116 protein-coding genes, 1 tRNA gene and 1 riboswitch (1 of these 118 only partly in view) are annotated in these 111307 nt (G+C 65.4%); of the genes, 57 read left to right on the forward strand and 60 right to left on the reverse strand.

Annotated features, from left to right (window positions below):
• Positions 1-444 carry the final stretch of a valine--tRNA ligase gene (locus GGR33_RS10625; protein ID WP_183504745.1) on the forward strand. It extends 2277 nt beyond the left edge of the window, so 444 of the gene's 2721 nt are visible here — the last part of the coding sequence; its start codon lies off the left edge, out of view; its stop codon occupies positions 442-444.
• Between the two features lie 88 nt (positions 445-532).
• Positions 533-1252 (forward strand): DUF2459 domain-containing protein, encoded by a 720-nt coding sequence (locus GGR33_RS10630; RefSeq protein WP_183504747.1) that lies wholly within the window; start codon positions 533-535, stop codon positions 1250-1252.
• A gap of 3 nt (positions 1253-1255) precedes the next feature.
• Here the strand turns inward: GGR33_RS10630 and sugE are convergent, their stop codons facing one another.
• Together sugE and GGR33_RS10640 are read right to left on the reverse strand one after the other, a co-directional pair.
• A complete protein-coding gene (gene sugE / locus GGR33_RS10635) occupies positions 1256-1570 on the reverse strand; it encodes a quaternary ammonium compound efflux SMR transporter SugE (RefSeq protein ID WP_183504749.1) in 315 nt (104 codons plus the stop codon).
• Positions 1571-1677: 107 nt separating this feature from the next.
• Positions 1678-2244, reverse strand: a complete 567-nt coding sequence (locus GGR33_RS10640; protein WP_183504751.1) for an HNH endonuclease — start codon at positions 2242-2244, stop codon at positions 1678-1680.
• A gap of 599 nt (positions 2245-2843) precedes the next feature.
• Between GGR33_RS10640 and GGR33_RS10645 the strand changes: the two genes are divergently transcribed.
• From GGR33_RS10645 to GGR33_RS10685, 9 genes are all read left to right on the forward strand, one after another.
• Positions 2844-5534, forward strand: coding sequence for a DUF3772 domain-containing protein (locus GGR33_RS10645; protein ID WP_183504753.1), 2691 nt, complete (start codon positions 2844-2846; stop codon positions 5532-5534).
• A gap of 139 nt (positions 5535-5673) precedes the next feature.
• Positions 5674-6672 (forward strand): tripartite tricarboxylate transporter substrate-binding protein, encoded by a 999-nt coding sequence (locus GGR33_RS10650; RefSeq protein ID WP_183504755.1) that lies wholly within the window; start codon positions 5674-5676, stop codon positions 6670-6672.
• Between the two features lie 117 nt (positions 6673-6789).
• Entirely contained in the window at positions 6790-7851 is a 1062-nt protein-coding gene (locus tag GGR33_RS10655; RefSeq protein WP_183504757.1) for an enoyl-CoA hydratase/isomerase family protein, read from the forward strand.
• Between the two features lie 13 nt (positions 7852-7864).
• Positions 7865-8335 (forward strand): DUF6163 family protein, encoded by a 471-nt coding sequence (locus GGR33_RS10660; protein WP_183504759.1) that lies wholly within the window; start codon positions 7865-7867, stop codon positions 8333-8335.
• Between the two features lie 214 nt (positions 8336-8549).
• Positions 8550-9224: a PspA/IM30 family protein gene (locus GGR33_RS10665; protein WP_183504761.1), complete on the forward strand. Its 675-nt coding sequence runs from the start codon at positions 8550-8552 to the stop codon at positions 9222-9224.
• Between the two features lie 39 nt (positions 9225-9263).
• Complete coding sequence (locus GGR33_RS10670) at positions 9264-9539, forward strand: YiaA/YiaB family inner membrane protein (protein ID WP_183504763.1); 276 nt, start codon at positions 9264-9266, stop codon at positions 9537-9539.
• Between the two features lie 74 nt (positions 9540-9613).
• Positions 9614-10306 (forward strand): hypothetical protein, encoded by a 693-nt coding sequence (locus GGR33_RS10675; protein WP_183504765.1) that lies wholly within the window; start codon positions 9614-9616, stop codon positions 10304-10306.
• A 169-nt stretch (positions 10307-10475) separates the two neighbouring features.
• Positions 10476-11402 (forward strand): alpha/beta hydrolase, encoded by a 927-nt coding sequence (locus GGR33_RS10680; protein ID WP_246412948.1) that lies wholly within the window; start codon positions 10476-10478, stop codon positions 11400-11402.
• 132 nt (positions 11403-11534) lie between these two features.
• Positions 11535-12668 (forward strand): FAD-dependent monooxygenase, encoded by a 1134-nt coding sequence (locus tag GGR33_RS10685; RefSeq protein ID WP_183504767.1) that lies wholly within the window; start codon positions 11535-11537, stop codon positions 12666-12668.
• Between the two features lie 31 nt (positions 12669-12699).
• Here GGR33_RS10685 and GGR33_RS10690 read toward each other — a convergent pair whose 3' ends face one another.
• The gene (locus GGR33_RS10690) at positions 12700-14421 is read right to left on the reverse strand and encodes a GGDEF domain-containing protein (RefSeq protein ID WP_183504769.1); all 1722 of its coding nucleotides are present in this window, start codon (positions 14419-14421) and stop codon (positions 12700-12702) included.
• Positions 14422-14787: 366 nt separating this feature from the next.
• Between GGR33_RS10690 and GGR33_RS10695 the strand changes: the two genes are divergently transcribed.
• From GGR33_RS10695 to GGR33_RS10715, 5 genes are all read left to right on the forward strand, one after another.
• A complete protein-coding gene (locus GGR33_RS10695; protein WP_183504771.1) occupies positions 14788-15513 on the forward strand; it encodes a response regulator in 726 nt (241 codons plus the stop codon).
• 3 nt (positions 15514-15516) lie between these two features.
• Positions 15517-16896, forward strand: a complete 1380-nt coding sequence (locus tag GGR33_RS10700) for a sensor histidine kinase (RefSeq protein ID WP_183504773.1) — start codon at positions 15517-15519, stop codon at positions 16894-16896.
• Between the two features lie 128 nt (positions 16897-17024).
• Complete coding sequence (locus tag GGR33_RS10705) at positions 17025-17303, forward strand: GCG_CRPN prefix-to-repeats domain-containing protein (RefSeq protein ID WP_183504775.1); 279 nt, start codon at positions 17025-17027, stop codon at positions 17301-17303.
• A gap of 153 nt (positions 17304-17456) precedes the next feature.
• Positions 17457-17789, forward strand: coding sequence for a GCG_CRPN prefix-to-repeats domain-containing protein (locus tag GGR33_RS10710; RefSeq protein WP_183504777.1), 333 nt, complete (start codon positions 17457-17459; stop codon positions 17787-17789).
• A gap of 196 nt (positions 17790-17985) precedes the next feature.
• The gene (locus tag GGR33_RS10715; RefSeq protein ID WP_183504779.1) at positions 17986-18180 is read left to right on the forward strand and encodes a PIN domain-containing protein; all 195 of its coding nucleotides are present in this window, start codon (positions 17986-17988) and stop codon (positions 18178-18180) included.
• A gap of 20 nt (positions 18181-18200) precedes the next feature.
• On the opposite strand, the gene parE is transcribed toward GGR33_RS10715, so the two are convergent.
• Positions 18201-20243: a DNA topoisomerase IV subunit B gene (gene parE, locus GGR33_RS10720; protein WP_183504780.1), complete on the reverse strand. Its 2043-nt coding sequence runs from the start codon at positions 20241-20243 to the stop codon at positions 18201-18203.
• Between the two features lie 318 nt (positions 20244-20561).
• On the opposite strand from parE, the gene GGR33_RS10725 reads away from it, so the two are divergent.
• Positions 20562-20756: a hypothetical protein gene (locus GGR33_RS10725; RefSeq protein ID WP_183504782.1), complete on the forward strand. Its 195-nt coding sequence runs from the start codon at positions 20562-20564 to the stop codon at positions 20754-20756.
• A gap of 42 nt (positions 20757-20798) precedes the next feature.
• Here the strand turns inward: GGR33_RS10725 and GGR33_RS10730 are convergent, their stop codons facing one another.
• The 6 genes from GGR33_RS10730 to GGR33_RS10755 form a co-directional block, all read right to left on the reverse strand.
• Positions 20799-21836, reverse strand: a complete 1038-nt coding sequence (locus tag GGR33_RS10730; protein WP_425488767.1) for a threonine aldolase family protein — start codon at positions 21834-21836, stop codon at positions 20799-20801.
• Between the two features lie 34 nt (positions 21837-21870).
• Positions 21871-21973, reverse strand: a riboswitch (SAM-I-IV-variant riboswitch).
• A gap of 91 nt (positions 21974-22064) precedes the next feature.
• Complete coding sequence (gene topA, locus GGR33_RS10735; protein WP_183504794.1) at positions 22065-24731, reverse strand: type I DNA topoisomerase; 2667 nt, start codon at positions 24729-24731, stop codon at positions 22065-22067.
• Between the two features lie 147 nt (positions 24732-24878).
• On the reverse strand, positions 24879-25265 hold the full coding sequence (locus GGR33_RS10740; RefSeq protein WP_183504796.1) for a tautomerase family protein: 387 nt from the start codon (positions 25263-25265) through the stop codon (positions 24879-24881).
• A gap of 19 nt (positions 25266-25284) precedes the next feature.
• Positions 25285-26118 (reverse strand): molybdopterin-binding protein, encoded by an 834-nt coding sequence (locus GGR33_RS10745; protein WP_183504798.1) that lies wholly within the window; start codon positions 26116-26118, stop codon positions 25285-25287.
• The gene (locus tag GGR33_RS10750; RefSeq protein WP_183505107.1) at positions 26115-26972 is read right to left on the reverse strand and encodes a cytochrome b/b6 domain-containing protein; all 858 of its coding nucleotides are present in this window, start codon (positions 26970-26972) and stop codon (positions 26115-26117) included. Before GGR33_RS10750 ends, GGR33_RS10745 begins: the two co-directional genes overlap by 4 nt.
• A 107-nt stretch (positions 26973-27079) precedes the next feature.
• A complete protein-coding gene (locus tag GGR33_RS10755) occupies positions 27080-27373 on the reverse strand; it encodes a hypothetical protein (RefSeq protein WP_183504799.1) in 294 nt (97 codons plus the stop codon).
• A 233-nt stretch (positions 27374-27606) separates the two neighbouring features.
• Between GGR33_RS10755 and GGR33_RS10760 the strand changes: the two genes are divergently transcribed.
• The 4 genes from GGR33_RS10760 to dprA are packed head-to-tail and all read left to right on the forward strand — an operon-like array spanning position 27607 to position 31694.
• On the forward strand, positions 27607-28557 hold the full coding sequence (locus GGR33_RS10760) for an aspartate carbamoyltransferase catalytic subunit (RefSeq protein ID WP_183504801.1): 951 nt from the start codon (positions 27607-27609) through the stop codon (positions 28555-28557).
• Positions 28558-28562: 5 nt separating this feature from the next.
• Positions 28563-29873, forward strand: a complete 1311-nt coding sequence (locus GGR33_RS10765) for a dihydroorotase (RefSeq protein WP_183504803.1) — start codon at positions 28563-28565, stop codon at positions 29871-29873.
• Positions 29873-30472, forward strand: coding sequence for a glycerol-3-phosphate 1-O-acyltransferase PlsY (gene plsY, locus GGR33_RS10770; protein ID WP_183504805.1), 600 nt, complete (start codon positions 29873-29875; stop codon positions 30470-30472). Before GGR33_RS10765 ends, plsY begins: the two co-directional genes overlap by 1 nt.
• A 31-nt stretch (positions 30473-30503) precedes the next feature.
• Positions 30504-31694 (forward strand): DNA-processing protein DprA, encoded by a 1191-nt coding sequence (gene dprA, locus GGR33_RS10775; RefSeq protein ID WP_183504812.1) that lies wholly within the window; start codon positions 30504-30506, stop codon positions 31692-31694.
• 7 nt (positions 31695-31701) lie between these two features.
• Here dprA and GGR33_RS10780 read toward each other — a convergent pair whose 3' ends face one another.
• Positions 31702-32379, reverse strand: coding sequence for a gamma-glutamylcyclotransferase (locus tag GGR33_RS10780; protein WP_183504815.1), 678 nt, complete (start codon positions 32377-32379; stop codon positions 31702-31704).
• A 161-nt stretch (positions 32380-32540) separates the two neighbouring features.
• Here GGR33_RS10780 and GGR33_RS10785 point away from each other — a divergent pair, with 161 nt between their 5' ends.
• Positions 32541-33212, forward strand: coding sequence for a DJ-1/PfpI family protein (locus GGR33_RS10785; protein WP_183504817.1), 672 nt, complete (start codon positions 32541-32543; stop codon positions 33210-33212).
• Here GGR33_RS10785 and ruvX read toward each other — a convergent pair.
• Together ruvX and GGR33_RS10795 are read right to left on the reverse strand one after the other, a co-directional pair.
• The gene (ruvX, locus tag GGR33_RS10790; protein ID WP_183504819.1) at positions 33202-33699 is read right to left on the reverse strand and encodes a Holliday junction resolvase RuvX; all 498 of its coding nucleotides are present in this window, start codon (positions 33697-33699) and stop codon (positions 33202-33204) included. The two genes, GGR33_RS10785 and ruvX, sit on opposite strands and share 11 nt — an antisense overlap.
• On the reverse strand, positions 33696-34298 hold the full coding sequence (locus GGR33_RS10795; RefSeq protein WP_183504821.1) for an SMI1/KNR4 family protein: 603 nt from the start codon (positions 34296-34298) through the stop codon (positions 33696-33698). Before GGR33_RS10795 ends, ruvX begins: the two co-directional genes overlap by 4 nt.
• Before the next feature lie 164 nt (positions 34299-34462).
• Between GGR33_RS10795 and GGR33_RS10800 the strand changes: the two genes are divergently transcribed.
• The 4 genes from GGR33_RS10800 to GGR33_RS10815 all read left to right on the forward strand — a co-directional run bounded on the left by GGR33_RS10800 (position 34463) and on the right by GGR33_RS10815 (position 37028).
• Positions 34463-34657 carry a hypothetical protein gene (locus tag GGR33_RS10800; protein ID WP_183504823.1) on the forward strand — a complete coding sequence of 65 codons (195 nt, stop codon included), beginning with the start codon at positions 34463-34465 and terminating at the stop codon, positions 34655-34657.
• 117 nt (positions 34658-34774) lie between these two features.
• Positions 34775-35062 carry an Asp-tRNA(Asn)/Glu-tRNA(Gln) amidotransferase subunit GatC gene (gene gatC / locus GGR33_RS10805; protein ID WP_183504825.1) on the forward strand — a complete coding sequence of 96 codons (288 nt, stop codon included), beginning with the start codon at positions 34775-34777 and terminating at the stop codon, positions 35060-35062.
• A 170-nt stretch (positions 35063-35232) separates the two neighbouring features.
• Complete coding sequence (gene gatA, locus GGR33_RS10810; RefSeq protein ID WP_183504827.1) at positions 35233-36714, forward strand: Asp-tRNA(Asn)/Glu-tRNA(Gln) amidotransferase subunit GatA; 1482 nt, start codon at positions 35233-35235, stop codon at positions 36712-36714.
• Between the two features lie 50 nt (positions 36715-36764).
• Positions 36765-37028: a hypothetical protein gene (locus GGR33_RS10815; protein WP_183505109.1), complete on the forward strand. Its 264-nt coding sequence runs from the start codon at positions 36765-36767 to the stop codon at positions 37026-37028.
• Positions 37029-37071: 43 nt separating this feature from the next.
• On the opposite strand, the gene GGR33_RS10820 is transcribed toward GGR33_RS10815, so the two are convergent.
• From GGR33_RS10820 to GGR33_RS10830, 3 genes are read right to left on the reverse strand one after another with little or no spacing between them, the layout of a single operon-like run.
• On the reverse strand, positions 37072-37680 hold the full coding sequence (locus GGR33_RS10820) for a nucleotidyltransferase family protein (RefSeq protein ID WP_183504829.1): 609 nt from the start codon (positions 37678-37680) through the stop codon (positions 37072-37074).
• Entirely contained in the window at positions 37673-38413 is a 741-nt protein-coding gene (locus GGR33_RS10825; protein ID WP_183504831.1) for an XdhC family protein, read from the reverse strand. Before GGR33_RS10825 ends, GGR33_RS10820 begins: the two co-directional genes overlap by 8 nt.
• A gap of 11 nt (positions 38414-38424) precedes the next feature.
• Positions 38425-38748, reverse strand: a complete 324-nt coding sequence (locus GGR33_RS10830; protein WP_183505111.1) for an XdhC family protein — start codon at positions 38746-38748, stop codon at positions 38425-38427.
• 174 nt (positions 38749-38922) lie between these two features.
• Between GGR33_RS10830 and GGR33_RS10835 the strand changes: the two genes are divergently transcribed.
• The 3 genes from GGR33_RS10835 (at position 38923) to GGR33_RS10845 (ending at position 42507) form a co-directional block, all read left to right on the forward strand.
• Positions 38923-40062 carry a branched-chain amino acid ABC transporter substrate-binding protein gene (locus GGR33_RS10835; protein ID WP_425488772.1) on the forward strand — a complete coding sequence of 380 codons (1140 nt, stop codon included), beginning with the start codon at positions 38923-38925 and terminating at the stop codon, positions 40060-40062.
• Between the two features lie 213 nt (positions 40063-40275).
• Positions 40276-40551, forward strand: a complete 276-nt coding sequence (infA, locus tag GGR33_RS10840) for a translation initiation factor IF-1 (protein WP_147081632.1) — start codon at positions 40276-40278, stop codon at positions 40549-40551.
• Between the two features lie 147 nt (positions 40552-40698).
• Positions 40699-42507: a pyrroloquinoline quinone-dependent dehydrogenase gene (locus GGR33_RS10845; RefSeq protein WP_183504835.1), complete on the forward strand. Its 1809-nt coding sequence runs from the start codon at positions 40699-40701 to the stop codon at positions 42505-42507.
• Between the two features lie 110 nt (positions 42508-42617).
• Here the strand turns inward: GGR33_RS10845 and GGR33_RS10850 are convergent, their stop codons facing one another.
• The 7 genes from GGR33_RS10850 to GGR33_RS10880 form a co-directional block, all read right to left on the reverse strand.
• A complete protein-coding gene (locus GGR33_RS10850; protein WP_183504837.1) occupies positions 42618-42791 on the reverse strand; it encodes a hypothetical protein in 174 nt (57 codons plus the stop codon).
• Positions 42792-42899: 108 nt separating this feature from the next.
• Entirely contained in the window at positions 42900-45158 is a 2259-nt protein-coding gene (gene parC, locus GGR33_RS10855) for a DNA topoisomerase IV subunit A (RefSeq protein ID WP_183504839.1), read from the reverse strand.
• 43 nt (positions 45159-45201) lie between these two features.
• Positions 45202-45927: a DNA repair protein RecO gene (gene recO, locus GGR33_RS10860; RefSeq protein WP_183504841.1), complete on the reverse strand. Its 726-nt coding sequence runs from the start codon at positions 45925-45927 to the stop codon at positions 45202-45204.
• 49 nt (positions 45928-45976) lie between these two features.
• Entirely contained in the window at positions 45977-46123 is a 147-nt protein-coding gene (locus tag GGR33_RS10865) for a hypothetical protein (RefSeq protein WP_183504843.1), read from the reverse strand.
• A gap of 291 nt (positions 46124-46414) precedes the next feature.
• The gene (locus GGR33_RS10870) at positions 46415-49573 is read right to left on the reverse strand and encodes a multidrug efflux RND transporter permease subunit (RefSeq protein ID WP_183504845.1); all 3159 of its coding nucleotides are present in this window, start codon (positions 49571-49573) and stop codon (positions 46415-46417) included.
• Between the two features lie 15 nt (positions 49574-49588).
• The gene (locus tag GGR33_RS10875) at positions 49589-50779 is read right to left on the reverse strand and encodes an efflux RND transporter periplasmic adaptor subunit (protein WP_183505113.1); all 1191 of its coding nucleotides are present in this window, start codon (positions 50777-50779) and stop codon (positions 49589-49591) included.
• Positions 50780-51164: 385 nt separating this feature from the next.
• A complete protein-coding gene (locus GGR33_RS10880) occupies positions 51165-51521 on the reverse strand; it encodes a hypothetical protein (protein WP_183504846.1) in 357 nt (118 codons plus the stop codon).
• A 259-nt stretch (positions 51522-51780) separates the two neighbouring features.
• Between GGR33_RS10880 and GGR33_RS10885 the strand changes: the two genes are divergently transcribed.
• From GGR33_RS10885 to GGR33_RS10895, 3 genes are all read left to right on the forward strand, one after another.
• Positions 51781-52335 carry a L,D-transpeptidase gene (locus tag GGR33_RS10885; RefSeq protein WP_183505115.1) on the forward strand — a complete coding sequence of 185 codons (555 nt, stop codon included), beginning with the start codon at positions 51781-51783 and terminating at the stop codon, positions 52333-52335.
• A gap of 340 nt (positions 52336-52675) precedes the next feature.
• Positions 52676-54868 carry a putative bifunctional diguanylate cyclase/phosphodiesterase gene (locus tag GGR33_RS10890; protein WP_246412949.1) on the forward strand — a complete coding sequence of 731 codons (2193 nt, stop codon included), beginning with the start codon at positions 52676-52678 and terminating at the stop codon, positions 54866-54868.
• A gap of 110 nt (positions 54869-54978) precedes the next feature.
• Positions 54979-55779 (forward strand): TSUP family transporter, encoded by an 801-nt coding sequence (locus GGR33_RS10895; RefSeq protein ID WP_183504848.1) that lies wholly within the window; start codon positions 54979-54981, stop codon positions 55777-55779.
• Between the two features lie 59 nt (positions 55780-55838).
• On the opposite strand, the gene GGR33_RS10900 is transcribed toward GGR33_RS10895, so the two are convergent.
• Positions 55839-56885, reverse strand: a complete 1047-nt coding sequence (locus GGR33_RS10900; RefSeq protein WP_183504850.1) for a MaoC family dehydratase — start codon at positions 56883-56885, stop codon at positions 55839-55841.
• A gap of 117 nt (positions 56886-57002) precedes the next feature.
• Positions 57003-57293, reverse strand: a complete 291-nt coding sequence (locus GGR33_RS10905; RefSeq protein ID WP_183504852.1) for a YggT family protein — start codon at positions 57291-57293, stop codon at positions 57003-57005.
• Between the two features lie 119 nt (positions 57294-57412).
• Here GGR33_RS10905 and GGR33_RS10910 point away from each other — a divergent pair.
• Positions 57413-57488, forward strand: a tRNA-Ala gene (locus GGR33_RS10910).
• An 810-nt stretch (positions 57489-58298) separates the two neighbouring features.
• The gene (locus GGR33_RS10915) at positions 58299-58547 is read left to right on the forward strand and encodes a hypothetical protein (RefSeq protein ID WP_183504854.1); all 249 of its coding nucleotides are present in this window, start codon (positions 58299-58301) and stop codon (positions 58545-58547) included.
• 27 nt (positions 58548-58574) lie between these two features.
• On the opposite strand, the gene GGR33_RS10920 is transcribed toward GGR33_RS10915, so the two are convergent.
• From GGR33_RS10920 to GGR33_RS10945, 6 genes are all read right to left on the reverse strand, one after another.
• Positions 58575-59000: a GFA family protein gene (locus GGR33_RS10920; RefSeq protein ID WP_183504857.1), complete on the reverse strand. Its 426-nt coding sequence runs from the start codon at positions 58998-59000 to the stop codon at positions 58575-58577.
• A gap of 125 nt (positions 59001-59125) precedes the next feature.
• Complete coding sequence (locus GGR33_RS10925) at positions 59126-60361, reverse strand: MFS transporter (protein WP_183504859.1); 1236 nt, start codon at positions 60359-60361, stop codon at positions 59126-59128.
• Positions 60362-60502: 141 nt separating this feature from the next.
• Entirely contained in the window at positions 60503-62284 is a 1782-nt protein-coding gene (locus GGR33_RS10930) for a M23 family metallopeptidase (protein WP_246412950.1), read from the reverse strand.
• Between the two features lie 301 nt (positions 62285-62585).
• Positions 62586-63590: an inorganic phosphate transporter gene (locus GGR33_RS10935; protein ID WP_183504863.1), complete on the reverse strand. Its 1005-nt coding sequence runs from the start codon at positions 63588-63590 to the stop codon at positions 62586-62588.
• Positions 63591-63599: 9 nt separating this feature from the next.
• Complete coding sequence (locus GGR33_RS10940; protein ID WP_183504865.1) at positions 63600-64244, reverse strand: DUF47 domain-containing protein; 645 nt, start codon at positions 64242-64244, stop codon at positions 63600-63602.
• Between the two features lie 22 nt (positions 64245-64266).
• Entirely contained in the window at positions 64267-64953 is a 687-nt protein-coding gene (locus tag GGR33_RS10945; protein ID WP_183504867.1) for an MgtC/SapB family protein, read from the reverse strand.
• Positions 64954-65071: 118 nt separating this feature from the next.
• Here GGR33_RS10945 and GGR33_RS10950 point away from each other — a divergent pair, with 118 nt between their 5' ends.
• Entirely contained in the window at positions 65072-65338 is a 267-nt protein-coding gene (locus GGR33_RS10950; protein ID WP_183504869.1) for a PepSY domain-containing protein, read from the forward strand.
• A gap of 67 nt (positions 65339-65405) precedes the next feature.
• Positions 65406-65627, forward strand: coding sequence for a hypothetical protein (locus GGR33_RS10955; RefSeq protein WP_210301935.1), 222 nt, complete (start codon positions 65406-65408; stop codon positions 65625-65627).
• A gap of 266 nt (positions 65628-65893) precedes the next feature.
• On the opposite strand, the gene GGR33_RS10960 is transcribed toward GGR33_RS10955, so the two are convergent.
• The 6 genes from GGR33_RS10960 to GGR33_RS10985 all read right to left on the reverse strand — a co-directional run bounded on the left by GGR33_RS10960 (position 65894) and on the right by GGR33_RS10985 (position 71855).
• Positions 65894-66571 (reverse strand): hypothetical protein, encoded by a 678-nt coding sequence (locus GGR33_RS10960; protein WP_183504871.1) that lies wholly within the window; start codon positions 66569-66571, stop codon positions 65894-65896.
• Between the two features lie 197 nt (positions 66572-66768).
• Positions 66769-68439 (reverse strand): DUF6119 family protein, encoded by a 1671-nt coding sequence (locus GGR33_RS10965; protein ID WP_183504873.1) that lies wholly within the window; start codon positions 68437-68439, stop codon positions 66769-66771.
• Between the two features lie 317 nt (positions 68440-68756).
• Entirely contained in the window at positions 68757-70388 is a 1632-nt protein-coding gene (locus tag GGR33_RS10970; protein WP_183504875.1) for a recombinase family protein, read from the reverse strand.
• The gene (locus tag GGR33_RS10975; protein ID WP_183504877.1) at positions 70385-70921 is read right to left on the reverse strand and encodes a DUF2924 domain-containing protein; all 537 of its coding nucleotides are present in this window, start codon (positions 70919-70921) and stop codon (positions 70385-70387) included. Before GGR33_RS10975 ends, GGR33_RS10970 begins: the two co-directional genes overlap by 4 nt.
• 11 nt (positions 70922-70932) lie before the next feature.
• Positions 70933-71370, reverse strand: coding sequence for a DUF3489 domain-containing protein (locus tag GGR33_RS10980; RefSeq protein ID WP_210301936.1), 438 nt, complete (start codon positions 71368-71370; stop codon positions 70933-70935).
• A 236-nt stretch (positions 71371-71606) separates the two neighbouring features.
• Complete coding sequence (locus tag GGR33_RS10985) at positions 71607-71855, reverse strand: hypothetical protein (RefSeq protein WP_183504880.1); 249 nt, start codon at positions 71853-71855, stop codon at positions 71607-71609.
• A 219-nt stretch (positions 71856-72074) separates the two neighbouring features.
• On the opposite strand from GGR33_RS10985, the gene GGR33_RS10990 reads away from it, so the two are divergent.
• Positions 72075-73025, forward strand: a complete 951-nt coding sequence (locus GGR33_RS10990; RefSeq protein ID WP_183504882.1) for a restriction endonuclease — start codon at positions 72075-72077, stop codon at positions 73023-73025.
• Positions 73026-73123: 98 nt separating this feature from the next.
• On the opposite strand, the gene terL is transcribed toward GGR33_RS10990, so the two are convergent.
• The gene (terL, locus tag GGR33_RS25910; protein ID WP_246412951.1) at positions 73124-74029 is read right to left on the reverse strand and encodes a phage terminase large subunit; all 906 of its coding nucleotides are present in this window, start codon (positions 74027-74029) and stop codon (positions 73124-73126) included.
• A 28-nt stretch (positions 74030-74057) separates the two neighbouring features.
• Here terL and GGR33_RS25915 point away from each other — a divergent pair, with 28 nt between their 5' ends.
• Both GGR33_RS25915 and GGR33_RS26245 read left to right on the forward strand, forming a co-directional pair.
• A complete protein-coding gene (locus tag GGR33_RS25915; protein WP_246412952.1) occupies positions 74058-74261 on the forward strand; it encodes a hypothetical protein in 204 nt (67 codons plus the stop codon).
• A 143-nt stretch (positions 74262-74404) separates the two neighbouring features.
• Positions 74405-74536 carry a hypothetical protein gene (locus GGR33_RS26245; protein ID WP_281381143.1) on the forward strand — a complete coding sequence of 44 codons (132 nt, stop codon included), beginning with the start codon at positions 74405-74407 and terminating at the stop codon, positions 74534-74536.
• On the opposite strand, the gene GGR33_RS11000 is transcribed toward GGR33_RS26245, so the two are convergent.
• Both GGR33_RS11000 and GGR33_RS11005 read right to left on the reverse strand, forming a co-directional pair.
• A complete protein-coding gene (locus GGR33_RS11000) occupies positions 74530-75012 on the reverse strand; it encodes a DUF5681 domain-containing protein (protein ID WP_183504886.1) in 483 nt (160 codons plus the stop codon). The two genes, GGR33_RS26245 and GGR33_RS11000, sit on opposite strands and share 7 nt — an antisense overlap.
• Complete coding sequence (locus GGR33_RS11005; protein ID WP_183504888.1) at positions 75002-75580, reverse strand: DNA-methyltransferase; 579 nt, start codon at positions 75578-75580, stop codon at positions 75002-75004. The genes GGR33_RS11000 and GGR33_RS11005 overlap by 11 nt, the downstream gene beginning before the upstream one ends.
• 215 nt (positions 75581-75795) lie before the next feature.
• Between GGR33_RS11005 and GGR33_RS11010 the strand changes: the two genes are divergently transcribed.
• The 5 genes from GGR33_RS11010 to GGR33_RS11030 all read left to right on the forward strand — a co-directional run bounded on the left by GGR33_RS11010 (position 75796) and on the right by GGR33_RS11030 (position 80444).
• On the forward strand, positions 75796-76677 hold the full coding sequence (locus GGR33_RS11010; RefSeq protein ID WP_183504890.1) for a pirin family protein: 882 nt from the start codon (positions 75796-75798) through the stop codon (positions 76675-76677).
• An 83-nt stretch (positions 76678-76760) separates the two neighbouring features.
• Complete coding sequence (locus GGR33_RS11015) at positions 76761-77303, forward strand: NAD(P)H-dependent oxidoreductase (RefSeq protein WP_183504892.1); 543 nt, start codon at positions 76761-76763, stop codon at positions 77301-77303.
• Between the two features lie 33 nt (positions 77304-77336).
• Complete coding sequence (locus GGR33_RS11020) at positions 77337-78281, forward strand: alpha/beta hydrolase (protein ID WP_183504894.1); 945 nt, start codon at positions 77337-77339, stop codon at positions 78279-78281.
• Positions 78282-78312: 31 nt separating this feature from the next.
• The gene (locus GGR33_RS11025; protein ID WP_183504896.1) at positions 78313-79842 is read left to right on the forward strand and encodes a GMC family oxidoreductase; all 1530 of its coding nucleotides are present in this window, start codon (positions 78313-78315) and stop codon (positions 79840-79842) included.
• A gap of 299 nt (positions 79843-80141) precedes the next feature.
• Positions 80142-80444, forward strand: a complete 303-nt coding sequence (locus tag GGR33_RS11030; RefSeq protein ID WP_183504898.1) for a hypothetical protein — start codon at positions 80142-80144, stop codon at positions 80442-80444.
• A 6-nt stretch (positions 80445-80450) separates the two neighbouring features.
• Here the strand turns inward: GGR33_RS11030 and GGR33_RS11035 are convergent, their stop codons facing one another.
• Entirely contained in the window at positions 80451-80951 is a 501-nt protein-coding gene (locus GGR33_RS11035) for a YciE/YciF ferroxidase family protein (RefSeq protein WP_183504900.1), read from the reverse strand.
• Between the two features lie 274 nt (positions 80952-81225).
• Here GGR33_RS11035 and GGR33_RS11040 point away from each other — a divergent pair, with 274 nt between their 5' ends.
• Both GGR33_RS11040 and GGR33_RS11045 read left to right on the forward strand, forming a co-directional pair.
• Positions 81226-81531, forward strand: a complete 306-nt coding sequence (locus GGR33_RS11040) for a hypothetical protein (protein WP_183504902.1) — start codon at positions 81226-81228, stop codon at positions 81529-81531.
• 98 nt (positions 81532-81629) lie between these two features.
• A complete protein-coding gene (locus tag GGR33_RS11045) occupies positions 81630-82550 on the forward strand; it encodes a PhnA-like protein (protein WP_183504904.1) in 921 nt (306 codons plus the stop codon).
• A 467-nt stretch (positions 82551-83017) separates the two neighbouring features.
• On the opposite strand, the gene GGR33_RS11050 is transcribed toward GGR33_RS11045, so the two are convergent.
• Complete coding sequence (locus GGR33_RS11050; protein ID WP_183504906.1) at positions 83018-83551, reverse strand: SOS response-associated peptidase; 534 nt, start codon at positions 83549-83551, stop codon at positions 83018-83020.
• A gap of 133 nt (positions 83552-83684) precedes the next feature.
• Here GGR33_RS11050 and GGR33_RS11055 point away from each other — a divergent pair, with 133 nt between their 5' ends.
• Positions 83685-83876, forward strand: a complete 192-nt coding sequence (locus GGR33_RS11055; RefSeq protein ID WP_183504908.1) for a ribbon-helix-helix domain-containing protein — start codon at positions 83685-83687, stop codon at positions 83874-83876.
• Positions 83873-84262 carry a hypothetical protein gene (locus GGR33_RS11060; protein ID WP_183504910.1) on the forward strand — a complete coding sequence of 130 codons (390 nt, stop codon included), beginning with the start codon at positions 83873-83875 and terminating at the stop codon, positions 84260-84262. The genes GGR33_RS11055 and GGR33_RS11060 overlap by 4 nt, the downstream gene beginning before the upstream one ends.
• Before the next feature lie 109 nt (positions 84263-84371).
• Here GGR33_RS11060 and GGR33_RS26530 read toward each other — a convergent pair whose 3' ends face one another.
• Complete coding sequence (locus GGR33_RS26530) at positions 84372-84566, reverse strand: DUF6894 family protein (RefSeq protein ID WP_425488773.1); 195 nt, start codon at positions 84564-84566, stop codon at positions 84372-84374.
• 1072 nt (positions 84567-85638) lie between these two features.
• On the opposite strand from GGR33_RS26530, the gene GGR33_RS11065 reads away from it, so the two are divergent.
• From GGR33_RS11065 to GGR33_RS11095, 7 genes are all read left to right on the forward strand, one after another.
• Positions 85639-86616: an STAS domain-containing protein gene (locus GGR33_RS11065; protein ID WP_246412953.1), complete on the forward strand. Its 978-nt coding sequence runs from the start codon at positions 85639-85641 to the stop codon at positions 86614-86616.
• 4 nt (positions 86617-86620) lie between these two features.
• Positions 86621-87019 carry an STAS domain-containing protein gene (locus GGR33_RS11070; RefSeq protein ID WP_183504912.1) on the forward strand — a complete coding sequence of 133 codons (399 nt, stop codon included), beginning with the start codon at positions 86621-86623 and terminating at the stop codon, positions 87017-87019.
• Entirely contained in the window at positions 87000-87404 is a 405-nt protein-coding gene (locus tag GGR33_RS11075) for an anti-sigma regulatory factor (protein WP_183504914.1), read from the forward strand. The genes GGR33_RS11070 and GGR33_RS11075 overlap by 20 nt, the downstream gene beginning before the upstream one ends.
• A gap of 2 nt (positions 87405-87406) precedes the next feature.
• A complete protein-coding gene (locus tag GGR33_RS11080; protein WP_183504916.1) occupies positions 87407-88411 on the forward strand; it encodes an ATP-binding protein in 1005 nt (334 codons plus the stop codon).
• Positions 88408-90306: an ATP-binding protein gene (locus tag GGR33_RS11085; protein WP_183504918.1), complete on the forward strand. Its 1899-nt coding sequence runs from the start codon at positions 88408-88410 to the stop codon at positions 90304-90306. The genes GGR33_RS11080 and GGR33_RS11085 overlap by 4 nt, the downstream gene beginning before the upstream one ends.
• Before the next feature lie 1110 nt (positions 90307-91416).
• Positions 91417-91545 carry a hypothetical protein gene (locus GGR33_RS26250; RefSeq protein ID WP_281381144.1) on the forward strand — a complete coding sequence of 43 codons (129 nt, stop codon included), beginning with the start codon at positions 91417-91419 and terminating at the stop codon, positions 91543-91545.
• A gap of 79 nt (positions 91546-91624) precedes the next feature.
• Positions 91625-92710, forward strand: coding sequence for a molybdopterin-dependent oxidoreductase (locus tag GGR33_RS11095; RefSeq protein WP_183504920.1), 1086 nt, complete (start codon positions 91625-91627; stop codon positions 92708-92710).
• On the opposite strand, the gene GGR33_RS26535 is transcribed toward GGR33_RS11095, so the two are convergent.
• From GGR33_RS26535 to GGR33_RS11135, 9 genes are all read right to left on the reverse strand, one after another.
• Positions 92665-93246 carry a DUF6894 family protein gene (locus GGR33_RS26535; protein WP_425488768.1) on the reverse strand — a complete coding sequence of 194 codons (582 nt, stop codon included), beginning with the start codon at positions 93244-93246 and terminating at the stop codon, positions 92665-92667. The genes GGR33_RS11095 and GGR33_RS26535 overlap by 46 nt on opposite strands.
• Positions 93247-93536: 290 nt before the next feature.
• Positions 93537-93911 (reverse strand): response regulator, encoded by a 375-nt coding sequence (locus tag GGR33_RS11100; protein ID WP_183505124.1) that lies wholly within the window; start codon positions 93909-93911, stop codon positions 93537-93539.
• A gap of 7 nt (positions 93912-93918) precedes the next feature.
• Positions 93919-96381 carry a GAF domain-containing protein gene (locus GGR33_RS11105; protein WP_343068469.1) on the reverse strand — a complete coding sequence of 821 codons (2463 nt, stop codon included), beginning with the start codon at positions 96379-96381 and terminating at the stop codon, positions 93919-93921.
• Between the two features lie 872 nt (positions 96382-97253).
• Positions 97254-97736: a hypothetical protein gene (locus tag GGR33_RS11110; protein ID WP_246412955.1), complete on the reverse strand. Its 483-nt coding sequence runs from the start codon at positions 97734-97736 to the stop codon at positions 97254-97256.
• Positions 97737-97837: 101 nt separating this feature from the next.
• Positions 97838-98557: a cytochrome c biogenesis CcdA family protein gene (locus GGR33_RS11115; RefSeq protein ID WP_183504924.1), complete on the reverse strand. Its 720-nt coding sequence runs from the start codon at positions 98555-98557 to the stop codon at positions 97838-97840.
• Between the two features lie 9 nt (positions 98558-98566).
• Positions 98567-98956, reverse strand: coding sequence for a thioredoxin family protein (locus tag GGR33_RS11120; protein ID WP_246413024.1), 390 nt, complete (start codon positions 98954-98956; stop codon positions 98567-98569).
• Positions 98957-98988: 32 nt separating this feature from the next.
• Positions 98989-99567: a rhodanese-like domain-containing protein gene (locus GGR33_RS11125; protein WP_183504928.1), complete on the reverse strand. Its 579-nt coding sequence runs from the start codon at positions 99565-99567 to the stop codon at positions 98989-98991.
• A gap of 7 nt (positions 99568-99574) precedes the next feature.
• Entirely contained in the window at positions 99575-100396 is an 822-nt protein-coding gene (locus tag GGR33_RS11130; RefSeq protein ID WP_183504930.1) for a quinoprotein dehydrogenase-associated SoxYZ-like carrier, read from the reverse strand.
• 144 nt (positions 100397-100540) lie between these two features.
• Positions 100541-100834, reverse strand: coding sequence for a pentapeptide repeat-containing protein (locus GGR33_RS11135; protein WP_183504932.1), 294 nt, complete (start codon positions 100832-100834; stop codon positions 100541-100543).
• A 372-nt stretch (positions 100835-101206) separates the two neighbouring features.
• Between GGR33_RS11135 and GGR33_RS11140 the strand changes: the two genes are divergently transcribed.
• Together GGR33_RS11140 and GGR33_RS11145 are read left to right on the forward strand one after the other, a co-directional pair.
• Positions 101207-101881: a Crp/Fnr family transcriptional regulator gene (locus tag GGR33_RS11140; protein ID WP_183504934.1), complete on the forward strand. Its 675-nt coding sequence runs from the start codon at positions 101207-101209 to the stop codon at positions 101879-101881.
• Between the two features lie 388 nt (positions 101882-102269).
• Complete coding sequence (locus GGR33_RS11145; protein ID WP_183504935.1) at positions 102270-102587, forward strand: hypothetical protein; 318 nt, start codon at positions 102270-102272, stop codon at positions 102585-102587.
• Between the two features lie 233 nt (positions 102588-102820).
• On the opposite strand, the gene GGR33_RS11150 is transcribed toward GGR33_RS11145, so the two are convergent.
• From GGR33_RS11150 to GGR33_RS11185, 8 genes are all read right to left on the reverse strand, one after another.
• Entirely contained in the window at positions 102821-103516 is a 696-nt protein-coding gene (locus GGR33_RS11150) for a response regulator (protein WP_306483932.1), read from the reverse strand.
• 609 nt (positions 103517-104125) lie between these two features.
• Entirely contained in the window at positions 104126-104437 is a 312-nt protein-coding gene (locus GGR33_RS11155) for a DUF6894 family protein (RefSeq protein ID WP_183504937.1), read from the reverse strand.
• A 550-nt stretch (positions 104438-104987) separates the two neighbouring features.
• Positions 104988-105314, reverse strand: a complete 327-nt coding sequence (locus GGR33_RS11160; RefSeq protein ID WP_183504938.1) for a hypothetical protein — start codon at positions 105312-105314, stop codon at positions 104988-104990.
• A 247-nt stretch (positions 105315-105561) separates the two neighbouring features.
• The gene (locus tag GGR33_RS11165) at positions 105562-107865 is read right to left on the reverse strand and encodes an FdhF/YdeP family oxidoreductase (RefSeq protein WP_183504939.1); all 2304 of its coding nucleotides are present in this window, start codon (positions 107863-107865) and stop codon (positions 105562-105564) included.
• Positions 107866-108393: 528 nt separating this feature from the next.
• Entirely contained in the window at positions 108394-109068 is a 675-nt protein-coding gene (locus GGR33_RS11170; RefSeq protein WP_183504942.1) for an HAD family hydrolase, read from the reverse strand.
• A gap of 9 nt (positions 109069-109077) precedes the next feature.
• On the reverse strand, positions 109078-109407 hold the full coding sequence (locus GGR33_RS11175; protein ID WP_183505128.1) for a CsbD family protein: 330 nt from the start codon (positions 109405-109407) through the stop codon (positions 109078-109080).
• 87 nt (positions 109408-109494) lie between these two features.
• Positions 109495-109725 carry a DUF2934 domain-containing protein gene (locus tag GGR33_RS11180; RefSeq protein WP_183504944.1) on the reverse strand — a complete coding sequence of 77 codons (231 nt, stop codon included), beginning with the start codon at positions 109723-109725 and terminating at the stop codon, positions 109495-109497.
• Between the two features lie 57 nt (positions 109726-109782).
• Positions 109783-110697: a manganese catalase family protein gene (locus GGR33_RS11185; RefSeq protein WP_183504946.1), complete on the reverse strand. Its 915-nt coding sequence runs from the start codon at positions 110695-110697 to the stop codon at positions 109783-109785.
• Positions 110698-111307 lie beyond the last annotated feature (610 nt).

Genomic DNA, 111307 nt, shown 5'->3' on the forward strand with positions numbered 1-111307 from the left:
ATCTCCGAAATCCGTTCGGCCCGCTCCGAGACGAACGTGCCGGCTGGCACGCAGATTCCGCTTGTGCTTGTCGGCACCGACGGGGCCGTGTGCGAGCGCGTCGAGCGCTGGCAGGACACCCTGCTCAGGCTCGGCCGCCTCTCCGAGATCCGATTCGAGACGGATGCACCCAAGAACTCGGTGCAGCTCCTGGTGCGCGGTTCCGTGGCAGCGCTGCCCTTGGAGGGCATCGTCGACCTCGCCGCCGAGGTCGAGCGCCTGCGCAAGGAAGCGGGCAAGACCGAAGTCGAGATCAAGAAGCTCGACGCCAAGCTCGGCAACGCCGACTTCGTCGCCCGCGCCCCCGAAGAGGTGGTCGAAGAGCAGCGCGAGCGCCGCGACAGCGAGGCCGCACGGCTGGAGAAGATCCGCGAGGCGCTGACGCGGTTGTCGGATCAGGGGTGAGGCGCCGAGCTCTCTCCGTCACTGCGAGCGCAGCAAGACGGCCGTGCATGCGCCACGCGACGGGTCGAACTCATCGACCGGAAACGGGATGAAACCGCTGACATGGCCGCGTCGCCTTGGGCTTGCAGCGGCGGCCATCTGCGCGGCGTTCCTGCTCGCCGTCGTCCTGACGGCAAAACCCGGAGACCTGGCCCTTTACCCGCCCGTTGAAGGCGACTCGCAAAAAATCCACCTCGTCAGCCACGGCTGGCATTCCGGCATCGTGCTGCCGCGTGCAGCGCTGACGGGGCAGGGGGCCGGCGCGGCGTTGCGCAACGTCGCCACCCGCTTCCGCAACTACGAAAACATCGAATTCGGTTGGGGGGAGGCCCGCTTCTATCGGTCGACGCCGACGGTCGCCGATGTCGACTGGGTGCTGGCGGCGAAGGCACTCTTCACACCGGGCGGCGCTACCGGCGTGGTGCAGGTCGTCGGCCTGCCGGATGACCTGCGCGCCACTTTCCCGAACGCCGAAATCGTGCCGATCCGCGTGTCACCAGCCGGCCTTTCACGGCTGATCGCGCGCCTCGACGCAGCGTTCCGCCTGAACAACGGCCAGCCCGTGGACGAGGGGCCCGGCCTCTACGGACCGAGCCTGTTCTATGCCGGCACCGGCCGCTTCTCCTTCGTCAATGTGTGCAATCACTGGACGGCCGGTCTGCTCAACGCTGCCGGCCTGCCGGTCGCGCCAGTGCTCGATACCTACCCGCGAGGCCTGATCCTCGATCTCGCCTGGCGCTCGAACGCAACGGCTCTGCCGCCTCGCTGAAACCTACTCGGCGAGTTTCAGCCCCAGGATACCCGTCACGACCAGGGCGATGCAGCCGACCCGCATCGCGGTGACGGGCTCGGCGAAGAGAGCAATGCCGAGAATTACGGTGCCCACCGTGCCGATGCCGGTCCAGACCGCGTAACCGGTCCCGAGTGGCAGAGTCTTCACGGCATAGGAAAGCAGCACGACGCTCACCACCATGCTGAACAGCGTCCAGACCGACGGCCAAAGCCGCGTGAAGCCGTCGGCGTATTTCAGCCCGATGGCCCAGCCGACCTCGAACAGGCCCGCGACGAACAGGATGGCCCAGGCCATGACGGTCTCCTTGCCCAGCGCCAAATCGCCGGGCCTCTGGAGCCGAACATGGGCGGCATCGGGTGCTCGTCCCGTGCCGGATCGCACATCGGAGCGCGATCCGGGCCTCAGGTTTCGAGCGGGCTGTCCCAGTACAGGAAGTCGAGCCAGGTGTTGTGCAGCTCGTTCTTCGCCTTGGGCAATCGCCGGGCGATAGCGTCGAGCTGGTAGGGCGACGGCTCGAAGGGCTTGCGGCGCAGGTTCATGCCGCTCTGGTCCAACGAGCGGTTACCCTTGCGCAGATTGTCGGCGCTGCAACTCGCGACGATGTTCGTCCAGGCCGACTCGCCGCCCTTCGAGCGCGGATTCACATGATCGAAGGTCAGTTCCTGCGGCGGCAGGCGCTCGCCGCAATACTGGCAGGTGAACTCGTCGCGCAGGAAAAGGTGGTAGCGGGTGAAAGCCACCTTCTTACGCCGATGGTAGCTCTTGAGAGCCACCACCGAGGGAACCTGGAAGGACTGGCTGGCCGAATGCACCTCAACGTCATCGTAGGTCTTCACCTGGATGACGCGTTCCTGAAGCACGGCGACCAGGGCGTCCTGCCAATTCCAAACCGAGAGCGGTGCCCAGCTCACCGGCTGCATATCGGCGTTGAGCACCAGCGTGCGAAGGTTGCCGACGTGCGCGTTCATGTCGGCCTCCGTTGACTGCACGTTTCGCCGAGCAATCGTTCGAGGCGCGCCGCCGTTGGGAGCGTGATCGCGAAGAATAGGGCACTCGTCATCGACGCAACTTTCTCATCGCGTTCACGAGCTCTGACCCCGTGGTTTGGTCCAATACTCCGATACGGCACGACATGGCACCCCCGGCCGTTCTCCCGCGCTGCGGAAGCTTGGCCGTTACAGTGCCTTCGATGCGGTTAGGAGCGGGAGAGAAATGAAAACGCCGGCGGCGACTGCCGGGGAGGGGCAGCCGGTGAGACGCGGGCAGCGTGGCGTCGGACGGTGTCACGACGGTCGTCGCTGCCCGGCAGCGGAACGACAGGGCCATGTCCATTGCTGCTCAGTCTAATATCGACGTGACAGGGTTGTGAAGGTCGCTCGGATTGGCGAGACGTCGCGCGCACAGATTCGATCTCAAGGCGGCGGGTTCAGGTGCGCCCTGCACCGTTTCGCCCCATTGATCCGCGACGGAGGACGCCGCGACGGGTGCGATTTTCGCGAACTGCCCCATCTCAGTCGCGGACATCGCTTCGGCCGCGGACACGGGGCCCGGCCCTCGAACAAGGACGATGATGGTTCGATCGACCCTTCGCGCCGCGCGCATCGCGGCCCTCTCGGCAATCCTGGCGGGTGCAGCGATTGCCGTGCCGACCGGTGTGTTCGGCCAGGGGGCAGCGCCGGCTCAAACGCAGGAGCAGAAGGCGGCGCCCCCGCCGCAAACCGGCAGCGACAAGCCGCAACCGCCGCAGGGCACGGCTGCGCCCGCGCCGCAGGCGGCCGCACCGGCTCCTGCCGCCAAGCCCGCACCGAAGCCGCAGGTCTCGGAGGGGATCAAGACGGTCCGCGAGCGGCTCGACCAGATCAAGAGCGACCTCGACACTCGCGAGAAGCGGGTCACCGGCCGCGACGTCAGCGCCGGCGCGCTCACGACCGCCCGCGATGGGCTGGAAGCCGTTTCCGATCGGATCCGGGCGATCATCGCAGCTCTCGATCCGCGCCTGGAGGCCGCCCGTGAGCGGCTGACGCAGCTCGGCCCGAAGCCGAAGGATTCGGAAGAGGGCGACGACGTCGCCAAGGAGCGCGTCGAGCGCGGGCATGCCGTCACCGAGATCGACGAGACACAGCGTCTGGCCAAGTCGCTGCTGGTCCAGAGCGACCAGATCGTCGATCAGATCACCAACAAGCGCCGGGCCGCCTTCACGCGCGGGCTGTTCGAGCGCTCGTCCGCACTGTTCAGTCCAGACCTCTGGATGAAGATCGGCGCCGACCTGCCGCGCGACCTGAAATCGCTTCAATCCGCGCTCGAGGACATCCTCTATCTGTTCTCGCGCAACGGCAGCCTGTGGAACCTGCTGGTTCTCGGCGCGGCCTTCGGGATCTCGTTCGCGCTGTATTTCGGCCGGCGCAACATCGCGCCGAAATTTGGCCGACGCGACGTCAAAGTCACCGAGCCCTCCCGTCGCGCCAAGCTTCTCGCCGCCTGGCGCGTGCTGCTGCTCGGCACCGTTCCGGCAGTGGTCGGAAGCTACGCCGTCTACTACGCCCTGGATGCCACGGACCTGCTGCCGACCCGGCTGATGCCGGTGGCGAGCGCCATCCTGATCGGATTGGCCTTCATCGCCTTCGTCCAGGCGCTCTGTGACGCATTGCTTGCGGTCGGCAAGCCGGCTTGGCGGCCGACGCCGGTCAGCGACGCCGCCGCCTGGCGCGTCCAGCTCCTCGCTGTCAGCATCGCGGTGGTCATCACGATCTCGAAATCCACCGAGGCCCTCAATTCCGGCATCTACGCCGCGCTCTCGATCTCCATCGCCACGCGCGGCATCGGCGCCGTCACGGCGGCCCTGCTGCTGGCGATTGGCCTGCATCGCTTCGCCGATACGGCGGAGAAGGAGGAGGCCTGCTTCGGTCCCTATGTCGGCACCGAGACCTCGAGCAGCATCGGCGGCCCGTTGCGCCTGCTCGGCTGGGCGGCGACGGTGCTCGTCGGCATCGGCGCGATCATCGGCTACGTCGCCCTCGCATCCTTCCTCGTCGACCAGCTGATCTGGACGGCGAGCCTGTTCGTGCTGTTCTGGCTGCTCATCGCCAGCGCAGACGAGTTCATCGGCGGCTCACTCAGCAACGACACCAAGATCGCCACGGCGCTCCAGGCCAATACCGGCCTGCGCAAGCGCTCGCTGGATCAGATCGCCGTGCTCGCCACGGGATTTTCCCGCGTCGTGCTCATCGCGGTGGCGCTGCTGCTGGCGCTGGCGCCGTGGGGGCTCGATTCGAACGACGTGTTCTCGTCGCTCCGCTCGGCCTTCTTCGGCTTCAAGGTCGGTGACGTCACGATCTCGCTTTCGGGAATCGTGTTCGGCCTCGGCATCCTCGCCCTCGGCGTCTTCGTCACGCGGTCGGTGCAGCGCTGGCTGGAAAACACCTATCTCCCCGCGACCGAGCTCGATGCGGGCCTGCGCAACTCGATCTCGACCATGGCCGGTTATTGCGGCTTCCTGCTCGCGCTGGCCCTCGCGTTCTCCTATCTCGGCCTGAGCCTGGAAAAGCTGACCATCGTCGCCGGCGCGCTGTCGGTCGGTATCGGTTTCGGCCTCCAATCCATCGTCAACAACTTCGTCTCGGGCCTGCTGCTGCTCTGGGAGCGCCCGATCCGCGTCGGCGACCAGGTGCTGATCGGCGACTCGGAGGGCATCGTGAAGCGCATCTCGGTGCGCTCCACCGAGATCCAAACCTTCGACCGCTCGGCCGTGATCGTGCCGAACTCCAACCTGATCTCGGGGGTCGTGAAGAATCGGGTGCGCGGCGACCGCAGCGGGCGGGTGATCATCTCGGTCAGCGTCCTGCGCAACCAAGATCCCGTGCGTGCTGCCGAAATGATGGTCGATTGCGCCAAGTCTCATCCGGACGTGCTCAAGCAGCCGCCGCCGCGCGTGGTCTTCAAGAAGATCGGCGACCCATTCCTGGACTTCGACCTGATCGCCATGATCAGCGACGTGAACCTCGGGCAGGGCGTGCAGAGCGATCTGAATTTTTCCGTCTTCAAGACGCTGTCGGATGCCGGCTTCATCCCGGCCATGGGACCGCCTTCGAGCTTCATCACCGTTCAGGGTCTGGAGCCGGTGCGCGACGCGCTCGGCCAGATTGCGAGCGCCGTCGGAACCTCTCCCGCACGCACCGGCGCCGCACCCGAGGAGCCGGCTCGACGCGACGACGAGAGTGGGGAGCCCATCCGGCGCAAGCTCGGCGCGGCGTCCTCGTAATGCCGGTGCCGGCCGAATGGCTTGCTGGCATCGATGCGCTGGCGACATCGCCCACGCGGCAGGGTCGGCCGGCACGGCTCTTGCCGGATATGCCCGGCTGCTCGTAACTGTGAAGCGCTGTCCTCCAGGAGGATGTCCGATGTCCGCCCTCGATCGAACCCGCGCGCTTCTCGCCGCCGCTCTCGCCATCGGCGCGGTCGTGGCTGCATCGGTCCCGGCAATGGCAGAGCAGGGCTATCCGGACCAGCCGATCTCCCTCGTCGTGCCTTTCGCGGCCGGCGGCCCGACCGATACCATCGCCCGGATCATCGCGCCGCCCATGGCAAAGGCGCTCGGGCAGCCGATCAAGATCGAGAACATCTCGGGTGGCGGCGGCACCACCGGCATCACAGAGGCATCGCTGGCCAAGCCCGACGGCTACACCATCATGATCGGACACATGGGCACACACGGGGCGGCCCCGGCTCTGTTCCGTACCCTGAAATACGACCCGGCCCGCACTTTCGATCCGATCGGCCTCGCCGCGGGCACGCCGGTGGTGATCGTCGCGCGCAAGGATTTTCCTGCAAGCGATCTGAAGAGCTTCGTCGAGGCCCTGCAGAAGAAGGGCTCGACCTACAGCCAGGCTCATGCCGGGGTGGGCTCGGTCTCGCATTCGACCGGAATGCTATTCGACTCGATCGTCAACGTGAAGCCGACCTTCGTCGTCTATCGTGGCACCGGCCCCGCCATGAACGACCTGATCTCGGGCCAGGTAGACTTCCTGACCGACCAGATCGTCAACGTCGTGCCCCACCTCCAGGCCGGGACGATCAGGGCCTACGCCATCGCGACGCCCGAGCGTTCGCCGGCGCTGCCGGGCGTTCCGACGACGCGCGAGGCTGGGCTTCCCAGTTTCGAGGTCAGTGCCTGGAACGCCGTCTTCGCGCCGAAGAACCTGCCGAAGGACGTGCATGCGCGGCTCGTCGATGCCCTGGACAAGGCGCTCGACGATCCGACGGTCCGCGAGAGGCTGCTCAAGCTCGGCGGCAGGATCCCGGCCGGCAGCGAGCGTGGCCCCGTCGCGCTGCAGAAGCTCGTGGAAAGCGAAGTCGCGCGCTGGACCCCGGCGTTGAGCGCGGCCGTCGAAGAACAGTGAACCGTCTGCCGATCCTGCGCCGGCGCAGGTCGAGTCCAATCCCGTGAACTGCAGCTCGGCCGTGATTGACGGGGCGCCCGAGACTTCGTCTAAGCGCTTCAACGAGAAGGCGCGTGCATGTCGGATCAGGCCGGTCCTGAAATCATCCTGGAAAAGCGGGGCGCGGCGGGCCTCATCACCCTCAATCGCCCGAAGGCGCTGAACGCCCTGACGCTGCCGATGATCCGGGCCATGCACGCCCAGTTGCAGGCCTGGGAGACCGACGATGCCGTCAGCCGCATCGTGATCCGCGGCACAGGCGGACGGGCCTTCTGCGCGGGCGGCGACATCCGGCAGATCTATGAACTCGGCAAGGCCGGACGCTTCGACGAGACCATGGCGTTCTGGATCGGCGAGTACCAGCTCGACGCCTACGTGAAGCGCTATCCGAAGCCCTACATCGCCCTGATCGAGGGTGTCGTGATGGGCGGCGGGGTCGGGCTCTCGCTGCACGGGGACGTGCGCGTCGCCTCCGAGAAATACATGTTCGCCATGCCCGAGACTGGGATCGGCTACTTTCCCGATGTCGGGATGACCTACTCGCTGCCACGGCTTCCCGGACGCACGGGGACCTACCTGGCCGTGACGGGGGCCCGCGTCGGAGCGGGCGATGCCCTGGCGCTCGGGCTCGCCACTCATGCCGCGAAGGCCACTGATTTCGAGGCCATCGTCGACGCACTCGCGCGTGGTGGCGATATCGCGGACACGCTGGCCGCATTCGAGGCCGAACGGCCCGAGACCGGTCCGCTCGTCGCCGAGCGCAGCACCATCGACGAATGCTTTTCGGCCCCAACCCTGCACGACGTTCTCGGCCGCCTCGACGTCGCGGCCTCCTCCGGCGCATCCTTCCCGGCCGAGACGGCGACCCTGATCCGCTCGCGCTCGCCGACGAGCGTGCTCATCGCCTTCGAGCAGATGCGGCGGGGCATCGGCATGAGCTTCCCCGAGGCGATGCTGGCGGAGTTCCGTCTCTGCACCCGCGTGATGGGCGGAAACGACTTCTTCGAGGGCGTGCGTTCGGTCATCGTCGACAAGGACGGCGCGCCGCGCTGGCAGCCCGCCACGATCGAGGCGGTCGATCCGGCAACGATCGCCGCCGCCTTCGAACCCCTCGACGGCTCCGAGCCGTCCTTCGCATGAGCGGGTCTCGTCGGTGAAAGCCCTGACCAAAGTCGGCACGACGCGGGACGGCCGCGGACGCATCGGCGGTGCCGAGGGCGTGAACGACCGCATCGAGCGTGCCGAGCGTCGGCAGACGCATTGGGACACGGTGTTGGTCTGGTTCATGCGCATCGTGGCCCTGGTCTGGGTCGCCAAGGGCGTCCTGACCTGGGCCGACATCGTCGACGTGCTGCCCGGCAGCCCACCGTTCGAGGGCGAGCCGCTCGGCCGGCAGACGGTCATGGTCTATTTCGCCGTGATCGACTTCACCGCGGCCGTGGGCCTCTGGCTGACCAGCGCCTGGGGCGGCGTCGTCTGGCTCCTGGCGGCCACCAGCGGCATCACCCTGGCCGTGCTGACGCCTCAGCTTCTGCCGATGCCGATCGCGCTGATCGTCCTGCAGGGCGCCGCCATCGTCGCCTACTTCACGCTGTCCTGGCTCGCCGCTCGCGAGAACCACTAAGCGCAGGTCGCCGCGGCACGGCATTCGAGCCGCTCGTCCAACACAGCACCGATATCCCCCGTCGAGTGGCCGAGCCTGGCGACGCCAGGGCGCGCGCGCAGTTATGAGCGCCGCTCCTCCGATTTTGCACGATGTGCAAAATCTCACTTGAACACTGTGCAAACTCGTGTGAACCATCGGGTGTGACATCGATCACGCCTGTGGAGACACTCCGATGCTCAAGCTGTTTCGCATTCTCGCCCGTGGCGCCGCCGCGCGCGCCGAGGAAGAGTTTCTCGACCGCAACGCCCTTCTGATCCTCGACCAGCAGGTCCGCGAAACCCGCGCCTCGCTGGAGCGGAGCCGGCGCGCACTCGCCGCCGCCGTCGCGGCCGATCAGGCCGAGGGCCGAAAGCTCAGCGACATCGAAAACCGAGCCATCGATCTCGAAACCCGCACGGTGGCCGCTCTCTCCGCCGGCCGCGAGGATCTCGCCCGGGAAGCTGCCCAAGCGATCGCCGAACTCGAATCCGAGCGCGATGCGATCCGGCAGGCCAGGAGCCGCTACGAGGCCGAGGTCGCCCGCATCCGCACGGTCGTCGCTGAGGCGACGCGACGCCAGACCGAGCTTGAGCGCGGCCGGCGTACGGCAGCCGCCGCCGAGGCAGTGCGCCGCATGCGGGTCAATCCGGGCCCGAACGAACTCGCCACGCTCACCGAGGCCGAAGCGACTCTCAAGCGCCTGCGTGACCTCCAACAGGAGGCGGCCGACACCGAGGCGGCCCTCGCCGACATCCAGCCCGGTGCGGACATCGCCGCGCGCATGGAGCGCGAGGGCTTCGGCCCAAGCAGCAAGACGACCGCCGACGCCGTGCTCGACCGGCTTCGCCGCCGCGCCGAAGCTGCCTGATCCCTCACATCCCCACCGCCATTCGAGGAGATATCCGTCATGACCACCGAAGCCTCACCCCAACATTCGAGTGCCTGGGTCACCTTCACCTACGGCTCGTTCGTCGCCTCCGCCGCCATGGTGGCCATCGGTATCCTGTTCATGCCGATCGATTTCTGGATGAAGGGCTACTTCGCCATGGGCGTCGTCATGCTCGTACAGTCCTGCGTGACCTGCACCAAGACGATGCGCGACGTCCACGAGAGCAAGCGCATGCACAACCGCATTGAGGACGCCCGCACCGAGCGCCTCCTGATGTCGGTGGGCAAGGATTGATCTCGACAGGCTCCGGCCCGCGACGTCACGAAGGCGTCGCGGGCGGCTGATCCCTTTCGTTCCCGGAGATGACGATGACTGCCCCCAACGCCGTCGCGACAGCGGCTTCTCCCGCCTTGCCGTTCGAACCGCGTATCCCGCTGACGCTGAAGCTCGCCTATTCGGCCTTCGCGCTGGTTCTGATCCCGGTCTATCTCTTCCATTACGGGCCGACGAACTTCGTCTATTTCTGCGATCAGGCCGTGCTTCTCACCTTGGTCGGCATCTGGATCGAGAGCCCGTTGCTGATCTCGCTCTGCGCCGTCGGCATCCTCGCGCCGCAGCTCCTCTGGATCGTCGATTTTCTCGGCACCGCCATCGGACGGCCGATCACCGGCATGACCGAATACATGTTTGATCCCGCCAAGCCCTTGCTCTTACGGGCCTTGTCCGGCTTCCACGGCTGGCTGCCGCTCCTGTTGGTCTACCTCGTTGCCCGGCTCGGCTACGACCGCCGCGCGCTGCCGATCTGGACCGTGATGGCTGTGATCACGATCCTCGTCTGCTTCTTCCTGATGCCGGGCCCGCGCGCCGATGCCGGCCTCACACCGGTGAACATCAATTACGTCTGGGGCTTCAGCGACGCGACCGCGCAGGGCTGGATGCCGGCCTGGGCGTGGCTCGCTCTGATGCTCGTCGGATTGCCGCTCACGCTGTTCCTGCCAACGCACGTGGCGCTGCGCCGGCTGATGCCGGCTGCTCGCCGGGTGCGCCTGGCGGCGGCCTGATCGGCGCCGCGGCTCGCCAATCGGAAAAGCCGCGACCGCGTGCAGAAGCCCGCGATCGCGGGCGACCTCTCCGAAAGGTGCCAAACCTTGCGATAGGGCCGGTCTCGACGACATCGTGTACTTGCGCGCCGAACGCCAGATGTCTGGACACGGCTGGGACGATTGACGGATGAGGATGAACCGGAGGGCGCTCCTCCTCGGAGCCGGGGCGACCGTCGCCGCCGGCAGCCCGGCGGTCGCGGGCGAGACCGGATTCGTCCCGCTCTGGCCGGGCACGCCGCCGGGTGGCGGCGGCCCTTCCGGCCCGATGGAGGCCACGGACAGGGGTGCGATCCTCTCGATTACAGTGCCGGGCCTCGAAGTCTTCGTGCCGGAGATCCCGAACGGCGCGGCCGTGCTCGTCGCGGCGGGTGGCGGCTATCGGCGGATCATGATGGAGCTGGAGGCACGGCCTGCCGCCCGCTGGCTCGCCGCGCGCGGCATCACCGCCTTCGCCCTGGTCTACCGTCTGCCGCGCGAGGACTGGCCGGTAGGTCGGCTGGCGCCTCTGCAGGACGCCCAGCGGGCGCTGCGCCTGATCCGGGCGCGGGCCGGCCGCTACGGGCTCGATCCCGAGCGCATCGGCGCGCTCGGTTTCTCGGCGGGCGGCTATCTGGTGGGACTGGCCGCGACGCGCTTCGACCGGCCGACCTACGATCCGGTGGACGCGGCGGATGCCCTCTCCGCGAGGCCGTCGGGGGCAGCCTTGGCCTATCCCGTCATCACGCTGGAGCAGCCCTACGACGGCACGTCGACCGCCCACCAGGTCGTCGGCCGTCATGGTGACCCTGCTCTCGCACACGAATGGTCAGTTCAGACGGGGGTCCGGGCCGGCGGGCCGCCGGTCTTCCTCGTCCACGCCGAGGACGATCAGGTCGCTGATGCCGCGAACACCCGGATCATGGCGCAAGCCTGCATGCGGGCCGGCGTCCCCGTCGAACTGCATCTGCCGCAGACCGGCCGCCACGGCTTCGGAATGGGCCGCCCGGGCACGGAGAGCGAGTCCTGGCCTGGCTGGTACGAGGCCTGGCTGCGGCAAGCCGGCATGCTGGGCTGACCTCTCGAAGGATGACGGCTCTATCCCGCTCGACCCTGACCAGACGGGCAGGCCGTTCACGCGACGGCGGGATCGTGGCATCTGCGGCTCCCGTCTGCGAGAACCGCGCAAGGCAACCGACCGGAGCCCCTGATGTCCACGGACTCGACCGACCGCGTCCTGATCGTCGGCGGTGGCGTCGCCGGGCTCGCGCTGGCGCGGGCTCTGCATCGCCGCAACGTCCCAGCGCTCGTTCTCGAACGCCGATCCGGGCCAGCCGATGCGGGGCTCGCCGTCAACCTGCCGGGCAATGCGATCCGCGCCCTGGGCGAACTCGGGCTCGCCGACGCGCTGGTTCAAACCGGCACGGCCATCCGCCACCGCTCCTATCGGACCGAGCGCGACCGGACCCTGTTTTCGATCGACGAGGCGGCTTTCTGGGACGCCGGCGCGCAGCCGCGCTGCATGCGCCGCGCCGACCTGCTGCGTCTGCTGAGGTTGGGCCTGCCGGACGGGACGGTCCGCGAGGATTGCGGGGTCTTCGCGATCCGGCAGGACGAGACCGGCGTCACCGTCGCGCTGACGGACGGCACCAGCGAGCGCGGCAGCCTTCTGGCCGGTGCGGACGGCGTCCACTCGACGGTGCGTCGCGCGCTGTTTGGCGAGGCGACGCTCGGCGCGGCCGTGCTGGCCCGTGCGAGCTGGCGCTTCATGGCGCCCAATCCGGGCATCGACGGCTGGACCCTTTGGAGCGGGCGGCGTGGGCTGTTCCTGCTCATCCCGGTCGAGGGCGAGGCCTATGGCTGGGCCGCCCTTACGGGAGACGCGCCGGCGGGCAGCGATCTCGCGGCGGCGGCCTCGGTCTTCGGCAGCTTCCCGAGCCCGGTGCGCGAGACCCTGTCCTGGATCCTCGCGCGGCCGGATGCGATCTACCATTCGCCGCTCGAAGAGGTTCGCATCCCGAGCTGGACCAGCGGCCGTACGCTCCTGGTGGGCGACGCCGCGCATGCCACCGCGCCGGTTTGGGCGCAGGGTGCCGCGATGGCGCTCGAAGACGCGTTGGTGCTGGCCCGGCTGCTGGCCGAGCACCCGGATCGCAGCACCGTCGGGGAGGCGTATGAGAGACTGCGCCGCCCGCGCGTCGAGCATGTCCAGGCAATGACGGACCGCGTTTCCCGCAGCGCCCGTCGCCCGGGCTGGCTGCAGCGGAGGCTGCTGCCCATCGTCGGGCCGAAGAGCTACCGCGCAACCTACGAGCCGCTGCGGCGATCCGTTCTCGAGGGGTGACGCCGCGCTTCGGACGCCCGACGTCGGACTGTCACTCGGCGGCGATCGCCAGCCGGCTGGCTTGCTCGTCCGAGCTGCCGTCGTGGCCCCGCCACCCGGAGCGCATCGGCGCCAGGGCGACCTGGTTGCGGCCGTTGTGCTTGGCCCGGTAGAGGGCCGTGTCGGCGGCCTTGACCAGCTCCGCACTGGTGCTCGACGTGCAGGGCACCGAGGACACGCCGAGCGAGGCCGAAACCTGCGCTCCGTGGGCGCCCGACAGGCCCTCGATCCGCGCGCGGATCTGCTCGGCCTTGATCGCCGCGTCGTCGAGATCGCAATCGGGCAGGAACACGATCAGCTCCTCGCCGCCGTAGCGGCAGGCCACATCCGTCTCGCGGAGCGTGCCGACGATGGCCGCCGCGGCCTCGCGCAGCACGGCGTCGCCGGTGGCGTGGCCGTGCTCGTCGTTCAGCCGCTTGAAATGGTCGAGATCGATCATGATCACCGAAACCGTGCGGCCCTCGCGCTCGGCGAGGCGCACGTAGCGGTCGAGGCTGTCCTCCATGTAGCGGCGATTGTAGAGGCCGGTGAGCGGGTCGCGCAGCGCCTGGTTGCGCAGCTTCTCGCGCAGCGCGATGTTCGACAGCGCCAGCGACATGGCGTCACCCAGCGCCGAGCTCAGTGAGAGGATGTCGGAGAGCCGCGCCTCGGCCTCGGCGCCGTAGGCGAAGATCTGCAGCAGCCCGAGGTTCTCACCACGGGCCGTCATCGGGATCTCCAGGGCGGCGACACCCGTAGCATGGTGCTCGCAGCAGAGCGCCTTGCCGCCGCTGCGGTTGATGTGTGGCTTGCCGCGCTTCATCGCCCAGCACTGGTTGACGGTGATCGTTTCGGGCAGCGCGCCTGCCTCCTCGCAGGACCAGGAGGTCGAGAGCACCAGCCGGTCGCGCGAATTGTTGAACACGTAGAGCGCGCCGCCGAAGCCCTTGATCAGTTCGCCCGCCGTGGCGCGCAGAACCGCGTTGGCATCGTGGTGATCCGCCGCGCTCTGCAGCATGTCGGTCATCTCGAAGAGGTGCCCGACCTGGGTGCGGGATTCGTCCATTTGCCCGATGGCTGCCTGCCGCGCGCGGGCATCGCGCGCGCCGGCCCGGAAGGCGAAGATCATCACGGCGCCGATTAGCAGCTCCGAGAGCAGCACGAAGACCTTGCCGAATTCGATGCGCGTCTCATGGGGCGCGAATTGCGCGTTCCAATCGACCAGGAAGCGGTCGAAGGCGGTGCGCAATCCGGCGACCTGGGCGGCGCTGCCGCGCTCGCGCAGCAGGGCCTGCGCCTCCTCGAGCCGGCCCTCGCGCGCCACCGCCAGCACGTCGGTCCAGCTCGTCTCCAGCGTCTTCACGATGGCGACCGCAGAGCGCCGCGTGCCGTCCGGTGCGCGCAGGTAGCGGTCGAGCTGCGCGAGCTGGGCGTCGCGGCTGTGCAGCGCCTCCAGGGCGCGGCTATAGGTGGAGTGCTCGACCGCGCGATCGCCCAGGGCCTTGTTCAGCACGTAGCCCTCGGCATCCATCAGGGCTTCCTGAGCGATGCGCATCTGCCGTCCGCCCTCACGCAGATCGAGCAGGGCCTGCTGGTTCCAGTTGGTGAAGAAGAAGCCCGACAGCACGATGGTGATCATCAGGCCGACGAGGCAGAACTGGCCGATGAGCCGCCGCCCGATCCGGCCGCCGCGCTCGGGCACGGAGGTCTGCAGGGCGGCGTCGGTGATGAGCATGGCTCGGCCTTGAAGGTCTCGACGGTCGAGATCGCAAGCGCGCAGAACAGCACGAACGTCACCAAGCAAGCGTCAACGAAGATCGTTAATCGCGCGGCAAGTCCTCGATGGATCGCCCGCCGATCGCATCGGGGCCGGCCTCTGAATGACCTTGATCGGCAACGGCTTAGCGAAAGCACGAGCGATCCGGCCACATGTCGAGGAAACTGCTTTCCAAATCGGGTCGCGTGAAACGCCTCCGGCAACCACGCCGCACGCCCCGACGGCACCGCGATGGAGGCGAGCGGCCACCTGCGCGTGTAACGTTTTGTGACGGCGAGCGGTCTGGCGTTGCCGGCGCGCCATGCGTCCCTATGCTGGCTCTCGATGAACGTCGGAACGACCCTCGCGATCGTCGAGGATGACCCGGAAATCCGCGCGCTGCTCGGCGGACTCCTCGAGGGCGAGGGGTTCTCCGTGCGCGCGCTCGACGGGGGCGCGGCCCTCGACCGGTTGCTCGCCCATGGCCCGGTGCCCGATCTCGTGGTGCTCGACTGGATGCTGCCGGGCGAGGACGGCCTCTCGATCTGCCGGCGCCTGCGCGCGGCGGGAGGGCCGCCGATCATCATGCTCACGGCCAAGGACGAAGATATCGACCGGGTGCTCGGACTGGAAATGGGCGCCGACGATTACGTCTCGAAGCCGTTCAACCCGCGGGTGCTGCTGGCGCGCATCCGCGCGGTCCTGCGCCGGGTGAGGCCGAGTCACGACGAGCCTGCCGAGGCACCCAGGCGAATGCGCGTCGGCGATCTCGTGGTGGATGCCGGCGCCCGCCGCGTGCTGACCGCAGAGGCCGCGAGCGAGATCGTGCTGACCAGCGCCGAGTTCGACCTGCTGATGTGCTTCGTCACCCGGCCGCAGCGCGTCCTCTCGCGCGACCAGCTTCTCGACTGGACGCGCGGGCGCGTGGCCGACGCCTTCGACCGCACCATCGACGTCCAGGTCAGCCGACTGCGCAAGCGGCTGGAGGAGGGTGGGAGTGCGGCTGCCGGGCAGATCAAGACGGTGCGCAACGCCGGCTACATCCTCGCCGCCTCGGTCGAGCCGGCCTGAGCCATGCTCGGACGCATCGGCCTGCTCGGTCGCCTCACGCTCATTCTGATGCTGGCGCTCGCCGTGGTGATCGGCGCGGCCATCGCAATCGGGCATTTCGAGCGCAACGCCTCGCGCCGGACCTTCACCGGCCCCTATCCGCGCCTCGCCCAGGCCGCAGGCATCATCGACCTCGTGCGCGAGGCGAACCCGGCCCTGCGCGCCAGCATCCTGCGCGCGGTCAACGACCCGCACATGCGCGCCGCCATCGTCGAGACGGCACCCGCCGAGACCGGCGACCTGCGCCGGGCGCCGCGCATCGAGACGACGTTGCGCAACTTCGCCGGCGGCAAGATCGTGGGGGACCTGCGCGCCTATACCGGTGCCTCGGTGCCGGAACGCCCCTCCGCGCTCAGCACCGAGGGCCGGCCGGCCCGGATCGTCTGGCAGATGCCGGACGGGCACTTCCTGGTTATCGAGGACGTCGAGCCCGCCCGTGGCATCAACCTGCGGCTGTTCGGGCTGCCGCCGGGCCTCTGGATCGGACTGCTCGGCTTTCTCGTCGCCGGCCTCGCGCTCTACACGACGCAGCGGGAGATGCGCCCCCTGCGTCGCCTCACCGCCGCCGCGGAGGGCTTCGATGGCGGCCCCGTGGACCGCGAGGCCGCCGCCATCGGCTCTGACGGCGCCCCCGACATTCGCCGCCTCGCCCGCGCCGTCCAGGGCATGCAGGAACGCGTCGCCGGGCTGCTGCAGGAGCGCTCCTTCCTGATCGGGGCGATCTCGCACGACATCAAGACCTACCTGACCCGGCTGCGCCTGCGCGCCGAGAGCGTGCCGGACGAGGCCGCGCGCGAGCGCATGATCGGCGACGTCGACGCCATGGCCGACCTGATCGACACCTCCCTGGCCTTCGCCCGCGGCACCGCGATCTCGCGGAGGCGCGAGCGGGTCGACCTCGCCGATCTCGCGGCGATCGAAGTGGCCGAGCGCGATGCCCTCGGGCAGCCGGTCGGCCTCGCCGGCGGCGACGGGGGAGGGCCGGACGACGCCGTGGTGGCGGGCGATGCGGTGGCCCTGCGGCGCGTGCTGACCAACCTCGTCGACAACGCCGTGAAGTTTGGCCGCCAGCGCGTGGAGGTGGCGCTGGAGGTCAGCGCGGAGGCCTGCCGCGTCTGCGTCGAGGATGACGGCCCGGGCGTCGGCGAGGCGCAGCGCGCGGCGATCTTCAGCCCCTTCTACCGGGTCGAGGGCTCGCGCAACCGGCACACGGGCGGCAGCGGGCTCGGTCTCGCCATCGCGCGGCAGATCGTGGAGGCCCATGGCGGCACCCTCGCGGTGGCGGATGGCCGCCTCGGCGGCGCCTGCTTCTCCTTCAGCCTGCCGCGCGCGGCCCGAGGCTGAGACGGGCACGGTTACAAAACGTCACATCGCGACGAGCCCACGTCACATCCGGGAAGGAGACGGGGCGCAGCATCCTTCCGACGGTGGAGGCAGACAGAGCCGCCGCCGCATTCGGAGGATTTTTCAAGATGCTGAAGAGCTTCGTCGCAGCCCCCGTGCTGGCGCTCGGCATGGCCATGTCGCTCGCCGGGCCGGCCTCGGCTCTGCCGATCGTGAACGCCGTCGATACCGGGGGCGATGCCCGGATCATCCAGGTCTATGGCGGCTGCGGACCCATGGGCCATCGCGGACCCTATGGCGGCTGCCGCTCCGGCGGGCAGTGGGGCGGCTACGGACGCGGCCGCGCCTGCCCGCCCGGCTTCCACCTCGGCCCCTACGGCCGCAAGTGCTGGCCGAACCGCTTCTGAGGCGAGCGGCCGGGCGCCCCGATGACATGAGGCGGCCGGCCCAAACCCTCGCACCGAGTTGCCGCGGCCACGGCATCGTCAACCGGAGCGGCGTGCTGTCTTGCGGCGCCTGACGCCGACCGCCCGTCGCCCCCCAGCATGAGGAGACCAACCATGCGTCGACACTGGATCGCAGCGCCCCTCCTGGCCCTCGGCCTCATCGGGGCGAGCGCCGGCATCGCCGAAGCCCGCGACGGCTGCGGCCCCGGCTTCCACCGCGGCTTCTACGGCTATTGCCGCCCGAACCGCTGGGCACCGCGCTTCTACGGCGGCTACGCCTACGGCCCCCGCTTCCACGGCTACCGCCGCTTCGGCTGGGGCGGCCCGCGCTGGCACCGCTGGGGTGGATGGGGCGGCCCGCGCCGCTTCGGCTGGCACGGTGGCTGGCATCACGCCGGATGGCACGGCGGCTGGCACCGGGGCGGCGGCTGGCATCACCGTTGGTGAGCGTGGAAGCGAACGGATCGCCGTTCGTTTCGCCGGACAGACGGGACGCTCGTCCCGCCTGTCCCAGGGCGTCTCACGCTGCTGGAGGCCCGGAACCGTCGCAGTTCCTCGCGCGCGGGAGGCGGGCTGCCGGGATTGACAGCGCGACGTTGATGTGTAATTATTCCTAGATCCTCGATAAGCCTAGCCGCTTGCGATGATCGAGCGGCAAGGGTTCGGCTTGCTCGGCATCGACCGAGCCCATCTCACGGAATTGACCGGCTTGCCACGTCATGCGGACCATCGCGATCCGTTCGACCATCTGCTCATCGCGCAGGCCATCGCGGAAGACGCGACGTTCCTGTCGGAGGATCAGATGACGCAGCGCTACCCGACGGTTCGGCTCGCCTAGTCTACGCCTATACGATCACTTCAAATATCCAACTCCGCCCCATCCGCGAACGCCGCGCGCTCCTGAATGAACGCAAACCGCGCCTCCGGCTTATTCCCCATCAGCCGCTCGACGGTGTCGCCGGTCGATTCCCGCGCCTCGTCCAGCACGGCGACGCGCAGAAGCGTGCGCTTCTTCGGGTCCATCGTGGTTTCCTTGAGCTGGGACGGGTTCATCTCGCCGAGGCCCTTGAAGCGGCTGATCTCGACCTTGCCGTTCTTGAACACCGTCTTCACCACCCGCTCGCGGTCGGCATCGTCGCGGGCATAGGCCGTCTTCGAGCCCTGCTGCAGCCGGTAGAGGGGCGGCATGGCGAGGTAGAGGTGCCCTTTGTCGATGAGCCGGGGCATCTGCCGGTAGAAGAAGGTGATCAAGAGCGAGGCGATGTGGGCGCCGTCGACGTCGGCGTCGGTCATGATGATCACGCGCTCGTAGCGCAGGTCCTGGTCCTTGAACCCCGAGCCGGTGCCGCAGCCGAGCGCCAGGGTCAGGTCGCCGATGAGCTGGTTGGCCGCGAGCTTGTCGCGCGTCGCCGAGGCGACGTTCAGGATCTTTCCGCGCAAGGGCAGGATGGCCTGGGTCTTGCGGTCGCGCGCCTGCTTGGCCGAGCCGCCGGCCGAGTCGCCCTCGACGATGAAGATCTCGGAATCGGTGGTGCCGGCATTGGAGCAATCGGCGAGCTTGCCGGGCAGGCGCAGCTTGCGCGTGGCGCTCTTGCGGGCGACCTCCTTCTCCTGGCGGCGGCGCAGGCGCTCGTCGCAGCGCTCGATCACCCAGTCGAGCAGCCGGTTGGCCTGGGCCGGGGAGGCGGCGAGCCAATGGTCGAAGGCGTCGCGGATCGCGGTCTCGACGATGCGCGAGGCCTCGACGGTGGCGAGCTTGTCCTTGGTCTGGCCCTGGAATTCCGGCTCGCGGATGAAGACCGAGAGCATGGAGGCGCAGGTCATCATCACGTCGTCCGTGGTGACGTTGGCCATGCGCTTGGATTGGTTCACCCGCTCGGCATGCTCGCGCAGAGCCCGGAGCAGGGCGACGCGCAGGCCGGATTCGTGGGTGCCGCCCTCCGGCGTCGGGATGGTGTTGCAGTAGGAGGACGAGACCCCGTCATCCTGCACCATCCAGGCGACCGCCCATTCGAGCGAGCCGTGGCCGCCGGGCTTGGTGATCTTGCCCGAAAACACCGCGTCGGTGACGAGCTCCTTGCCCTCGATCTCGCGGCCGAGATAGTCGCGCAGGCCGCCGGGGAACTTGTGCACGGCCTCGGCCGGCACGCCCTCCAGCCCCTCGACGAGGGACGGGGCGCAGCGCCAGCGGATCTCGACGCCGCCGAACAGGTAGGCCTTGGAGCGCGCCATCTTGAAGAGACGGCGCGGGTCGAAATGGTGCGCCCCAAAAATCTGCGCGTCGGGGTGGAAGCGGGTGCGCGTGCCGCGCCGGTTGTTGACGCGGCCGACCTCGACCAGCGGCCCCTGCGGCAGGCCGCGGGAGAAGGTCTGGCGGTAGAGGGTCTGGTTGCGGGCGACCTCGACCTCAAGCAGGTCGGAGAGGGCGTTCACCACCGAGATGCCGACGCCGTGCAGGCCGCCCGACGTCTCGTAGACCTTCGAGTCGAATTTTCCGCCGGCATGCAGCGTGGTCATGATGACCTCGAGCGCCGACTTGCCCGGGAATTTCGGGTGAGGGTCGATCGGGATGCCGCGGCCGTTGTCGGTGACGACGAGGCTGCCGCCTTCCTCGAGCTCCACCTCGATGAAGCTGGCATGGCCCGCCACCGCCTCGTCCATCGAGTTGTCGATCACCTCGGCGAAGAGGTGGTGCAGGGCGCGATCGTCCGTGCCGCCGATATACATGCCCGGCCGGCGCCGCACCGGCTCCAGCCCCTCCAGCACCTCGATCGAGGAGGCGTCGTAGCCGGCCTCTGCGCTCGCCGGCGGCACCACGATGGGCTTGCGGCGGGGCTCGGCGGGGTCCTTCGGCGCAGCCTTGGCTCCGGGACCGAACAGATCGCGCGCAGGATCACTCACGCGGCGGCTCCGAGCGGCTGGAAGGGGACGCGCAGCATTCGGCTTCATACCTCGTCATTACCGGAACAAACAGGAAACAGAAAGCCGTTTCCCGAGGGCCGGAGGCGGGGCACCATCGCATAGGGGCCGGGGGTGGTGCCAGTGATCGGCAGCAACGCCGGGCCGCCTTGTGACGGCCGTGTCACCGAACTGTCGGGCGAGCGTGGTTAAAATCGCGTCGCCTGCACTTTAGCGCCGGAACCGACCCCGACCTTTGCGCGTTGGTTCTCGAATGCTTAAGCTTGAGCGGCCGACTCGGCCGACAGGGAGACGCCTCCGATGACCACCGCCGCCGCCCAAGCGCGTCATCTCTCTCTCGTCCGCCTGGAGCAGGCCGCCGGCCAGGCCTTCGGGTGCGCCGAGGAGGTCGAGAAGGTCGTCGCCTCCCGCGCTATGACGCTGCTGACACCGACGACAATCACCATCGCTACCGTGGCGACGGCGGTGGCCGCGACGATCACGTATCTGGTCTGATTTCTCCGCCGTCATTGCGAGCGTAAGCGAAGCAATGACGGTTCAGGCACACGCGCGGATGTCCCGCGCCAGGGCATCCACCCGCTCGACCGCAGTATCCCAGGCGAACATGAACCGCGCTCCGCCGCCGATGAAGGTGTAGAAGCGCCAGCCCCTGGCCCGCAGCCCATCGAGCACATCCGGCGGGGCCGAGAGGAATACCGCGTTCGCCTCCACCGGGAAGATCGCGGCGATGCCCGGGACATCCGCCACCGCATCGACGAGCCGCCTTGCGCAGGCATTGGCGTGGCGCGCGTTGCGCAGCCAGGCGCCGTTCTCCAGCATTCCGACCCAGGGCGCGGAAAGGTAGCGCATCTTCGAGGCGAGCTGGCCAGCCTGCTTGCAGCGGTAGTCGAAGTCTTCCGCCAGCGCGCGTTCGAAGAAGAGAATCGCCTCGCCCACGGCCATGCCGTTCTTGGTGCCGCCGAAGCAGAGCACGTCGATTCCGGCCTTCCAGGTCAGCTCCGCGGGCGAGAGCTGCAGCGCGGCGCAGGCATTGGCGAAGCGGGCTCCGTCCATGTGCAGGCGCAGGCCGAGGCTACGGCAGGCCTCCGACAGCACCTGAAGCTGCGCGACCGAATAGACCCGGCCGGTCTCGGTGGACTGGGTGATCGTGACGGCGCGGGGCTTCGGGTAGTGGATGTCGCTGCGCCGCTCGGCCACCGCGCGCACGGAATCGGGTGTCAGCAGCCCGTCCGCGCTCGGGGCGACCAGCAGCTTCGAGCCGTTGGAGAAGAATTCGGGCGCGCCACATTCGTCCGTCTCGACATGGGCGCTCTCGGCACAGATCACGCTGTGGTAGCTCTGGCAGAGCGAGGCCAAGGCCATCGAGTTCGCCGCCGTGCCGTTGAAGGCGAAGAACACCTCGCAATCGGTCTCGAACAGCTCGCGAAACGCGTCGGAGGCCCGCTGCGTCCAGGCATCGGCGCCGTAGGCGGGCGCATGGCCGGCATTGGCGGCCTCCATCGCGGCCCAGGCCTCGGGACAGACGCCGGAATAATTGTCGCTGGCGAATTGCTGCTCGTTGAGGATGTCGGCCACGTTCGCTGTCCCGTTCGGATGAGCTGACGCGCGGCGAAGTCCCCTTGGTTGCCGGACCGGCCGCATCCCCTCGCGGGCGCCACCTTGCCGGGAGGGCAGGTTGGCGTTGAGCGTCGGCTCAACTCGTGATGCTGGAGGCGAAACTAGGCTGGTGGGGCAGGGGCGGCAAGCACCCATCCCACCCGCAACCTCACCCTGAGGTGTTGGGTGGGATGATACGTGTGGACCTCAGCTCGCGCTCTTCTTCGCAGCCGGCTTCTTGGCCGCGGCCTTCTTCGCGGGCGCCTTCTTGCCCGCTGCCGCCGTCTTGGCTGGAGCCTTCCGTCCGCGCGCCGGGGCCTTCTTGCCACCGCCACCGGAGGCGCGCTTGGCATTCACCAGATCGATCGCCTGGGCGAGCGTCAGCGAGTCCGAAGCCATCGTCTTCGGCAGCGTGGCGTTGACCTCGCCGTCGCTGACATAGGGGCCGTACTTGCCCGCCTTGACCACGAGGTCGCGACCGGACGCCTCGTCCTTGCCCAGCGCCCGGCCCGGATCGCTCGACGGCCGGCCGCGGCCGCCGCCCTGTTCCTTGGCGACGATCAGGTCGATGGCGCGGTTGCCACCGATCTCCAGCACGTCGTCGTCCTTGCCGAGATTGGCGTAGGTACGACCGTGCTGAACGTAGGGGCCATAGCGGCCGATGCTGGCGAGGATCGGCTCGCCGGTCTCGGGGTGCTTCGCTACCTCGCGGGGCAGCGCGAGCAGTCTCAGGGCGATCTCGAGCGTGACGTCGCCCGAGGACAGGCCCTTCGGTAGCGAGGAGCGCTTCGGCTTCTCGGCGTCCTTTTCCGCGGATTGCTCGCCGAGCTGGACGAAGGTGCCGAAGCGGCCGTCGCGCAGGGTCACCTGCAGGCCGGTCTTGGGATCGTCGCCGAGCACGCGCACGCCAGGCTGGCCGCCCTCCGAGGTGCCGTCGCCGTCGCCCTCGACGCCCGAGGTAGCGAGCTGGCGGGTGTACTTGCACTCCGGATAGTTCGAGCAACCGATGAAGGCGCCGTACTTGCCGAGCTTCAGCGAGAGCTGGCCCGAGCCGCAGGTCGGGCAGATGCGTGGGTTCGAGCCGTCGGCCTTCTCGGGGAAGATGTGCGGGCCGAGCAGCTCGTTGAGCGCCTCCAGCACCTCGGCGACGCGCAGCTCCTTGGTGCCGTCGATCGCCGCGGAAAAGTCGCGCCAGAAGTCGCGCAGCACCTGGCGCCAGTCGATTTCAGCATTCGAGACCCGGTCGAGCTGCTCTTCGAGATCGGCGGTGAAATCGTATTCGACGTAGCGCTTGAAGAAGCTCTCCAGGAAGCCGGTGACGAGGCGGCCCTTGTCCTCCGGCTGCAGGCGCTTCTTCTCGATCTTCACGTATTCGCGGTCGCGCAGCGTCTGCAGCACGGCAGCGTAGGTCGAGGGCCGGCCGATGCCGAGCTCCTCCATGCGTTTGACGAGGCTCGCTTCCGAGAAGCGCGGCGGCGGCTCGGTGAAGTGCTGGGTCGAGGCGATGCGCTCGCGCTTCAGCGGATCTCCCGCCTTCATCGGCGGCAGGCGCTTGCCCTCCTCGTCCTCCTCGTCGTCCTTGCCCTCCTGGTAGAGGGTGAGGAAGCCGTCGAACTTCACCACCTGTCCGGTGGCGCGCAGCTCGATGGCGCGCGGGCCGACCTTCGCAGTGATATCGACGGTGGTGCGCTCGAGCTCGGCCGATTCCATCTGGCTGGCGACGGTGCGCGTCCAGATCAGCTCGTAGAGCCGGGCCTGCTCGGGATCGAGCATACGCGCGACCTGTTTCGGCAGACGGCTCATCTCGGTCGGGCGCACGGCCTCGTGGGCCTCCTGCGCGTTCTTGGCCTTCACCGAGTATTTGCGCGGGACGTCCGGCACGTAGCGGTCGCCGTATTCCTTGCCGATCACGGAGCGAGCGTCGCGGATCGCCTCCGGCGCCATGTCGACGCCGTCGGTTCGCATGTAGGTGATGAGACCCACCGTCTCGCCGCCGATATCGATGCCCTCGTAGAGCCTTTGCGCCACCCGCATGGTCTGCGCCGGCGCCATACCGAGTTTTCGCGACGCTTCCTGTTGGAGCGTGGACGTCGTGAAGGGTGGGGCAGGGTGGCGCTTGGCGGGCTTGGCCTCGACCGAGGCCACCGCGAAGGTCGCGAGTTCGAGATCCTTCTTGAAGCGCGCGGCCTCTTCGCCGGTGCCGACGTCGAGGCGGGTGATCTTCTTGCCGTCCGCGCCGGTCAGCCGCGCATCGAACACGGCGCCCTCGGCGGTGGCGAGCGTGGCGACGAGCGACCAGTATTCGCGCGGCTTGAAGCGCTCGATCTCCATCTCGCGCTCGACGACGAGGCGGAGCGCAACCGACTGCACGCGTCCGGCCGACTTCGCACCGGGGAGCTTGCGCCACAGCACCGGCGAGAGATTGAAGCCGACGAGATAGTCGAGGGCCCGGCGCGCCAAGTAGGCGTCGACCAGCGCCTGATCGATCTGGCGGGGCTTTCGCATCGCCGCGTCGACGGAGGCCTTGGTGATGGCGTTGAAGGTGACGCGCTCGATCGGGATGCCCTTGAGCACCTTCTTGGCGGTCAGCGCCTCGACGACGTGCCAGGAAATCGCCTCGCCTTCGCGATCAGGGTCGGTCGCGAGGATGAGCTTCTCGGCGCCCTTGACCGCCTTGGCGATCTCCGAGACGCGCTGCGAACCCTTGTCCTGCAGCTCCCACAGCATCGCGAAGTCGGCTTCCGGATCGACCGAACCATCCTTGGGCGGCAAGTCGCGGATATGGCCGAACGAGGCCAGAACCTCGTAGTCCTTGCCGAGATACTTGTTGATCGTCTTGGCTTTGGCCGGCGACTCGACGACGACGACTTTCATATACCTCTGCCCCTGACGAAGCCTCGGCGCGACGACCTGTTTTTAGGAGTGGCGCAGATGCGCTCCCGGCAACGGCCGGGGCCTCGCGCCGGGGAGAAGTGGGTTAGGCCGCGCGGGTTGTCAAATCGCAGGCTTCGCGAGGGGCCGTCACTTCGGGGCGATCTGGGCCTCGCCCTCGCCGAACGACCAGTCGATGCGCTCGTTCTCGCGGATCGCGATCATGACGTCCTGGGGCCGGATGCCGCCACGCTGTTCGAGGTTCGCAACGATGGTCCGGTAGAGGGTGCGCTTCTGCGTATCGGTCCGTCCGCTCCGCATCAGGATTTCGACGATGATCGCCTCGGACGAACGCGACACGCCGAGATAGCCGGGGTCGATCCGCAGCATGTGAGCCTGATGCTCGGTGAGCACCTGGAAGACATCGTCCGGCGGCACGTCGATCGTGGCGATCATCGCATCCTGGATCGCGTCCGACAGCATCTGCGCGAAGGCAGAGTCCTTGCCGGTGGGGATCGCGATGCGGACGAGGGGCATGTCGGCCTCCAGCCTTGGCTCAGATTCCGGCGTACCACTCGTAGCCGTTGTCTTCCCAATAGCCGCCATTGCCCTGGCCGACATGGGCGAGGGTGTCGGCCACCTCGATACGCATGATGTATTTGGCCTGTTTGTAGCCGAGCTGGCGCTCGACGCGCAGCCGCAAGGGCGCACCATTGGAGACCGGCAACGGCTTGCCGTTCATGTCGTAGGCGAGGATGGTCTGCGGGTGGAAGGCATCGGTGAGATCGATGCTCTCGTAATAGCGGATCGGCTTGCCGGTAGGCGCATCGCCGTCGGTCTGCTCGTCGGCGGAATCGGCGCTCGCATATTCCATCGTGTCGGCGCAGTGAAACACGATGTAGCGCGCCTGGGGCTTGAGGGCCGCCTTGTTGAGTACCTCGGCAAGCGGCACGCCCGTCCACTTGCCGATGGCGCTCCAGCCCTCGACGCAATCGTGCCGGGTGATCTGCGTTCGCGTCGGCAGCACGCGCAAGTCCTCGAGGGACAGTTCGAGCGGATGCTCGACGAGTCCGTCGACCCTCAGCTTGAAGGCCGAGAACTGGTTGGCGGCCAAAGCCTTGTAGGGCTTGTCTTCCGGATCGACCGTCCCGTTCGGCTTGAACCAGGTCGAGATGTCCGCGTCGGAGAACTCGCGGGCCATGGAGGTGGGCTTGAGCAGGAGGCGCTGGACGTAGAGGTTCGCGTCCTCCCCGACCTTCAGGGTTCGGGTGCCCCACGCGCTCTCGGCGATCCGATCGCAGCCGCCGAGGGAGGCGGTGCCGAAAAGGCCAGCCACGCCCGTGAGGAAACCGCGGCGATGGGGGGAGGGGATGGCGAGGCGGCGCTTCATCGGCTAGCTCCCGTCTCGGCGTGCTTGTCGGGCTCGATCGTGTACCAGCCGGTCACCATCGAGCGCATGTTGTTCCAGAGCCCGGAGACGATCACCAGGAGAACGTGCACGATCACGAACAGGACCAGCAGGTTCACGGTGATGAAGTGGATCGTGCGGGCCGACTGGCGACCGCCGAACACGTCGAGGATGAAGGGGAAAGCCGCGTTGACGCCCGGCGACATGCCGAGACCGGTCAGGAGCATCAGCGGCAGCAGCACCAGCACAACGACGAGGTAGGTCAGCTTCTGCAGGACGTTGTAGCGCCGCGCCTCCTCGCCCTTCGGAAAGCGGAGCAGGAGGTGCTCGCGGATCGACGCCCCGAAGTGACGGATCTGGTCACCATCCGGGACGATGCGACGCCGCAATTGGCCGCTGCCGATCCCGTAGAGCAGGTAAATCAGGCCGTTGATCACGAAGGCCCAGGCGAACAGGAAGTGCCAGCGCCGGCCCGTGGCGAGGTTCTGGCTGGCCGGCAGAGTGATCCAGGCCGGAAAAGCGCGGGCGGCCGATTCGCCCCGATAGGTCGAGAGCCCGAGCCATCCGGTGGTGTCGAAGGTTCGACCGCCGATCTGAACCACGCCGCGCGAGGCGCCGCTATCGGTCTGGTCGTCGGTAATCGCGAGGGCCGGGCTGTCGAAAGTCGACTTGGAGCCCCAGTAGAGCGCCGGATGCGCGTTGAAGATCTGCAGGCCGCTCATCAAGAGCACGGCGAGACAGACCACGTTGATCCAATGGGCGACCCGGATGACCAGCGGATGCCGGAACGTCCATTGGCGGGCAGCCTTGCCGGGAGGCTCGGTCGCGACGGGCATCTGACTGGTCGCCAAGGCTGGGCCTCCCATCCGCTGCAACGAAGACCGCCCGCCCGGTCGGACCGGACGGGCAGCATGGATGCCATACGTTCGAGCGAGGCGGAAAGTTACATTCCGTCGTCGGCACCGCCGGCCGCACCGGGAGCGCCGCGCTCCATGCCGGGATCCTGGTTCATGCGCCCATTCGAGTGCATCTTCTTGCTCTTCATGGACTTCTTCATCTTCTTCTTGCTGGCGGTGGTGCGCTTCATCGGCCGCTGTTCCTGGCCCATGTCGTCGCCCATCTGGCCCTGCTCCATGCCGGGTTGACCCTGCGGCTGCATGCCCTGCGCCATGGCGACCGAGGACAAGCCGAGGCCGAGCGAAATGGCGCTGGCGGTGGCGAGAAGTCGAATGTTCATACTGTACCTTTCCGGTTTCGCGGGGCTGCAAACGGCGCGTTGAAGCATCGCGTGAAGTGGCCCGCCGGACACCGGCACAGATGGGTTTAGCCGACGATCCTTCAACTTTTTTTCGATCCGCGGGCTTTTCAGAGAGAAAAACCTTTGCAGTTCAGGACGATGGAGAAGGGATTTTCTGTCGGGCCAATCGCCTTGCTGCCCTGGGCCGCGACGCCTATAGCCATCGCCTCAACATGACGCCCGCCGCATCCCCGCCGAGCTTTCCCCACCGCCATCTCCTCGGCATCGAGGGGCTGTCGCGACTCGATATCGAGGGATTGCTCGATCAGGCCGAGTCGGCGGTCTCGCTCTCGCGGCAAGTCGAGAAGAAGCGCAACGTCCTGCGCGGCCGCACCCAGATCAACCTGTTCTTCGAGCCCTCGACCCGAACGCAATCCTCGTTTGAACTGGCCGGCAAGCGCCTTGGCGCCGACGTGATGAACATGTCGGTGGCCTCGTCCTCGGTGAAGAAGGGCGAGACGCTGATCGACACCGCGGCGACGCTGAACGCCATGCGGCCAGACATCATCGTCGTGCGCCATCACGCCGCCGGCGCAGTGCATCTGCTTGCCCGCAAGGTCGATTGCGCTGTGGTCAATGCCGGCGACGGCGCCCACGAGCACCCGACCCAGGCACTCCTCGACGCGCTCACCATCCGCCGCAACAAGGGCCGGATCGAGGGCCTCACCGTCGCGATCTGCGGCGACGTCCTGCATTCGCGCGTCGCCCGCTCGAACATCATCCTGCTCCAGGCGCTCGGCGCTCGCGTGCGGGTGATCGGCCCCTCGAACCTTCTCCCGCCCGGCATCGAGCGCTTCGGCGTCGAGGTCTTCACGCAGATGCGGGAAGGCCTGAAGGACTGCGACATCGTCATGATGCTGCGCCTGCAGCGCGAGCGCATGCACGGCTCCTTCGTGCCGAGCGTGAAGGAGTACTTTCGCTATTACGGCCTCGACACCGACAAGCTGGCTCTCGCCAGCCCCGGCGCCCTCGTCATGCATCCCGGCCCGATGAACCGCGGCGTCGAGATCTCTTCGGAGATCGCGGATGGAGCGCAATCGCTGATCCGCGAGCAGGTCGAGATGGGCGTTGCGGTACGGATGGCCGTGCTCGAAGCGCTGGCGACGCATCTGCCGAACGGGTGACACGGATGGCCCAGCGTCCCGCTCTCCTTACCAGCGCCCGCCTGCTCGACCCCGCGACCGGTCGCGAGGGCCCCGGCTCGGTCCTCGTCGTAGACGGCCGCATTGCCGACGTGGCCTGGGGCTCGACGCCGGGCGTGCCGGAGGAATGCGAACGGATCGAATGCGGCCATTCGGTCCTGACCCCCGGCCTGATCGATCTGCGCGCCTTCGTCGGCGAGCCCGGCGCCGAGCATCGCGAGACGCTCGCCTCGGCGAGCGCCGCCGCTGCGGCCGGCGGCGTCACGACCCTGGTCTGCATGCCCGACACCAACCCGGTGATCGACGGCGCGCCGATCGTCGACTTCGTGCTGCGCCGGGCGCGCGACACGGCGAGCGTCAACGTGCTGCCCGCCGCCGCCATCACCAAGGGGCTGGCCGGCAAAGAGATGACCGAGTTCGGCCTGCTCCAGGAGGCCGGCGCCGTCGCCTTCACGGACGGTCTCAAGGCGGTGACCAACGCCCAGCTCATGCGCCGCGCCCTGACCTATGCCCGCGATTTCGGCGCGCTGCTGATGCAGCATGTCGAGGAGCCCGATCTCGTAGGCGACGGCGTGATGAATGAGGGCGAGATGGCCTCGCGACTCGGCCTGCACGGCATCCCGCGCGAGGCCGAGACGGTGATGCTGGAGCGCGATATCCGCCTCGTGCGCCTCACCGGCGCGCGCTACCATGCGGCGATGATCTCCTGCGCCGACTCGGTGGAGATTGTCCGCAGGGCCAAGCAGGACGGCCTGCCGGTGACCTGCGGCGTCTCCGTGAACAACCTCGTGCTGAACGAGGGCGACATCGGCCACTACCGCACATTCTGCAAGCTCTCGCCGCCGCTCCGCAGCGAGGCAGACCGGCACGCCGTCATCGCGGCCCTGAACGAAGGCGTGATCGACGTCATCGTCTCCGATCACAACCCGCAGGACGTCGAGACCAAGCGGTTGCCCTTTGCCGAGGCCGCCGACGGCGCGCTCGGTATCGAGACGCTGCTCGGTGCCGCGCTCCGGCTCGTCCATACCGGCGAAGTCGAGCTCGCGCGGTTGCTTGCGGCCCTGTCGGCAAATCCCGCCAAGCTCCTCGGCCGCGAGGCAGGGCGCCTCGTCCCCGGCGCCCCGGCCGACCTCGTGCTGATCGATACCGACGTGCCCTACGTGCTGGACAAGCGCCAGCTGAAGTCGCGCTCCAAGAACTCGCCCTTCGACGAGGCCCGATTGCAGGGCGCAGCGATGATGACGCTGGTCGGCGGCCGCATCGTCCATCGCTCCGACCTCTTCTCGGACGGCGCCTGATGATTGAAGCCGGCTGGCCCCTCATCCTCGCCGGCCTCGCGTTCGGCTATCTGTGCGGTTCGATCCCCTTCGGCTTGATCCTCACCAAATTCGCCGGGCTCGGCGACGTTCGGGCCATCGGCTCCGGCAATATCGGCGCGACCAACGTCCTGCGCACGGGCCGCAAGGGCCTCGCCGCCGCGACGCTCCTGCTCGACGCCCTGAAGGGCACGGTGCCGGTGCTGATCGCCGGGCAGTGGGGTGAGGGGCCGGCGTTGGCCGCCGGGCTCGGCGCCTTCCTCGGCCACCTGTTTCCGGTCTGGCTCGGCTTCAAGGGAGGCAAGGGCGTCGCGACCTTCCTCGGCGTGCTGCTGGCACTGAGCCCGCTGGCGCTCCTCGCCTTTGCCGCGATCTGGCTCGGCCTCGCCTTCGCGTTGAAATATTCCTCGCTCTCCGCACTCGCCGCCTCGGCCGCGACGCCGCTGATCCTGTGGGCACTCGGACATCCGCAGGTTGCGCTGCTGTTCCTCGTGCTGGCCGCGCTGCTATGGTGGAAGCACACGCCCAACATCCGCCGGCTGATCGCCGGGACGGAGGGGCGGATCGGGCAGAAGGGCTGAATTCGCCGCCTCTCCCGCATGGAGGGGCCAGATGCAGCTCACCGACGCGCAGCGCCTCGATTGGCTGCGCCTGATCCGCACCGACAGCGTCGGCCCCCGCACGTTTCGCAATCTGGTCAACCGGTTCGGCGGAGCCTCCGGCGCGCTCGACGCGCTGCCGGCGATCACCGGACGCGCCGGCAAGCGGGTGACGCCGCCCTCGAAAGCCGAGATCGAGCGTGAGATGGCCGCCGCCGCGCGCCTCGGCGTGCGTTTCGTCGCCACCGGCGAGGACGCTTATCCACGAAGCCTGCAGGCCACCGATGCCGCCCCGCCGCTGATCGCCGTGCGCGGCAACCTCGATGCCCTGGCGCGGCCGTCCCTGGCCATCGTCGGCTCCCGCAACGCATCGGCAGCCGGGCTGACCTTCACGGAGCGGCTGGCGCGCGGACTCGGCGAAGCGGGCCTCGTCGTCGTCTCGGGTCTCGCGCGCGGCATCGATGCCAGCGCGCACAAGGCCTCGTTGACCACCGGGACGATCGCCGTGCTGGCGGGTGGGCATGACCGGATCTATCCGGCCAACCATGCCGCCCTGGTCGAGAGCATCCTGGAGGCGGGCGGGGCACTCGTCGCCGAGATGCCGATGGGCTGGGAGCCGCGCGGGCGCGATTTCCCGAGGCGCAACCGTATCATCTCGGGGCTCGGGCTCGGCACGCTGGTGGTGGAGGCGGCGCGGCGCTCGGGCTCGCTGATCACCGCCCGTTACGCGCTGGAGCAGGGGCGGGAGGTTTTCGCGGTGCCGGGCTCGCCGCTCGATCCGCGCGCGGAAGGCACCAACGACCTGATCCGGCAGGGCGCTACCCTGGTGGCGGAGGTCGAGCACATCCTCTCGGCGATCGCTCCGCTGCTCGAGCGGGGCGATCCTTTCGGGGCAGGGCAGCCGTTCAGCCTCATCCGCCAGGCGCTGGAAGAGCAGCCCGACTTCTGGGACGAGATCGACCTCGACGGAACGAGCCCGGCCAGCCCGGACACGTTCTCTGATCCCGCCACCGAGATCGCGCCGCCGCTCGACGACCGCGTCCGGCTGCTCTCGTTCCTCAGCCCGACGCCGATCGGCACCGACGAACTCTCGCGCGCCGCCGGCCTGTCGGTGCGCATCGTCCAGACGGCTCTGCTCGAACTCGAACTCGACGGCCGCGTCGAGCGGCACGGCAACGGCGCGGTCTCACTCTCCGCTCGATGAGAGCCACTCAGCCCCGCAAGCGATCGGCGACCAGCGCCTGCAAACGCCACAGATGCGGGTCGCGGATCCCGAGTCCGGCGCAGGCAACGACGGTGTGGAACAGGTATTCGGCGCTGGGCCCGAGATGCCCGCATCCGGTGGCGATGATGTCGGCGATCGCCGCTTCGTCGAGGCGGCCGGTAAAGCGGTCGCTGGCGCGGTTCACGACGAAGGTCAGGGCCGTGACCGGCCCCTCGTCCGTGGCCACCACGACCCAACGGCCTTCGTAGCCGCGGCCCTTCATCTCCCGGCGCCAGACCGGCATCAGCGTCGCGTGGGGGTCGCGGCCGTCGAGCCGGAAGGCGACGCCGCGGCACGATCCGCCCCGCTCCAGCGCCAGGACGACACCGGGCTTGCGCGGCGAACCGCGGAAACGGCGCTGCAGCAGGCAGAAGCGACGGTGCCAGCCGTGGACGCGCCCGATCCGCTGCTCGGCCACCGCGAATTCCGGATTCCACATCAAGGAACCGTAGGCGAAGACCCAAAGCGACTCCGAGGCGGCCGACCGGGCGGCGAGCGCCTGGGCCAGCCCCGGAGCGAGCTCCGTATCGGTCATCACCTGCAGAGCCGTCTCGTCGTCGGCCACGGGATCGGGATGGGCGCGGGCGATCAGTTCGGCGGTGAGGGCGAGGGATCGCGACGTCATCGCCCGATTCTCCACCCCATGACGCCGCTGGCAAGGGCTCGACCGACAGGCTGACAGTCGCCTCCCGTGCATGGCTGCCGGGCGGAGGACGAGCGGGCCTGCGGCGGGCGGATGGGCTATGCCTGCAACATCCTGCCATTTCGGAAGCGAAGTCGACGCCCTTGACCCTCCAGATCGGCCTCCTGACGTTCCCCAAAGTCCAGCAGCTGGACCTCACCGGCCCCTATGAGGTTTTCGCCCTGCTGCCCGACGTCGAGGTGCACCTCGTCGCCAAGTCACTGACACCGGTAACGAGTTCGACCGGGATGGTGATCACGCCGACCGCGACCTTCGCGGATTGCCCGCGGCTCGACGTGATCTGCGTGCCGGGCGGCTCCGGCATCAACACGCTCCTCACCGACGAGCCGACCCTCGAATTCATCCGGCGGCAGGCCGAGACCGCCCGCTACGTAACGTCGGTCTGCACCGGCGCACTGGTGCTCGGCGCCGCCGGCCTGCTGAAGGGCCGCAAGGCGACGACGCATTGGGGCGCGCACGACCTGCTCTCCGCCTTCGGCGCGATCCCGACCCAGGGCCGCGTGGTGCAGGATGGCAACATCGTGACCGGCGGTGGCGTGACGGCCGGCATCGATTTCGCGCTGACGCTGATCGCCGAACTCGTCAACGACGACGCGGCGCGGGCGATCCAGCTCCACCTAGAATACGCTCCGGCGCCGCCCTTCGAATCCGGCACCCCGGAGCGGGCGCGTCCCGGCATCGTCGCCGCGGTGAAGGACAAGCTGGCAGCCAGCCGCCGCGAGCGCGAGGCGGTGATCGCGCGGATCACGCGCTAGCGGCATCCTCGGCGTCTAGGGTGATCGCTTCCCGCATGATGTCGAGAAACGCCTGCAGGATGTAGGCTGCGGCGAGCTTGTCCACGAGTTCGCCGCGCCGGGCTCGCGAAGCATCCGCCTCGATCAACATCCGGTTGACCACGGCGCTCGACAGGCGCTCGTCCTGAAAGAACACCGGCAGCGGCAGGATCGGCTTCAGGTTGCGTACGAAGCTGCGGGTGGACTGAACCCGCGGTCCCTCCGACCCATCCATGTTGAGCGGCAGGCCGATCACGAGGCCGCCGACCCGGTGTTGATCACACAGCTCCGCTAGGCGTCCGGCATCGGGCGTGAACTTCACGCGCCGGATCGTCTCCAAAGGTGAGGCGATCTGCCGGCCGATATCGGACAGCGCCAGCCCGATCGTCTTGGTGCCGAGGTCGAGCCCCATCAGCCGCGGCGCGCCGGACGAAGCCTCGACGAAGCCCGCGATCTCGTCCCGGTTCACGCCTCGAGATCTCCCGTCGGAGCCTCGAGCGCCAGCCGAGCGAGCGCCGCCTCGTCATCGCCCTCGAACAGCGACGGCAGGGGGGCGTCGGCCCCGCCGAGGATGTGCAGGATCTCCGCGCCCTGGAGCCCGCGTACCAGCGCGAGCAGGTCGGTCCCGCCGAAATGGATCGTCTCGAGATCCGCGTCGAGCGCCCAGATCTCGTACTCGCCGACACCCGGCGTCACGTCCCAGAACAGGAAGCTGCCCCCGGTGGTCTCACCGAAGAAGGCGGCGCGCTCCATCAGGGCAGCGTCGGCATCGCCCTCGATGGTGAAGCGGTGCGGCTCGTCTCGCGTGAGGGGATTTTCGGAGAGGCTGTCGATCGCCACGGCGACGCTGTGGGCGACGACATGCGCGCGCGTCACGATGTCGGCGGAGGGCACGGAGACCGGCGTGGCGATGCGAAGCTGACCGCCGATGCGGCCCGCCCCGCATTCCTGCGCGAAGGCCCGGTACGAGGCCGGAAGCGCGAAGCCGAGTTCGGCTTCGGCGCGTGATAGGTCCGCCTCGGTCGAGAGCAGGCCCGGCCGGAATTCAGCGAAGACGCCCTGCCACATGATCGGCCTCCCGGAATGGCGCGGATCGAGCCTCGGCTTACGTCTGCCGCCGCCGGGTTGTCCACCGGCCCGTTCACCATCGCGAAGAATTGGGCTGCGCCAAATGGATCAAGCCCGGCTATATGGAGTTAACGATCTGTTAACCCTCCCCAGCCGGGCCACCGATGACCGTTTCCAGCCGCTGCGTGCTCGACGAACGCCCGACCGCCGCGCGAACGGTCGGATTGACGCGCAAGCACGTGCTGATGCTGGCGCTCGCCATCGAGGTCCTGGCCTTCGGTGCCAGCCGTGCCGACCGCTACCAGCGCCCGGCAGTCGTGGTCGACCAGCCCGCCACCATCGGACACGCGATCGTCTGACCGCCGGCCAGGCCGGGCGGCCGACCGCGGCGTTGCTCGCCCGCGAAACCCGATGCTATAGCCCCGCCGACCCGCGGCCTCTCGGCCCGCGACGGGATTTTGCACGGCAAGGACGCGATGTCGGTCGACGAGAAGACGGTGCGGCGCATCGCGCATCTGGCGCGCATCGCAGTCGCGGACGAGGACGTGGCGCCGCTCCAGGGCGAGCTGAACGCGATCCTCGCTTTCGTCGAGCAGTTGAACGAGGTCGATGTCGAGGGTGTCCAGCCGATGACCTCGGTCACCCCGATGGTCATGAAGAAGCGCGTCGACACGGTGACCGAGGGCGGCCGCGCGGCCGACATCGTCGCGAATGCGCCCGACACCGAGGACAACTACTTCCTGGTGCCGAAGGTCGTCGAGTAGCTCAGCCTTTCCAGCGGAACACCTTCCCTCCCCCTTGCGGGGAGGGATAGAGGGTGGGGGTGGTTCCGCATGCGCCGACGGTTTCAAGCGGCACCACCCCCACCTCCTTCCTCCTCCCCGCAAGGGGCAGGAGAGTGCCCCGGCAAAGGGCGCGACCAGCTGGATCGGGAATGACGGCACTCAACGAACTCACCCTGGCCGAGGCCCGTGACGGGCTGATCGCGAAAAGGTTCTCGGCGCGCGAGATCGCGCAGGCCCATATCGATGCGCTGGAAAAGGCGAGGGCGCTCAACGCCTATCTCGTCGAGACGCCCGATCGTGCGCTCGCGATGGCCGATGCCAGCGACGAGAAAATCGCCAAGGGCGAGGCGCGGCCGCTCGAAGGCCTGCCGCTCGGCATCAAGGACCTGTTCTGCACGCAGGGCGTCCACACCACCGCCGGCTCCAAAATCCTCGAAGGCTTCGAGCCGCATTACGAGTCGAACGTCTCGACCCAGCTCTGGCGGGACGGCGCCGTGATGCTGGGCAAGCTCAACCTGGACGAGTTCGCCATGGGCTCGTCGAACGAGACCAGCGCCTATGGCGACGTGGTCTCGCCCTGGCGCCGCAACGGGTCGGACGCCAAACTCGTCCCCGGCGGTTCGTCCGGCGGCTCCTCCGCTGCGGTCGCCGCGCATCTCTGCCTGGGCGCCACCGCCACGGATACCGGCGGCTCGATCCGCCAGCCCGCCGCCTTCACCGGCACGGTCGGCATCAAGCCGACCTATGGCCGCTGCTCGCGCTGGGGCATCGTCGCCTACGCCTCGTCCCTCGACCAGGCTGGCCCGATCGCCCGCACCACGCGCGATTGCGCGATCCTGCTCGGCTCCATGGCCGGCCACGATCCGCGCGATACGACCTCGGTCGACATGCCCGTGCCGGATTTCGAGGCCGCCATCTCGCGCGGCGTGAAGGGCCTGACCATCGGCATCCCGCGGGAATACCGCGTTGACGGAATGTCGCCGGAGATCCTGAAGCTCTGGGACCAGGGCGCGGAATGGCTGAAGGCCGCCGGCGCGACGATCAAGGAGATCTCGCTGCCGCACACCAAGTACGCCCTGCCGGCCTACTACATCGTCGCCCCGGCCGAGGCCTCCTCGAACCTCGCGCGCTACGACGGCGTCCGCTACGGCCTGCGCGTGCCCGGCAAGGACATCGCCGGGATGTACGAGAACACCCGCGCCGCCGGCTTCGGCCGCGAGGTCCGCCGCCGCATCATGATCGGCACCTACGTGCTCTCGGCCGGCTATTACGACGCCTATTACGTCCGCGCCCAGCGCATCCGCACGCTGATCAAGCGCGACTTCGAAGAGGCTTACGCCGCCGGCGTCGACGCCATCCTGACGCCGGCCACCCCGTCGGCCGCCTTCGGCATCGGCGAGAAGGCGAGCGCCGACCCGGTCGAGATGTACCTCAACGACGTGTTCACGGTGACGGTGAACATGGCCGGCCTGCCGGGCATCTCGGTGCCGGCTGGCCTCGACGCGCAGGGCCTGCCGCTCGGCCTGCAGCTGATCGGGCGTCCCTTCGACGAGGAGACGCTGTTCGCCGCCTCGCAGGTGATCGAGGAATCGGCCGGGCGCGTAAGCCTGCCCAAGGCGTGGTGGGCGTGACCCCCGCCGAGCATCTCTCCGTCCCGGTCTATCCCTTCGTCGTCTGGATCATGGCGGCGTTCGATCCGGTTCTGATCGGCGTGTCGGCCTATCTCGGCTGGAAGGCCGACCAGTTCGGCAAGTTGTTCATCGCGGCGATTGCCGGGCTCGCCGTGTCGGTGCTGTTCTCGTGGGCGGTGACCGCCATCGGCATCCCCTGGCCGGCACCGATCAGCCACGACGGGCCGACCTTCTTTCCGGTGCGGATCGTGGCGGCGTTCTTGTGGGCGCTGGCGGGATACGGGGCGCGCCGGGTGATCAAGCGGCGCTCATAGGGCAGGCTCGCGCCCCCGCTCGGGCCGCCGCGAGAAGAGGCGATCAACGCGAGACGCGGTGCGGCGCGCTTGCCAGCGCCTCCGGCGTATCGACGTCGAAGGCCACGCTCTGATCCATGGCGATCTCCAGCACGTCGCCGCGCCCCGCGAGCAACAGCCCGGCGCCGCGATCGCCGGCAAGGGCCGCCAGTTCGTCGGTAAGCCGATCGAGATCGAGCAGCACGGGATTGCCCCGCCGCCCGTCGGCAACCGGCACGACGGCGCTCGGCCGGGGACTGGCCTGCCGATAAGCCTCCACGAGCGCATCGACGTGGCCAGCCGAAATCCGCGGCATGTCTCCGAGCAGGACGATCGCGGCATCGGTACCGGCCGGCAGAGCCGCGAGGCCGGCGCGCAGCGAGGTCGAGAGCCCGGCGGCGTGGTCCGGATTGTCGATGAGATGCAAGTTGAGCCCATCGAGGGCAGCACCGACGGCAGCGGCATGAGCGCCGAGGACGACGACGACCGGCCGCGCCGAGGAAGCCAAAGCCGCCCGCGCCACGTGCCAGACCAGCGGCTCACCCTCCAGCAGGGCCAGCAGTTTCGGCTCGGGCCCGAACCGCGTGCCCCGGCCGGCGGCGAGGATCACCGCGCCGACGCGAGGCTCAGTCATCAATGTCGTGGCGCATGCAGTCGGCGCGCTCGCCCTTCGCCTTGCCGCGGATGCGATCCCGGCGGAGCGTCGCGACCACTTCGGCGAGGATCGAGACGGCGATCTCGGCCGGCGTGACGGCGCCGATGTCGAGGCCGATCGGGCCATGGATCCGGGCAGTGTCCTCGGGGCCGAGGCCACCCTCGTGCAGGCGATCGAGACGGCGTGCATGCGATTTCCGCGAGCCCAGCGCGCCGACGTAGAAGCACTCCGCCTTCAGCGCCGCGGTCAAAGCCGGATCGTCGATCTTCGGATCGTGGGTCAGCGCGGCGAGGGCCGTGTAGCGATCGAGCGGCGCGAGGCGGGCGAAGGCGTCATCCGGCCACTCGGCCAGGAGCGTGACGTCCGGGAACCGCTCCGGCGTCGCGAAGGCGGTGCGCGGATCGATCACGGTGACGTCGAGTTCCAGCGCGGCCGCCATCGGGCAGAGCGCCTGCGAGATGTGAACCGCACCGACCACCAGCAGCCGCACCGGCGGCACTTGGACCGTCAGGAAAAACGAGCGCCCCTCCGCCTCGACGATCCCGCTCTTGCCGCTCAAGAGCCGCTCGCGCAGCACTTCGGCCAGCGGATCGCGGTCAATTTCGGTCTCCAGCACGAGGCGTTGCGTGCCGTCGCCGGTATCGGTGACGAGGATCGCAGGGCGGCGCGCCTCGCGCTCGGCATTCAGGGCGGCGAGATGGTCGAGCTTCATCGCGGTCTGCCTCAGTCGACCCGCTCGACGAAGACGCGAATGCGGCCGCCGCATGAGAGCCCGGCTCGCCAGGCAGTCTCGTCGGCGACGCCGAATTCGAGCACGCGGGAGCCGCCATTCTCGATCACGTCGAGGCTCTCTGCGATCACGTCTCCCTCGACGCAGCCCCCGGAGACGGAGCCGAGGAAATTGCCGTCGCGCTCGATCACGAGGTGGCTGCCGACGGGGCGGGGCGCGGAGCCCCAGGTTTCGATCACGGTAGCCAAGGCGACGCCACGGCCCTCGCGCCGCCACGCTTCGGCCTCGCGCAGGATGGTCTGGTCGGTGGCGAGCATCGTGTTCGTCTCCAAGGGAATCTCCCGGCTCACCGCGGATTGAGACCGTCCAAATCAGGTAGGCATGCGCCCGCATTTCGCAATGCAAAATCGAACTCAGCTTCCGGCCGGTGCCGCCCGGGGCTATGACGGAGCCGATGGGCCAGGGTGCTGGCGCTCCCCGAGACGGCAGGCATGACGGCGATGAGGCGGCTTCGCACGCTCGCGGCTTTGGCCCTGCTGGCTTGGCCGGCCTTGGCTGCGGCAGCGCCCGCGCCGATCCGGATCGGCCTCGCCGCGCCGCTCACGGGTCCGGATGCCGGCTTCGGGCAGGGCATGCAGGCCGGCGCGGAGCAGGCGGTCGCCGACATCAACCGCGGCGGCGGCGTCAACGGGCAGCGGCTCCAGCTCATCGTGCGGGACGATGCGGGCGACCCGAAACAGGCCGCGACCGTCGCCAGGAGCTTCGCCACGGACGGCGTGACGCTCGTCGTCGGGCACCTGAACGCGGGCACAAGCGCCGCCACCCTCGCGATCTACGAGGATGCCGGCATCCTCGCCATCACCCCCGGCGCCACCTGGGCGTCCCTGACGGCGCGCGGCGCCTGGAACGTGTTTCGCGCCTGCGGCAGCGATGCGCAGCAGGGCGCGATCGCCGGCACCTGGCTGGCGGAGCGCTTTCCCGGAAAGCCCATTGCGCTAGTCAACGACAAGACCACCTTCGGCCGCGGCCTCGCCGACGAAGCGGCGCGGGCGCTAAAGGAGCGCGGTGGGCGCGAAGCCTTGTTCGAGGGGATCAGCCGGGGCGACAAGGATTTCTCGGGCCTAGTCGCACGGATGAAGGCCGCGAAGGTCGATGCGGTCTATTTCGGCGGCCTGGCCGCGGAGGCGGCGCTGCTCGTGCGCGCCATGCGTGACGGCGGCTTCGTGGGAGCCTTCGTCGGCAGCGACGGCATCCTGGACAAGGACTTCGCACAGGCTGCCGGCCCGGGCGCCGAGGGGACGCTGATGACGCTGGCTCCCGACCCCCGCAGGCTCCCCGATCCGCCGCGCGATCGCAGGGCGGCCCCGTCGCGATCACCCGAGGCGGAGGCGTTCGCGGCACGGTCCTATGCGGCCGTGGAGGTTCTGAAGGGGGCGATCGAGGCCACGAAATCCGCCGATCCGCGCCGGATCGCCGATCTCCTCCACGGCGGCCGCGCGATGCGCACGCTCCTCGGCGAGATGACCTTCGATGCGAGGGGCGACCTGACGAGTTCGCCTTACGCCCTCGTCGTCTGGCGCAGGACGCCGGACGGCCGCATCGACTATGCAGGGAATGAGGTCGCGCGCTGATCTCGCCGCCCTTTTCGGGCGTTGGCCGGTCGATAAGTCGCCGTCGGCGGCAGCGATAGGTTGCACGCACGGTGCGCGAAGACTAGATCACCCTTTCGCTCGTTCTGGCTGCGCCTCCACGGATCGGACCCGCACGGTCGAGTGTTTTACGGCAGTGATGATTTCGATGCAGCCGATGCGCCCGTGACGGCGATCCGGCCGGAGACAGGTTGAATGGCGAAAGAAGAATTGATGCAGTTCGACGGTCTCGTGATCGAGATCCTTCCGGACGCGCGCTACCGCGTGCAGCTCGACCAGGGGCACGAGATCGTCGCCTACACCGCCGGCAAGATGAAGAAGAACCGCATCAAGACCCTGGCGGGCGACCGCGTCACCGTCGAGATGTCGCCCTACGACCTCGAAAAGGGCCGCCTCGTGTTCCGCCACAAGGACGAGCGCGCCTCCGGCCCGCGTCCGCCGCAGCGTGGCCAGCAGTTCCGCCGCCGCTGATCAGCACCATCGATCCGGCCGCCGAGGACCGTGGTGGCCGAAAGTTATGATTGACCCGCGGCAGTCGCCGCGGATGATCGCGCCGAAGCGGCGCGTTTCGGCCCGGATCGGGCAGGCGCTCCAAGCCGCAACAGGGAGAGCGCCTTCGTGTCACGCCTCGCCGACCGCCTCGCAGGTCTCTTCGCCGCCATCCTGCTTCTGAGCGCTCCCGTCGTCGCCGCACCCGTCGACGATGCCCGGCTCGTCGGCGCGGACAAGGACACGTCCGACTGGCTGCTGCCGGGCCGAGACTACGCCGATCGCCGCTTCTCGCCGCTCGACGCGATCGATACGGGCAACGTCAAGACGCTCGTCCCGAAGTGGATATACCAGACCGGCACGGCGGCGACATTCCAGACGACGCCGCTGGTCGCTGACGGGGTGATGTACGTCTCGGCTCCGTTCTCGCACGTCATGGCGGTGGACGCTCGGACCGGCCGCGAGCTCTGGCGCTACGAGCACAAGGCCCGCACGAAAAAGCTCTGCTGCGGCCCGGCCAATCGCGGTGTGGCGCTGGGCTATGGCAAGGTCTTCGTTGCCACCGTCGATGCGCGGCTCATCGCTCTCGACCAGACGACCGGAAAGGTCTCCTGGGACATTCCGCTCGCCGACGCCTCCGAGCCCGAAGGCCCGAGCGAGGATCGCAGCGCGCTGACCGGCTCCGACCCGGCCCTCAAGGGCAAGGTCTCGGGCGCGACCGGACTCGGCGCAAATTCGGCGCCGCTGGTCTTCGACGGCAAGGTGATCATCGGCATCACCGGCGTCGGCTATGGCCTGCATCTCGACAGCGACCGGCCGGGCGCTCCCCTCGGCGCCGTCATCGGCGTGGCCGGACGCTACGGCCGCCCCGGTTTCCTTGCCGCCTTCGATGCGCAGACGGGCAAGCTCGCTTGGCAGTTCGACACGACGCGTCAGGATTGGGAAGGCAGCTTCGTCAATCAGACCGATTACGGCGTGCCGATGCATCGCGACATCGCGGCCGAGAAGGCCGCGGTGACCGAGCACAAGGATGCCTGGCGCTACGGCGGCGGCTCGATCTGGCACGCGCCGGCCCTCGACCCGCAGACCGGCCTGCTGTTCTTCGGGATCGGCAACCCATCGCCGCAGGCCGCCGGCGAGAGCCGGCCGGGCGACAACCTCTACACCTCGTCCCTCGTCGCGCTGGAGGCGAAGACCGGCAAGATCGTTTGGCATTACCAGCAGGTGCCGCACGACCTCTGGGGCTACGACGTCGCCAGCCCTCCCGTCCTGTTCGACCTCGATATCGGCGGCAAGTCGACGCCGGTCGTCGGCCAGGCCAGCAAGGTCGGCTGGTACTTCGTCCACGACCGGGCGACGGGCAAGCTGCTCTTCAAGTCCGAGCCCTTCGTGCCGCAGACCAACCTGTTCCAGCAGCCGAGCCTGGAGGGCACGGTGATCGCGCCGGGCGTGGGCGGCGGCGTGAACTGGTCGCCGACTTCGGTCGATGCCGAAAAGGGCGTCGTCTACCTCGCCGCCATGCATTGGCCGTCGACCTATCGGGCGCAGGTGCTGCCGCAGGTCGATGGCAAGCCGCCGGTCCACTATTTCAACATCGAGCCGGCGACCGCGGGCCAGTACGGCCTGCTCTCCGCCATCGACCTGAAGGCGCAGGGAAAGATCCTCTGGCAGCAGAAGACGCCGGACCCGCTCGTCGGCGGCGTGCTCGCCACCAAGGGCGGTCTCGTCTTCAACGGCGAGGGCAACGGCGACTTCGCGGCCTACGATGCGAAGAGCGGCGAGAAACTGTGGCGCTTCAATTGCGGAGCCGGCGTCAACGCGCCGCCGATCTCGTTCGCCCTCGACGGCAAGCAGTACGTGGCCGTCGCGGCCGGCGGCAGTCAGATCTGGGGCTTTCGCCAGGGCGGCGCAGTGATCGTGTTCGGGCTGCCGGATTGAAGAGCCTTGCCGTCATTGCGAGCGCAGCGAAGCAATCCAGGGCCGCACCCGCGACGTCAGTGCGTTGGCTCTGGATTGCTTCGCTTCGCTCGCGATGACGAAGCGGGCTCTCAAGCGACGCAGGTGAGCACGATGTAGGGCCATTTCGGCCGGCAAGTCTCGGCCTTGGCCGGCGCCTCGGTGCGCGCCAACTCGCGCTTGCTCGTCGCTGCTTGTGCCATCGGAATCGAGACGGTCCCAGCCAAGACCAACGCTGCGACGGTGACTTTCAAACTCTTGTTCATGGCGCCCCTCCGCGGTTCGCGTCCTGCCATGAACGAAGGCTTAACCGTTCATCGGACCGGGCCGCCGTGCTCGCTGGCACATGAGGCGGCCCGTCCGACGATCGATCGCTATTTTCCGAAGCGCTCGAACTTCGGAAAACTGCGCGTCATCAGAGTGCCGACCTCGGCGCGGTGTCCGAGCCACTTCTCCAGCACCTGCGCATTGGCGAGCCGTGCCGCGCCGCCAGCCTCGCGCCAGGGCAGGCCCTCGGTGAGCGAGAAGACGCAGCCATCCGTTAGCTCGCTCTGGCGGCAGCGCTGCAGCCGCACGCCCTTTCCACGGGCGAGTTCCGGAAGCTCAGTGATCGGGAAGACCAGCATCAGCTTCTCGGAATTGCAGACCGCAACGTGGCTGCCCTCCGCAGGAACGATGAACGCCGCCCTGGCGCCGTCGTCGAGGCCGAGAATACCCTTGCCCTTGCGGGTATTGGCGATCAGCGCGTCGGCCGGGGCGACGAAGCCGCGCCCGTCAGTCCCGGCGATGAGCAGCCGGCTCTCCGGCTTGTAGGGGAGGGCCGCGACGATCTCGGTGCCGTCGTCGAGATCGACCATCAAGCGGATCGGGTCGCCGAAGCCGCGGCCACCCGGCAGTTTCGAGGCATCCAGCGTAAAGACCTTGCCGTTGGAGGCGAGCACCAGCACCTTCGCCGTCGTCTCGCTCGGGAAGGCGACCTTCAGCGCGTCGTCGCCCTTGAAGGCGACACCCGACAGGTCGGCGACATGGCCCTTGAGCGCGCGGATCCAACCCTTCTGCGAGACGATCACCGTCACCGGCTCGCGCTCGACCATGGCAGCGGTGAAGTCGATGCCGGCGGTGTCGGGCGGGTTCTCCAGCGTCGTTCGGCGCTTGCCGATCTTGGTGTCGGGCCCGAAGGTCTTCTTCACCGCGCGGATCTGCTTGGTGATGTCGGCCCATTGCAGCTTCTCGGAGCCGAGAAGCTCGTCGATCCCGGCCTTCTCCTTGGTGAGGTCGTCGAATTCGCGCTTCAACTCCATCTCTTCGAGCTTGCGCAAGCTGCGCAGGCGCGTGTCGAGGATGGCGTTGGCCTGGAGTTCAGTGAGCTCGAAACGCTTCTGCAGCGCCGGCCTCGGCTCGTCCTCCTCGCGGATGATGCGGATCACCTCGTCGAGGTCGAGATAGACGATGAGCAGGCCGCCGAGGATTTCGAGGCGGCGGTCGATCTGCCCGAGACGGAAGGTCGAGCGGCGCTGCAGGACGACGCGGCGATGGTCGATCCATTCGCGCAGGCACTCGGCCAGCCCGATCACGCGCGGCACGAGGCCACCGACCAGGACGTTGAGGTTCAGCGGGATGCGCGCTTCCAGCTCGGTCAGCCGGAACAGCGATTCCATCAGCGTCACCGGGTCGACGCTGCGCGAGCGCGGCTCCAGCACCACGCGAACGTCCTCGGCCGATTCATCGCGCACGTCGGCGAGCAGCGGCAGCTTCTTCTCCTGAAGCAGCTCGGCCATCTTCTCGATGAGACGCGACTTCGGGATGCCGTAGGGGATCTCGGTGACGACGATGTTCCAGGTGCCGCGGCCGAGGTCTTCCTTCATCCAGCGGGCGCGCACGCGGAAACCACCGCGCCCGGTGCGGTAGGCCTCGCGGATCGACTCGCGGCTGTCGACGAGAATGCCGCCGGTCGGGAAATCTGGCCCCTGCACGCAGAGGTCACAGAGCTGCTCCGACGTCGCCTCGCGGTTCTGGATCAGGTAGAGCGCGGCATCGCACAGCTCGGCCGCGTTGTGAGGCGGGATCGAGGTCGCCATGCCGACCGCGATGCCCTGCGAGCCGTTCGCCAGCAGGTTCGGGAAGGCCGCCGGCAGGACGACCGGCTCTTCCTTCTCGCCGTTGTAGGAGGCGCGGAAATCGACCGTGTCCTCGTCGATCCCGTCGAGCAGCAGGCGCGCGACTTCCGTGAGCCGCGCCTCGGTGTAGCGGTAGGCGGCCGGCCCATCGCCGTCGATGTTTCCGAAATTGCCCTGGCCGTCGACCAGCGGATAGCGCTGCGCGAAATCCTGGCTGAGACGCACCAGCGCGTCGTAGATCGCCTGGTCGCCGTGCGGGTGGAAGTCACCCATCACGTCGCCGACGATCTTCGCGCATTTCTTGAACGCGGCCGTCGGATCGAGCCGCAGCAGGCGCATGCCGTAGAGGATGCGCCGATGCACCGGCTTCAGCCCGTCACGGGCATCCGGCAGCGCCCGGTGCATGATCGTGGAAAGCGCATAGGCGTAGTAGCGGTCCTCGAGCGCCGATTTCAGCTCGACGCTCTGGATGCCATCGTTGCCGTCACTACCCGGCGGCTCGAAAGCCTCGCCCATCCTTCACCCCAGTCGATGTTTCACATGGAACATAGCATGAACATCACGCCGTGGTCTCGCTCCCGGCGGCCATGAATCGTGCCCGTTCCTTGGCGGGCTGCAGCCCGCGTGGTTCCCAGATGTACTGGGCCAGGAAATAGCCGGTCAGGCGGAAGCCTTGTGCGATCTCCTCGTCACTCGGTACGCCGCTGCGGTCGCGTAGGAAAGCGGGAAGCTTGAGAAGACGATCGCGATAGGGCTCCCCAGCAGAGGCGCTGACCGCGCGTCCGGTCTTCGGCGAGACGTAGATCAGCGCGTCGTTGACGCCGGTGGCGGCGCAGTTCGAGAGGTCGAGGCCGAATCCCAGCTCGGTCAGCAGGGCCAGCTCGAAGCGCACCATCAGAGCCGGCGCGATGCTGCGATCGCCGAGATGCTCCACCAGCACTTGAGCCGCATCGTAGAGGCCGAGATGTGGGTCGCGCTCCGGCAGCAGTCGCAGCAGCGCGCCCATATGGCCGATGCCGTACAGGGCCAGCGCCGAACCCATCAGTCGCGAGGCGACGAGGCTCGCCGGCTCCACGGTGTAAGAGCCGAGCGACTCGTCGATCCGCGCGCGCCAGGTCGCGTGCAAAGTGTTGCCCGGCTGGAGCATCGGCTGCATCCGGCGCGAACGGCCGCCATGGACGAGGCCGAGATGGCGCCCGTGCTCTGCCGTCATGAGTTCGAGGATGACGCCCGTCTCGCCATGCTTGCGCAGGCCGATCACCAGGCCGTCGTCGGACCATTGCATCCGACGAGGCTTAGGGCCGCCAGCGGAAAAAGCCGAGAGGTACGAGGCCTCAGACGACGTGTCGCTTCAGCGCCACCGCGGCACGGCCCATTCCGACATGCTCCGCATCGGGATTGCGCAGTTCGCGCATACCCGGAGCGCGGCCCCCGAGGACGAACGCAACCAGCGTGAGCACCAGAAGAACCTTGTACCGCATGACCCTTATTTCCGCTCGGGAGGAGCGGCGGTCATAGGCTTGGCTTTACGCGATGGACTTGCGCTGGCGCACATGGATCGCTGCAGCGCACCATTCGGCCGCGGCATGGTTTATGAAAGGTTGAACCTGCGCGCGCGCCGGGCCGTCGCCCAGGCCGTTCGGAATTCGATCCTGCGGCCGCCGGACACACTTCCACGCTCGAGCCGATCCGGCCCGGTACCGCGGCCAAGAGACGAGGCGAGCCCTGCGAAGCATGGTGGAGTGGGCCGCCGGAGCGCCCACTCCCCGCCGTCACTCGGCAGGCACCGGATGCCCGGCAGGTGCCGGCTCGCCCTCAGCCTGCTCCCCAGCGGCAACCTCCTTCCGCTTGAACAGCCGCATCACCACCACGAAGAACACCGGCACGAAGAGCACGGCGAGCACGGTCGCCGAGATCATGCCGCCCATCACGCCGGTGCCGATGGCCTGCTGGCTCTTGGAGGCGGCGCCGCTCGCGATGGCCAGCGGCACCACACCGAAGATGAAGGCCAGCGAGGTCATCACGATGGGGCGGAAGCGCAGGCGTGCCGCCGTGATCGTCGCCTCGACGATCGAGGTGCCCGGCTTCCAGAGGTCCTTCGCGAACTCCACGATCAGGATCGCGTTCTTGGCCGAGAGGCCGATGATCGTGATGAGGCCGATCTTGAAATAGACGTCGTTCGGCATGCCGCGCAGATACACCGCCGCCACCGAGCCGATCACTCCGAGCGGGATCACCAGAAGCACCGAGAACGGGATCGCCCAGCTCTCGTAGAGCGCCGCGAGGCACAGGAAGACGATCAGCACCGAGAGCGCGAGCAGAAGCGTCGCTTGCGAGCCCGCTTCCTTCTCCTGCAGCGACTGGCCGGTCCAGGCATAGCCAAAGCCCTTCGGGAGGAAGGTCATCAGCCGTTCCATCTCTTTGATGGTGTCGCCGGAGGTGTAGCCGGGGGCCGGCTCGCCGGTGAAACGCACCGACTGGTAGCCGTTGAAGCCGACGATCTGCGCAGGCCCGACGTTCCATTTGAGGTCAGCGAAGGACGACATCGGCACCATGGTGCCCTGCGCGTTCTTCACCGCGTAGTTCAGCAGATCCGCCGCGCCGAGCCGCTGGAGGTCGTCCGACTGGACGATGACGCGCTGCATCTTCCCACGATTGGGGAAGTCGTTGACGTAGACCGAGCCGAGATTGACCTGGATCGTTTCGTTGATGTCCTCGAAGTTCACACCGAGGGCAGCCGCCTTCTCGCGATCAATGACGAGTTCCGCCTGCGGCGCCGGCGGCAAGCCCTCGATCTTCATCTTGACGAGGACCGGGCTTTTCTTGGCGAGAGACAGCAACTGGTCCTGCGCCGCGAGCAGGGCCGTGTAGCCCTTCTGCGCCCGATCCTGCAGCCGGAACGAGAAGCCGGCGGCGTTGCCGAGATTGTCGATCGGCGGCGGTTCCTGCGCGTCGAAGGCCGCGTCGCGATAGCCAGCCATCGCCTCGTTGGTGCCCTTCACGAGGTTCGCGGCGGACTGGCTCTTGTCGCGCTCTGACCAGGGCTTGAGCGTCACGAAGGCCTGGCTCGTCATCTGGCCCTGGCCCGAGAACGAGAAGCCGTTGATCATCGTCACCGTGGCGACGCCCGGCTGCGACATCAGGTGATCCTCGACCTTCTTCACCGCCGAGATGGTGCGGTTGTAGGACGAGCCCGGCGGCGTCTGGATGTCGACGGTGAAGAAGCCCTGGTCCTCCAGCGGCAGGAAGCCCTCGGGCATGCGCACGAAGGCGAAGCCGACGCCCGCGACCAGCGCGACGTAGATCAACATCACCCGGCCGGATTTCTTGATGAACCCGCCGACGCCGCGGCTGTAGCGCGCTGTCTCCCGGTCGACGAAGCGGTTGAACGCTCCGAAAATGCCACCCTTGGCGTGGCCATGGCCCTTTTCGATGGGCTTGAGCAGCGTGGCGCAGAGGGCAGGGGTCAGCGAGAGGGCAAGCAGCGCCGAGAAGGCGATGGAGGTCACCATCGCGATCGAGAACTGCCGGTAGATGATGCCCACGGAGCCGGGGAAGAACGCCATCGGGATGAACACCGCGATCAGCACCAGCGTGATGCCGATGATGGCGCCGGTGATCTGGCCCATCGCCTTCTTGGTGGCCTCCTTTGGCGGGAGGCCTTCCTCGTTCATGATGCGCTCGACGTTCTCCACGACGACGATGGCGTCGTCGACGAGGATGCCGATGGCGAGCACCATGCCGAACATCGTCAGCACGTTCACCGAGAAGCCGGCGAGCAGCATGACCGTACAGGTGCCGAGCAGCGCAATCGGCACGACGATGGTCGGGATGAGCGTGTAGCGGATGTTCTGCAGGAACACGAACATCACGATGAAGACGAGTACCACCGCTTCGACCAGCGTGTGCAGCACCTTCTCGATCGAGGCCTCGACCGCAGGCGTGATGTCGTAGGGAATGTCCCACTTCACCGTATCCGGGAAGAACTGGGACAGCTCGTTCATCTTCTTCCGGATGGCCTTGGCGGTCTCCATCGCGTTGCCGTCGGGCGCCAGCGTCACGGAGATGCCGGCCGCCGGACCGCCGTTGAGGCGGGTCGTGAACTTGTAGTCGTCGCCGCCGAGCTCGATGCGGGACACGTCGCGCAGGCGCACGTTCGAGCCGTCGGGATTGGCCCGGAGCACGATGGCACCAAAGGCCTCCGGCTCGGTCATCTGGCCCTTGACCACGATCGGGTAGTTGACCGCGTGGCTCTCGGGGCTCGGCTGCGCGCCGACGGCGCCGGAGGCGATCTGGACGTTCTGGCGGCCGATCGCCTTGGTGACATCGGCGGCATTCAGCGAGAGGCCGCGCAGCTTGTCCGGGTCGATCCAGATTCGGAGCGAGCGCTCGGTCGAGTAGAGCGTGGCGCGGCCGACGCCGGGAATGCGGCGGATCTCGTTGATGACGTTGCGGATCAGGAAGTCGCCGAGGCCGACCTCGTCGGTCTTCCCGTCGGTCGAGACCAGCGTGATGATGTTCAGCGTGGCGGCCGAGGCTTCCTCGACCAGGATGCCCTGCTGGCGCACTTCCGCCGGCAGGCGTGCCTCGACGCGCTTGAGGCGATTCTGGACCTCGACGCCCGCATAGCCAGGGTCGGTGCCAGGCCGGAAGTTCGCGGTGATCTCGATGACGCCAAAGCCGTCAGAAGCGGATTCGAAGCTGAGGATGTTGGCCGCGCCGTTCAGCTCGTCCTCGATCAGACGCGTCGTGCCGGTGTAGAGATTCTCGACCGAAGCACCGGGATACTGCGTGTTCAGCGCGATCGCGGGCGGGGCGATGATCGGATACTGCGCCACCGGCAATTGCGGGATCGCGAGTGCGCCGCCCAGCATGATGAAGAGCGCGACGACCCAGGCGAAGACCGGCCGGTCGATGAAGAAGCGAGCCATGGTATCTGCGCGTCCTCAGCGGGCCTGAGCGACGGGCTGGTTCGGCTTGTCGCCTGACGCGGTGTCCTTGTCGGAGGCGTCGGCATCGTGCGGCTTCTCGCCGGCAGGCGCCTCCGTCTTCCAGGGCAGCGGCTTCACCTTCATGCCGGCGACGATCTTCTGGAAGCCCTCGACCACGACGCTCTGCCCAGGCTCGAGACCGTCTCGCACGACCCAGTTGCCATCGACCACCGGCCCGACCTCGATCGGCTGGAGCATCACCTGGCCATCGGGCTTCACCAGCCAGACCTCGGGCTTGCCCTCGTTGGTGCGCTGGATTGCCTGCTGCGGCACCGCGATGCCGTCCGAGTCGATGCCCTGCTTGATCCGCGCGCGGACATACATGCCCGGGAAAAGCTCGTCGTGCGGGTTCGGGATCTGCACGCGCAGCGTCACCTGGCCGGTGCTCGGATCGGCGGTGACGTCCGAGAACAGGAGCCGGCCGGCCGAGCCATAGAGGCTGCCATCGTCCATGATCAGGTGCACGTTGGCGGAATCATGCGACAGGCGGGCGAGTTCGCCGCTGGCGAAGTCGCGGCGCAGCTTGTTCAGCTCGCCGACCGACTGGGTGATGTCGACATAGATCGGGTCGAGCTGCTGGATCGTGGCCAGCACCCCGGTGGCGCCGGATTCGATCAGCGTTCCCTCCGTGAGCAGCGCGCGGCCGATGCGGCCGGAGATCGGCGCGCGCACGTCGGTCCAGGACAGGTTGAGCCGGGCGCGGTCGCGCGTCGCCTTCGCGCCCGCGACCTCGGCCGCAGCCTGCTTCCGGCCGGCGTCGGCGGCGTCATATTGCGCCTGGCTCGCGGTGTTGCGCGCGAGCAGGGTCTCCAGCCGGTCGGCCTGCTGGGTCGCGAGCACTAGCGCGGCTTCGGTGCGGGCGAGTGCCGCCTCCGCACTGGCGAGTTCGACCTGATAGGGGGCCGGGTCGATCATGTAGAGGATGTCGCCCTCGCGCACCGCGCTGCCCTGCTCGAACAGGCGCTTGATGACGAGGCCCGAGACCCGCGAGCGCACCTCCGCGATCCGCATCGGCGCGACGCGGCCCGGCAGGTCGCGCAGGTAGGGAATCGGCTGCGCCTTCACCTTGATGACGCTGACTTCCGGCGGCGGCGTCGGAACGGGCGAACCAGCCTGCTTTTCGTTGCAGGCCGAGAGGGCGACCATCACGACGCTTGCAGCGAGCGTGGCGCTCCAGGTCCAGCCGCTGGGGGCGGCTCGGCGAGGGCTCTGGCGGGACGACGTCACGATGGGTTCGCTCCTGCGATACGCTCAGTGGGAGGCGCGCGGCCTCCACGAATCCGAATGGCCGAGACCCGCGGGAGGCGCTCCGAAGGAAGCGCGCGACGATCCGCGAGGCCGATATCTGGTTAGGCCCAGCCGTCGACGGTCGGGCGGGCGTTCGGAACGCGCCGTCGTCATGCGCCAACCGTGCCATCGTGGATGGAGCGGCCGGTATCGCAGAATGACGAGAGATCTTGGCGATCCCACGACGGCGTGGCCGGAGCACCCACGCCGGCCGTGAGGCCGAGGCAGGGTCCGCGCGACGGGATCAGACCCGTGGTGGCCGTTCGGGCAGGGAGAGTTCGGCCGAGACGAGGCCAGCGACGCCGTCCACCACGGGCTTGCGCGCGATCGCTTGCGGAACCGTGACACCGGCACCGCCGACCGGAAGACGGCCGTGCTCGAACGGGTTGTCGGCATCGGACGTGTTGCGGTCCGCGAAGACGGGCGGAGCCTGACGGTCGGAGCTGGAGATGGCGGCAGTCGTGCGGAAATCGCCCGCGGCGCCGAGGTTCGACGCGGAGGCGTCGACCAGAGCGAACAAGGCCGTCATCAGGAGACAGAGCAGGGCGAACAGCGCGCAGCAGGCCCGGCCCGTCCGTCTTGATAGGAGCGTAGCCGTCACGGGTCAGAACACTGGGGAGGATTCTTCCCCGGCGCAACCCGTTGCGACATTCTGCCCGAGCCATCGCCGATGGTTGCCGCAGAGCCCGATCGCTCCTGTCCGATGCGACGTTTCGCCGGGCTTGTTGCCGGAAGCGCACAGCGGCGCCTCCCTTCTGCCCCAACTCGGCTGGCATTCAAGGACGGCTTGCGCCGGCCTCGAAAGCGGCTGCGCGCCCCGGACCGACGAGGAGCACATCGGCATGAACCTTCGCCACACCATGGCATCCGCCGGCATCGCCGCGATGCTCTGCCTGGGCGCAGCGCCCGAAGCCAGCGCCAACCCGCTCGACAGCGGGCCGCTCGCCGACTTCATGAACATCTTCAAGACGCAGGCCATCCCGCGCGAGACCGTCGCATGGCGCGGCAAGGAGAAGCCCGGCACCGTCGTGGTCTCGACCCGTGAGCGCCGGCTCTATTACGTCCTGCGTGGCGGCGAAGCGGTCCGCTACGGCGTCGGCGTCGGCCGAGAGGGCTTCTCATGGTCGGGCGTGAAGTCCGTGACCATGAAGAAGGAATGGCCGGATTGGCGCCCGCCGCAGCAGATGCTCGCCCGCCGTCCCGATCTGCCGCGCTACATGGCCGGCGGCCAGGACAACCCCCTCGGTGCCCGCGCCATGTATCTCGGCTCGTCGCTCTACCGCATCCACGGCTCGAACGAGCCCGAGACGATGGGCGCGGCGGTCTCGTCAGGCTGCATCAGGATGACCAACAAGGACGTCGTCGACCTGTACGATCGCGTCCGCGTCGGCACCAAGGTGATCGTTCGGAACTGACCCCTCCGGCCCCGCGCGCATCCAGCGCGCGCGGGGCTCGTGGCACCCGTATCAAATCGTTTTGAAAAACGAATCGCTTTAGCTTCCAGAACCAGATCAGCGCTCACCATTTCTGGTATACCAAATACGCAAGAGCGGTCATCGAGCCGGACCGCGCAAGATCAGATCCGCCAATACTCAAGATAGGTGCTGATAAATCTTGAACACGGCGACGGATTAGAAGTGACGTCTTAACCATTTAAAAGTGTGCACCAGGGATTGTATCCCCGCCGACGATACGGCGAGGATTGCACCGGGCATGCTCGACGACGCCTCCGGACCGGGCTGTTCAGCCGGTCGGATGACAACCAAAGCATGCGGGTCGCCGCAGCGGCAGGAGCCGGATCACGCGTCCGTCGCGATGCCGGCTGCCGCCGACATGCCGCATGTGGACCGGCTGCTCGGGCTTGCCGCGGACATTGCCGACGCGCCGATCGCCGCGCTCTCCCTCGTCGGCGGCCGCCAATGGCTCAAGGGCTGCAGCGCGCTTCCCGATATCGACGGCTTCGCCCAGGCGCTGGGCAGCTGCCCGCGAGGGCTCGAACTCGACGGCGCGGTGATCGTCCACGACACGCTGGCCGATCCCGTCCGCTCAACGCATCGCCTCGTGTCGGGCGAACCCTCTTTGCGATTCTATGTCGGCATCCCGCTGATCGGTCAGAAGGGCGACATCCTCGGCTGGGTCTCGGTCGCCGACCGCGCGGCCCGCGGCGTCTTTTCGGGCCGTGCACGGGCACGGCTGAACCGCGTCGCACGGATCGTCGTCGAGATCCTCGAAGCGGAGGGGAGGGGCGCCTTCTACGACCAAGCCCACGGCTTCCTCAGCTCGACCCAATCGCCGTTGCTGATCTCCGACGGCGTCGGCGCGATCACCTTCGCGAACCCGGCCTGCGAGAGGATGCTCGGCTATCAGCCCGGCGCGATGCTCGGCCTCAACGTTCGGGCCATCGTGCCGGCACGGTTCCACGGCCCTCACACGGCCGGCATGGCCGCCATGGTGGCCGGCGGCACCCCGCGTCTCGCCGGCAAGACCGTCGAGGTCACCGCAGTGAAGCGGGATGGCGCCGAGATCCCCGTCGAGCTGTCGCTGTCGAGTTGGCGCAGCAGCGCCGGCATCGCCATCGGCGCCACGATCCGGGACATCTCGGAGCGCCGGAGCCGGGATGCCCGGCTGCTGCGTCTCGCCCACCAGGATCCGCGCTCGGGCCTGCCGAACCGCAACCGCGTCATCGAAGAGCTCACCGCCATCCAGGCGAGCGGCGGGGAGGCGACTGCCCTGGTGCTCGGCATCGAGGGACTGCGCGGCGCCAACGACAATCTCGGCCATGCCATCGGCGACGCGCTACTCGAAGCCCTCTGCGTCCGGCTGACCGCCCGCCTCGATCCCGGCGCCCTGTTGGCGCGCCTCCACAGCGACGAACTCGCGGTGATCCTGCGCGGACAAGCCGATCCCGCGGCGGCCCAGGACTGCGCTCAGGCCCTGGTCTCGGCCTTTGCGGAGCCGATCCAGGTGGGCGATCACCCCCTCCATGTCGGCGTGGCGATCGGCGCGGCCCTCGCGCCGATCCACGGGAGCGATCCCGAGGAAGTGCTGGCGAGCGCGGACCTTGCCCTGGACCGAGCGCGACGCGACGGCGGCCGCTGCTTCCGGCTGTTCGAACCCGCCATGCGCAGCGCGGAAGCCGCGCGCCGCAGCTTGCTCGACCGGCTGCGGATCGCGGTCGAGCGCCAGGAACTGGAACTGCACTACCAGCCCCAGGTCGACCTGGAGACGGGCCGCATCTGCGGCTGCGAGGCCCTGATGCGCTGGCGGGACCCCGAGCGCGGGCTGGTGATGCCGGGCGAGTTCCTGTCGGCCATCGAATCCAGCGTTCTCGCCCTGTCGATCGGCTGGTGGACGATCGACGAGGCCTGCCGCCAGACCGCGGCCTGGCGCGCCGCCGGGCTCCCGGCCATGCCCGTCGCGGTCAATCTCTTCGCCGCACAGTTGCGCGCCGGCACCCTCGAAGAGGTGGTCAAAGATGCCCTGGACAGGCACGGGCTCGCTCCCAAGGACATCGAGATCGAGGTCACCGAGACGATCGCGCTCCGGCCGGACGACCACATGCTGCGCCCCCTGCGCAATCTCAACGATAGCGGCGTCGGCATCGCCTTCGACGATTTCGGGACCGGCTTCGCCTCGCTGTCAATGCTCAAGAGCTTCCCGCTGACCAAGCTGAAGATCGACCGCAGCTTCGTGCGCGACATCCTCACCGACCCGTTCGATGCGGCGATCGTCAAAGGTCTGCTCGATATCGGCCGGGGGCTCGGACTGCACGTGATCGCCGAGGGGATCGAGACGGCCGAACAGGAGGCTGCTCTCCTCGCCATGGGCTGCCGCCTCGTCCAGGGCTTCCGCTACGGCAAGGGCCTGGAGCCGGCGGAGTTCGCGAACCGCCTGGCGGTCGATCAGACGGCATCGGCGAGCAAACGGACGCTGCGCAGGGCTTCCTGACGCGACACGGCGTTCCCGTCGCAGGCGACACGGTCTAAGGCAGGCGCGCCCTGCTTGGCCTGGAGTCTCGTCCCCGTGAACGTCGTCCCGTCACTTGATCGGCCCTGCGCATGATCGCCAGCGTCGATCCCGGCACGCTCGCCGGGCTGTTCGGAGTCGCCGTCGTGGCGGGCTGCTTCGATGCCATCGCCGGCGGGGGAGGGCTGTTGACGCTGCCCGCCTTGCTGCTGGCCGGCTTCGACCCGGTCAGCGCCATCGCCACCAACAAGCTCCAGAGCAGTGCCGGCTCGGTCTCGGCCAGCATCGCCTTCGCGCGCCGAGGCCTCATCCGCTGGCCGGAGGCGACCCCCGCCGCCATCGCCGCCGGAGCCGCCTCGGTGATCGGCGCGCTCTGCGTGAGCCTGCTGCCGCGCGGCGCCCTCGACGCGGCCGTGCCGGTCCTGCTCGTCGGCATCGCGCTGTACTTCGCCACGGCACGCCGCATCAGCAACGAGGACGCCACGGCCCGGATGACGCCGACGCTCTTCGCGATGACGCTGGCACCCGCTGTCGGCTTCTACGACGGGGTGTTCGGGCCCGGCGCCGGCTCCTTCTACATGATCGGCTTCGTCACACTGCTGGGATTGGGCGTGGTGCGCGCCACGGCGCATACCAAGCTGTCCAACGCGGCGAGCAATCTCGGCGGCCTCGCACTCTTCGCGGCCCAGGGCGTGGTCGTCTGGCCCGTGGGCCTCGCCATGGCCGTCGGTGCCTTCATCGGCGCGCAGGCCGGATCGGCGCTCGCAGTGAAGCTCGGAGCCCGCCTGATCCGCCCGCTCATCGTTGTCATCGCCTGCGCGATGGCCGTGCGCCTGCTCTCCAATCCGGCGAACCCGTTGCGGCTCGCCGTACTTGGCGCGCTCGGATTCTAGAGCATTGAATCGATTACGTTTTCTGCGTTTTGACGGGTGCCGTCAAAACGCAGCGTGATCTAGCGCGGGATGAAGGCCCAGTAGTCGAAGTCCAGGATCACGGCCGGATCGTAGCCATCGCCCTGGCGGTCGGGGAAATTGCCGCAGGGCTGGTTCTTCGTGGCGACGGTGCGCAGGCGCAGCGCGCCGACATCCGTGCGGCCCGGCAGTTCGGCCGTCTCCAGCACCTCGCTCCAGGCATAGACCGTGTCGCCCGCAAAGAGCGGCGCCACGTGGCGCCCGGCATTGATGCCGGCGAGCGCGAAGGCGTTGGCCAGGCCGTTGAAGCTCAGTGCGCGTGCCAGCGAGATGACGTGACCGCCATAGATCAGACGGCGGCCGAAGCGCGTCTCCTTCGTGGCGTGGGCATCGAAATGCACCTTCGCGGTGTTCTGGAACAGGCGCGTGGCGATCTGGTGCTCCGCCTCCTCGACCGTCATCCCGTCGACATGGTCGATGCGCTCGCCGGCGACGTAGTCCGAGAAGCGGTAGGGACTGCCGGCGAGGTCGACATCGTAGGCCTGTGCCGAGAGCGGCGGCAGCGAGTGAGCGAGGTCGGCCGGGTCGACCACCTTGGCGAGCTCGGGCACGCGCTCCTCGACGATCTTCGCCTCGGGATCGCGCTTCTTCACCAACACCCAGCGGCAATAGCTGAGCACGGTCTTGCCCGCGGAATCCGAGCCGGTGGAGCGCACGTAGACGACGCCGGTCTGCTTGTTGGAACTCTCCTTGAGTCCGATCACCTCGGAGACGGTGGAAAGCGTCTCGCCCGGATAGACCGGCCGATGGAAGCCGCCCTCCGCATAGCCGAGATTGGCCAGGGCGTTCAGCGAGATGTCCGGCACGGTCTTGCCGAAGACGACGTGGAAGCTCAGCAGGTCGTCGAGGGGGCTCGCCGGGTAGCCGATCGCCTTGGCGAAGGCATCGGAGGACTGCACCGCGAACCGGGGACCGTACAGCGCCGTGTAGAGCGCCACGTCACCGGTGGTGACGGTCCGCGGCGTCGCGTGGCGGATGGTCTCGCCGAGACGGAAATCCTCGAAGAAGCGGCCCGGATTGGTCTTCATGCGTCTCGTCGTCCTGGGAATTACGGCGCGCGGAGAGAGGCTTGCGTCGCGACGCTCTCATAGAACATCCGACCGGGGCGCTTTCTCCGGAAAAGTTGTGACGGGGCGTTCGCGCACTCAGTAGGCGAGCTGGATCACCAGATCGGTCACGAGCTTCTGCACGAAGAGCAGCAGCAGGATGAGGATCACCGGCGACACGTCCACGCCGCCGAGATTGGGCAGCAGCTTGCGGATCGGGCGCAGAACCGGCTCGGTCACCTGATACAGGAACTCGCCGATCTGGGAGACCACGGGGGAGCGCACATTCACCACGTTGAACGCGATGAGCCAGCTCAGCACGGCGCTCGCGATCAGGATGTAGATGTAGAGCTGGATGATGGTGTTGAAGAGCCAGAGAAGAGCGTTCATCCGAGGCTTGCTGACCCACGCGCCCGCACACCCGCAAAGGCACGTCCCAAGGGCGGCCAGGGGCTCTTGCGGCAATTGACAGTGCGACGCGCTCAAGCCTAAAAGGCCGGCGTCTCGATGGGGCTGTAGCTCAGATGGGAGAGCGCCGCAATCGCACTGCGGAGGTCAGCGGTTCGATCCCGCTCAGCTCCACCAGGCAGTCCAGCGGAAACAGCCTTCGCTCACTCCCTAGTCCAGAATTTCGAAGCTGACGGGCGGCTTGCCTAATGGGCCTGCGGTCTCACGGCGGGCTTCAGCCCACAGAACGCGCCGGTTCTGCAAGCAATGAATGCCGCCATTCTCGCTGAGAATGTTCAGATTTCCGCGAGCGGTGATTGCGACCGCTGGAGACAAGTTCGGTCATTCTGAGAGACGCGGTTCGTGCGCGCCTCTCGAATGGCGCAGCTAAAACCATGGCCGCAGCGCCAAGCGTTTCCGTCACGATGCTAGGCGGTGAGAGCGCCAGATCACGGCTACTGAGCACCCATTGCGACCGCTCAGCAGATCCTGGCATTTTCTCCGAAGCGGACGTCGGAGAAGTACAGCTTGTGGGTCGCAGTTGCACCATGAGCGGAAGTTGGCCACCTGCTTGAAAGCAGACGTTCCGCGTCCGACCCAACCAAGTCGTTCACGCGCAGCTGCGCGCTTCTCGAAAGCGGACGGCGCAACGGCGATAAATCCGGCAGCAGTGCGCCCAGCTAATTCGTTCTGGCCCTCAGTCGGCCAACTCTCGATCGGTTCTGATCGGGTGTAGCTGTTTCGCGTCCATATCAGCCGTCGGACAACATTTGGGCGAACAAAGTGCCCCGCAGCCCTGAGGCCAGCGGGGCAAAGTGGCTTTGGGAGGTGCCACAGCCTTGGAGAAACTGCGGCCGCCGCACCTAAGCTGACGTGTGGAACTGAGCAAGTCGCCCTTGGTCTAAGCGGCCGTTCGCCTGCTATGCGCGCTGGAGTCGTTGAACTTTCATGCAAGTCCGTCATCCAGGGGAGATGCCGCACTTAACCTGCCGCAAGGCGTATCTCGTCACGTCAGTCAACGCGGAGGGCTGCCATGGCCCCGTCTATGCGATTGTGACGAGCGATCCCTCCGAAGCGGTCGATGCCGTTGCTGCGTCTTTAGGCATCGAAGCAGATCGTCTATCTTTTGCGGGATTTTTGTCTCGCCGAATGGCTCATCACCTCGGTCTGAAGCCAAATGAAGTGAGGCTGATCTGATCTGCGCTGCCCAATCACCGTCGACAGTCAATCAGATGCGATGAAGCGGAGTGTGCCGGCCCGGCGTGTCGGCTTGCCAGTATCACTAGTGTGATTGATGCCATCCATGACAGGCACCTCCGCGAAATCAAACGGACTTACTCCCTTCAGGCAAGCCACGTTTACGGCATAAAGGTTCTGGTCCGATCGCCTCTGATGGTGCGTATAGATCCCGCAACGAGAACAGAAGAAGTGATGCACCGACCCGGTGTGAAACCGGTAGCTCGTCAAAACGTCCTCGCCGTGGCGGACTTTGATCCCGCCGATCTCGGCCATTGCAACGACCGCGCCCCGCATGCGGCAGAAGGAGCACGTACAGCGGCGGATGGATTCGAAGCCGTCGCTGAGCACCACTTCGAACCGTACCGCGCCGCAATGGCACCGACCGCTCAAAACACGCTTGTCGTCCGCCATGACCCTCACGCCTCCTGTTACAGTCACTGCCTTGTCTGGTCTGGACGGGGGCCAGTTGCTTGAGTTGGACCGCGTGTCACCGGGCGCAGAGCTTTTGTGCCGGTCGCAGATCTATCAGCCCTTCATTAAGTCTTCGATGGCACCGTGGATTTGGAGAGACGCGGCGACAGGGCCAGCATGAGAGGGATCACGGCGAGAGCCGTGGCTGCTGAAGCTGTTGCCGCCCAGTGCGGACCGAAGGCGTCCCCGAGTTGGCCGTAGAGAAGCGGAGATGCCAACGCACTTCCTCCGAGGCTGAAGGTGTAGAACAGTGCAAAGGCATGCTCGACCCGGCCCCCTGGGGCCAGTTCCGGGACGGTCCCGTACAGCACGGAGGACGTCCCGTTCAGCATGACCCCGATCAAGGGCAGCAGGAACAGCACCGACCCAAGCGGAAGGACAATCGCAGCGAGGACCGTTACCGCCGTACCGGTTTCGGTGAACAGAACAGTGCGGGTGACACCCACCCGATCGCCGAGCCAGCCGCAGGCGGCTTTGCCCAATGCCCCCCCGACAAAGACCGACGACAATGCCAGCCCTACCGTCGTCAGGGCTGCGCCCTTCTCCTGAAGAAGAAACGGCAAGTAGAGCAGAAACGCAGGACGAGCGGAGTTGTCGAGAACGCCGATAGCCACCAGAAGTCCGAACCCCAATCGCCCTTTTTGATGATGGCCTTCAGGCTGCACTGCTTGTGTTGCGTCTACGCGCATCCGATGCTGAGACGAACGATCGGTCGGCAGGAGATACGCGACAACGAGTGCTATGACGAAGCCCAGTCCGGCAATCAGCCATAGGGCGGACCGCCAGTGCCACACGGTGAGCAGGTAGCCGATCAAAGGAGGCACGATCGCTTTGCCAACATCTCCTGCGAAGTTGTACGTGCCGAGCGGGCCGCGGGCGGATCGTCCATAGGTACGAGCAATCAAGGACGACGCGAGTGGATGCTGGGTGCTGCTACCGGCACCGCCGAGCGCCAAAGCGGCGCACAGAGCTAACAGACCGCCCGAGGCACCGGCGAACGCATATCCTGCCCCGCTTACCAGCGTGCCGAGCACGAGGACGTTGCGGGCACCGAGCGACCTCGCGAGCAGCGTCGATGGAACCTGAAGCGCCGCAAGCGTCCCGCTGTAAAGTGTCCGCAGCAACGCCAATGTCGCGTAGCCGAGAGCGAACTCTTGCTGCCAGATCGGCAGCAAAACGTAGATCAGATCGGTATAGCCATCGTGAAGTGCGTGGTTGATGCCGGCTGCATATAAGACCCGTCGAGACTTCGAGCCGAGTGGTTCCGCATCGGCGGCGATCAAGTGTGTAGCTACAGGCATTGGGTGTCCGAGCACCTTTCGAACACATCATGAAGCGTGCAGATGACGCATACAAACGACTTTAAGTCCCCTTATGAGTGAGGGAAACTCACGTATGCGCGTGGGGGAGGTCGAAGCGCTAGCGTTGGGTCAACGCCATTTTCAAAGCGGAGATGCGGATGCCGCCATGGTGTCGTGATGGCGGATCGAGTTGGTGGCGACGACTTGGTGCTGGAACGATGATTTGAACGCGTCGGGCACGCCGTGGCTGTCGGGCAGACGGATCGACATCGGGTCGAGGAAGCGTCCGTTGACGCTGACCTCGTAATGGACGTGCGGCCCTGTCGAGAGCCCGGTCGATCCCATGTAGGCGACGACCTGCCCCTGCCGCACGGTCGCGCCAACCTTCACGCTGTGCGAGAATCGCTGAAGATGGTTGTAGGCCGTCGCGTATCCGTTGGCATGCCGGATCTCGATGCGGTTCCCGTAACCGCCTCGTCGCTTAGCGAACACAACTGTACCGTTACCTGTCGCCATGATCGGCGTGCCCGCCTTGTTGGCCCAGTCGATACCGTTGTGGAAACGCGCATAGTGCAGAATCGGATGGATGCGCGTGCCGAAGGGCGATGTCACCCGGCCTTCTGCGATCGGCATACGCAGAAGGAAACGTCGAAGCGATCCGCCTTCCTCGTTGAAGTAGCTGACGGCGCCGGTATCAGGCTCCTCGAAGCGATAGGCCCGGTGCTTCACGCCATCGATCGTCAGCGAAACGTAGAGCAGCTCAGCCTGACCTCCGTCTTTGTCAGCGGGGCTAAGCAGCACTTCTAGGCGGTCGGTGGACTTGACCGGCCGCTTCATGTCCGTGCCGTAGACGAAGATGCCGACGATATGCTCGGCGACCTCGCGGGAAAGCCCGTTGCGTAGCACGGCCTCATAGATGCCGTTGTAGAGGTTGGCGGCCCCGTCGTCGCCATCGCTGGTCGGCTCGGCCAACCGGACGGCACCTACGGGCGGCGCGACCGCGACGAAGCCCCCGGCATCACGTTCGGCGACGATCTCCTCCACGCCGTCAACACCGTAGAGCGTCACGCGGGAGATCCTCGCCGTCGCTGCGCCGCTGCCTCCGCGCATGAGCAGGAGGCTCAGGTGCTGCCCCTCGGACAGCCCGGTACGGGCGTGCTCGTCGAGAGCGGCGAGGATGGAACCGACGCGCGCCGGATCAGCGCCATTCGTCGCAAGAGCTTGCGCGAGCGTCTGATCGTGCTGGAGAATGACGTCGCGGGTTTCGGTGACGCTTGCATGCGCGGCCGCCTCGACCTTGACGAGGGCCGTCACGTTCTCGGGGATCACATGGACCTCGATGGAACGGAACGGGTCCGAGCCATCGGCATCCTCAGCCGTACCTTGGTCCGACGACGCGCCCAAGGCCATCGACAGGAGGCGTTGCGGCGCAAGCGGGCCTGGCATTCGTGGTTCCGCAAGCTTGGTGAAGTCGCGTTCCGCCTCGACGAGCGCCGTCATGCCGTCTTCGCCCATGGCGATGGCATCGTCGTCGATCTGTTCGTCGTTGAGGTCCGTGCGCTTGATAGTGATGGCGGTATCGGCGCCATCGTCGTCGAACTCGTTGCCACCTGACACCACTGTGTCGTCGGCGAGCTGCCGGGTCGGATCGAAGGCCGGGATGTCCGCGGCGTCGCCGTCACCCGACCCTAGGCTTGCGATCAGGCGGACGAGGGGCTGCACACGGACGATTTCTCGCGAACCGACCTGGCGGGTGATCGGAGCCGTGAACTCTTCCTTGTCAGATGCCACGAGTTGGCGTCGCAGGAGCCGGTCGCCGCGTTTTGCGCCTTCGTCTGGTCGATCCTCGGTACGGCTGGCATGGCTCACCGGTCGCGATGCGACCAGGTCCGCGTCGAAGGACAGCCGAAGGGCCGCCGCCATCAGGCCCGAGCCACAGGCCGCGATCAAGACGCTGGCGCCAAACCAACGAAGGTTGAGACGCCTGCGATCGGGTGGCGCCTCTCCCAGAAAAAGGGCTGCGTAGGGATCGTCAGATGGGGATCGCGGCTGGACAGGCGGTTGGTCTTTCAACGGTTGCCGCACTCTCATCGTACCCGAACTCGTCATGGCCAAGCTTGTGGCTTCGTGGGCGAGTGCGGCCCGAATGAGGCTACCGAAAGCAGAAGTATGCCCGTTAGCCTGCGCGGTGATTTCGAGCCGGGCTGAACCCTGGCCGCGACACCTAGAACGCGCGGGTCAAGGCATAACATCCGGCGGCGATCGCAGCTGCAGCCGGCAGCGTCACGACCCAGGCAACGACGATGTTGCTGGCCACGCCCCAACGTACCGCCGAGGTGCGCCGGGCCGCACCCACTCCGACGATCGCGCCCGTGATGGTATGGGTGGTCGAAACCGGCACCCCAAGCCATGTCGCCAGGAAGAGGGTCAGTGCACCTCCGGTCTCGGCGCAGAAGCCCTGCATGGGCTTCAACTGCGTGATCCGCGAGCCCATCGTGTGGACGATCCGCCATCCGCCCATCAGGGTCCCGAGCGCCATGGCCGCCTGGCAGGACAGCACAACCCAAAGCGGCACGTGGAATTCGCCGCCGGAATGGCCTTGCGTGAACAACAGCACCGCGATGATGCCCATGGTCTTCTGGGCGTCGTTTCCGCCGTGCCCAAGCGAGTAGAGCGACGCCGAGGCGAACTGCAGCACGCGGAAGGTGCGGTCGACGGCAAAGGGCGTCTGCCGGACGAAGGTCCAGGTCACGGCAAGCACCAGGACCATCGCCAGCACGAAGCCGAGCAGTGGTGAGAGCACGATCGCGGCGGCCGTCTTGGCAAGTCCGCTCCACACCACCGCTCCGGGTCCGGCCTTCGCGACACCTGCCCCGACCAGGCCGCCGATTAGCGCATGCGAGGAACTCGACGGGATGCCGAGCACCCAGGTGATGACGTTCCAAGCAATCGCGCCGACCAGTGCGGCAAAGATCACCGTCGGCGTGACCGTGCCGGCATCGATGATCCCAGTGCCGAGGGTCGTGGCGACATGCAGCCCGAAGAACAGGAAAGCGATGAAGTTGAAGAAGGCTGCCCAGAACACGGCGTAGCGTGGGCGTAGCACGCGGGTTGAGACGATGGTCGCGATCGAATTCGCCGCGTCGTGAAGCCCGTTTAGGAAGTCGAACAGCAGGGCGATGCCGATCAATCCGACCAACAGCGGCAGCGCGAGGGGAGCGGTTTCCACGGCGGCCCCTCAAACATTCTCGACGACGATGCCGCTGATCTCGTTCGCCACGTCCTCGAACCGGTCGACCACCTTCTCCAGGCCGTCATAGATCTCGCGGCCGATCATATAGGCCATCGGATCGCTGTGGCCCTTCGCCAGATACAGCGCGCGTAACCCCTGCTCCTGCAGTTCGTCCGAGCGTCCTTCTACCCTGGTGATTGCCTCGGTCAGTTCACCGAGCCTGCTCGCATTGGTTCCAACCGCGCTCAAGAGAGGCACCGCCTCCGCGGTCAATCGAGCCGCCTCGACGACCGTACCGCCCATCTCACGCATCAAGGGTTCGAAGGATCGCACTTCGTAGAGCGCAACGATCTTCGCAACTTTGTTCATCTGGTCGATGGCGTCGTCCATCGACTGGATCAAATCCTGGATATCGTTTCGGTCGAACGGCGTGATGAAGCTGCGGCGAAGGGCTTGCAGCACCTCCCGAGTAATCTCGTCCGCCTTCTGCTCTTCGGCAATGACGACACGAGCGTGCGTCTCGACCGCATCGCCCCCGGCAAGCATGCCATTCAAAGCCTCCGATCCAGCGATGAGGGTGGTCGCGTGTTGGGAGAATAGATCGAAAAACCCGTCCTCTCGCGGCATGAGAGATCGGAACCAGCTCAGCATCCTGCTCTCCTGCACCGCTCATTTACGACTTGGCCGGATCGATCTCGTCAACGCTGAGAACCGCTGGATTGTCCCGCAGGCGCTGCGCGATGGAAGACACGCTTTGTCTCGACAATCGTACGAAGGACACGGTGACTTCCTCGACGTCCGGATCGGCTCCGGGGCGCACAACGAATTGGCGGATCCGTGAAGACCGCTCTCGTGTCGCCTCTTGGAGCGTATCGATCGTCATCGAACCCCGTCTCACCGAGAGGGAGAGTTCGCGTGTCTGCATGCGGCCCCTCCAATGCTCTTCCAGAGGTTTAACGCCGGCCAGGATGCCGAGGACGAGGATCGTCGTGGCGATCGCCGCAACATAGAGGCCGCCTCCGACGGCCAGGCCGATCGCAGCCACTGCCCAGAGGCTTGCAGCCGTTGTCAGCCCCTTCACGACCTCGCCGCGCAGGAGGATCGTGCCCGCGCCGAGAAAACCGATGCCGGAGACGACCTGGGCAGCGACGCGGGACGGGTCCAACACGACTGCCGGCTGACCAAGCACGTCGCCGAAGCCGAACGCCGACACCATCATGATGAGACACGAGCCGACGCAAACTAGCATGTGGGTGCGAAGGCCGGCCGCCCATAGCAACCGTTCACGCTCGAAGCCGATGGCGCCGCCCATGATCGCGGCCAATGCCAAACGCGTGATCAGCTCCGCATGTCCCAGCATGGCGTCCTATGGCGTTCCGTTCGGCCCCAGAGCCGAGCGTGACTTTCGGGATGGTCCTATCCAGCCCCAGCCCTAAGTTAGCATCGTTCACTTAGTCGGCAACGGAACGGAGGGACGGATGAGAAAGATCGCAGCGATCGCATTGTTGATATCGATGGGTCTGGTGGGTCCTGCCATGGCCAAAAAGGACAAGCCGGGTCCGGACTGGATCCCCGCCGACCAAGTTACGCAGAAGCTCAAGGACGCTGGCTATAGCAGCATCACAGAGCTCGAAGCGGACGATGGCCACTGGGAAGGCGAAGGCCTCAAGAATGGTGTGAAGATGGAGTTTCACGTTGACCCGAAGACCGGGGCGATCACCAAGGAAAAGCCGGACAAGGACTGATGCAGTCCGAAGTGTCGGTCCGGCGACCGGTGAAATCGCAGGTGCGGTTTCGCTGGTCGACGCACGAATGGAAACCAAGCCCGGCCGGCAGTACGCTTTCCTCATTGCAGTCCAGCAACGGCGAGAAGCCACCCGCACTTATGCGGTGATGGCACCGTCGGCAGAGGCAGCTCTGGAGCGCGTGAACTCCGAGGCCCTAGTGGATGCCAGCGTTGAGGTGGTCGGACGCCTGTCGCGCGACACGGCTCGGCGGCTGAAGCTGAAACCTGGCGCCATGCATTTGGTATGAAAGCCGCGACGTCGTGACGTCTGTTTATGGGCGTTCTGCGATGAAAGCCGTCAGACTTCCTCCAGTCTGCTGCTGTAGCCTCCCTCGGCCGTCCGCTTATTTAAGCTTGCGCCCAAAAGCAGACCGGCAAAAATCCACCCCACTCAGTCGTTCGTCATCTCCGCCTTGCGCCAAGTGCGGACATTGATCAGCTTCTCAACTGCGGACACAAAGGTGCTAACTCGAAGCTGACATTCGGAGTCGCTGCGCTTGCCATCCGCAAACTCTCACTCTTGCTTTAGACGCTCCCACTCGCCAATCAACGAACGATAGTTCTCACGGAAAATCAGCTCCTCATTGCCTTGCAGGACCGTGGTTTGTGGAGAGAAAAACGTTTGACGCAGAATATCTATGATTCGCATGTCATTAGGATCGAGCTCTGGCAGGGCTTGTTGCATTGCCCACAGCCCCAACCTTCCACCCTCTTCAGGGAGCGCCGGCTCTTCGCTAAAGTATGGGTACACCACGCGAACATACTCTCCTCGAACACGAGCGTGCAGCGCGTCCTTGATCCGGATGGTGCCAGCCGGATCTGTTAGGCGCAGATTTCCATGCACACTCTGTGGGACGATCTCGACGGGCTCATTTGACCAGCGCAGTTTTGCGCTGAGCAGGTTCAAAGCGCCATCTCTCAGAAGTGGATAAAGCCGCCTAAAATTGCGATTTGACCTCACGCGAGCGTCTGTTGCCTCGGCAAGATCAACTTCGCCGGAAATGTGCCGCTTTACATCGGACCAAAAAGGCAAATAGAAGTCTCCTCCTCGGCTTCTGTTTCCGCCTTCCGCCTTCCGATTGTCTAGTCGGATGTCGTCCTTCAAAATTGATCTTCGCAATGAAGGCGGAGCATAAAATAACTGTAATGCCTTTCGCGGTGGAATATCAACAACCGACATATGGGTGCTCATTGCTCAGATTGATATTCATAATGGTCCTGTCTAGGATTTTGTTCATTTTGGCGTAGCGGCTATCGGTCTTTTACGCTCTGAAAATTGGCCTCAGCACACCACGCCTTGATGAAAAGCGGCGCCAAGTCGTTGAAGCGATGCTCACGCAACAGAGATTTGCAACTCTATTGGTAAAAGTAATGGTCAGCACCGAGGGCTCATTCTGCAGCCTCGGCGTGAGGCTCCTCCGCGGTTGCGGCAGATTTCCGTGTCTTCCGCTTTTTCTTCCTGCCTTCAGCCGCTTGTGACTGGTCAGCGATGAACATCACACGCCCGGGCACGTCCATCAGCTGCAGGGCCTTCATGCTTCGCATCAGGCTGATCCTCGAGAAGAGGGGCAGATTCAGAGAGCGGCCGGCAGGATCCTTCCGCGTCACAATGCCGAACACCAGAGCGTATTGCCGCGAGCGAACGAGATCGACCGCGCCGTCGGCATCGGTCTCGGGGAGGGCCTGCCGGAGCAACGCTTCCAGCTTGTCGACGGCTTCCGGCTCCAGACGCATCAGCTCGATAGCATTCACGCCCTGATTGAATAGGTGGCTCAACTGAGCGGACAATGTCGATACCTTCACATGGTAGAAGGTGGCGACGTTCTCACGGGCTACCAGCAGATCACATGGCTCAACAGCGGTGTGCCCGTCCGGGCTGATGCTCCGCGTATCGAGGCAAACCACGCCCGGGTTCACTACAGCGGCGGCTTGGTTGTACTCGCCTTCGCTCAAGTGGTCATAAGGTGGAAGATCGCTATCCACGCACAGCGGGTCGAGATAGGCGCTCAAGCGAGCAATGTAGGCGTCGTCGATTCGGTACCAGTTGCCTTCACACAGGTGGAAAGTCTCGCCTTGGGCTTCTTCGAGCGTCGTATCGAACACGAGACTCTTGAAGATGGTATACCTGTCCCGCCCATTTCCATCCTCATCCGTCAGGAGCAGGGCATGGTGCCGTAGCTCCTCGATACCTATGGCATCAAGGTCGACAGTGTGCTCATCAAGATATTCATAATACCGGCTGATATAGACATCGTCGTATATGAGGCTCCCGCCCGTGCCAGAGAACGCGACATAGAGATTGTCGCTGTAGTTGATTATCTCCGGGACCGTGATGTTGAGATCGGGATTGCCCGAGCGAAAGGCATCCAGAAGCTTGCCGTTGAGTGCCGTAATCTGAGCGGGATCGCGAACGGGGATGATATTCTGGATGTCGGGGAACGCATTTTTGTGTTCCTCACTCTGATAAAGTTCGAGCAGTGTTTCACATAAGCCGACCAACGCACCCGCCTCGACATCCGTGCTGATACGAAGGTTGGTGCCACCCGTGGCATGGCGGATTAGGTCCTTGTACTCGTCACGGACCTTTCCGGTCAGGCTTCGCAGGATCGAGCTGTCGCGGTCGAAGTCAAAAAAGGTGAGTTCGGACTCGATGGGCAGTTGGGTGCGCTGGCGCTTGGCTGCGCCCGGCTCCAGCGTGTCGGTGCTCTTGAGCTTGCGTGGATCTAGACTGTTCAGCGTAACTCGCAAGCCGAAATCGTATTCATAGCTCGTATCGAGAAGATTGTGAGAGACGTGCCCAAAAGACAGGGCAAAGCAGCGGTCTTCTACCGGCAGAAACACGAGAGCGCCTTTGGAGACCTGCACAAGCGCCTTCTCGATCCCAAAATAAAACTTCCACCATGGCGGCCTGGGTGCACTGTCCAGCACGAACAGCGTTGCATCATCGGGCAGGCTTTGTGGATTGGTCTCGCTTTCGAGAACATGCTCTTCACGCAGCGAATTCGTAGCATCGAAGCCTTCCTTGAGAAGGTATATCGAAAACGATCTGCTCTTAGACATGCGGCCCTCGACAAGCGACCTTTATGATTTCGCCCTCGAGTTGTATCACGGCAGAACTTCGCGTCCCCTGTCAAGTTTCTTTCCCTAAGGATCCTCGGCCAACACAACGCGAAACTATCTGGACTTTGGAAAGGAGGCAGCCAAGTTCGCGGCGATATTACCAATGCCGTCGCACGGCCTGCGTCGCAGGGTTGACTTGAAGGCCAAGCCAAACCTTGGGCGAGCTTCATGGGCCGCTCACGAGCGGACATTGCCAGGGTCGGCAATGGGTCAAATCCGGTTGCTACGGCGTTGATCCGCCTACTTCCAGACGCTGTCTATCTCGCCGCTTCCCAAGCCATCAGCGGAATGAGCTTGCGCTGCTCACTCCAAGAAACCGGAAGGCCGCGACAAAGGCGCGCCGCTCCGTAGCCCGCAGGCAATGCCCCGTCATGCGCAGCCTGGACCAAGTCGGGCGCGAGGTCCGCCAACGGAAGCAACATGCGCACATGCCGTTCGCTGCACCTGGCGCTTCGAGCCAACGTATCCACGTCCGCAGCGGCGCCGTTCATGAGTGCCGCCTTCCAAGCCCGAGCACGCGCGATCGATGCCAGGAGGTGGCGTCGCACATCATGCGGCATTGGTTTGCGGCCATGGGCCTGAGCTTCTGGAGAACCAGGCAAGACCACGGATGCGCTCCCCCGCGGCCGATGCGCCGTCCAAGGCACGATGAGCGTGTCCGATAACGGTGAGTCCTGTTCGTCTTCGGCGACGGCGTCAGCGCGTAACGTGATGACCATTTGCTCAGCCTGAACCACGACGCGATCAATCCACTGCTCGATCGGACCGACCGCCAACGATCGCTCGTTCAGATGGGTCTGCAGGGCCGCCGTGACGGCTTGCTCGATGGCGACAGCCGGCACGCGCAGAGGACCGTCGCTATCCGTCACGTCGCGAGCGCGGCCGCGTAGCAATGCTCGCGAGACGTAGTAGCGATAGAGCAGGCCACCTTTCCGCGTATGGCTCGGGCTCATCGCGCGGCCGCTCGCGTCAAACAGCAGGCCGCCGAGCAAGGCACCCGAAGCGGATCGGATCTGACGCCGCTCGCGCGTGTTCGCTGCGAGGCGCTCAGCAACCGCCGCGAACAGTTCAGGCTCGATGATCGCCGCGTGCTGTCCCGGATGGCTCGCGCCGCGGTGGGTGATCTTGCCGAGGTAAACCCGCGAACTCAGAAGTTGATACAGATGCCCGCGAGAGAAGGGACCACCGCGGACACGGCCGCCCGTTCCTTCGCGGCGATCCGGGGCATGCACGCCTTCTCGCGCCAAGTCGGATGCGAGAGCGCAAACACTGCCGAGGGAGAGGTAGCGCTCGTAGAGCAGACGGATGAGGGCAGCATGCTCGGGCACGACGTGGAGGGCTCTTGCCTCGACGCGATAGCCAAGCGGTACGACGCCACCCATCCAGATGCCCTTGCGCTTACTCGCCGCGATCTTGTCGCGGATGCGCTCTCCGGTCAGTTCGCGCTCGAACTGCGCAAACGACAGCAGAACGTTGAGGGTCAGGCGGCCCATGCAGCTCGTCGTGTTGAAGGCCTGCGTGACCGACACGAACGACACGTCATGCTCGTCGAACAGCTCGACGAGCTTGGCAAAGTCGGCCAGTGCGCGCGTCAGACGATCGACCTTGTAGACGACGATGACATCGATGCGTCCGGCGACCACTTCGGCAAGCAGGCGCTGCAGGGCAGGGCGCTCGAGTGAACCGCCCGAGAAGCCGCCATCGTCGAAGCGATCGGGCAGGACGCGCCAGCCTTCATGCGCCTGGCTTTTCACATAGGCCTCGGCGGCCTCGCGCTGGTTGTCGAGGGAGTTGAACTCCTGCTCAAGCCCGTGATCGGTCGAGACCCGGGTGTAGATCGCGCAGCGCAGTGACGGTGGCGTCGATACGGGGCGGCTCGGCCGTTTCATGGCATCGCATCCTGCGAGCGGCGCTGCTGCGAGACTTTACGGGATTGATCCTGCTGCACTGGCGGCTCGCTGCGCGAGCTAGCCTTCTCGCGCAGGCCAAAGAAGCGGGGTCCATTCCAGCGCGTCCCGGTAATGGCCTCGGCGATCGGCGAGAGACTCGCATGCAGCGAGCCGTTCCAGAGGAAGCCTGCATCCGTGACCGCCACGCGGTGAACCTTGCCGTCGTACTCCCGAACGAACTGGGTGCCGGAGGGAGGCCTGCGCTCATCGCGACGGGCCAAATGCTCGGCTGGATCGGCATCGCCGGCGAGCCGGTCGAGCAACCGAGCGATCTCACGGGGCAGGCCGCCATAAGCTCGCACCTGCAGCTCGTAGGCAAGAAACCGGGCGAGCATCTCGCGACGCAGGCTCGGCGGAGCGGGGCGCCGCGTGAGCCGACGCCAGCGCAGACGGAGCTCGTCGAGGCTGAGACCGGGGAGGGCGGCGAGCTCGGCCTCGAGCGGATCCGCGGGGCCATCGTTTGAAGCGGTCATCGTCGCCGCGCTCAATTCGAACGGGGCGCTGGTGAGCCCGCCATCTCGCGATCCGATGGCGGCATCCCCGCCGAAGCGACGCGGTAAACCGTGCGGCCGTCTTCCTTGCAGGTCTCGATCGCGTGGCCCCTGCGGCGCAGGCCCGTCAGTGCCGCGCGCGCCGTATGCGGCAACCAATCCGTCGCCGCGACGAGGGCGGCGATGTCGGCGCCGTCAAACCGCCGGAGCAGGGCAAGCACGCGGGCGATCTTCGTCCAAGCGTGCGGTTCAACCGGCTGTGCGGACGCGGCGTCATCGACTTCGCCCGTCGACCCATTCGCACCAGCATTTTCGCTCGCATCGATGATCAGTCGCAGCCCCGTCGGGCCGAGCGCCGGATCGCTCCACCACGGGGCTTCGTCATCTGCGATGGTTTCGGCGAAGCCAAGACCGATCAGTTTCTCGCCCAACAGGCGCCGGGCTCGTCCGCGAACGCGCTCAGGTGGCATGAGACGCCGATCGTCGCGCCTTCGCGCGGTCTCGATCAGGTCGCGATGGGTCGGGGACAGAGAGCTCGGATCAAGCACGGCGGGGCCTCGCAGAGGATGATGCGCAGCCGACCTCCGGCTGCCACCGCCTCAGGCCCCGTCTGCCGGCGATGGCAGCGAGGCTTTGGGCCGCTTGGGAGCTTGTCCAGTTGGGAAGGCTATTCTGCCGGCGTGGGGCCGCCGCGCGTGTCCGCCGTTCGCTCGATGCGGCCGATGAGGCAGGCCGCAGCATGCAGCATGTTGGCCTCGCTGAGCGGAACGTCGAGATCCATCGCGATACGAATGGCCTCGCGCTCCGCACCAGCCTCTGCGCAGACCAGCGCGGCCTTGGCGACGGCAGCGGCCTCGTTCAAGCGATCGCTGATCTCATTAAGGCAGGCGGTGATGCTCAGTCCCGGGCGGCTCATCGATGCGGTCTCCGACGCGTGGCGTTGCCAGGGACACACGCTCCGTTCGCGAAGACAGTCCAGTCGAAGCCGCGAGCCGCGACGTGCCGAGCCCGACTTGTGCCCTGCCGTGTCAATGCTTCGAAACTCTATCCAGGATTACGCTGGACATATCTCGCAACCAGAGCGAGCACGAGTGGCGCGGCGGGTTGTCCGCCGGTTGCTCTCGGACCTTCAGCCATGAACATTGCGATCCCCGTCATTCCTCACGTCGCCCCCACCATCGCCCGCTTTATCCGCCTCGGCCACAAAGGCGCCTGGGCACGGTTCTGTATCGAGAGCGGCGAGATACGGTTCGGAAGTCCCGACGAACCTCACGAACGCTGTCTCGCCGGCGATTGGGATGGCGCCCGCACGGCGCTGATCGGGGAGGGCGGACGCTCGCCAAGCGAAGCGAGCCAATGCCTTCGCGAGATCCGCGAGTTCTACACCTTGCCGGCCGCCGAGTGCCTCTGGATCACCTTCTTCGAGGGGCGGCTCTGGTGGACCTTCGCTGAGGCTGACGTGAGGGCCGTGGCGGATGGCGGCCCTGGCATCGTCATGCGGGGCTGCAGGGGCGGGTGGCGCGACGTGTCTCGCCGTGGCCTGCCGCTCGTCGAGACGAGCCTCAGCACCCGTCTGACGCAGGTGCGGGCCTATCAGCGGACCATCTGCAACGTCGCCGAGTTCGACTATCTCGTTCGCAAGATCAACGACACAGAAGAGCCGTCGGTCCTGCGCGCCCGCGCTGCTCGCGAGGAAGCCATCGTGAGCGGCGAGGCCTTGATCGCCGGCCTACACTGGGCGGAGTTCGAGGTGCTCGCCGACCTGCTGCTGACGCGATCGGGATGGCACCGGGTCTCGGCGCTCGGCAAGAGTCAGCCCGACGTCGACCTCGTCATCGAGCAGCCCGCGACGGGCGAGCGCGGCTTCGTCCAGGTGAAGTCGAAGGCAACGCAAGCCACCCTCGAGGCTTCCATCGCCGCCTATCGCACGAGCGGTGCTTTCTCGCGGATGTTCTTCGTATGCCATTCGCCGACGGGACATCTGCGGCCCGATGCGCCGGATGTTCACATCCTCACGGGATCTGATCTTGCTCGGCGCTGCGTCGATGCCGGTCTCCTGAAATGGCTCATCGCGCGCGCTGGATAGGCCGCAGAGCCGGTCGGGGCGTCGCCAAAGGAAGAAGCGCGGCGACAGGCTTTTGCCCTGCCGCCGCGCTCCTACGCCATTCAATCGGATTCAAGGATTCAATCGTCGTCGAAGCTGCGAATGCGGGGTCCGCAATCGATGCCGTCGCGCGCCCAGATCACGAACTGCGAGATACAATCGACCTGGTCATCGTGGCGGCCATGCGGGAAGGCGCGCAACTCCGCTTCGAGGTCACCAAGCCAAGGCGCCGTCCGCGGGAAGGCGACGCGCCCTGCCTCAAAGGCCAAGGTCGCGCTATAGGCGCGCATGACCTTGTCGCCTTCCGGTTCGATCGGCGTGGCGTAAATGCCCGCCGAAACGAGATCCTGGATGAGACTCTGGCCCGAAGCTTTGTCTTCGATGAGCACCGCTGCCGGCCGATAATGTTCATATCGGTCGACGATCGCGCGACGCAGCTCGGGAAAGCCGAGTCGGGCGCGGAACACATCGAGCAAATAGTAGGCCCCACGACGAACAAGCCAGGTCATCCCGACGGAGAAGTCGTTGAGCTGACCGGGCTTCGTCGCAGTGTCCCAGCTTTGCACGATCTCGTCGCCACGCTCGCAGCCGAGATTGCCCTCGTAGCGTTGGATCCATTCCGGATCGAACATGTTGCCCCCCGCGGGGATCGGCGCCTGCTGATATTGCGCGGCAAAAGCGAAGGAGCCGATGTCGGCCTTGAGTTCGTCGAGGATTTTTTGCGGCTCGCGTTCTGGATGAAGTAGGTCGCCGATCGCGCGATGATGCACTCGCCCTCGGCCAGTCGGGATGCTCTCATCGATCTCCGCGATCGCTGGAAGGTTCAGATGCGTCCAGCCGCCCTTGGCAAGCAGATGCCCGACCAGGTCGTCGGGATGCAGCCTCTGCATCACGACGATGATGGCTCCCTTCGTTTTTTGATCGAGCCGAGAGAGCACGGTCATGTCGTACCAGGCGTTCGTCGTGTTGCGCACGGTCTCGGACATCGCGTCGGCCGGCTTAATCGGATCGTCGATGATCAGGATGTGGCCGCCGCGACCGGTGAGCACGCCGCCGACCGAGGTCGCCATGCGAGAGCCGCCGCCCGTCGTCTCGAACTCGGCCTCGGTGTTCTTCGAGCGGCTGATCGCCGTTCCGGGGAAGGCGTTCCGATACCAGTCCGCGTTCATCACGGTGCGACACTGGTTCGACAGCTTGACTGCGAGCTCTTGCCCGTAGCTCGCGCAGATGATCCGCTTTGTTGGATCATGGCCCAGAAGCCACGCCGGGAACGCCACGGAGGCGCAGACCGACTTCATGCTCCGCGGGGGCATCGTGATCAGCAGGCGCTTGACCTTGCCGGTAGCCACCCGCTCGAGCTGGTGAGCGATCGCGTCGATATGCCAGTTCGGCAGGAACGCATCGCCTTGGACAACGCTGGCAAATGCCCGCTGGGTAAAGAAGCCGAGCTCGCTGCGGACGAGGTGTCGGAAAAGATCGCTGGGTTTCATTGAGAAGCCTCCTGAACATTGAGCGCCGGCCCCTGGGGCGCGTTCACACCGGGGCAATCACTCTTGTCTGGGGTTTCATTGGCCGCGCTCTCACGCTCAAAGAACCGAGCAATGATCGCCATCTCCTCGGAGCCGAATACGAGTTCGGCCGCCGGGTTCGCCACGCCCGCCTGACCGCCGCTGCCGTTGGAGCGTCCGACGTGGTGCATGACCTCGCGGAAGCTGCGAGGGTCGCCCTTGCAGGCCTTGTTGATGTTCGTGTCCAGCAAGATCGCGTACTTGGTCATCTTCACCGATCGGCCGTTCTCGGTGACCCTCACCTTCTTTGCGAGGGCGGCGTGCAGCATCGCGTCGAAGTCCTGGGTGCCCTTCGTGCGACCCTTCGGGTTGCCGGAGACGCCGGGCTTGAACCGCGTGTGCTCGGGAGGCTTGCCGTAACCGACCTCGTACTCGCCTGGGGGCTTGCGATTACGCGGCATGGCCAGCCTCCGTCTGATCGTCATTTGCGGGCACCAGGGAAGCTCGCTCGCTGGCGACCTCACTGAAGGTCTGGCCGGTCGCGGCGAGGCGAGGGGACTGTCCCGTCGCATCCGCAAAGCGGCGCAGTGCCACGTCGACGTAGACCGGATCGAGCTCGATCGCTCGGCCGATGCGCCGCGTCCTCTCGGCAGCGATTAGGGTCGTTCCCGAGCCCGAGAAGGGATCGAGGACAATGTCGCCGCGAACCGAGACATCGCGCAGCGCATCGCCGACCAAGGCCACAGGCTTGACAGTCGGGTGTGATCCTAGTTCGCTCGCCCGATCCCTATGGAAAGTATTTTGACCAGCATAGTCCCAGACATTCGTCCGGTTACGTCCATGTCGACCGAGTTCAATATTATTACGATGGGCGGCCGTACCGGCCTTGTGCACAAACACGAGTTCATGTTTAGATCGGTACAGAGCGCCCATACCTCCGTTGTCTTTGTTCCAGACACAGAGGTTTTTCAGTTCGCTGTAGACACCTTCGGCCGCTGCAAGCAGCTCGCCCATATGGCGCCAATCCATGCCCCTATCGGCAGGGGCTCCTGCCGTCGGTCCGGGCGCTGCTCGATCACCTGGCCAGCGAGTTCCCGAAGACGGTGCTGCTCTAGCTGAGTCCAGCAAACACAGCGATTGTCCAAGATATTGGACGCTGTGTTTGGATGATCGCGTCTTCTCGGCCGATGGGTCATCCACCTAGTTTGCTTCCAACACGACCGAGTGTCGAAGTAGCAAACGGCATGGCCACGCGTATCCAGTCCGTCGAAGACAGTTCCGTCGCCGTAGAACGCATGGGCGCAGTGGTCGTCGGCGTTCCTCGGGTGATCGGCAACGGCTTCAGCGCCCTCCATTTCTCGGAGGAGATGTTCGACGGCGGCATGGACCCGCTTCTGATGGTGGACCATTTTGTCATGACTGCCCCGACCTTCGAGCCGCATCTGCATGCGGGCATGTCGGCGGTGACTGCGATGTTCGAGGACTCGGTCGGCGACTTTCTCAACCGCGACACCCTGGGTAACAACGTCGCCCTGAAGGCCGGCGATCTCTACTGGCTGGCCGCAGCCGGCGGCGCGGCCCACGAGGAGAAGCCCGACGAGGGCGCCCGCGTCCACGCCTTGCAGGTCTTCGTGGACCTGCCCGTGCGGCTGAAGAGCTGTCCGGCCCGCGCCGTCCTTGTCGAGGCCGCGGACGTGCCGGTCGCGGAGGGCGAGGGCTACCGTGTCCGCGTCGTGCTGGGTCAGACCGGCGAGGTGGTCGGCGCAGGCGGCACGCCCGAAGAGATGACGCTGCTCGACGGCCAGCTCGACAGAAACGGCTCGTTTTCACACCATCTGCGCGACGGCCGGCAGGCCTGGATCTATGCGGTGGCCGGCGGAATGACGGCGTCGCTTGTCGGAGAAGAGCGCCGGCTGCGCGAAGGGACCGCGACGACGGTCGCGGCCGGTCACTCCGGCACCCTGCTCCTCGAGACCGACACGGGCTGCCACTTCGTGGTGATGGCCGCCAGGCCGGTCCGAGCCATCGCCGTCCAGTACGGTCCCACGGTGATCGCGGCGGCAGGCAGCGCCGGCGGCATGCGTGCCAGCCGCGGCGCTGCCCCGCACGGCCGGCTGCCGACCTAGCAACCGTCACTGTTCAGTCCGTCGTACCGCGCGCTGCCCGGCACCGCGCGGACAGAACCCCTTTGCCCGAAGGAACCCGTCTCATGAGCGCGCCCAACATCCTGATCGTTTTCTTTGCGGGCAACGAGGCCACCGAGGCGCTGGCATTGGTGATCGCCGAGGGCGCACGCGCCGCCGGCGCTGCCGTCCGACTGCGCCGTACCCCCCATGCGAGCGGCGCCGACGCCACGGCCTACGACCCGCCAACCGTCGAGGATGCAGTGTGGGCGGATGCCATCCTGTTCGGGACGCCGAGGCTCTTCGGCAGCATCCCCTCGGAACTGTCCCTCTACCTCGACGGCCTGGATGACGTGCGCTTGCGGGGTGCGCTGAACGGCACGTTCGGGGGCGTGTTCGGCGCTCCCGACGCCGCCCAAAACAGTGGCCGGTCGACGGTTCTCTCGCTCTACGACCGCCTGGTGGCCCTGGGGCTGATCATTGTCCCGCTCGGCTATTCGCACCTCGCGCCGAACGCCATCCGCCCGCGAAGCGACGAAGACCGCGCCGCCGCTCGGCGGCAGGGCGGCCGGATCGCGGCCGTCGCTGCGCAGGCCATCGCCGAGCCGCTCCTCGGCCGTGCGGCCTGATCCGTCCCTCCGAACACCAGAAGCGAGGCCATCATGACCGCCAACACCCTGCAGATCACCGGATCGACCGGTCGTGCCGTCTTCGGCCTGTCGGAGGAGGAGCGCTCCCGCGAGGCGGCGCTGCGCGAGCAATTCGCAGCTTTCTGGGGATCGGCGACAGGCGAGCCGCGGGCGATCTACGATCGCTTCATCGGCGCTTGCCCGGTCCAGGACGGTATCACGCTCACTCCGTTGGAGACGGCGGACGTGCGTGGCTGGTGGGTCCAGCCGCGCCGGAGCGAGCAGGGACAGGCGATCCTGTTCCTGCATGGCGGCGGCTACGTGCAGGGCTCGGCGAAAGCCTATCGCGGCTTCGCGAGCCAGATCGTCGGCCGTCTTCAGGTCCCGGCCCTGGTCATCGACTATCCGCTGGCGCCGGAAGCGAGCTTGCCGTCCGCGCCGCAGGCGGCCCTGGCGGCCTGGCGCTGGCTCGTCGAACAGGGCTTCGGGCGGATCGCCGTCGTCGGGGATTCGGCCGGCGGTGGACTGACGCTGGTCACGCTCTCCGAGCTGGCCCGTCGCCCCATCGGGCCGTCGCCCGTCGCCGGCGCGGTCTTCTCGCCCTGGACCGACCTGACCCTGTCCGGGGCGTCGATGACCGATCCCACCGTCCACGATCCACTGATCGGCCGCGACTATCTGTTCGACTGCGCCGGCAAGTATCGCGGTACGCTCGCCGCGGACGACCCGCAGGCCTCGCCGCTCTTCGGCGACCTGCATGGCCTGCCACCGCTCCTCGTCCAGGTCGGCACCGACGAGCGTCTACTCGACGATTCTCGCCGCTACGCCGAGCGTGCCGCCGCAGAGGGCGTGCCCGTCCAGCTCGAGCTCTGGAAGGGGATGCATCACGTCTTCCAGCTCGACGTCGCGCATCTCGAGAGCAGCCGCACGGCCCTCGACCGGGCCGCCCGCTTCCTGCGCGCCGCCTTCAACGCCTGATCCAGCCCCGACCCGCGAAAGGAGACGCGCCATGGCGAACCCAGCCAGCCCCCACCCCATCCACGACGTCGTCATCGTCGGCGGCGGCTCTGCCGGTGCCGTCCTGGCGAACCGGTTGAGCGCGGACCCGGCGCGCAGGGTCCTGCTGCTCGAAGCGGGCGCCGCCTACGCGCCGGCCGACTACCCCGACGTCATCGCCGATGCGAACCGCGTCGGCGGCGATGCTGCGCATGACTGGGGCTACCACAGCCGGGACTATCGCAGCCTCGGCCACGACGTTCCGGCGATCCGCGGCAAGGTGCTCGGCGGCAGCTCAGGCGTGAACGCGGCCGTCGCCATGCGGGCCCGACCCTCGGATTTCGCACGCTGGACGGCACGTGGGATCGAGGGCTGGTCCTTCGCGGACGTGCTGCCGGTCTTCAAGGCGCTGGAGAACACGCCGACGGGCGAGGATGCCTGGCATGGCCGCCACGGGCCGTTTCCGATCCGGCAGCGCTCCATCGAGGAGATCACGCCCTCGATGCGGGCCTTTGTGATCGCTTCCGAAGCCGTAGGCCTCGCCCGGGTGAGCGACTTCAACGGCGCGGAGCAGAACGGTGTCTCGCCCTACCCGCTCAACGTCGTCGACGGCCGCCGCATCAATACGGGGATCGCCTATCTGACCGATGAGGTCCGTCGCCGGCCGAACCTCACGATCCGGGGCCATGCCGAGATCGACAGCCTCGTCTTCGATGGAAGGCGTGCCTGTGGCGTGCGGCTGGTCTCGGGCGAGACGATCTCGGCCGGGCGGGTGATCCTCTCGGCCGGAACCTTCGGCAGCCCGGCCATCCTGATGCGCTCAGGGATCGGGCCGGCCGCACACCTGCGGGAGCTGGACATTCCCGTCCTGCAGGATGCCCCGATCGGCGACCGGCTCAAGGAGCATCCGTTCTACTACAACGTCTATGCGCTGATGCCCGAGGCGAAGGCGATGAACCCTGTCGCCGGGGCCATCATCTGGACGCGCTCGAGCGAGGCCGCGGCGGACGAGCTCGATCTGCACATCTCCGGCACGCACATCTTCGATCCGGCTCAGAGCCCGACCAGCGGCGCGATCGTGCTGGCGAGCGCGGTGACGCTGCCCAACTCGGTCGGCACCTTCCGGCTGGCAAGCCGCGATCCCCGTGCGATGCCGCTGATCCGCTACAACTTCTTCCAGGATCGCAGCGACCTGCGCCGGATGCTGGAGGCCGTCCGGCTCTCCCGCCGGATCGGCCAGACTGCACCCTTCCGCGACGCGGTCGCCTTCGAGATGACGCCCGGCCGCGAGGTCGAGGACGATGCGGCGCTGGAGAGGGCCGTGATCGCGTCGGTCGACGGCTACGCGCACCCCACCTCGACGGTGCCGATGGGCGCCCCCGACGATGCCACCGCCGTGGTCGACACGAACGGCGCGGTCCGCGGTATCGACGGCGTCAACGTCGTCGATGCTTCGATCATGCCCGATATTCCCTCGGTAGCGACCAATATAACCACAATCATGATCGCGGAAATGATCGGCCAGCGGCTCGATCAGCAGTGACCATCTGAGAGTAGAAATCAACCGAATGTCTGCTCTAAAGCCGGGGATCGTTGGTCAGAACGACCGAGATGGGCGCGGATCGGCCGACTAAATCTGGCCGGAAGCAGACTGGCTGCTTTCAAGTGTTAGATGCAGGAAGGCAGACCTCTGGCTTGCGATCTTTGAGACGGCAGCTCCGTGAGCCGATAAAGAAAGATCAGCCCTGCACTTCTAATACAGCAACGATGTCGGCAGGACTCGCAACGGTGTTACACACGCCTCCCTACATGGTCACCATCTTGAGCGCTGCCTCGTGAATTATGGCATCCGTCGCAGCAGTGGCATCCCGCGGCCCTGCTCAGAATCCGAAAGGGGCTCTCGATCAACCCCGCAAGGTCGGCCAGGAGCGTGGCGACCAGCCCGGCTATGTGATGCGGACCAGCGCTTTCACGCGCGCCAGCCTCAATCCGTTTGCCACCACTGGAGTTTTGACTGCGGGCCTAGCAGTTGCCGCGGCGCTGATCCTCGCAACGCGTCAAACGATCAGCGTTCAGAAGAACGAAGGCGTCGTCTTTCGTGACCGGAAAAAAAGGGCGTCGCAGCGCGACGCCCTTTCTGCATGACCGCTATCAGGCGCCCTTGCTGTCTTCGACGTTGATCTTCTGGGCGATCTTCGAAAGCAAGGTGTCGGTCTTCTTTTCTTCCTGCAGCGTCTCATCGAGCAGCTTGGCAGCGTCGTTGTAGCCAAGTTGGCTGGCCCAGGTCTTGAGCGTCCCATAGCGGGCGATTTCGTAGTGCTCGACGGCCTGAGCACATGCGGCAAGGACCGCGTCGGCGGCTGGCGTATCGCCGAAGTCCTCAAGATCCTCCTCCATCTCGGAAACGATGCCCTGCATGGCTTCGCAGGTCTTGGCGCGCGCCGGCTTGCCGATGATCTCAAAAACCTGCTGAAGCCTCTCGACCTGGATGGCGCTCTCGTCAGCGTGGGTCTCGAACGCCTGCTTCAGCTCCGCGTGCTGCGCGGCCTTCGCTGACTTTTTCAGCGCTTTCACCGACTGCTTCTCGGCGTAATAGACATCCTTGAGCGTCTCGTAAAAAGCGTCGGGTAGGGTTTTTTCTTTTGTGGCCATAGGGTTCCGCCTCAATTCAATTGGTACACGGTCGTGCTCGAATGTGGCCCACGCCACACCCTCGATGGGGCAAGTACCGCGGCATCGGAACGGTTCATTGCGTGGGACCGGGCGTTATCTGCGGGGACGCCAGTGACGGCCAACAACCCTGTGCCGGCCGCACGGATGGACGTGGAGGAGTCTTAAAACCGATCGCGGGAACCAACCGGTTGCCGGTGGCATTCGCTGCCACACGCGGTCGACGCCAAAGAAACGAACGGGTTGTTGGGCGGATATGGGCGAGCTGATCCGACCGGACTTCGGCCAGGGGCAAGACACAGAAACGGCGGCAAAACACGAGGCGCTGTCGTTCTTCGGACAGGCGGCCGGCTATGCAATCGCGCTGGTTCGCGATGTGGACGAGCGTGGCAACGCGGTGCTGCAGGTCGTCGTGGGACTGGTCGATGGCACCGACGCGCAGGCGGTTGCAACGCTCCCGTCAACGGCGGCCGGCGAAGTCGATGGCACCATGATCGGCACGGCAGTCCTGAAATCGTTCGAACTGATTGAGGCTCACGGCAAGGCGCCTCAAACGCAATAAAACGATCACAAGTTTTCTTTGAAAGAACGATTGCACTTGCCCTGGAAACATCCGCTCAGGGAGGCGTTAGCCGCTCACACGTTTGTGAGGGGACCACTATGGCCGATCTATCCGATACCCACCGGAGTCCGGTAACACCTGCGGAAGATTTGAGAACAATTGCCCTGCATCACATCTCTTGGGGAGCAATTTTTGCCGGCGTCTTTATCGCACTGATCCTGCAATTGATCCTCAACTTGCTGGGCCTGGGCCTTGGTCTCACCAGCATCAGCGCTACGGAAGGCACCAACCCGTCCGCCAGCACGGTCGGCATCGGTGCAGGCCTGTGGTGGGTGATCTCCGGGATCATCGCCGCAGCGGCCGGCGGCTACACCGCCGGTCGCCTGTCCGGTAAGCCAGTCGAGTCCACGGCCGGCTATCATGGTTTGATCTCCTGGGCCGTCACGACCTTTGTGGTGATCTACCTGCTGACCTCGGCACTGGGCGGCTTGGTCGGTGGTGCCTTCAACACGGTGTCGTCGACACTCGGCGGCGCGGCCAATCTGGTCGGCGGCGCGACACAGACGGCGGCTCAGGCAGCTGGCCCGTCCCTCCCAAGCCTGCCCAATCCGTTCTCCGACATCGAGGGCAAGGTGCGCAGCGCCTCGGGTGGTCAGGACCCGGCCGCGCTCAAGGATCAGGCGGTGTCGGCCATCAAGGACGTGCTGACGGGTGATCCCACCCAACAGCAGGCGGCCAAGGAAAAAGCTGCCGACGCGATCGCCAAGGCGCAGGGGATCTCGCCGGACCAGGCCAAGCAGCAGGTCCAGCAGTACCAGGATCAGTATACCAAGGCCGTGGCCGACGCGAAGGAGAAGGGCAAGCAGGCAGCTGAAGCCACGCGCAAGGCTGCAGCGCAGGGTGCCCTCTATGCCGCACTGGCCTTGCTAATTGGTGCAGCCGCCGCGTTCTTCAGCGGTCGCGCTGGGGCAGTAAACCCCACCCTCACGTCCACGCCCGGCGCGATCCGGCGCAGCTGAGTGAGACAGCGAGCAGAGTGGCGGCCAGCCACTCTGCTCATGCCGTGCGACCCTCACTGGAGAGCAGGACGGTTATCAATCCGAAAATCACGGCGGAGCGCATCGGGTCAGGTCTGCGTCCTTGGGCCTGGGTCGCCTATCACCACGACGGTGAATGGTGGGATGGGTCCAGAGCGATGTTCTCGTCGCGCGAAGCGGCGCTCCGCATCGGCACTCAGATCCTGGTCTGGAAAACTCGTGTGACCAGGCGCGTGACTCTGCATTGACGGGATCAGCTCGGATAGCTCGCCTGGCTTGTTGCGCGATTGGCGGCGGTTCGCGCCTTTTCGTCAGCTTCGTCCAGGGCGCGATCGGCGGGTTCTCGCGCTTCATCGACAATACCGGACCTCGGCGTCCGCTGGCGCGCGCAACATCGTCATCGCCTGGGTGGTCACGCTTCCTGCGGCGGCTGCGATCTCCGCAAGCTGCTATGCCGTCACATGGCTGCTCTCGGCCGGCTTTAGGATCTCGGTACCGGCCGAGCCGTCGAGCCAAGCGTCGATCTGCTTGCCGTCGAGGATCACCGGCATGCGGTCGTGATACGGCCCCATCCAATCCGATGGCTCTGTGACGACCATCGTGCAGGACAGCATTTCCTCGCCTTCGGGATCGCGCCAACGGTCCCATAGGCCCGCGATCGCCAATACGGGCGCATCGTCGGCGGCGGTGAAAAGATGGGGCTGCTTGTCACCCTTCTCGCCGGTCCATTCGTAGAAGCCGCTCGCGGGAATGATGCAGCGCCGCTTCTTGAAGGCGTCGCGGAACATGGGCGTCTCGGCGCGGGCGTTGAACGTCGCCGGCACGCTCTTGAGCGGCTTCTTCTTCAACCAAACTGGGACGAGCCCCCAGCGCATCGGAACGATCTCGCGTCCTTCCTCGCCCTTGCGGACTGCCTCCACCGTCGTCGTCGGCGCGATGTTGTAGCGCGCGCGAAGGTTTCGGCGCGGGCCGATGATGCTCATCGCCTCATGGACCTGTGCCCAAGTGGGATATTAGGTAAAGCGTCCGCACATTGGGCCAGTCTTCGCCTGCGGGTTCGTCATGGCCATGGATCATCGGCCAGCCGTCCACGGTTGGATGGCCTGAGGAGAGCCCATGTCCGCAATCACGATCACCCTGACCCCGGAAATCAGCGAGGCGATCGACCGCTTCATCGCCGGGCAGGAGCCGAAACCGAGCCGAGACGAAGCGGTGAACGCGGCACTCGGCGACTGGCTGTCGCAACAAGGCGCGCTGTCGTTCGTCGATTGCCCGCCCGAGATCGAAGCAAAGGGCGAGTGTGAGTGACGCAAGGTCGTCTCTACTGGCAGCATACCTGGCCCGAGGAAGGTCCGGATTTCGTCCTGCAGCGAGAACGCTCCGGAGAACCGGAGACCATCGGCCGGGTCATGCTTCACCGACCGGTCGATGCAAACGTCGACTATTGGATGTGGACTTTGACCTCTCGGGCCGGAGCGGTCGGGATCGAGAAGCCGGTTTTTGAGATGTCAGGATCCTTGGTGACGCAGCGCGGCGCGCGAGATGCTCTGATTGTCGCCTGGCGCCGGGAGGAAGCTTTTCGGCGGGAGGCGCAAAATCATCCGGCCTATCCGGGCCTGTCCTCGTATGCTCGCGAATTCATCGTCAACGGACAACCGCCGGCAGCGAAGTGGGAACGGGAGTTAGGGGACTGAAATCGCGGGCTCTCGCTCAGCTTGCCGCGACAGCAGCGGCGCGGGTTTCGGCACCGCCGGAGACTCTGTGATGTTGAAATCGATCCGGAACAACACGAGGCCGGCATCATCAGTGACTTCGGGACGCCATTCCCCCCTCAAGCTTCACTTCCCGGCCATCCCCGCTAATCAACTCACCCCCCACGCGAAGCGCCATTCTGCGAGCGGCAGCGTAGTCGGGCAACTCGGTGCCGTTCGGATCACGCGCGGTGAGCCCATCATAGATGTGGAAATGAAACCGGGGCGCGCATCGTTCGTCGTTCATAAGGCGACGGCGAAGAATGCCCTCCGTCGCCGACGCCCGAACTTGCCGGCCAGCGATGGCTTTCAATGGGGGAAAAGCTCTGAGGTTCCTGGGTATCGTCGTTGCATAGCGCGAACATGTCTCGGGGCTCCCCTCGCGTCCGTTGCGCTAGAAAAATCCCTGCAGCATGTAGACAGCGCTCCAAGCGATGGCCGCAGCCCAAACGACAGTCACACCAGCTGCGGCGGCCAACAGAATACCGATTGACAAAGAATTCACTCGTTGCCGCCGGTGCTCACAGTGCGCATCATTTGGACATAGCGTCCGACGCTGCCGACGAACATCAGCAGCGCTCCGCACGGTGGGGGTCGAGAAGCGCACGAAAAAGCCCGCCGCGGCGAGCCGGGCGGGTTGAAGCCGTTCATGGACAAACTGTTAGTTCGAGTTGCCGCCACCACCTCCACTACCCTGAGGCACCGCCCGTTCGGGCTGGTTTGCGTTACCAGCCGCCGCTGAGTCCGATTGGAAAGTATCTGCTCCCGTTGAACCGCGCGGCACAGTCACATCGACCTCGCCCCCTGTATTATTTTGTCCACCGATGTTCGCACCAGTGTTCGAAGGAGAATTCGATCCGATCGGCGGGTGTCCTAGGGGAAGCGTGGATTGTGCCATAACGGGCGATGCGAACGCAACGACGCCCGCTAGAGCAAGGCTGAACTTGGTCATGTAAATCCTGACAGATAATGAGCAGGTAGAACCATCGGCAGCCGCCAAATATCCCTGAACTATTCGGGCATTGTGCCGCGGCTCGGCTTAGCACACCAAATGCCCAACGCGATTTCCATTGAGATGGGCTAAACGCGCGATCCGGCTCTGGCCGCGTCATCATTCATGCCGATTCCTAGATCTTGCGGCGCGGATAGCAAAAAGCTTCAGAATGGGATCTGCGCCAGGAGGCCAACGTGGCATCGTCTGCTCGCGCGGCGCGATGATGCGATAGCGCCTTGGAGGGATCAGGAGCCGGCCTCTAGCGGCGTTGCGCGGCGGGTTACATCCCCGCACGGGCGATCCGTTCCGCTGGATCGAACAGGCCATGGACAACTGCCTCGCGCTGACCCGGGGCGCGGCGATGCCGCCTATCGAAGGCGCCCCGGGCAGTCTAAAGGCTTCGAACGAGTACAAGGATAAGCTGATGACGATGGACGGCGCCGAGGTCCTGGCCGGGGCAGTCACCCGGGACGAGACCGCGATTCTGGACGCTTGGCTCGCGGGCCTGCGCGCCGGTGCCTCGCTCCAGAGCGGACGCATCCGCGAGGCCGAGCTCCAGACGCAGGCGAAGAGCGTGCTCGCCCAGTTCAAGGACGCGCTCGCCGAGGGCGGCCCCGACGCGGACGGCGAGGCCTACGCCTCGCTGCGCGAGACCCTTGCAGAGATCTCGCGCTCGCGTGCGATCCAGGGCTTCACCCCTACCGATACCGCTAACTTCGTCTTCGCGCTTAAAGAGCCGATCATCGAAGCGCTCCGGCGTGCGATCGGGTCGGACACACCGGCCCTGGCGGCGGGGATCGTGGCCGCGGGTAAGGTGCTGGACCAGCTCGGACTGCACACCACGGAGGTGTTCCTGGCGAGCCGCGAGGAGGTCATCGGGCGCCAGGGGCAGGAGATCGCCGAGCTGTCGACGCCGGTCGTCCGGCTCTGGGACGGCATCCTCGCTTTGCCGCTGATCGGCACCCTCGACAGCGCCCGAACCGGCGTCGTGATGGAGAACCTGCTCCAGGCCATCGTCGACGAGGAGGCCGAGATCGCCATCATCGACATCACCGGCGTGCCGACGGTCGACACCCTGGTGGCTCAGCATCTTCTAAAAACCGTCGCCGCCGCGCGGCTGATGGGAGCCGATTGCATCGTCTCCGGCATCCGGCCTCAGATCGCCCAGACCATGGTTCATCTCGGGGTCGAGCTAAACGTCGTCTCGAAGGCGACGCTGGCCGACGCCTTCGCCGTCGCCCTCAAGCAGACCGGCCGCAGGGTTGTCCGCCAGCAAGCGGCACCGACCGTCGAGCGGCGCTAAGCCGATGGACCGCATCCCAATCCTCAAGCTCGGTGGCGCGCTGATCGTCACCATCCAGGTCGACATGCACGACCGTCTCGCGCTCGCGCTGGAGGAAGACCTCACGGCGATGATCGCGCGCACCGGCGCGCGAGGCGTCCTCATCGAGATCTCCGCATTGGAAATCGTCGATTCGTTCATCGGCCGCATGCTGGTCAGCATCGCCGCCGTCTCCCGCATGCTGGACGCCGAGACGGTCGTTGCCGGAATGCGGCCGGCGGTCGCCATCACGCTGGTCGAGCTCGGCCTGGAGCTCACCGGTATCAAGACGGCCCTCAACGTCGAGCGTGGGATGGCCCTGGTCCAGGCCCGGCTGTCCGAGGATCACGACCGAGGGAGCGACCTTGAAGGTCTCGAAGACTGAGACCTTGCCCGTACGCTCCGGCGACGACGTCGTCCGCGTCAGGCAGCGGGTGAGGACGCTCGCCGTCGAGATCGGCCTCGGGCTCGTCGACCAAACCAAGATCGTGACCGCGGCGAGCGAACTTGCGCGCAACACCCTCGACTACGGCGGGGGCGGGGACGTCCGCGCGGAGATCGTCCAGGCCGGCATCCGAAAGGGCCTGCGCCTGACTTTCGAGGACCGGGGGCCGGGGATCGCCGACATCGAGCAAGCACTGACCGACCGCTTCACCACGGGACGCGGGATGGGTCTCGGCCTGGGCGGAGCAAAGCGGCTCTCCAACGAATTCCACATCGAGTCGACGCCCGGGACAGGCACGCGCGTGACCATCGCGCGCTGGAAGTAACCATGGACCGGGTCACCGTCACAGAGGCGAGCCAGGTAGCGGAGGCCCGTCGACGCGCCGTCGCCGCGGCGCTGTCCATCGGCTTCGACGAGACGGCGTGCGGCCGCGCGGCCATCGTCGTGACCGAACTCGCTACCAATGTCGTCAAGTACGGCGTGCCCGGCGAGATCCTTGTCGGCATCTACGAAGACGGCACCGGAACGGGTCTGGAGATCCTCGCGCTCGACAAGGGCGCGGGCTTCCCGGATCTTGGCGCGGCTTTGCGGGACGGCCATTCCACGGGCGGGAGCGCCGGCGAGGGTCTCGGCGCGGTGAAACGGCTCTCGAACGCGTTCGACATTGTCTCGCGACCTGGATCGGGGACGGCCGTGCTGGTGCGGCTCTCCGGTGCCCGAGGTGCCCGATCGGATCCGTCGGACGCCTTGCCGGCCTTCAGCGCGGTCACGGTGCCGTTGAAGGGCGAGACCGCCAACGGAGACGCCTACGCCGTCCATGAACGGGTCGATGGCTGGACGGCCATCGTGGCGGACGGGCTCGGCCACGGGCCCGACGCCGCGAAGGCGTCGGAAGAGGCCATGCGGCTGTTCCGCCGCCATCACGACAAGAGCCCCACCGAGATCCTCGTCGCCGTGCATGCGGGGCTGTCGCACACGCGCGGCGGCGCCGTGTCCGTCGCACGCCACGCCAGGGACACCGGAACCCTCACGTTCGCCGGGATCGGAAACGTCGCGGGCGCCGTGGTCTCCGGACCGGTGATCAAGCGCACGGTCAGCCTCGCCGGTACGGCCGGTCACGCGGCCCGCCGCATCCAGGAATTCGAGTATCCGATGCAGTCCCACGACCTGTTCGTGCTCTGCTCGGACGGCATCGCGACCGGATGGCACCTCGACGGCTATCCTGGCTTGGCCGCCGCCCACCCGGCGCTCGTCGCCGGGGTGATCTTCCGCGACTTCGCCCGCGCCCGCGACGACGCCACCGTGCTCGTGGTTCGGGGGGACGCGCCATGAAATGGACGCTGCTAACCAGCCCCATCGAGCACGAGGACGACATCGTCACGGTCCGTCAGCGCGTGCGACGTCTGGCCGAGCGCCTCGGCTTCGCACTCCAGGACCAGACGCGCATCGCCACGGCGGTCTCCGAGATTGCGCGGAATGCCTACGCGTATGCCGGCGGCGGCCGCATAGAGTACGGCCTCGACGAGGCCCACGCCGGCCAGTCTCTGGTGATCCGGGTCAGCGACAGGGGTCCCGGCATCCCCCATCTCGAAGACATCCTGGAGGGTCGCTATCGCTCATCGACCGGCCTCGGCATCGGCATCACCGGCTCGCGCCGCCTCATGGACCGCTTCGAGATCGAGGCCGCGGGAGGCAACGGTACCGTCGTGACCTTCGGCAAAAAGCTCCCGTCGGGAAGCGAAATCTTCAGCGCCAAGAGGCTTGCAGGCCTCGCGGAGGATGTCGCCCGCGCCCGCACCGAAGAGCCGCTCGTCGCACTGCGCGACCAGAACCGCGAGCTGATGCAGAGCCTCGCCGCGCTCGCCGAACGCCAGGAGGAGGCGCAGCGCCTCAACCAGGAGCTTGCCGAAACGAACCGGGGGGTGGTCGCGCTTCACGCTGAGCTGGAGGCCCAGGCCGCGCTGCTGAAGGATGCAGGAGCCCTGCTGGAAACCCAGGTCGCCGCACGAACCGCCGAGCTCGCCGAAGCCAATGCTCGACTCCTCGCGGAGGCGGCCGAGCGTGAACGCATGGAGCGGGACCTGCGGCAGGCGCAGAAGCTCGAAGCAATCGGGCAGCTGACCGGCGGCGTCGCGCACGACTTCAACAACCTGCTGACCGTCATCAAGTCCTCGACCGATCTACTCAAGCGGCCGGACCTCGAACCGGAGCGACACACGCGCTATGTCAAAGCCATCTCCGATACCGTGGACAGGGCTGCCAAACTGACCGGGCAGCTCCTCGCCTTCGCCCGGCGCCAGGCGCTCAAGCCCGAAGTTTTCGCGGTCTGCGACAGTGTTCGCGCGCTTACCGACATGATGGGGACTCTCACAGGGGCCCGCATCCGGATCGAGACGGATCTGCCCAAGAAGACCTGCTATGTCCATGCCGACCAGAACCAGTTCGATACGGCGCTGGTCAACATGGCCATCAACGCGCGCGACGCGATGGATGGCGAGGGGCTTCTTACGATCCGCGTGCGTCCCGCCGAACGCATGCCCAAGGCCGCTTCGGACGATGCCGTCGAGGGGCCCTTCGTCGCGGTGTCGATCAGCGACACGGGCGCCGGCATCCCGCCGGAGCAGGTGCAGCACATCTTCGAACCGTTCTTCACCACCAAGGGCGTCGGCCACGGCACCGGCCTGGGGCTGAGTCAAGTGTTCGGCTTCGCCAAGCAATCAGGCGGCGAGGTCACGGTCGAGAGCGAGGTCGAACGGGGCACCACCTTCACGCTCTTCCTGCCGCGCGTGGCCGAGGAGGAACGCGCCGTCGAGAGCCAGCCGGATGCACTGATGGACGGCCATGGCACTTGCGTGCTCGTGGTCGAGGACAACGCCGAGGTGGGCACCTTCGCGGTACAGACGCTGGCCGACCTCGGTTACGTGACCGTTCTCGCGAGCAGCCCGAAGGAAGCGCTGGACGAGCTGGCGAGAGACGCTGACCGGTTCGACGTGGTGTTCTCGGACGTAGTGATGCCGGGCATGAACGGCGTCGAGCTAGCCCACCGGATCCGCGAGGAGCACCAAGACCTTCCCGTGCTGCTGGCCTCCGGCTACAGCCACGTACTGGCCGAGAACGGCAGCCATGGGTTTGAGCTGCTGCATAAGCCGTACTCGATCGAACAGCTCTCGCGCCTTCTGCGCAAGGTCGAGAACTGGAAGCGCCGCAAGCGCATCCTGGGGGTTTAGCGGGCGACGACAGCGAAGCCCGTCAGTCGAAGGACCAGACGAGCCGCACCGTCGTGAGCGGCAGACCGCAAGATCGGTGACGGCGATATCAGGTAGGCGGTGGACGGCCTCGATCCAAACGTTCTTGAAATAGGCTTTCCGAGTTAGGCCGGTCTTGGCCCGGAAAACGCGCGCGAAGTGGCGCGGAGTCATCCCCGCCCGGACTGTAAAATGGTCCTCGGCCGGGCGGGCGGTTACCCAACGCCGCACCTCCTGCAGGGCAGGTCGGCCGTTCAGGACTGCCCCTTTAGCGGCTGAACTACATCTGCCGCCGCTCCGCTTGAACAACATAACGAACTGGGACGCGACCCACCGTGCGACCTTGGCGTCCAGATCCACTTCTACAAGCGCCAGGGCGAAGAGGAATGCGCCGCTTTAAATCGAGCCATAGCATTGAGAGCGCCCGGCGAGGCCGCCGAGCCCCGCCATTCCATCATTGGCTTGCCAGAGCCTATGTCCGTTTCAGAGCAGGTAATCGACATGCCGGAACGACCGGGTTGGGCGCGATGTTGCCGAGTTAGGGGCCTAACCTACGTCCGCTCTCGGGAGCCGCGGGGCCGCGTATGCGACTGCGTTGGGTCGAAAGTTGCCGGAGCGGCGACGTCTGCTTCCTCGCCTCGGGCGGTCCAAAGCGGCCAGTCAGCTATCGGCCAGTGCTTGCCGAAGGTCGAATGTCCGCTTTTTTGATGTTCGTGACTGAAAGCGGACAGGCGGGAATACACCCATCTCGGTCATCGACCGGTCGGTGTTCATGTCCGCTTTCGAGCAAATGGTCGCCTACTGAGAACGACTGGATTGGGCGCAAAGCGGCCGGCATGATTTGGCCGATAACGGACTGACGGCTTCGGGCTGCCCGAGGATCTGAAGCAGACGTCGGCGTTCCAGCGGGTGTCGACCCAACCCGGTCGTCCACACTTGGCCGCGCGAGTCCTGAAAGCGGACGGAGGTTCTGCAGTAACCCCGGTAGCAGTGCGCCCATCCTGGTCATTTGGAGCTGCAATCTTTGTCCTCCGAAGCGGACATCACGGTTACCCTGTGGCTTCGGTAAAGGTCGTCGCCACGGTGACAGGCATGAACGAACCGCGCTTCGCGACCGCGTTCTCGATCGACAACGCCCGCGCGTACGGCCTCAACCGCGACCTCAGCGTCGCCGTGACGGATCGCGCGATGAAGGCATTGGTCTTGACGATGAAGCCCTGAGTCGTCGCGCGCCGGGTGACTTCTCGGCTCCTGGCGCGTTCTCGATGTCGACACGTCACGAACGTAGGACAAAGACCCCATGCTCGGCCTGTTCCAGCGCAAGGAACGCCTCATCGTCCACGGCGAGGCGCCCTACAACGCCGAGCCGCCGCTCGATCGCCTGCGGGCGGCCTTCCTAACGGATCAGGCCGATTTCTACGTCCGCAGCCACGGCGACATCCCGGACATCGACGCCGACGACTACCGGCTGACCGTCGGCGGGATTGTCGCCACGCCGCTCGAACTGTCGCTGGCCGATCTAAAGGCGCGTTTCCCGCACGTCACCGTCACCGCAGTGATGCAATGCGCCGGCAACCGCCGGGCCGACATGTTCGCGGTGGGACCGGTCTCCGGCGACCCCTGGGCGCCCGGCGCCATCGGAAACGCAGAATGGACCGGGGTGCGGCTCGCCGACGTGTTGCAGGCCGCTGGAATTGGGGCTGGCGAAGAGCGTCATGTCGCTTTCGAGAGCCACGACCGAATCGCGGAGTCCGACACGCGCTTCGGCATTTCGATTCCACTGGCCAAGGCGCTCGCCCCCGAGACGTTGCTCGCCTTCGTGATGAACGGCGAGGTGCTTGCCCCCGAGCACGGTTTCCCCATGCGTGTCGTGGTGCCGGGATTTGCCGGCATCCGCAGTCCGAAGTGGCTTGCCCGCATCACGGTGCAGGACCAGCCCTCCGACAATCCGATGCAAGCTGACGACTACAAGTTGTTTCCGCCCGACGTGACGGCCGAGACCGCCGACCCGGCCACCGGCCACACCATCGAGGCAATGCCGCTTAACAGCGCGATTTGCGTACCCGCACGGGGCGCCGCGCTCAAGATCGGAAGCAACCAGGTCCGCGGCTACGCCGTTGCCAGCGACCGTACCGTCGCCCGGGTCGACGTCTCGCCCGATGGCGGGCGCAGCTGGACCCAAGCCCGGATAGAGCACGACAAACACGCCCCCTTCGCCTGGACCTTCTGGGAGATCGACCTCGATCTCGGCGTGGGCGAGCACGAACTCGCGGTGCGCGCCTGGGACTCCGCGGGCCAGACCCAGCCCGCAGCTCCCGACGACACCTGGAACTACAAGGGCTATCTCAGTGCAGCCTGGCACCGGGTGCGAGTCACCGTCGCATGAGATGCAGGCTCAGTACTTAGGTCCAGAGCAGAGCAACCGCGGCGAAGCATAAGATCGCGATAAGTAGGATGGGGATGTCGACGGTCATAACACGCGGCATCATCGGGATTCCAGCCTGGGCGAGGCGCGTGCGAATGGCCCGCTCGCGCCAGGCCGCTCCAGCAAACGAGGCCAGCGCGCATACGATCAGTGATATGCCCGCTTGCGCTGAGGTTGGCGGTGTCGCCAGCATGTGTCGCGATGAGACTGCGCGCGTGGTCCCGGGCCGTCTCGTGATCGGCGAAGTCCAGGCGCACATCGTGCGTGACGTCTATTCCGTCGTGGACGTAAAAAAAGTATTTAGGCATTGAAAGGGCCTTAGTGCTCATCAAGCGCAGCGCGGCGAAGCCCACGTTTGATGCACTCAGCCTAGTATTATCCAATTGCGCGCAATCCTCCGTGCTGGGGATGTTCGTCGGCCTGAGAGGAACCATCCGTCTCCGTGAAGGTATTCGTCCAAGCGCAAGGCACTGCGCAGAAAGGTATAGCCTTCCCATTGGAGGTATTGTGACACGCTACATTTTTGACGTGCATGATGATGGGCCGGCCAATTGGGGCGAGGAGACTCTAGAAGGGGCCGATCCTCAAGAGATAGAGCGTCGCGCCCGCGAACTGATCCAAGAAACCCAAGCTCGGCAGCTTGCGCGTGGCTCGGCAAAACTCCTGACAACGGTGTTCGTACACCAGGTAGGAAACGGGATCGTTCTGATGGCCTACGGACGGGAAGGTGATGACGTTCGTATCCGTTGGACACCGAGTGGGTGTTGATGAAGATTTACCAGAGTGCCTAAGCCGCCAAGGTCTGGATTGCCGCGATAATCATACGCCGATCGAACGGCTTACCGAGCATGATGCCACGCGCTGGTATCTGCGCCTTGTCCCATGGCTGCGAGGAGATCATTAACAGCTCGATCGGCGGCCAGCGGTCCCGGATCGCCAGAGCGAACTTCATGCCGGCGGTCGAGCCGCGCATGTCGAGATCAGTGAACACTGTCCGGATATCGGTGCGCTCTTCCAAAATGCAGATTGCCTCGGAAACGCTGGTCGCCTCGACGGCCTCGCAGCCGGCCTCCTCGACGTACCCGACGAGGTTCATCATCAAGATCGGATCATCCTCAACGATGAGCACTAGCGAGGGATTGGGTCGCTGAGACGGGGTCATGAAAGTTTTAGTGCGATTGTACGAGGATGTCGGAGAGAGGGGCACGGAACTCGGCCAGCAACCCCTTCGGATCGTAACGAAGGATGGCGTTGCGTGTTCCAAGGAGCCCCATGCGGATCAGCCGGGAGCCAAAACCGCCGCGACCGTTGGGCTCCGTCACGCTCGGACCACCATGCTCGGCCCAGCCAAGCACAAATGCCGGAGCCCCGGTCTCGACGGTCCTCCAACTGATCTCCACCTTACCGGCACGCGTCGAGAGCGCGCCGTACTTAAGTGCGTTGGTGGCCAGCTCATGCAGCAGCATCGTCAGTGAAAGCGCAGCTTGCGGCGAAATGTTCATGTCCGGCCCATCAAGGGCGAAGCGGTCCAGGTCGGCCTGCACGGCAAGCACGCTTTCCATCACGGCTCGCATTTGAGCAGCGGACCAGCTCTTCTGCAGCAGCACATCGTGGGCACGCGATAGCGCCAGCACGCGCTGATCGAACACCTGCACCAAGTCCCTTTCGGTCACGCCGCGCAGCGTCTGCGTGGCAATCGACTGCACAATGGCGAGAGTGTTCTTGAGCCGGTGCGCCAACTCGGCGTTGAGGATGGTTTGCAATTCTTCGGATCGCACACGTGCAACACCGGCCTCTAGCCGGTCGGCGACGCTGCGCAGGAACCCCAACTCCTCGGGCGTCCACACCCGTGGCTTGACGTCGTGAACGATGAACACCGCAACAGTGCGCCCACGTTCGCGCACCGGCATATGGAGGAAAGAATTGATACCAAATCCCTGCCACGTAGAGGCGTTCTTCCTCGTTCGTGCGTCTCTGGCCACGTCGTTGACGACCAGCGGCTCACCACGTCGCAGGGGTGCACGTAAATTGCCAAAATCATCGTAGCGGTGGCGACCGGCAACGCTGCTCTGGCCGGGCGCAGCCCAATCCGCTTCGATGTTGACGAACTCCACCTCACCCTCGATCCGGCCAAAACCGGCGCGGCTTGTGCCGAGGGTAAGGCCGACGACCTCGGCGACGGCAGCCGTCATCTCGGGGATTGTGGTCAGATTGCTGAGCTTGTCGCCGATCGCCAGCATCCCGGTCCGCCGGTTTTCAGCTGCAACGCGCGATGTGACCTCCAGGAAAATCACCCCGAAGCGATCACCCTCCAGTTTGAAGGCGTGCCCTTCATACCAGCGGCTGACTGTCGCCACTTCACGCGTGAAGGTCTTTGGCTGGCCGGTTTCGACAACGTCGGCAAACTCGTTGACCCATGCATCCTCGATGCCGGGAAGAACCTCGCGGATCGTTCGGCCGATCGCCGTTGTCGGATCGATGCCAAGCAGTTCCCCGCAAGCTGGATTGACCTCGATATTGCGCCAGTCGGTGATCCGGCCGTCTGCATTGCGAACCACCTCCCCGACGATGAAACCTTCGTTCAGCCGGTCAAAGAGGCGACGCCAGTAGACGTCTTTGGCCCTGGCCTCGGAGCGCGCTGCCGCCTCGGTGATGCCGGCAGTTGCTGCGCCGGCAAACAGGACAATCTGGTCCAGGTCGCGCTCATCGAAGCAGAACGGCTTGACCGATTGCAGCTTGAGAACCCCGAGCACGGTTTCGCCGCGGAGGATTGGCGCGAACACTGCCGAGCCGAGCTGGATTGTGCCGATTAACCCACGCTGGACGTAGGGGTCACTGGTTGCATCCAGCATCAAGTATGAGCGCCGACTGGTCGCACAGTACCCCGCCGCGCTGCCATCAAGCGGCAATCGCAAGCCCTTGTGCTCTCCCAGCGTGCCTTGCACGACACGGTACTCCAGTTCCTTGCCGTCCAGCAGCTCGATCGCGCCCCCTTCGGCAGACGGTACCGCCTGCATCGCTCCAGCGACGACGGCGTGCAGGATCGTCTCCAAATCACTCTCGGCGGTCGCGACCACCGCCTGCATATCGCGCAGCGCCTCGCGGGCACGAAAGGCCTGCGCCTCCGTTTCCCGCAGAACATCACGGGCCCTCACGGCACGGCGCAGCTCCAACTGATTCAGCACCTGTTCGGCCAACAGCTTGAGGCACTGGTGCTGAGTCTCGGTCAGCCCTGCAGGCCGGGAAACCTTATCGATCACGCACAGGGTGCCGAGCACCATCCCGCTTGGAGTGCGCAAGGGGGCGCCCGCATAAAAGCGGATGTGCGGCTCGCCGGTCACCAGCGGGTTTTGCGCCGTACGCGGATCGGTCGTCAGGTCTGGGATAACGAGCAGCTCGTCAGGCTGGGCCAATGCATGGGCGCAGACGGAGCTGTTGAGGTTGGTTTCGCAGGGTGGAAAGCCGATCCGCGCCTTGAACCACTGCCGGTCCTCAGCCACCAGGCTGACCAATGCCACCGGTACATCGCAGAGCTGGCAGGCCAGCTGCACGATGCCATCGAAACCAGGCTCGGCCGGCGTATCCAGAATGCCGTAGTTCGCCAGTGCTTTAAGCCTGGCTTTGTCGGTCACGGCAGATGGAATAGGCGTGCTAGGCATCGTTTTGCCGGTGTGTGCCTGTGGCACATACTCCAAACCACGCCACGTCGTCAGCATCTTAAGTTGTTCGTGCCCCCGTTCTACGCTGGATTGTACCACAGATTCGGAATTTTCACGCAGGGCCAATTCAGTATGGGAGCAGTCGCGGTTAGTCTTGAGCCGCAGAAATTAAGCTTCGAAATCACGACTGATGGATTACCAATTCTGACAGTGCTACTGCGTAGGCGGCCCTTCCATCAAGGCAACCACGCGTGTGATTTCGTCAAGGCTCGCCTCAATCGACTTTGCGTGTTGGGAGATAAAGGCGGCATCTGACAAGGCGATGGGATCGTCGGGCCAGCTTGGACCTTCGTTCAAATGCTTCAATAGGACATCGAGCCGTCTGAGCTGGTGTCCTAACGCTTCTCTTGCCGCTCGGCATGCATCATCCGGCATCATTGCCTCCTGACGAAAGAGGTCTGGCTTGGCGTTTTAATACAAAAAAAAGGCTATAGCTCAATGGGCCATTCGGACTTCTTCAGCGGGTATTGTCTCGCGCTCACGGCCTCGGCCCGTCCCTCATAAGACGCTCATACGCTTCGTGGCTGAGCGCTACAGACGACAACTCATTGATCGCAAAGTGGCCTGTCGGCCGATTACATCTCTTGAGTTTCGAGCGATGCCCGCAATGCGGTGCGGCCGTGGCGGCTAGATCCGCTATCGAAGGTGGGAACCATAAAGCGGCCATTCTGCTTTCGGCCAGATTGAGCCTGCAGCTTCGCGCCCATTCCAGTCGTCCAGGGCTAAGGAGCGCGGGCTCGAAAGCAGACGTGATCGCGTTGGAAACGAAGAAAGCTCGCCTCCAATCAATGGATGATCAGAGTCTCTATCCACCGAGTCCGAGGCTCGATGTCCGTGCGCGCGTCGGGTCCGAAGGGGGGCGTGTTGGGCTCATTCGGCGGAGCGGCGATATCGTTAAGGTCGACCGACTTCGGCGTGCCGATGATGCCCGCGTCGGTGAGCTTCATTGCGTAGTATAGGCCGTTCGAGAGCTTGGCTCCGTAGTCGGCCGGCACCTTGAAGAAAAAGATCAAGCCGTGTTCGAGCCAGGAGAGATCGGACGCGCTCACGGTTCTTGGGTTCCCGTACGGGTAGGGCACATGGCACTGCAGCTCCGGTCCCTCCAGGCATTTGAACTCCCGCATCGACAGGAAGTGGTCCCGGAATTCCTTTAGGTCGAGAGCAAGCGCGAACGTCATCTTCTCGCTGTCGGGTTTGAAGGTCACGGTACCGATGGGGATGGTGCCGCCGTCGCGCGTGCGAAGCTCGACTTGCTTCTTGCCCTGCATTTTCCAAGCCGAGGCCCCGGCTGGTGCCAGGGCGGCCAGCGCCGCGAGCAAAGGGCCGCCTAGGCGAGCGAAGGTAGATTTCGGCATTGTGGTGCGAGGCCTCAGAACCGGGTCGTCAGATTGGTGATCCATTCAGGCGAGGCATTCACTAGCAATGTCTCCAGGGCCTTGTCGTAGCCGGAGAGAATCGCGCCCCCGCTCACGACCAGGATCAGGCCGAGTGCCGCCTTCAGGCCTTTGCCGGCGCTCATCATCCGGTCGCGCCAACGCATCAGAACCTCGCGCGACAGGGTGCCGAGCAGGAGCAGCGGCAGCGCCGCCCCTAAGCCGAAGAGGAACATGGTCAGAGCCACGGCGCCGAGGTTCTTGCCCTGGGACGCCATGAGCGACGCAGCACCGAGCGTCGGGCCGACGCAGGGGCTCCAGACCGCCCCAAGCAGAAGGCCTACGCCGAACTGGCCGAGCAGACCCGCCGTCGAGAACCCGCCGAAGTGGTTTTCGGTCCAATTGCTCATCGGACCAGCCGCCACGGCCAGCCGCGTCTGCGCCGCCGGCACCATCAGGACGAGGCCGATCAGCACCAGCAGGATCGCGGCAACGGTCCGAAAAATATCGGTGTCGAGGCCTATGGCGAAGCCTACCGTGGCGACGAACAGACCGATTGCCACGAAAGACAGCGCCAGCCCGGCCGCCAGTGCCGCCGGCCCAAGGCGGTGTTCCGATGCCGCCGCACCGAGCACCAACGGCAAGAGCGGCAGCACGCAGGGCGAAAGCACGGAAAGGACGCCGGCGAGGAAGGCCAGGCTGAGGGTGGTGAGCATGGTCGGGTCTCAGAGTGCCTTTTCCACCAGCCCCTCAATCCATTCCGGCTGCGTCTCGCCGATGGATCGGCCGACCTCCTTCTCGCCCTTGAATGCGATCAGCGTGCTCTGCATGCGAGCGTTCAGGGTCTTCAGGGCGGGTTTCTGGCTGTCGAAGTCGACGTCGAAGACCTGAAGGTCTTTGAATCTTGGGTCCATGCCAAGCTTCGAGAGGATCGGCTTCTGCGTCTTGCAGATCGGGCACCAGGGCGCACTAATCTCCACGAGGATCGGCTTGCCGGCCTTCTGCGCGGCCGCGAGGGCCTCTGGTGTGTACGGCACGAAGTCCGCCGCCTGGGCGACAGGAATCCCGAGCGTCGCCATGGCGCCAAGAGCGAGGAGGGAGCGACGGATCATCAGGTTCAGCCTTTCGGATGGATGGGCGGTGGTCGTCACTGGCCGGCGGTGGCCGGCTGTCGTGCGGTCCATTGCTTGTCCGGTCGCGACACCGCGGTGTCGTGGCCGTCCTGCCAGCCGTCGATGCCCTCCGGAAACCAGTGGACCTGCCGGTAGCCCAACTCGACGAGGCGCTTGCCCAGGTTCCAGCTACCCCAGCAATCCGGATGGCAGTAGGTCACCACGGGGCGATCGAGGTCACCACCGGTCAAGTCGGCGACCCGCGCCTTCACAGCCTCCTGAGCGGCCATGTCGAGGTTGCCGTCACCGGATCCCGGCAGCCAGGTGCTGCCGGGGATGTTGCGGTGGATCGGAAACCAGAGGCCGCCCGGCGGCAGGCCCGCCGGCTTGCGGTCGAGGTCGGACACGTCGAGGAGCACAGGCTTGCGCTCCGCGACCAGCTTGGCCAGCGCAGCGGCGTCGACCACCGTCGCGCTCTTCAGGGTCGGCGGGGTGTAGCCGTGCAGGGCACCCTGCCAGTAGCCCTCCGGCTCCTGCACCCCGACGGGGGAATCGGCGGGTGCCGCCGCGATCAGGAAGACGGCGGCCGCAGCGGCGAGGGTAAGGCGATACATGCCCGCCTCAGTTGCTCGCCGCACGCACCGGGAAGCTCTGCTCCCAGTGACCGCCCTGGTTATCGGAGGCGGTGACCTTCATCGGGCCGCTGCCCTCGGGCAGGTATGCGAAGTTGATGACCGGGTTCGAGGAGATCGAGATGTCCCCGTCCATCGTGAAGACGCTCTTGTCGCCGTAACTTACCGTGATCTTCTGGATGTAGCGGGCCGGCGTATAGTCACGGGAGACCTGGTTCATCTGCATGCCTGAGAAGTTCGGGTGGCGGATCATCAGGGTCGCCTGGACGGGCTTACCGGAATGGGTCTCGCCGAACTTCATGCGCATGTCGCCCATGCCTTGCATGGCCTCCTCGTCGCTCATGCCCATCGGGGCCGAGCAGCCGCCGGACGCCTTCACGTACTCGGTCGATTCGACGAACGAGCCGTCCTTCATCTGCGCGACCGCATGTACGTCGGTGTAGTTGTTGACACGTACCCGCAGCTTGAGTTCGCCCGGGTCGGCGGCAGGGCCGAAGACGAAATGGGCGGCGTAGGGCGTCGGATTGTCGTCGATGATGAGTGACAGCTCCGCGATCTTGTCCTTATCCGCCGCGGTCAGGGTGATCGGCACCAGGGAGGCATCCTCCGCACGCTTCGGCGCCTCGATCTTCACGGCCGCGCCGCCCGGCTGGATCGTCTTGCCTGGGAAGATCTGCTGCTTGATCTCGCTCCAACGCTCGGCGCGTTGAGCCTCGCTGTCACCGGCCGCAGCGTGGGCATATCCGATGGAGATGACACTGGTGAGGGCAAGTCCCGAAAGAAGGACGGATGTCGGGCGCGCTACTCTCATGGCGTTCTCTCCCAAATTTGTTTGACGGGCCCGTCGTGTGCAGGCCTCCTTGAGCCTAGGCATAGATTGCGTCGGGCCGTGAGTCTGTGACCTGAGTCACCAAAGCCCAGCGACGCACTCGATTTCGGGAAATCGGGAAGAGATTTAGCTTCCTCCGTCGGTAATGGCCCGGTCGACGTCGACGAGGCCCGACCAGTCCTTGGTACTGTCTCGGCCCTTGATTCGCTGGAGCTCCGCGCCGGTGACGTCGAAGCCTTTGAGGTTCGCCCCAGCAATCGTGGCACACATGAGATCGGCTCCCGAGGCATTCGCGGCGGTGAGCACGGCGTCGGTCAGGTCGGCGCTCTTTAGGTTTGCGTCGTCGAGCTTGGCGTGGCTGAGGCCGGCACGCTTCAGTCCGGATCCTTCAAGGTTCACGTTTGTGAACACCGTGCCCATCAGGTCCCTGGACTGGTTCTTCAGGTCGGCGTTGCCATTGAGATCCGTGAGGGTCGCGCCGCTCAGGTTGGCGCAAGTCTGCGCCGAGCAACATGTCCTCAGCTGCTAAGGCCGGATCGACGGTAGCCCCAGCATTGCGGTTAGCACGAAGAGGGTACGCGTGCGCATGGCGTGACTCCCGACGTTGCCGGGATGCCGTGATGACTTTCGTCGTCGAACCGGATCCCGGCTTATGGATGACGGACAGAAATGATATGCCGACGATGCCGTCCAAGTCGGTGACCTAGGTCACAAAGACCAAGGAGGGTGGGAGAAACTTCCGAGAATGACCGGACGATCCCGTATCGTACCGGCGACAGGCGGACGCCAAGCATGCCGGAACCCCATCAGATCGAGCGATGGATCGAGCGCTTTCCCTTGCTCAAGAACTTTTCCGCCTCGCACCTGCAGATTGCGCGGGGAATGGTGCATTTCCCGGTTCTAGAGGCCGGTGCCGTCGCGTACGAACTCGACGGGGCCTGTGCGAATTACCTCATGTGCATCGACGGCCGGACCCGCGTCTTTCGGATGTCTGAGGCCGGCCGCGAAGTGCTGATCTACAAGGTCAGTGCTGGCGGAACTTGTGTCCTGACCACTCAGTGTCTTTTGGCGGGCGGCGGTTTCCCCGCCGAGAGCATCGCAGAGGAGCGGACAGAGTTAGCCGCCATTCCGACCGAGACGTTCAAGCAGCTCATGGCCGAGAGTCCTGAATTCCGGGCTTTTGTACTGGACGACTACACAAAGCTTATGGCGAGCATGTTCACGCTGATCGAGGAGGTCGTATTCGCGCCTCTAGAACAAAGGCTCGCCCGACGCCTGCTGGCGGAGGTCGACCGACACGACGTCGTTCATACGACGCATCAGCAGCTCGCCTCCGACGTCGGCAGTGTGCGCGAGGTTGTCAGCCGCATCCTCGGACAATGGGCGGAAAATGGGCTGGTCGTGATCAGACGCGGGCAGATCGAGTTGGCCGACCGTGCCGGCCTAGCGTCCATCCGCTTGCATTGAACGTCGGTCCGCTTCGAGCTGCCAGACAGATCGAAAACTATCGCGAGAAACAGCCGGATCTTATTTCGCGCGAAGTTCTGGGGATCTCGGTGGCCCTGTCGATATTGCGGTGGCGGGGGAAATTGAGCCACATCGGCGTGGGCAAGCATAAACGTCGAATTTGCCGGTGAAGTTGCTCGAAAGCGGTCATTCGCTTTCGGCCATCTTCCGCCGAACGTCGAATGGCCGCTTTCCTCGGATCCATTGCGCAAAGCGGACCAGCCGCAACCCACCCTGATCAGCCACGCTGCTTCCGACCCAACCCCGTCATTTACGGAAGCCGGTACATTGCCCGAAAGCGGACGCTCGCTCGATTTGTCGACCTGAACAACGCTCGTCGATTTGTAGGATGCCCTGCAACACCCTATGGCAGAAGCGTCGCTGGCTGAAAATCTTCAGGCGTCTGCGCCGGAGAGACGCCAGTGCTTCCGCCTTCCTTCAAGGAAGCGCGTTGTCTCAATATTTCTTTGATCTTCGCAGCTGTACTCTCTCGCGTGACTACGAGATCGGCTCAGAGTGCGACGACCTCGACGCAATTGGAGACCGAACCCAGCTCCCAAACAACAGTAAATTGGCCTATGTGCCCGAGGAATTCTTGTCTGAGTTTGGAGACGAAAAATCAGCGGACGATGTCGCCAAGGCAGCTGCTTGGGTTGCCAATGCCTGAACTCTGGCATCTCCGGCTATCTGTGCGGCCTCACGATCGGCATACGAGGTCAAACTGTGCTCGGAGTGTCCACCCGCGCCGGCAGCTACTATCCAGCGGAAGCGGTGTTTATCGAATGGGCAACGCTCGACGTGGGTCTGGAAAGTCAGAGTCCGTCGCTGCATCATGTGAGCATCATGCTTTTTGCCCTTGTCGACTTAGTTCGCGTCAATCGAGTTCGAAAGGTTTGCTAGTCACGCGATCTTTACCGCGAGTGCATCCTCTTGGATTGGCCTACCAAGCCAACCATTGAAAATAGCATATTGCACAAGCTTAGCTCTACTGTAGATTTCTAGTTTTTCACTTGCTCTTCTTTTATGAGTATCAATCGTATTTGCCGTCACTCCCAAACTTAAAGCAACATTTTTATTGGTTAGACCAAGAGATATCATTCGCAATACTACAGTCTCGCGCTCTGATAAAGTCGGAGATTTTATATTATTTTTTATTGAGCTGTCTTGAACGTTGTCAGTCGAGCTTGAATTTGCTGAGAATGAAGTGCCAGCATATATTTTACCGCGAGACACAGTCGATATTGCGTTGCAATATTCATTCTTTGCTGCATTTCTAAGGATATGACCTTTAACGCCAGATTTTAAAATACTTGCTACGTAGTGATCCTGGCGGTATTCACTGACAGCGACTATCGAAATATTTGGGGCGCCTATTTTTATTTGATTGAGGGTCGCAAGACCTCTCATTCCAGGCATCGAAAAATCAAGTATCACTATATCTGGATTAATTTCTAGAATAGTTCCATATGCACCCACATAAGATGCAATCTCTCCTACAATTTGCAAACCATACATCGTATCTATCAGACACCGTAAGCCTAAGATAAATGAAGGATGCCTGTCAGCAATTATAATCTTGGTAATATAATCTGCTATTGGATTACTCCTTTATCTCGACTGCCGATTTTATATCGGGGTGTTTTGTGATTGTCAAAATATCTTATTTATCAAATTATTGAATACAGAAAACCGACCAAATAAAAATTGAAGGTGACGAGGATTAATTTTGGAAAAACACATGAAATACGTCGCATCTCTAATTTTTTCGGCGCGTTATTGAGCTGCGTGCTGTCAAATTGCTCAATTGTTCAGATTGAGACTGACATGGTTGTCCATCTCGAAGGATTTTACACGCCAGCTTGTCGATCACCGTCACCTGGTGAGCTTAGCCTCAGGTTCAAGCGGCCACGGCGGCACGTTAGCGCCCGGCGAGGCCTTTCAGCCCCGGCCGCGTTGGGGGCAGCGACATCGGAGTTCAGGTTACAGCTCGCCAACCCTAGTTGCCGGCGAAGGGCCTTCCGTCGACGCCTTTGAGGAAAATGACATTGGTCGTATCCGGCGCTGGGAACTCGCTTGAGGCAGCTGCCTTAAGGTTGTGTCGCCTGGTTTTCTCGATGCACCAGTCCATGCGAGAGGATCGGCGGCGTAGAGCGCGTCTCGCCATCCAGGCTACGGGCTTGCGTGTCCTTGACATGGGCCGCACCGCTAAGAGTGTTGAGAGTTCGCGCCGTTTTTCCGGTCTCTGGCAAGCGTCGAGTCCGGCGTGGTCGTCGACCGAGCGCGGTTGTCGAGCCCGTCCTCCTGACAGACTAGGCGCAGTGTCAACACCTCGGAATGAGGACCGTCGCGTACGGTCACGACGACGAGGCCGTCCATGATAAGATTGATTGGGTTAGACGCATAACGAGAAACGATGCTGTAAGCTTCGCGACGGGCGGCCTCTTCACTGAAAAGAACCATTCCGGCTTCGTCGCGGGATACCTCTCCGTCATGGATGTCGAAGAAGTAGCGAGGCATGGCTGCTCCCCTGAAGGCAGGCGGGAGCACGCGTTGCTCTCAGTCATCAGCGCCAATTCGTTGCCAATGATACCTTAGCATAACCGCAGTTGGTGGATTTTATACAACGTATGATCGGTTTTTGACGCGGGCTGCGTCAGACCCCTTTGCGATTGATTATCTTGGACGAGAGCGGCACAGCTATCGACCGCTTTGTCGCAAGACAACAGTCGCGGTTGCGCCGGGACGAAGCGGTGAAAGCTGTTCTTGGGATCGTTGTCACACAGAGTGCCGCCATTCGTTGCGGAAGGGGGCAGCGAGCTTACCCGCAAAAATCGACGCCTCTGCAAAGCCTTGGCCTTCAGGCGCAAATTTATGTCAAGCGCCTGTCTTATATTGCCTCCCCGAAAACCCGTCATATGTTGGGTTTCATACCTTCGTCAGGACTGGGTGATTGGATGTCCGACTCCGAGGATGCAAATACGGAAGCCTCTGAGCACTGCCAGTGCTGCTTTAGATAAGCTCGGCGCGCATGCCAGCTTTCGTGTTCGGCTCCTGCTGGAGATGGTACTCATCCAGCTACAGGCGGACGCCACAGCTCCTCCACCGAGCAAACCAAGCGAACTTTCAGCGGATAGCGACTAACCTCGTCCTGCGCTGTCAGATCGGGCGTCATCTGTTTTACGTCCTCGGCCTCGAACCTTGAACGTCCGCTTTCCTCGATTGCCGCCTGAGAGCAGACCGGCTGAAAACCACCCAACTCAGTCATCGTCTGCCCAGCATCGATGTCCGCTTTCGAGCCGACGATCGACAGCTCAAAACGACCGGGATGGGCGCGAAGCGGACGGCTTGAAGTGGCCGAAAGCGGCTGGTCCGCTTTTGAGCAGGTCTGCCGCAAAAGCAGACGGCCTCCTACCGACCCAACTCGGTCGTCCCGCGCACTGCGAAGGTTTCCTGAAAGCGGACCCAAGCTCAGGACGTCGTGAACGCCAAACAATCGCCGCGAAACAGCCGGCTGAAGCCGGCCGCAAGTAATTTTCCTAGATTGGCTAACAGATTGCAGGTCCCCTTGCTCCGCTTCATTAACGATCGTGACGCGTTGCACGAAAAAGAGATCTGCGGTCAGCGCTCATTGCTGCGAATGGTCAGTTTGGCATCGGCCTCGGTCCTGCCTTGGCGATGCGGACGGGGATCGCCTTCGCCGCTGGCGTCTTAGCCTGCTTGTCGTGATGAGAGAGCGGGATGAGCACGTTCAACTCGGGATAGTAGCCCCCGCAATTGCCCTCCGGGATGCTGTATTTGACCACTCTGAGCCCCTTCACGGCTCGCACATACTGGTCGTTGGACTCCGTGACGACGTCGACGGTATCGCCGTCCGCGAGGTCGAGCCGGGCGATGTCGACCTCGTTCATAAACAGCACCTGCCGGGTGCCTTTCACCCCGCGAAAGCGATCGTGATAGCCGTAGACTGTGGTGTTGAACTGGTCGTTCGAGCGTAGCGTGATCAGGTCGAGCACGTCTGCGTGCCGGGCCGGCATGTCAGGATCCTCGTCGAGGCCCTGAGGCACGACGAAATTGGCCTTGCCCGTTTCGGTATCCCAGCGACGCTCGCGCGCGGCGAGCGGTTTGTGGGTGCCGCCCGGCTCGAACAGACGCGCGTTGAAATCCTTGAACACGATCGGATAGGTCGCCTCGATGGCGTCGCGCACCTTGGCGTAGTCGCCGACCCACGCATCCCAGTCGACCTTGGGGTTCGGCGGCAGGGTTGCCTTGGCGATGCCCGCGACGATCCAGGGCTCCGAGCGCACGTGATCGCTCACCGGTTTGCTGACGCCGACGGAACCGTGGAAGCAGGAGGTTGAATCTTCCATCGAGACCGCCTGCGGACCGGTCGCCTGCTCGTCGATCTCGATCCGTCCGAGGCAGGGCAGGATGTAGGCGACCGCGCCGTTGACGAGGTGAGACCGGTTGAGCTTGGTCGAGAACTGCACGGTCAGACGCATGCTGCGCCAAGCTTCCTCCATCCGCTCTGTATCAGGAATCGCGCGCACGAAATTGCCACCGAGGCCAATGAAGGCCTTCACGCTCCCAGCGATGATGCCCTCGCAGGCCTCGACCGTGTTCAGGCCCTTATCGCGCGGCGGCTCGAAGCCGTAGAGGTCGGCGAGTCTGTCGAGGGGCACCAGCTCTGGTTTCTCGGCGATGCCGACGGTGCGTTGGCCCTGCACGTTGGAATGACCGCGGACCGGGCAGAGCCCCGCCCCCGGCTTGCCGATATTCCCGCGCAGCAGCATGAGGTTCACGAGCATCTGAACCGTTTCGGTGCCCTTACGATGCTGGGTCAGCCCCATGCCGTAGATGCCGATGACCCGCTCAGCACGTCCGTAAACGGCGGCGGCGGCTTCCAGCGCCTCGCGCGTTAGCCCCGATCGTTTTTCGAGCACTGCCCAGTGCTGGCGATCGCAGAAGCCGACGAAATCCTCGAAGCCGTAGGTGTGCTCGGCGATGAAGACGGCGTCGAGCACGCGTGGCCGCCCCTCCGCCTGCGTCTGCCGATCGGTCGCGAGGAGTGCCTTGCACATTCCGGTGATCGCCGCGATGTCGCCTCCCGCCTTTACCTGATGATACTGCGTCGAGATCCGCGTGGACGACTTGGTCAGCATCTCCACGGGCGATTGCGGGTCGGTAAAGCGCTTCAGTCCGCGCTCGCGCAGCGGGTTGAAGGTGATGATAGGAACCTTGCGCCGCCGAGCATCCTGCAGCGGATGCAGCATCCGCGGTGCGTTCGAGCCGACATTCTGGCCGAAAAACAGGATGCAGTCCGTGCTCTCGAAATCCTCCAGCACCGTGGTGCCCACCGGCACGCCGATCGACGCCTTCAACCCCGTCGAAGTCGGCTCGTGGCACATGTTGGAGGAGTCGGGCAGGTTGTTGTTGCCGTAGAGCCGCGCGAATAGCCCATACATGTACGAGGTTTCCAGCGAGGCGCGGCCGGACGAATAATAGACGACGGATTTCGGATCGAAGCCGCACAATTCGCGGCCGATCTCCGCAAACGCGTCTTCCCATGAGATCGGGGCGTAGCGGTCGCTCGTCGGATCGTAGCGTAGGGGATGTGTAAGCCGGCCTTGCGCCTCCAGATCGAAATCCGTCCAAGTCAGCAACTCGGCGACCGTATGCTTCGCGAAGAAGTCGGGACCGACGCGCTTGCGAGTCTGCTCCCAAGCCGTCGCCTTGGCGCCGTTCTCACAATACTCGAAGGTCGCGGGCTTCGCCGGCTTTGGCCAGGCGCAGGAGACGCACATGAAGCCGCCCGGCTTGTTCTGCTTCAACAGCAGAGCCGCGCCCGAGATAGGGATTTGTTCGCGGCTCAGAATCTCTACGAGCGAGCGGGCCGAGCCCCAGCCGCCCGCTGGATCGTCGTAAGGCTCGATCTCGACGTCGCTCACAGGCTGGCTCCTCGCTGATCCTCGGCAACCTCACCTCGAATCGGGAGTTCCACGGCTTGCCAATAGGCCGCGGCCCGCCTGATCTGCCCGCGCACATTAAGGCTGGCGCAGATCGGGATCGCCGACGGGGGGCGAAGCCGCCGAGATCGTGGCAAGCGGAACGGCTGCTTCGAGAAACGTCGAAAAGCGGCTTCTACGAGGAGGTTGGGCGCGAAGCTGCTGAGCGGTGATGGTTAGGGGAACGACCGTTTCTTAGGCTTTGCCTCCGGAAAGCGGACTGGCGACAATCAACCCTTTCCAGCAACGCCTCTTTCAACCCAACCTCCCCGTTCACAGGCGATCGCGCCACCCCCAAAAGCGGACAACCCTTCTGCGGTTTCCGCGGCCCCAAGAATCTCATGTCGGGTTTCCGCGGTGCCAAAGCGGCGTGTCAAACGCAGTCGATAGCAATGTGGCGATGATTTAGGTCCGCGTCTGCAGAAGTATCCACCCATCTCCTTACTGTTTTCAAACTCACGGAAGACTTTCTCAACGTCTGCCTCCGACCTCGTCCAGGTGCTTGAGCAGATCGGCGGGATCCTCGTAGACCCTGACGGCCCCGGATCGCTCCAGCTCATCTGAACCATAGCCGCCCGACAGCAAGCCTACGCCGAGTCCACGACAACGGCGTGCCGCCAGCATGTCCCAGATCGAGTCACCCACGATCACGGCCGTTTCGATCGATTTGCCGAGCTTCTCGGCGGCCGCCAGGAAGAGATCGGGATCCGGCTTGGCGTACTTCACCATATCCCGGGTTACGACCGGCGTTTGATTGGGATCGATGTCTAACGCTGCCAAATTTATCTTGGCCGTCTCCATGCGCCCACTCGTGGCGATGGCCCACGGGATCCCGGCGGCCGTCAAATTCGAAAGCAGCGCTCGCGCGCCTGGAAGCGGACGGACCTGCGATGACAGGCGCCCATAGGCTTCAGCATGCAGACGACCAAGGCGCTCGATGCGCTCTTGGCTAATATCCTGGCCCGTTTCTCGGAGAAGCTGGTTCGTGAACAGACCACCGCTCATGCCGATCTTGCGGTGGATCCGCCAAACAGAAAGGGCGATCCCTTCTTCCCCAAGCGCTTGGCTCCAAGCCAGCACATGCTGGTAGACGCTGTCGACGAGCGTGCCGTCGAGATCGAACAAGAAACAGCTATCGATACGCATCTCTGTCCCTCACCGTCGGCTGACCAGAAGCCCGAGGCCAAAGCCGACGAGGCCGGCGACGAGCAGCGAAGTGTGGGGCCATTTGACGGATTGCTCATGGCCCTCCTTCAGGTAGCGCTTACCCGTCCGATAGCCTTCCTCGGCGTAGTCAGCGACATCCTCCGCACCCTTCCGAAGCTTGTCCTTGGCTTGGCCGCAGTCACGCTCGGCTCGGGCCGCCGTCTGGGTGGCGCGCCCTTCAACGGGGTCTCGTGTCGAACCGGACAATTCGCTCACCTCGCTCTGGACCTTTCCGCCTAGCTCCTTGACGGCTCCGGTCACTCTGTCCGTGTCGATCATCTGTTTTTCCTCGATAGCCAGATCTGGTCGGCGTAAGTCTTGGACGCGGTCCATGAGACGTGCCCCCTGCACGCTCAACCCAATACATCACGGCTTGTTGCGCGGTACGTCGCCAGACGCGGCTACAGCGTCGTCGCTGGCCGGTTCACCTTCAGGCGGCTGGCCACGCTCTTCCAGTTCGGCGCGCAGCTCGCGTTCGGCTACAAGCCAGAATTGCATGTCGAGCTCCTCGGGCCGATGGTTGCGTTCCCAAAGCTCGTAGGCACGCTCCCGGATTCGCTCGCGAGTAATCGCCTGCCGCCTAGTCGCGATTGCCATGGCCTCCCTCGATCGTGCTTAAATCGGCGAGGCAGAAACCCCGCCGAACAGAGGGCTTCAGCGCCCCTTCTTGTAGAGCTTGCTCGCGATTTCGAAGATCTCCTCGGGGGCATAGTCCGGCGCAAAGGCGCCGTAATTGCCATCGAGCTGGGGAACCTTCGCACCCTCGGGATGTCCGTCGATGACTTCAAGATATCCCGGCGGATCACCCGGCAACGCAACCTCGTCATTTGACCAGACGCCGGCCGCCTCGGCGTAGTCGTCCGGACTGAAAGTGTAGAGGCGTCGGTGCTTGCCCTCGTCGAGATACTTCTGGCACTCGGGAATGCGCGACAGATCGATATTCGGCGTGGGCAGCATTTTCTCGAGCTCGACGCCGGTTAGCTTCTTGATCGCTAACGCATAGGCATGGGCATGTAGCGAACCCCGGACCAGCAGGTATCCGCAAACCTCTCGGCCGGTGGGTTCCGTCATGGTCTCGTAGACGCGGAGCTTATGGATGCGCGCACCGCATTCGAGGTGGAAGTTGTGCAGCAGGTCGATGATGAGGTTTCCGGTGGTCGTCACCATATCCATGTTCCAGGATGCAGCGTTGGAGTTCATTGGGATCGCGCCGCCGCCATTTGCCAGAAAGCTGCCGGCAAGACGAGCGTCCTGCATTTCGGCGAAAGGCGCCTTGGACACGTCGACATTCTTCTTCGCATTGCCAGGTCCATTGTTCAGCATCGCAATACCGGTCGACACGAGCTCAACGTGACCTAGTTCTTCCGCAAATATACTCGATACCAAACTATAGAATGGTCGCAGCTTTTCCTTGTTGCGAAAATTGAAGCTTTGAAACATGTAGTTTCCGAGCGTAGACATCTCACCGTATTTGCCGCCGAGCAATTCTTGTAGAGCAGCGGCCGCATTGGGCTCCGGCTTTTTAGCCTCCGGCAGCTCAGTTAGCAGCCGATCGATGCGCATGAACATGCGGGTTTCCTCCGAGAGAAAAAGCTCTCCCGCAGCATACCGCCCGCAATGCGAGGTGTTCCTCAAAACGGCAAATAAATAAAATAATAGGGCATAAAGCAGAAGATGTTTATGAATTTGTGCGGATCGATTCTAAATAGTTTGCTGAAAGCCATCTCATGATGGCGAAATCCAATAATACGCTGTTAAATTTGTACGTATGTCACATGGCTTCGACATCACTCTAATGCATTCACTGTTTCAGTTATTATCGGAACTTGCCCTCCCAAGACTTCGCCTTGCAGGCAAAAAAAGCCCTGCAAGGCGTTTTTGATCGCTAGGATTCGAGCTGCTTTCGCTAATTGCGGAAATTTCCATCTCGCTCGTCTGCAAATCTTGGCTTGAGTAATATTCGATGTATCGTGCTGCACGCATCCTCAACGAAAAAAAGCTGAATAAAACTGTTGCAGCGGATAAAGATGCAGCAGATGCCCGGTTTTAGGCATCCCAGGACATTGCCGGCTGCGGAGCAGCGAATGAAGCCAGGGCCGCCCTCCATCTCGCACGCATGAATCGCGTCAAAGCAATCCATTTGCGCTATCAGATCAATTTAATTCGGCTCAAAGCTACA

Origin of the sequence: Methylobacterium brachythecii (genome assembly GCF_014196345.1) — a bacterium.
Lineage (GTDB): Bacteria > Pseudomonadota > Alphaproteobacteria > Rhizobiales > Beijerinckiaceae > Methylobacterium > Methylobacterium brachythecii.

Bases quoted from the DNA above. Each gene is read 5' to 3' on its own strand.
- GGR33_RS10725 (WP_183504782.1), top strand. From the start codon at position 20,562: ATGACCACCGCCGCCGCCCAAGCGCGTCATCTCTCTCTCGTCCGCCTG.
- GGR33_RS11125 (WP_183504928.1), bottom strand. From the start codon at position 99,567: ATGTATCGCCTTACCCTCGCCGCTGCGGCCGCCGTCTTCCTGATCGCG.
- GGR33_RS10850 (WP_183504837.1), bottom strand. From the start codon at position 42,791: ATGAACAAGAGTTTGAAAGTCACCGTCGCAGCGTTGGTCTTGGCTGGG.
- GGR33_RS10875 (WP_183505113.1), bottom strand. From the start codon at position 50,779: ATGGTCGCCCTCTCGGCCTGCAACGAAAAGCAGGCTGGTTCGCCCGTT.
- GGR33_RS10745 (WP_183504798.1), bottom strand. From the start codon at position 26,118: ATGAAGCGCCGCCTCGCCATCCCCTCCCCCCATCGCCGCGGTTTCCTC.
- GGR33_RS10700 (WP_183504773.1), top strand. From the start codon at position 15,517: ATGCTCGGACGCATCGGCCTGCTCGGTCGCCTCACGCTCATTCTGATG.
- topA (WP_183504794.1), bottom strand. From the start codon at position 24,731: ATGAAAGTCGTCGTCGTCGAGTCGCCGGCCAAAGCCAAGACGATCAAC.
- GGR33_RS11000 (WP_183504886.1), bottom strand. From the start codon at position 75,012: ATGCCGCGTAATCGCAAGCCCCCAGGCGAGTACGAGGTCGGTTACGGC.
- GGR33_RS10920 (WP_183504857.1), bottom strand. From the start codon at position 59,000: ATGGCGGACGACAAGCGTGTTTTGAGCGGTCGGTGCCATTGCGGCGCG.
- GGR33_RS11155 (WP_183504937.1), bottom strand. From the start codon at position 104,437: ATGCCTCGCTACTTCTTCGACATCCATGACGGAGAGGTATCCCGCGAC.
- GGR33_RS11010 (WP_183504890.1), top strand. From the start codon at position 75,796: ATGGCCACGCGTATCCAGTCCGTCGAAGACAGTTCCGTCGCCGTAGAA.
- GGR33_RS10710 (WP_183504777.1), top strand. From the start codon at position 17,457: ATGCGTCGACACTGGATCGCAGCGCCCCTCCTGGCCCTCGGCCTCATC.
- gatA (WP_183504827.1), top strand. From the start codon at position 35,233: ATGACGGCACTCAACGAACTCACCCTGGCCGAGGCCCGTGACGGGCTG.
- GGR33_RS11100 (WP_183505124.1), bottom strand. From the start codon at position 93,911: ATGACCCCGTCTCAGCGACCCAATCCCTCGCTAGTGCTCATCGTTGAG.
- GGR33_RS10740 (WP_183504796.1), bottom strand. From the start codon at position 25,265: ATGCCCCTCGTCCGCATCGCGATCCCCACCGGCAAGGACTCTGCCTTC.
- GGR33_RS11055 (WP_183504908.1), top strand. From the start codon at position 83,685: ATGTCCGCAATCACGATCACCCTGACCCCGGAAATCAGCGAGGCGATC.
- infA (WP_147081632.1), top strand. From the start codon at position 40,276: ATGGCGAAAGAAGAATTGATGCAGTTCGACGGTCTCGTGATCGAGATC.
- GGR33_RS11015 (WP_183504892.1), top strand. From the start codon at position 76,761: ATGAGCGCGCCCAACATCCTGATCGTTTTCTTTGCGGGCAACGAGGCC.
- GGR33_RS11045 (WP_183504904.1), top strand. From the start codon at position 81,630: ATGGCCGATCTATCCGATACCCACCGGAGTCCGGTAACACCTGCGGAA.
- GGR33_RS10665 (WP_183504761.1), top strand. From the start codon at position 8,550: ATGCTCAAGCTGTTTCGCATTCTCGCCCGTGGCGCCGCCGCGCGCGCC.
- GGR33_RS10685 (WP_183504767.1), top strand. From the start codon at position 11,535: ATGTCCACGGACTCGACCGACCGCGTCCTGATCGTCGGCGGTGGCGTC.
- GGR33_RS11050 (WP_183504906.1), bottom strand. From the start codon at position 83,551: ATGAGCATCATCGGCCCGCGCCGAAACCTTCGCGCGCGCTACAACATC.
- plsY (WP_183504805.1), top strand. From the start codon at position 29,873: ATGATTGAAGCCGGCTGGCCCCTCATCCTCGCCGGCCTCGCGTTCGGC.
- GGR33_RS10830 (WP_183505111.1), bottom strand. From the start codon at position 38,748: ATGCTCGCCACCGACCAGACCATCCTGCGCGAGGCCGAAGCGTGGCGG.
- GGR33_RS10670 (WP_183504763.1), top strand. From the start codon at position 9,264: ATGACCACCGAAGCCTCACCCCAACATTCGAGTGCCTGGGTCACCTTC.
- GGR33_RS10750 (WP_183505107.1), bottom strand. From the start codon at position 26,972: ATGCCCGTCGCGACCGAGCCTCCCGGCAAGGCTGCCCGCCAATGGACG.
- GGR33_RS11030 (WP_183504898.1), top strand. From the start codon at position 80,142: ATGGCATCCGTCGCAGCAGTGGCATCCCGCGGCCCTGCTCAGAATCCG.
- GGR33_RS10835 (WP_425488772.1), top strand. From the start codon at position 38,923: ATGACGGCGATGAGGCGGCTTCGCACGCTCGCGGCTTTGGCCCTGCTG.
- GGR33_RS10960 (WP_183504871.1), bottom strand. From the start codon at position 66,571: ATGAGCACCCATATGTCGGTTGTTGATATTCCACCGCGAAAGGCATTA.
- GGR33_RS10900 (WP_183504850.1), bottom strand. From the start codon at position 56,885: ATGAAGACCAATCCGGGCCGCTTCTTCGAGGATTTCCGTCTCGGCGAG.
- GGR33_RS10690 (WP_183504769.1), bottom strand. From the start codon at position 14,421: ATGCTCATCACCGACGCCGCCCTGCAGACCTCCGTGCCCGAGCGCGGC.
- GGR33_RS10940 (WP_183504865.1), bottom strand. From the start codon at position 64,244: ATGCTGAGCTGGTTCCGATCTCTCATGCCGCGAGAGGACGGGTTTTTC.
- GGR33_RS10905 (WP_183504852.1), bottom strand. From the start codon at position 57,293: ATGAACGCTCTTCTCTGGCTCTTCAACACCATCATCCAGCTCTACATC.
- GGR33_RS11135 (WP_183504932.1), bottom strand. From the start codon at position 100,834: ATGGGCACGGTGTTCACAAACGTGAACCTTGAAGGATCCGGACTGAAG.
- GGR33_RS11070 (WP_183504912.1), top strand. From the start codon at position 86,621: ATGGACCGCATCCCAATCCTCAAGCTCGGTGGCGCGCTGATCGTCACC.
- GGR33_RS11035 (WP_183504900.1), bottom strand. From the start codon at position 80,951: ATGGCCACAAAAGAAAAAACCCTACCCGACGCTTTTTACGAGACGCTC.
- GGR33_RS10890 (WP_246412949.1), top strand. From the start codon at position 52,676: ATGACAACCAAAGCATGCGGGTCGCCGCAGCGGCAGGAGCCGGATCAC.
- GGR33_RS10705 (WP_183504775.1), top strand. From the start codon at position 17,025: ATGCTGAAGAGCTTCGTCGCAGCCCCCGTGCTGGCGCTCGGCATGGCC.
- GGR33_RS11065 (WP_246412953.1), top strand. From the start codon at position 85,639: ATGGACAACTGCCTCGCGCTGACCCGGGGCGCGGCGATGCCGCCTATC.
- parC (WP_183504839.1), bottom strand. From the start codon at position 45,158: ATGGGCGAGGCTTTCGAGCCGCCGGGTAGTGACGGCAACGATGGCATC.
- GGR33_RS11005 (WP_183504888.1), bottom strand. From the start codon at position 75,580: ATGGATTGGCGCCATATGGGCGAGCTGCTTGCAGCGGCCGAAGGTGTC.
- GGR33_RS10695 (WP_183504771.1), top strand. From the start codon at position 14,788: ATGAACGTCGGAACGACCCTCGCGATCGTCGAGGATGACCCGGAAATC.
- GGR33_RS11020 (WP_183504894.1), top strand. From the start codon at position 77,337: ATGACCGCCAACACCCTGCAGATCACCGGATCGACCGGTCGTGCCGTC.
- GGR33_RS11170 (WP_183504942.1), bottom strand. From the start codon at position 109,068: ATGCGTATCGATAGCTGTTTCTTGTTCGATCTCGACGGCACGCTCGTC.
- GGR33_RS11175 (WP_183505128.1), bottom strand. From the start codon at position 109,407: ATGATCGACACGGACAGAGTGACCGGAGCCGTCAAGGAGCTAGGCGGA.
- GGR33_RS11080 (WP_183504916.1), top strand. From the start codon at position 87,407: ATGGACCGGGTCACCGTCACAGAGGCGAGCCAGGTAGCGGAGGCCCGT.
- GGR33_RS11180 (WP_183504944.1), bottom strand. From the start codon at position 109,725: ATGGCAATCGCGACTAGGCGGCAGGCGATTACTCGCGAGCGAATCCGG.
- GGR33_RS10975 (WP_183504877.1), bottom strand. From the start codon at position 70,921: ATGACCGCTTCAAACGATGGCCCCGCGGATCCGCTCGAGGCCGAGCTC.
- GGR33_RS10760 (WP_183504801.1), top strand. From the start codon at position 27,607: ATGACGCCCGCCGCATCCCCGCCGAGCTTTCCCCACCGCCATCTCCTC.
- gatC (WP_183504825.1), top strand. From the start codon at position 34,775: ATGTCGGTCGACGAGAAGACGGTGCGGCGCATCGCGCATCTGGCGCGC.
- sugE (WP_183504749.1), bottom strand. From the start codon at position 1,570: ATGGCCTGGGCCATCCTGTTCGTCGCGGGCCTGTTCGAGGTCGGCTGG.
- GGR33_RS11040 (WP_183504902.1), top strand. From the start codon at position 81,226: ATGGGCGAGCTGATCCGACCGGACTTCGGCCAGGGGCAAGACACAGAA.
- GGR33_RS10825 (WP_183504831.1), bottom strand. From the start codon at position 38,413: ATGAAGCTCGACCATCTCGCCGCCCTGAATGCCGAGCGCGAGGCGCGC.
- GGR33_RS10715 (WP_183504779.1), top strand. From the start codon at position 17,986: ATGATCGAGCGGCAAGGGTTCGGCTTGCTCGGCATCGACCGAGCCCAT.
- GGR33_RS10895 (WP_183504848.1), top strand. From the start codon at position 54,979: ATGATCGCCAGCGTCGATCCCGGCACGCTCGCCGGGCTGTTCGGAGTC.
- GGR33_RS10955 (WP_210301935.1), top strand. From the start codon at position 65,406: ATGGAAACCAAGCCCGGCCGGCAGTACGCTTTCCTCATTGCAGTCCAG.
- GGR33_RS10780 (WP_183504815.1), bottom strand. From the start codon at position 32,379: ATGACGTCGCGATCCCTCGCCCTCACCGCCGAACTGATCGCCCGCGCC.
- GGR33_RS10990 (WP_183504882.1), top strand. From the start codon at position 72,075: ATGAACATTGCGATCCCCGTCATTCCTCACGTCGCCCCCACCATCGCC.
- GGR33_RS10675 (WP_183504765.1), top strand. From the start codon at position 9,614: ATGACTGCCCCCAACGCCGTCGCGACAGCGGCTTCTCCCGCCTTGCCG.
- GGR33_RS10655 (WP_183504757.1), top strand. From the start codon at position 6,790: ATGTCGGATCAGGCCGGTCCTGAAATCATCCTGGAAAAGCGGGGCGCG.
- GGR33_RS10915 (WP_183504854.1), top strand. From the start codon at position 58,299: ATGCAAGTCCGTCATCCAGGGGAGATGCCGCACTTAACCTGCCGCAAG.
- GGR33_RS10965 (WP_183504873.1), bottom strand. From the start codon at position 68,439: ATGTCTAAGAGCAGATCGTTTTCGATATACCTTCTCAAGGAAGGCTTC.
- GGR33_RS25915 (WP_246412952.1), top strand. From the start codon at position 74,058: ATGATCAGGATGTGGCCGCCGCGACCGGTGAGCACGCCGCCGACCGAG.
- GGR33_RS10985 (WP_183504880.1), bottom strand. From the start codon at position 71,855: ATGAGCCGCCCGGGACTGAGCATCACCGCCTGCCTTAATGAGATCAGC.
- GGR33_RS11140 (WP_183504934.1), top strand. From the start codon at position 101,207: ATGCCGGAACCCCATCAGATCGAGCGATGGATCGAGCGCTTTCCCTTG.
- GGR33_RS10645 (WP_183504753.1), top strand. From the start codon at position 2,844: ATGATGGTTCGATCGACCCTTCGCGCCGCGCGCATCGCGGCCCTCTCG.
- GGR33_RS10865 (WP_183504843.1), bottom strand. From the start codon at position 46,123: ATGCGGTACAAGGTTCTTCTGGTGCTCACGCTGGTTGCGTTCGTCCTC.
- GGR33_RS10755 (WP_183504799.1), bottom strand. From the start codon at position 27,373: ATGAACATTCGACTTCTCGCCACCGCCAGCGCCATTTCGCTCGGCCTC.
- GGR33_RS11110 (WP_246412955.1), bottom strand. From the start codon at position 97,736: ATGCAGGGCAAGAAGCAAGTCGAGCTTCGCACGCGCGACGGCGGCACC.
- GGR33_RS10630 (WP_183504747.1), top strand. From the start codon at position 533: ATGAAACCGCTGACATGGCCGCGTCGCCTTGGGCTTGCAGCGGCGGCC.
- GGR33_RS10970 (WP_183504875.1), bottom strand. From the start codon at position 70,388: ATGAAACGGCCGAGCCGCCCCGTATCGACGCCACCGTCACTGCGCTGC.
- recO (WP_183504841.1), bottom strand. From the start codon at position 45,927: ATGCAATGGTCCGACGACGGCCTGGTGATCGGCCTGCGCAAGCATGGC.
- GGR33_RS10640 (WP_183504751.1), bottom strand. From the start codon at position 2,244: ATGAACGCGCACGTCGGCAACCTTCGCACGCTGGTGCTCAACGCCGAT.
- dprA (WP_183504812.1), top strand. From the start codon at position 30,504: ATGCAGCTCACCGACGCGCAGCGCCTCGATTGGCTGCGCCTGATCCGC.
- GGR33_RS26250 (WP_281381144.1), top strand. From the start codon at position 91,417: ATGAACGAACCGCGCTTCGCGACCGCGTTCTCGATCGACAACGCCCGC.
- GGR33_RS11025 (WP_183504896.1), top strand. From the start codon at position 78,313: ATGGCGAACCCAGCCAGCCCCCACCCCATCCACGACGTCGTCATCGTC.
- GGR33_RS11085 (WP_183504918.1), top strand. From the start codon at position 88,408: ATGAAATGGACGCTGCTAACCAGCCCCATCGAGCACGAGGACGACATC.
- GGR33_RS10650 (WP_183504755.1), top strand. From the start codon at position 5,674: ATGTCCGCCCTCGATCGAACCCGCGCGCTTCTCGCCGCCGCTCTCGCC.
- GGR33_RS11185 (WP_183504946.1), bottom strand. From the start codon at position 110,697: ATGTTCATGCGCATCGATCGGCTGCTAACTGAGCTGCCGGAGGCTAAA.
- GGR33_RS11095 (WP_183504920.1), top strand. From the start codon at position 91,625: ATGCTCGGCCTGTTCCAGCGCAAGGAACGCCTCATCGTCCACGGCGAG.
- GGR33_RS11145 (WP_183504935.1), top strand. From the start codon at position 102,270: ATGCCCTGCAACACCCTATGGCAGAAGCGTCGCTGGCTGAAAATCTTC.
- GGR33_RS10815 (WP_183505109.1), top strand. From the start codon at position 36,765: ATGGCGGCGTTCGATCCGGTTCTGATCGGCGTGTCGGCCTATCTCGGC.
- GGR33_RS10680 (WP_246412948.1), top strand. From the start codon at position 10,476: ATGAGGATGAACCGGAGGGCGCTCCTCCTCGGAGCCGGGGCGACCGTC.
- GGR33_RS10930 (WP_246412950.1), bottom strand. From the start codon at position 62,284: ATGGCGGCGGCCCTTCGGCTGTCCTTCGACGCGGACCTGGTCGCATCG.
- GGR33_RS10765 (WP_183504803.1), top strand. From the start codon at position 28,563: ATGGCCCAGCGTCCCGCTCTCCTTACCAGCGCCCGCCTGCTCGACCCC.
- GGR33_RS10925 (WP_183504859.1), bottom strand. From the start codon at position 60,361: ATGCCTGTAGCTACACACTTGATCGCCGCCGATGCGGAACCACTCGGC.
- GGR33_RS10800 (WP_183504823.1), top strand. From the start codon at position 34,463: ATGACCGTTTCCAGCCGCTGCGTGCTCGACGAACGCCCGACCGCCGCG.
- GGR33_RS10950 (WP_183504869.1), top strand. From the start codon at position 65,072: ATGAGAAAGATCGCAGCGATCGCATTGTTGATATCGATGGGTCTGGTG.
- GGR33_RS11115 (WP_183504924.1), bottom strand. From the start codon at position 98,557: ATGCTCACCACCCTCAGCCTGGCCTTCCTCGCCGGCGTCCTTTCCGTG.
- terL (WP_246412951.1), bottom strand. From the start codon at position 74,029: ATGTCCGAGACCGTGCGCAACACGACGAACGCCTGGTACGACATGACC.
- GGR33_RS10885 (WP_183505115.1), top strand. From the start codon at position 51,781: ATGGCATCCGCCGGCATCGCCGCGATGCTCTGCCTGGGCGCAGCGCCC.
- GGR33_RS10870 (WP_183504845.1), bottom strand. From the start codon at position 49,573: ATGGCTCGCTTCTTCATCGACCGGCCGGTCTTCGCCTGGGTCGTCGCG.
- GGR33_RS10820 (WP_183504829.1), bottom strand. From the start codon at position 37,680: ATGACTGAGCCTCGCGTCGGCGCGGTGATCCTCGCCGCCGGCCGGGGC.
- GGR33_RS11130 (WP_183504930.1), bottom strand. From the start codon at position 100,396: ATGAGAGTAGCGCGCCCGACATCCGTCCTTCTTTCGGGACTTGCCCTC.
- GGR33_RS10795 (WP_183504821.1), bottom strand. From the start codon at position 34,298: ATGTGGCAGGGCGTCTTCGCTGAATTCCGGCCGGGCCTGCTCTCGACC.
- GGR33_RS26535 (WP_425488768.1), bottom strand. From the start codon at position 93,246: ATGGGAAGGCTATACCTTTCTGCGCAGTGCCTTGCGCTTGGACGAATA.
- GGR33_RS10945 (WP_183504867.1), bottom strand. From the start codon at position 64,953: ATGCTGGGACATGCGGAGCTGATCACGCGTTTGGCATTGGCCGCGATC.
- GGR33_RS26530 (WP_425488773.1), bottom strand. From the start codon at position 84,566: ATGAACGACGAACGATGCGCGCCCCGGTTTCATTTCCACATCTATGAT.